This is a genomic window from Azospirillum sp. TSH58 (assembly GCF_003119115.1).
In the GTDB taxonomy this organism is placed as follows: Bacteria; Pseudomonadota; Alphaproteobacteria; order Azospirillales; family Azospirillaceae; genus Azospirillum.
Map to the genome: position 1 here is coordinate 944,095 of NZ_CP022364.1, position 112,716 is coordinate 1,056,810.

General features: G+C 68.3%; 98 protein-coding genes and 1 pseudogene (1 of these 99 only partly in view). 39 read left to right on the plus strand and 60 right to left on the minus strand.

What is annotated here, in order from left to right; translation table 11 throughout:
* Positions 1-251 carry the 3' end of a class III extradiol ring-cleavage dioxygenase gene (locus TSH58p_RS08025; RefSeq protein WP_109068625.1) on the plus strand. Its footprint begins 550 nt before the window's first position, so only the last 251 of its 801 coding nucleotides appear in the window; the start codon falls outside the window, past its left edge; the stop codon is at positions 249-251.
* A 192-nt stretch (positions 252-443) separates the two neighbouring features.
* Positions 444-2,516: a HAMP domain-containing sensor histidine kinase gene (locus tag TSH58p_RS08030; protein WP_109068626.1), complete on the plus strand. Its 2,073-nt coding sequence runs from the start codon at positions 444-446 to the stop codon at positions 2,514-2,516.
* A gap of 37 nt (positions 2,517-2,553) precedes the next feature.
* Here TSH58p_RS08030 and TSH58p_RS08035 read toward each other — a convergent pair whose 3' ends face one another.
* The 13 genes from TSH58p_RS08035 to fdhD form a co-directional block, all read right to left on the minus strand.
* A complete protein-coding gene (locus TSH58p_RS08035) occupies positions 2,554-3,252 on the minus strand; it encodes a class II aldolase/adducin family protein (protein WP_109068627.1) in 699 nt (232 codons plus the stop codon).
* Between the two features lie 143 nt (positions 3,253-3,395).
* Positions 3,396-4,400 (minus strand): WD40 repeat domain-containing protein, encoded by a 1,005-nt coding sequence (locus tag TSH58p_RS08040; RefSeq protein WP_109068628.1) that lies wholly within the window; start codon positions 4,398-4,400, stop codon positions 3,396-3,398.
* Between the two features lie 99 nt (positions 4,401-4,499).
* Positions 4,500-4,889 (minus strand): hypothetical protein, encoded by a 390-nt coding sequence (locus TSH58p_RS08045; RefSeq protein WP_109068629.1) that lies wholly within the window; start codon positions 4,887-4,889, stop codon positions 4,500-4,502.
* Positions 4,890-4,900: 11 nt separating this feature from the next.
* A complete protein-coding gene (locus TSH58p_RS08050) occupies positions 4,901-5,962 on the minus strand; it encodes a formate dehydrogenase subunit gamma (RefSeq protein ID WP_109068630.1) in 1,062 nt (353 codons plus the stop codon).
* Positions 5,963-5,994: 32 nt separating this feature from the next.
* Positions 5,995-6,189, minus strand: coding sequence for a hypothetical protein (locus TSH58p_RS08055; RefSeq protein WP_109068631.1), 195 nt, complete (start codon positions 6,187-6,189; stop codon positions 5,995-5,997).
* Positions 6,186-6,782, minus strand: a complete 597-nt coding sequence (gene fdh3B, locus TSH58p_RS08060) for a formate dehydrogenase FDH3 subunit beta (RefSeq protein ID WP_038529096.1) — start codon at positions 6,780-6,782, stop codon at positions 6,186-6,188. The genes TSH58p_RS08055 and fdh3B overlap by 4 nt, the downstream gene beginning before the upstream one ends.
* A 20-nt stretch (positions 6,783-6,802) precedes the next feature.
* Complete coding sequence (locus TSH58p_RS08065) at positions 6,803-9,715, minus strand: formate dehydrogenase subunit alpha (RefSeq protein ID WP_199230042.1); 2,913 nt, start codon at positions 9,713-9,715, stop codon at positions 6,803-6,805.
* Between the two features lie 15 nt (positions 9,716-9,730).
* Complete coding sequence (locus TSH58p_RS08070) at positions 9,731-9,931, minus strand: hypothetical protein (RefSeq protein WP_038529100.1); 201 nt, start codon at positions 9,929-9,931, stop codon at positions 9,731-9,733.
* A gap of 163 nt (positions 9,932-10,094) precedes the next feature.
* On the minus strand, positions 10,095-10,706 hold the full coding sequence (locus TSH58p_RS08075; RefSeq protein ID WP_109068661.1) for a molecular chaperone: 612 nt from the start codon (positions 10,704-10,706) through the stop codon (positions 10,095-10,097).
* Between the two features lie 290 nt (positions 10,707-10,996).
* Positions 10,997-11,581 (minus strand): DUF3306 domain-containing protein, encoded by a 585-nt coding sequence (locus TSH58p_RS08080; protein WP_109068632.1) that lies wholly within the window; start codon positions 11,579-11,581, stop codon positions 10,997-10,999.
* Positions 11,582-11,722: 141 nt separating this feature from the next.
* Positions 11,723-12,217: a DUF3305 domain-containing protein gene (locus TSH58p_RS08085; RefSeq protein ID WP_109068633.1), complete on the minus strand. Its 495-nt coding sequence runs from the start codon at positions 12,215-12,217 to the stop codon at positions 11,723-11,725.
* Positions 12,214-12,840, minus strand: coding sequence for a molybdenum cofactor guanylyltransferase MobA (mobA, locus tag TSH58p_RS08090; protein ID WP_109068634.1), 627 nt, complete (start codon positions 12,838-12,840; stop codon positions 12,214-12,216). Before mobA ends, TSH58p_RS08085 begins: the two co-directional genes overlap by 4 nt.
* A complete protein-coding gene (gene fdhD / locus TSH58p_RS08095; RefSeq protein ID WP_109068662.1) occupies positions 12,830-13,711 on the minus strand; it encodes a formate dehydrogenase accessory sulfurtransferase FdhD in 882 nt (293 codons plus the stop codon). The genes mobA and fdhD overlap by 11 nt, the downstream gene beginning before the upstream one ends.
* 119 nt (positions 13,712-13,830) lie before the next feature.
* On the opposite strand from fdhD, the gene TSH58p_RS08100 reads away from it, so the two are divergent.
* Positions 13,831-14,526 carry an ABC transporter permease gene (locus tag TSH58p_RS08100; RefSeq protein ID WP_109068635.1) on the plus strand — a complete coding sequence of 232 codons (696 nt, stop codon included), beginning with the start codon at positions 13,831-13,833 and terminating at the stop codon, positions 14,524-14,526.
* Between the two features lie 119 nt (positions 14,527-14,645).
* Positions 14,646-15,482, plus strand: a complete 837-nt coding sequence (locus tag TSH58p_RS08105; protein WP_109068636.1) for a substrate-binding domain-containing protein — start codon at positions 14,646-14,648, stop codon at positions 15,480-15,482.
* 75 nt (positions 15,483-15,557) lie between these two features.
* On the opposite strand, the gene TSH58p_RS08110 is transcribed toward TSH58p_RS08105, so the two are convergent.
* Positions 15,558-16,769, minus strand: a complete 1,212-nt coding sequence (locus TSH58p_RS08110; RefSeq protein ID WP_247873879.1) for a D-alanyl-D-alanine carboxypeptidase family protein — start codon at positions 16,767-16,769, stop codon at positions 15,558-15,560.
* Positions 16,770-17,266: 497 nt separating this feature from the next.
* Between TSH58p_RS08110 and TSH58p_RS08115 the strand changes: the two genes are divergently transcribed.
* Positions 17,267-17,992, plus strand: a complete 726-nt coding sequence (locus tag TSH58p_RS08115) for a hypothetical protein (RefSeq protein WP_247873880.1) — start codon at positions 17,267-17,269, stop codon at positions 17,990-17,992.
* 121 nt (positions 17,993-18,113) lie between these two features.
* Here TSH58p_RS08115 and TSH58p_RS08120 read toward each other — a convergent pair whose 3' ends face one another.
* Positions 18,114-18,872, minus strand: a complete 759-nt coding sequence (locus tag TSH58p_RS08120) for a peptidase (RefSeq protein ID WP_109068639.1) — start codon at positions 18,870-18,872, stop codon at positions 18,114-18,116.
* A gap of 418 nt (positions 18,873-19,290) precedes the next feature.
* Between TSH58p_RS08120 and TSH58p_RS08125 the strand changes: the two genes are divergently transcribed.
* The 4 genes from TSH58p_RS08125 to clpA all read left to right on the plus strand — a co-directional run bounded on the left by TSH58p_RS08125 (position 19,291) and on the right by clpA (position 23,687).
* Positions 19,291-19,827 carry a phasin family protein gene (locus TSH58p_RS08125; RefSeq protein ID WP_094305950.1) on the plus strand — a complete coding sequence of 179 codons (537 nt, stop codon included), beginning with the start codon at positions 19,291-19,293 and terminating at the stop codon, positions 19,825-19,827.
* A gap of 268 nt (positions 19,828-20,095) precedes the next feature.
* Positions 20,096-20,581 carry a phasin family protein gene (locus tag TSH58p_RS08130; protein ID WP_109068640.1) on the plus strand — a complete coding sequence of 162 codons (486 nt, stop codon included), beginning with the start codon at positions 20,096-20,098 and terminating at the stop codon, positions 20,579-20,581.
* A gap of 455 nt (positions 20,582-21,036) precedes the next feature.
* Positions 21,037-21,363 carry an ATP-dependent Clp protease adapter ClpS gene (gene clpS, locus TSH58p_RS08135; protein ID WP_038529118.1) on the plus strand — a complete coding sequence of 109 codons (327 nt, stop codon included), beginning with the start codon at positions 21,037-21,039 and terminating at the stop codon, positions 21,361-21,363.
* A gap of 8 nt (positions 21,364-21,371) precedes the next feature.
* Positions 21,372-23,687: an ATP-dependent Clp protease ATP-binding subunit ClpA gene (gene clpA, locus TSH58p_RS08140; RefSeq protein WP_014239699.1), complete on the plus strand. Its 2,316-nt coding sequence runs from the start codon at positions 21,372-21,374 to the stop codon at positions 23,685-23,687.
* Between the two features lie 100 nt (positions 23,688-23,787).
* On the opposite strand, the gene TSH58p_RS08145 is transcribed toward clpA, so the two are convergent.
* Positions 23,788-23,979, minus strand: coding sequence for a DUF1508 domain-containing protein (locus TSH58p_RS08145; protein WP_109068641.1), 192 nt, complete (start codon positions 23,977-23,979; stop codon positions 23,788-23,790).
* 151 nt (positions 23,980-24,130) lie between these two features.
* Here TSH58p_RS08145 and TSH58p_RS08150 point away from each other — a divergent pair, with 151 nt between their 5' ends.
* Entirely contained in the window at positions 24,131-25,243 is a 1,113-nt protein-coding gene (locus tag TSH58p_RS08150; RefSeq protein WP_109068642.1) for a CaiB/BaiF CoA-transferase family protein, read from the plus strand.
* 3 nt (positions 25,244-25,246) lie between these two features.
* Here TSH58p_RS08150 and TSH58p_RS08155 read toward each other — a convergent pair whose 3' ends face one another.
* Positions 25,247-26,557: a pentapeptide repeat-containing protein gene (locus TSH58p_RS08155; protein ID WP_158282567.1), complete on the minus strand. Its 1,311-nt coding sequence runs from the start codon at positions 26,555-26,557 to the stop codon at positions 25,247-25,249.
* A 179-nt stretch (positions 26,558-26,736) separates the two neighbouring features.
* Here TSH58p_RS08155 and TSH58p_RS08160 point away from each other — a divergent pair, with 179 nt between their 5' ends.
* On the plus strand, positions 26,737-27,213 hold the full coding sequence (locus TSH58p_RS08160) for a nucleoside deaminase (RefSeq protein ID WP_109068644.1): 477 nt from the start codon (positions 26,737-26,739) through the stop codon (positions 27,211-27,213).
* Positions 27,214-27,220: 7 nt separating this feature from the next.
* On the opposite strand, the gene TSH58p_RS08165 is transcribed toward TSH58p_RS08160, so the two are convergent.
* The gene (locus TSH58p_RS08165) at positions 27,221-28,429 is read right to left on the minus strand and encodes a GNAT family N-acetyltransferase (RefSeq protein WP_109068645.1); all 1,209 of its coding nucleotides are present in this window, start codon (positions 28,427-28,429) and stop codon (positions 27,221-27,223) included.
* A 101-nt stretch (positions 28,430-28,530) separates the two neighbouring features.
* Positions 28,531-28,998, minus strand: coding sequence for a RidA family protein (locus TSH58p_RS08170; protein ID WP_109068663.1), 468 nt, complete (start codon positions 28,996-28,998; stop codon positions 28,531-28,533).
* A gap of 381 nt (positions 28,999-29,379) precedes the next feature.
* Here TSH58p_RS08170 and TSH58p_RS08175 point away from each other — a divergent pair, with 381 nt between their 5' ends.
* Complete coding sequence (locus TSH58p_RS08175; RefSeq protein ID WP_109469196.1) at positions 29,380-31,245, plus strand: flagellin; 1,866 nt, start codon at positions 29,380-29,382, stop codon at positions 31,243-31,245.
* A 112-nt stretch (positions 31,246-31,357) separates the two neighbouring features.
* Here the strand turns inward: TSH58p_RS08175 and TSH58p_RS08180 are convergent, their stop codons facing one another.
* Entirely contained in the window at positions 31,358-32,938 is a 1,581-nt protein-coding gene (locus TSH58p_RS08180) for a S10 family peptidase (RefSeq protein ID WP_247895523.1), read from the minus strand.
* A 211-nt stretch (positions 32,939-33,149) separates the two neighbouring features.
* Here TSH58p_RS08180 and TSH58p_RS08185 point away from each other — a divergent pair, with 211 nt between their 5' ends.
* Positions 33,150-33,632, plus strand: coding sequence for a bacteriohemerythrin (locus TSH58p_RS08185; RefSeq protein WP_109071379.1), 483 nt, complete (start codon positions 33,150-33,152; stop codon positions 33,630-33,632).
* Between the two features lie 161 nt (positions 33,633-33,793).
* Here the strand turns inward: TSH58p_RS08185 and TSH58p_RS08190 are convergent, their stop codons facing one another.
* A complete protein-coding gene (locus tag TSH58p_RS08190; RefSeq protein WP_109071380.1) occupies positions 33,794-37,513 on the minus strand; it encodes a vitamin B12-dependent ribonucleotide reductase in 3,720 nt (1,239 codons plus the stop codon).
* Between the two features lie 529 nt (positions 37,514-38,042).
* On the opposite strand from TSH58p_RS08190, the gene TSH58p_RS08195 reads away from it, so the two are divergent.
* Positions 38,043-38,540, plus strand: a complete 498-nt coding sequence (locus TSH58p_RS08195) for a PRC-barrel domain-containing protein (protein ID WP_247874177.1) — start codon at positions 38,043-38,045, stop codon at positions 38,538-38,540.
* A gap of 48 nt (positions 38,541-38,588) precedes the next feature.
* Here TSH58p_RS08195 and TSH58p_RS08200 read toward each other — a convergent pair whose 3' ends face one another.
* From TSH58p_RS08200 to TSH58p_RS08210, 3 genes are all read right to left on the minus strand, one after another.
* Entirely contained in the window at positions 38,589-39,053 is a 465-nt protein-coding gene (locus TSH58p_RS08200) for a bacteriohemerythrin (protein WP_158282637.1), read from the minus strand.
* Between the two features lie 99 nt (positions 39,054-39,152).
* On the minus strand, positions 39,153-40,166 hold the full coding sequence (locus TSH58p_RS08205; RefSeq protein ID WP_199230186.1) for a DUF6352 family protein: 1,014 nt from the start codon (positions 40,164-40,166) through the stop codon (positions 39,153-39,155).
* Positions 40,167-40,287: 121 nt separating this feature from the next.
* Positions 40,288-41,229 carry an alpha/beta fold hydrolase gene (locus TSH58p_RS08210; protein WP_109071383.1) on the minus strand — a complete coding sequence of 314 codons (942 nt, stop codon included), beginning with the start codon at positions 41,227-41,229 and terminating at the stop codon, positions 40,288-40,290.
* A 162-nt stretch (positions 41,230-41,391) separates the two neighbouring features.
* On the opposite strand from TSH58p_RS08210, the gene TSH58p_RS08215 reads away from it, so the two are divergent.
* Positions 41,392-42,039, plus strand: coding sequence for a septal ring lytic transglycosylase RlpA family protein (locus TSH58p_RS08215; RefSeq protein ID WP_109071384.1), 648 nt, complete (start codon positions 41,392-41,394; stop codon positions 42,037-42,039).
* Here the strand turns inward: TSH58p_RS08215 and TSH58p_RS08220 are convergent.
* The gene (locus TSH58p_RS08220) at positions 42,036-42,857 is read right to left on the minus strand and encodes an SDR family oxidoreductase (RefSeq protein WP_109071385.1); all 822 of its coding nucleotides are present in this window, start codon (positions 42,855-42,857) and stop codon (positions 42,036-42,038) included. The two genes, TSH58p_RS08215 and TSH58p_RS08220, sit on opposite strands and share 4 nt — an antisense overlap.
* Positions 42,858-43,222: 365 nt before the next feature.
* Here TSH58p_RS08220 and TSH58p_RS08225 point away from each other — a divergent pair, with 365 nt between their 5' ends.
* The 10 genes from TSH58p_RS08225 (at position 43,223) to TSH58p_RS08265 (ending at position 53,543) form a co-directional block, all read left to right on the plus strand.
* Positions 43,223-43,672, plus strand: a complete 450-nt coding sequence (locus TSH58p_RS08225) for a MaoC family dehydratase (protein ID WP_109071386.1) — start codon at positions 43,223-43,225, stop codon at positions 43,670-43,672.
* Between the two features lie 167 nt (positions 43,673-43,839).
* Positions 43,840-44,796, plus strand: coding sequence for a bifunctional riboflavin kinase/FAD synthetase (locus TSH58p_RS08230; RefSeq protein WP_109071387.1), 957 nt, complete (start codon positions 43,840-43,842; stop codon positions 44,794-44,796).
* A 3-nt stretch (positions 44,797-44,799) separates the two neighbouring features.
* Positions 44,800-44,976 (plus strand): hypothetical protein, encoded by a 177-nt coding sequence (locus TSH58p_RS33580; RefSeq protein ID WP_014239676.1) that lies wholly within the window; start codon positions 44,800-44,802, stop codon positions 44,974-44,976.
* A 61-nt stretch (positions 44,977-45,037) separates the two neighbouring features.
* Positions 45,038-45,448 carry a DUF29 domain-containing protein gene (locus TSH58p_RS08235; protein WP_109071388.1) on the plus strand — a complete coding sequence of 137 codons (411 nt, stop codon included), beginning with the start codon at positions 45,038-45,040 and terminating at the stop codon, positions 45,446-45,448.
* An 82-nt stretch (positions 45,449-45,530) separates the two neighbouring features.
* On the plus strand, positions 45,531-46,226 hold the full coding sequence (locus tag TSH58p_RS08240; RefSeq protein ID WP_109071389.1) for an orotate phosphoribosyltransferase: 696 nt from the start codon (positions 45,531-45,533) through the stop codon (positions 46,224-46,226).
* A gap of 207 nt (positions 46,227-46,433) precedes the next feature.
* Positions 46,434-49,289: an isoleucine--tRNA ligase gene (ileS, locus tag TSH58p_RS08245; protein ID WP_109071390.1), complete on the plus strand. Its 2,856-nt coding sequence runs from the start codon at positions 46,434-46,436 to the stop codon at positions 49,287-49,289.
* 144 nt (positions 49,290-49,433) lie between these two features.
* On the plus strand, positions 49,434-49,937 hold the full coding sequence (lspA, locus tag TSH58p_RS08250) for a signal peptidase II (protein ID WP_109071391.1): 504 nt from the start codon (positions 49,434-49,436) through the stop codon (positions 49,935-49,937).
* Positions 49,938-50,021: 84 nt separating this feature from the next.
* Positions 50,022-50,633 (plus strand): DUF3035 domain-containing protein, encoded by a 612-nt coding sequence (locus tag TSH58p_RS08255; RefSeq protein WP_199230188.1) that lies wholly within the window; start codon positions 50,022-50,024, stop codon positions 50,631-50,633.
* 140 nt (positions 50,634-50,773) lie between these two features.
* Positions 50,774-52,180, plus strand: a complete 1,407-nt coding sequence (locus TSH58p_RS08260; protein ID WP_109071393.1) for a pitrilysin family protein — start codon at positions 50,774-50,776, stop codon at positions 52,178-52,180.
* Between the two features lies 1 nt (position 52,181).
* Positions 52,182-53,543, plus strand: coding sequence for a pitrilysin family protein (locus TSH58p_RS08265; RefSeq protein ID WP_109071394.1), 1,362 nt, complete (start codon positions 52,182-52,184; stop codon positions 53,541-53,543).
* Positions 53,544-53,660: 117 nt separating this feature from the next.
* Here TSH58p_RS08265 and TSH58p_RS08270 read toward each other — a convergent pair whose 3' ends face one another.
* The gene (locus TSH58p_RS08270) at positions 53,661-53,843 is read right to left on the minus strand and encodes a hypothetical protein (protein WP_109071395.1); all 183 of its coding nucleotides are present in this window, start codon (positions 53,841-53,843) and stop codon (positions 53,661-53,663) included.
* A 175-nt stretch (positions 53,844-54,018) separates the two neighbouring features.
* Between TSH58p_RS08270 and pgi the strand changes: the two genes are divergently transcribed.
* Together pgi and TSH58p_RS08280 are read left to right on the plus strand one after the other, a co-directional pair.
* On the plus strand, positions 54,019-55,662 hold the full coding sequence (pgi, locus tag TSH58p_RS08275; protein ID WP_109071396.1) for a glucose-6-phosphate isomerase: 1,644 nt from the start codon (positions 54,019-54,021) through the stop codon (positions 55,660-55,662).
* A gap of 213 nt (positions 55,663-55,875) precedes the next feature.
* Complete coding sequence (locus TSH58p_RS08280; protein ID WP_146205912.1) at positions 55,876-57,054, plus strand: hypothetical protein; 1,179 nt, start codon at positions 55,876-55,878, stop codon at positions 57,052-57,054.
* Between the two features lie 493 nt (positions 57,055-57,547).
* Here TSH58p_RS08280 and TSH58p_RS08285 read toward each other — a convergent pair whose 3' ends face one another.
* Entirely contained in the window at positions 57,548-58,753 is a 1,206-nt protein-coding gene (locus tag TSH58p_RS08285; RefSeq protein ID WP_109071398.1) for a hypothetical protein, read from the minus strand.
* Between the two features lie 361 nt (positions 58,754-59,114).
* On the opposite strand from TSH58p_RS08285, the gene TSH58p_RS08290 reads away from it, so the two are divergent.
* Together TSH58p_RS08290 and mutL are read left to right on the plus strand one after the other, a co-directional pair.
* On the plus strand, positions 59,115-59,957 hold the full coding sequence (locus tag TSH58p_RS08290; protein WP_109071399.1) for a hypothetical protein: 843 nt from the start codon (positions 59,115-59,117) through the stop codon (positions 59,955-59,957).
* Between the two features lie 75 nt (positions 59,958-60,032).
* Entirely contained in the window at positions 60,033-61,928 is a 1,896-nt protein-coding gene (gene mutL / locus TSH58p_RS08295) for a DNA mismatch repair endonuclease MutL (RefSeq protein ID WP_109071400.1), read from the plus strand.
* 707 nt (positions 61,929-62,635) lie between these two features.
* Here the strand turns inward: mutL and TSH58p_RS08300 are convergent.
* The 14 genes from TSH58p_RS08300 to TSH58p_RS08370 all read right to left on the minus strand — a co-directional run bounded on the left by TSH58p_RS08300 (position 62,636) and on the right by TSH58p_RS08370 (position 78,920).
* Positions 62,636-63,421 (minus strand): SDR family NAD(P)-dependent oxidoreductase, encoded by a 786-nt coding sequence (locus tag TSH58p_RS08300; protein ID WP_109071401.1) that lies wholly within the window; start codon positions 63,419-63,421, stop codon positions 62,636-62,638.
* A 60-nt stretch (positions 63,422-63,481) separates the two neighbouring features.
* Positions 63,482-64,615, minus strand: a complete 1,134-nt coding sequence (locus TSH58p_RS08305) for an acetoin dehydrogenase dihydrolipoyllysine-residue acetyltransferase subunit (protein ID WP_109071402.1) — start codon at positions 64,613-64,615, stop codon at positions 63,482-63,484.
* An 18-nt stretch (positions 64,616-64,633) separates the two neighbouring features.
* Positions 64,634-65,665, minus strand: coding sequence for an alpha-ketoacid dehydrogenase subunit beta (locus tag TSH58p_RS08310; protein ID WP_109071403.1), 1,032 nt, complete (start codon positions 65,663-65,665; stop codon positions 64,634-64,636).
* Positions 65,666-65,706: 41 nt separating this feature from the next.
* Entirely contained in the window at positions 65,707-66,690 is a 984-nt protein-coding gene (locus TSH58p_RS08315; RefSeq protein WP_109071404.1) for a thiamine pyrophosphate-dependent dehydrogenase E1 component subunit alpha, read from the minus strand.
* A gap of 70 nt (positions 66,691-66,760) precedes the next feature.
* Positions 66,761-67,819, minus strand: coding sequence for an ATP-NAD kinase family protein (locus tag TSH58p_RS08320; RefSeq protein WP_109071405.1), 1,059 nt, complete (start codon positions 67,817-67,819; stop codon positions 66,761-66,763).
* Between the two features lie 174 nt (positions 67,820-67,993).
* Positions 67,994-69,928 carry a sigma-54-dependent Fis family transcriptional regulator gene (locus TSH58p_RS08325; protein ID WP_109071406.1) on the minus strand — a complete coding sequence of 645 codons (1,935 nt, stop codon included), beginning with the start codon at positions 69,926-69,928 and terminating at the stop codon, positions 67,994-67,996.
* A gap of 650 nt (positions 69,929-70,578) precedes the next feature.
* Entirely contained in the window at positions 70,579-71,574 is a 996-nt protein-coding gene (locus TSH58p_RS08335) for an MDR family oxidoreductase (RefSeq protein WP_109071407.1), read from the minus strand.
* A 64-nt stretch (positions 71,575-71,638) separates the two neighbouring features.
* Entirely contained in the window at positions 71,639-73,249 is a 1,611-nt protein-coding gene (locus TSH58p_RS08340) for an AMP-binding protein (protein WP_109071416.1), read from the minus strand.
* A gap of 126 nt (positions 73,250-73,375) precedes the next feature.
* The gene (locus tag TSH58p_RS08345) at positions 73,376-74,632 is read right to left on the minus strand and encodes an ABC transporter substrate-binding protein (RefSeq protein ID WP_109071408.1); all 1,257 of its coding nucleotides are present in this window, start codon (positions 74,630-74,632) and stop codon (positions 73,376-73,378) included.
* Between the two features lie 55 nt (positions 74,633-74,687).
* Positions 74,688-75,389 carry an ABC transporter ATP-binding protein gene (locus tag TSH58p_RS08350; protein WP_109071409.1) on the minus strand — a complete coding sequence of 234 codons (702 nt, stop codon included), beginning with the start codon at positions 75,387-75,389 and terminating at the stop codon, positions 74,688-74,690.
* A complete protein-coding gene (locus TSH58p_RS08355) occupies positions 75,376-76,098 on the minus strand; it encodes an ABC transporter ATP-binding protein (RefSeq protein ID WP_109071410.1) in 723 nt (240 codons plus the stop codon). Before TSH58p_RS08355 ends, TSH58p_RS08350 begins: the two co-directional genes overlap by 14 nt.
* Positions 76,091-77,143, minus strand: coding sequence for a branched-chain amino acid ABC transporter permease (locus tag TSH58p_RS08360; protein WP_109071411.1), 1,053 nt, complete (start codon positions 77,141-77,143; stop codon positions 76,091-76,093). Before TSH58p_RS08360 ends, TSH58p_RS08355 begins: the two co-directional genes overlap by 8 nt.
* Positions 77,144-77,146: 3 nt before the next feature.
* Positions 77,147-78,031, minus strand: a complete 885-nt coding sequence (locus tag TSH58p_RS08365; RefSeq protein ID WP_109071412.1) for a branched-chain amino acid ABC transporter permease — start codon at positions 78,029-78,031, stop codon at positions 77,147-77,149.
* Positions 78,032-78,035: 4 nt separating this feature from the next.
* Positions 78,036-78,920 (minus strand): MaoC family dehydratase, encoded by an 885-nt coding sequence (locus tag TSH58p_RS08370; protein WP_109071413.1) that lies wholly within the window; start codon positions 78,918-78,920, stop codon positions 78,036-78,038.
* A gap of 213 nt (positions 78,921-79,133) precedes the next feature.
* Here TSH58p_RS08370 and TSH58p_RS08375 point away from each other — a divergent pair, with 213 nt between their 5' ends.
* The 3 genes from TSH58p_RS08375 (at position 79,134) to TSH58p_RS08385 (ending at position 81,096) form a co-directional block, all read left to right on the plus strand.
* Entirely contained in the window at positions 79,134-79,781 is a 648-nt protein-coding gene (locus TSH58p_RS08375) for a TetR/AcrR family transcriptional regulator (RefSeq protein WP_146205914.1), read from the plus strand.
* A 112-nt stretch (positions 79,782-79,893) separates the two neighbouring features.
* A complete protein-coding gene (locus TSH58p_RS08380) occupies positions 79,894-80,103 on the plus strand; it encodes a hypothetical protein (RefSeq protein WP_199230187.1) in 210 nt (69 codons plus the stop codon).
* 235 nt (positions 80,104-80,338) lie between these two features.
* Positions 80,339-81,096, plus strand: a protein-coding gene (locus TSH58p_RS08385) for an IS5-like element ISAzba5 family transposase (protein ID WP_109469197.1) whose coding sequence is annotated in 2 segments (ribosomal slippage) — positions 80,339-80,672 and positions 80,672-81,096 — 759 coding nt in all. Because the reading frame shifts where the segments join, the coding sequence is not laid out codon by codon here.
* A 376-nt stretch (positions 81,097-81,472) separates the two neighbouring features.
* On the opposite strand, the gene TSH58p_RS08390 is transcribed toward TSH58p_RS08385, so the two are convergent.
* The 9 genes from TSH58p_RS08390 to TSH58p_RS08435 all read right to left on the minus strand — a co-directional run bounded on the left by TSH58p_RS08390 (position 81,473) and on the right by TSH58p_RS08435 (position 90,345).
* Positions 81,473-82,582 (minus strand): LacI family DNA-binding transcriptional regulator, encoded by a 1,110-nt coding sequence (locus tag TSH58p_RS08390; protein ID WP_109069129.1) that lies wholly within the window; start codon positions 82,580-82,582, stop codon positions 81,473-81,475.
* A 44-nt stretch (positions 82,583-82,626) separates the two neighbouring features.
* Positions 82,627-83,661, minus strand: coding sequence for a succinylglutamate desuccinylase/aspartoacylase family protein (locus TSH58p_RS08395; RefSeq protein WP_109069128.1), 1,035 nt, complete (start codon positions 83,659-83,661; stop codon positions 82,627-82,629).
* A gap of 143 nt (positions 83,662-83,804) precedes the next feature.
* The gene (locus tag TSH58p_RS08400) at positions 83,805-84,149 is read right to left on the minus strand and encodes a RidA family protein (RefSeq protein ID WP_109069127.1); all 345 of its coding nucleotides are present in this window, start codon (positions 84,147-84,149) and stop codon (positions 83,805-83,807) included.
* Between the two features lie 35 nt (positions 84,150-84,184).
* Positions 84,185-84,988, minus strand: coding sequence for a transporter substrate-binding domain-containing protein (locus tag TSH58p_RS08405; RefSeq protein ID WP_109069126.1), 804 nt, complete (start codon positions 84,986-84,988; stop codon positions 84,185-84,187).
* Positions 84,989-85,058: 70 nt separating this feature from the next.
* Complete coding sequence (locus TSH58p_RS08410; RefSeq protein ID WP_109069125.1) at positions 85,059-85,787, minus strand: amino acid ABC transporter ATP-binding protein; 729 nt, start codon at positions 85,785-85,787, stop codon at positions 85,059-85,061.
* A complete protein-coding gene (locus tag TSH58p_RS08415) occupies positions 85,774-86,424 on the minus strand; it encodes an amino acid ABC transporter permease (RefSeq protein WP_109069124.1) in 651 nt (216 codons plus the stop codon). Before TSH58p_RS08415 ends, TSH58p_RS08410 begins: the two co-directional genes overlap by 14 nt.
* Before the next feature lie 14 nt (positions 86,425-86,438).
* Entirely contained in the window at positions 86,439-87,107 is a 669-nt protein-coding gene (locus tag TSH58p_RS08420) for an amino acid ABC transporter permease (protein WP_109069123.1), read from the minus strand.
* Positions 87,108-87,128: 21 nt separating this feature from the next.
* Positions 87,129-88,442: an alanine racemase gene (locus TSH58p_RS08425; protein ID WP_109069122.1), complete on the minus strand. Its 1,314-nt coding sequence runs from the start codon at positions 88,440-88,442 to the stop codon at positions 87,129-87,131.
* A gap of 667 nt (positions 88,443-89,109) precedes the next feature.
* Complete coding sequence (locus TSH58p_RS08435) at positions 89,110-90,345, minus strand: amidohydrolase family protein (RefSeq protein WP_109069120.1); 1,236 nt, start codon at positions 90,343-90,345, stop codon at positions 89,110-89,112.
* 79 nt (positions 90,346-90,424) lie between these two features.
* Here TSH58p_RS08435 and TSH58p_RS08440 point away from each other — a divergent pair, with 79 nt between their 5' ends.
* A complete protein-coding gene (locus TSH58p_RS08440; protein WP_014198525.1) occupies positions 90,425-90,823 on the plus strand; it encodes a membrane protein in 399 nt (132 codons plus the stop codon).
* A gap of 45 nt (positions 90,824-90,868) precedes the next feature.
* Here TSH58p_RS08440 and TSH58p_RS08445 read toward each other — a convergent pair whose 3' ends face one another.
* Positions 90,869-91,573, minus strand: a complete 705-nt coding sequence (locus TSH58p_RS08445; RefSeq protein ID WP_109069119.1) for a GntR family transcriptional regulator — start codon at positions 91,571-91,573, stop codon at positions 90,869-90,871.
* A 233-nt stretch (positions 91,574-91,806) separates the two neighbouring features.
* Here TSH58p_RS08445 and TSH58p_RS08450 point away from each other — a divergent pair, with 233 nt between their 5' ends.
* From TSH58p_RS08450 to TSH58p_RS08465, 4 genes are all read left to right on the plus strand, one after another.
* The gene (locus TSH58p_RS08450) at positions 91,807-92,649 is read left to right on the plus strand and encodes an ABC transporter ATP-binding protein (protein ID WP_109069118.1); all 843 of its coding nucleotides are present in this window, start codon (positions 91,807-91,809) and stop codon (positions 92,647-92,649) included.
* 3 nt (positions 92,650-92,652) lie between these two features.
* Complete coding sequence (locus tag TSH58p_RS08455) at positions 92,653-93,426, plus strand: ABC transporter permease (RefSeq protein ID WP_109069117.1); 774 nt, start codon at positions 92,653-92,655, stop codon at positions 93,424-93,426.
* An 83-nt stretch (positions 93,427-93,509) separates the two neighbouring features.
* A complete protein-coding gene (locus TSH58p_RS08460) occupies positions 93,510-94,475 on the plus strand; it encodes an ABC transporter substrate-binding protein (RefSeq protein WP_247873926.1) in 966 nt (321 codons plus the stop codon).
* A 55-nt stretch (positions 94,476-94,530) separates the two neighbouring features.
* Positions 94,531-96,111, plus strand: a complete 1,581-nt coding sequence (locus TSH58p_RS08465) for a gamma-glutamyltransferase family protein (RefSeq protein WP_109069133.1) — start codon at positions 94,531-94,533, stop codon at positions 96,109-96,111.
* Positions 96,112-96,321: 210 nt separating this feature from the next.
* Here TSH58p_RS08465 and TSH58p_RS08470 read toward each other — a convergent pair whose 3' ends face one another.
* From TSH58p_RS08470 to TSH58p_RS08510, 9 genes and pseudogenes are all read right to left on the minus strand, one after another.
* Positions 96,322-97,446 carry an AI-2E family transporter gene (locus TSH58p_RS08470; protein ID WP_199230074.1) on the minus strand — a complete coding sequence of 375 codons (1,125 nt, stop codon included), beginning with the start codon at positions 97,444-97,446 and terminating at the stop codon, positions 96,322-96,324.
* A gap of 144 nt (positions 97,447-97,590) precedes the next feature.
* The gene (locus TSH58p_RS08475; protein ID WP_109069115.1) at positions 97,591-100,356 is read right to left on the minus strand and encodes a glucosidase; all 2,766 of its coding nucleotides are present in this window, start codon (positions 100,354-100,356) and stop codon (positions 97,591-97,593) included.
* A 103-nt stretch (positions 100,357-100,459) separates the two neighbouring features.
* Positions 100,460-103,585: an efflux RND transporter permease subunit gene (locus TSH58p_RS08480; RefSeq protein ID WP_109069114.1), complete on the minus strand. Its 3,126-nt coding sequence runs from the start codon at positions 103,583-103,585 to the stop codon at positions 100,460-100,462.
* A complete protein-coding gene (locus TSH58p_RS08485) occupies positions 103,582-104,700 on the minus strand; it encodes an efflux RND transporter periplasmic adaptor subunit (protein ID WP_109069113.1) in 1,119 nt (372 codons plus the stop codon). The genes TSH58p_RS08480 and TSH58p_RS08485 overlap by 4 nt, the downstream gene beginning before the upstream one ends.
* Positions 104,701-104,780: 80 nt before the next feature.
* Entirely contained in the window at positions 104,781-105,878 is a 1,098-nt protein-coding gene (locus tag TSH58p_RS08490; RefSeq protein ID WP_109069112.1) for an efflux RND transporter periplasmic adaptor subunit, read from the minus strand.
* A gap of 27 nt (positions 105,879-105,905) precedes the next feature.
* Entirely contained in the window at positions 105,906-107,078 is a 1,173-nt protein-coding gene (locus tag TSH58p_RS08495; RefSeq protein WP_109069111.1) for an acetate/propionate family kinase, read from the minus strand.
* Between the two features lie 7 nt (positions 107,079-107,085).
* Positions 107,086-108,015: pseudogene (locus TSH58p_RS08500) on the minus strand (bifunctional enoyl-CoA hydratase/phosphate acetyltransferase); the annotation flags it as partial.
* 42 nt (positions 108,016-108,057) lie between these two features.
* A complete protein-coding gene (locus TSH58p_RS08505; RefSeq protein ID WP_109069109.1) occupies positions 108,058-108,534 on the minus strand; it encodes a hypothetical protein in 477 nt (158 codons plus the stop codon).
* Between the two features lie 100 nt (positions 108,535-108,634).
* Positions 108,635-110,857 (minus strand): TerB family tellurite resistance protein, encoded by a 2,223-nt coding sequence (locus TSH58p_RS08510; protein WP_247873925.1) that lies wholly within the window; start codon positions 110,855-110,857, stop codon positions 108,635-108,637.
* A gap of 1,014 nt (positions 110,858-111,871) precedes the next feature.
* On the opposite strand from TSH58p_RS08510, the gene TSH58p_RS08515 reads away from it, so the two are divergent.
* A complete protein-coding gene (locus TSH58p_RS08515; RefSeq protein WP_109069108.1) occupies positions 111,872-112,273 on the plus strand; it encodes a Rap1a/Tai family immunity protein in 402 nt (133 codons plus the stop codon).
* 72 nt (positions 112,274-112,345) lie between these two features.
* Complete coding sequence (locus TSH58p_RS08520; RefSeq protein WP_109069107.1) at positions 112,346-112,630, plus strand: glycine zipper family protein; 285 nt, start codon at positions 112,346-112,348, stop codon at positions 112,628-112,630.
* Positions 112,631-112,716: the final 86 nt, after the last annotated feature.

Sequence of the window (112,716 nt, forward strand, 5' to 3'; positions counted from 1 at the left end):
TCGCCGGCTGGGCGGAGGACTTCGCCGGCTGGCTCGACGGGGTGCTGACGACGGGCGACGAGGCGTCGCTGGCCGGCTGGAAGACGCTCTGCCCGCAGGCCAAGGCGGCCCACCCGACCGACGAGCATTTCCTGCCCCTGCCCGTGGCCTTCGGCGCCGCCGGCGATACGGTGCGGACGGAGCGGCTTCACACCGGGTTCGAGCATGGCAGCATCGGCATGCAAGCCTACGCCTTCCACGGCGCCGCCTGAAACGAAGCCGGAGATGTTTAAAGGGGGCCGACCCTTACGCACTTGTCTGTTTGCGCCGTTGCCTCGCCAAGCTACAATCCGCGCCACCCGTCCGTGCACACGGAGGGGTTTCTGACAACGTCGGGCTTTTCCCGCCCGCAACCTTCGGCCGGATCTCGTGGCTTACGAACGACAGCGCGTACGGGACGTGGCGTGAAGCGGAACGGAACCCTGCCCCGGTCCGGCGACGCCCCCTCCCCCCTCGGTGCCCCGGCCCGCCCCACGCGCTCCTTTCCAGGGCTCGGCCTCCTGCGCCGTCTCGATGAGCTGACCCTCGCCGCGCGCGTCGGGCTGGGCTTCGCCGTGGTGCTCGGTCTGGTGCTTCTGCTGGCGCTGATCGGCGTGGCCTCGCTCTACGGCGTCAACCGCGAGGTCGGCACCTTCTCCGGCTACGCCGACGCGTCCCAGACCGCCGCCGACCTGGACATCGGGCTGCGCGACCTGGAGGTTTCCGTCCGCGATCATCTGGCCGAGGGCGACCAGCAGAGCCTGCTCGACGCCGGGCTGCGCCGCGACGGCCTTCTGGAGCGGCTGACCGCCCTTGCCGGGATGGTGCGGGACGACGCCGACCGCCGCTCGGTGGAGGGCGCGCGCACGGCGCTGGATGCCTACTGGAGCGGCTTCGAGGCGCTGGTCGCCCTGCGCGGCGAGCGCGCCCGTCTGACCGAGTCGGTGCTGGAGCCGCAGATCTCCCTCATCCGTGGCGGGCTGGGCCGGCTGAAGGACGCGGGTGGCGTCGATTCGGCGGCGCTGGCCGGCGACGCGACCGTCGCCATCCTGATGATGCAGGATCATCTCGGCCGCTACGTGGCGCGGCGCGACGACCGCGACTCGCTGCGCATGCGCGCCGAACTGGGCAACGCCCGCGCCAAGCTGGCGGAGATGAACCGCTACCTCTGGGTCCCCGGCACCCGCCAGACCATCGACGAGGTGGAGGCGGCGCTGGCCGGGATCGACGGGGTGCTGGACAGCATCGAGGCCTCCCTGACCGACGAGGACGGGCTGCGCGCCGAGCGGCTGGCCCCGAACGCCGCCGCCGTCGCCACCCGCGCGGCGGAAATCCGCCAGCGCAACGACGCCGTCGCGGCCGCGCTGCGCGGCGGTCTGGCCGACCAGTCCTGGCGCACCCTGCGCATCGCCCTGTGGGCGGCGCTGGCGGTGACGCTGGCCGGTCTGGCGATGGTCTGGTTCGTCAACCGCCGGGTCGCCCGTCCGGTCGCCGGCATGGCCGCCGCCGTGACTTCGCTCGCCGCCGGGCGGACCGACATCGCCCTCCCGCCGGACGACGGGGCGGACGAGGTGGCCGCCATGGCCCGCGCCGTCCGCGTCCTGCGCGACAACACCGCGGAGATGGAGCGCCAGCGCCAGGAGGCCGCCGACCGGCACGGCCAGCTGTTGCGCGACAAGGAGCGCTCCGACGCCGCCAACGAGGCCAAGACCCATTTCCTGGTCAACATCGGGCAGGAGCTTCACGCCCCGCTCAACGAGATCGTCGCCTCCAGCCAATCGCTGATGGGCGAGTTGCACCGGCTTGGCGCCGGGGAGCTGGCGACCGACATCGAGCAGATCCAGTGGACCGGCGAGCAGATGCTGACCCTGGTCGACGCGATCCTCGACTACGCCCGGATCGAGGCCGGCAACATGGACGTCGTGCTACAGGATTTCGACGTGCACCGGCTGCTGATCGAAGCGCGGGAGCGCACGCTGCCCGCCGCCGACCTCAACGGCAACGAGGTGACGCTCCAGGCCGAGGCCGCGGCGCTCGGCCAGATGTATTCGGACTTCGGCAAGGTCCGGCAGGCCCTCCTCAACCTGCTGGACAACGCCTGCAAGTTCACGCAGGGCGGCGCCGTCCTGCTGGCCGCCGAGCGGGTCGAGCGCGACGGCGAGCCCTGGCTGCGCTTCACCGTGACCGACAGCGGCAGCGGCTTCGCCACCAGCCAGACCGCCCGCCTGTTCCAGCCCTTCGTCCAGGGCGGCAGCGGCACCAAGCGGCGCGGCGCCGGGCTGGGCCTGACCCTGGTCGGCCATTACGCCGCCATGCTCGGCGGCGACATCGAGGTGGCGAGCGAGCCCGGACAGGGCACCCGCGTCACTGTGGCCCTCCCCGCCTACTACCAGCCCCCGGCGGAGGAGCGCCCGCTCCAGGTCGGGCTCGCCGGCGCGGCGAAGCGTCCGCTGGTCACCATCGGCCCCCTGCGCCCCGTCGCCCAGCTGGCCTCCTGACGGCCAGCGTCTCCTGACGGTCGGCCTGTCCTGACCGTCAGGCCTCGCGCGGGCGGGCGGTGTCCTCCGGCGCGGCGTCCTCCTCGGGCGGCAGGCCGTACTTCATGCGGCGCATCTTCTCGGCGACGCGCGCGATCTCCTCGGGCGGCAGGATGACCGGCTCGCCCAGCAGATGGGCGTGGAGATACTGGCGGGCCAGCGTCTCCACCTCCACCGCCAAGGCGAGAGCGCCCTTCACCGTCTTGCCCAGCACGATCATGCCGTGGTTGGCCAGCAGGCAGGCCAGCCGCCCCTCCAGCGCCGCCACGGCGTGATCGGACAGCTCCTGCGTGCCGAAGGTCGCGTAGGGCGCGCAGCGGATCGAATCGCCGCCGGCCAGAGCCACCATGTAATGGAAGCTGGGGATGCCCCGCCCATGGACGGCCAGCGCCGTCGCGAAGGTCGAATGGGTGTGCAGCACCACATCCACGTCGGACCGCGCCTTCAGGATGTCGCGGTGGAAGCGCCACTCCGACGAGGGCCGCCGCCGGCCCACATAGGTCCCGTCGAAGGCCATCTCCACGATGTCCTCGGGCGCCGTCTCGTCATAGGGCAGGCTGCTCGGCGTGATGAGGAAGCCGCCCTCCACCCGCACCGACAGGTTGCCCGACGCCCCCTGGTTGACGCCCAAAGCGTTCATGGCGAGGCAGGTGTCGATGATGGCGCGGCGCTGCGCCGGGTGGGACAGGCTGGTCATGGGCTGCGGTCTCGCTTGCGGAACGGCGGAGTGCCGAACGGGCCATGGGTAAAAGGTGCCTGTCAAGGACGGTCGGTGGCGGAACTGAGGCATGTTCCAATTCCCCTCCGGGGAGAGGGCTATCGGTGCCAGCCGCAAAAGCCTCACTGACGGTCGGCGTCCGCCTTGCTCATCAGGTCCCAATGGCGGACCACCGCGTCATAGCCGGCGGACAGGGCGCTCTGCCCGTCCGGGGTGAAGGCGACCGCCAGGACCGGCTTCTCATGGCCGCGGAAGGAGGCGAGCTGCCGCCCGGTGGCGGTGTCCCACAGCCGGACGCGCCGGTCCCCGCCCCCGCCGGACAGCAGGGTCCTGCCGTCGGGCGCGACGGCGACGGAGGTGACGAAGCCGCTGTGCCCGTAGAGCGTGCGCAGGAGCGTGCCGGCCTCCATGTCCCACAGCCGCACCGTCTCGTCGCTGGACGCCGTGGCGGCCAGCCGCCCATCGGGGGTCAGGGCCAGACCGTTCACGCTGCCCTCATGCCCTTCCAGAACGGCCTTCTCCTGCCCGGTCGCGGCGTCCCAGAGGCGGATCTGGAAGTCGTAGCCGGCGGAGACCAGGCGCCTGCCGTCCGGGGTGTAAGCCACGGCGTTGACGTTGGCGCCGTGCCCCTCCAGCACCCGCAGAGGAGTTCCGCTCTCCAGATCCCAGACGCGGACGGCGAAGTCCCAGCCCGCGGAGGCGAAGCTCCGGCCGTCCGGCGCCACCGCCAGACCGGCGACGGTGGCGCCGTGCCCCTCGAAGCGGTGCAGCGACCGCCCGCTCTCCAGGTCCCAGAGGATGATGGCGGCGTCGCGGCTGCCGGTCAGGGCGCGCTTGCCGTCCGGCAGGAAGGCCACGGCGGTGACGCCGGCGGCGTGCTCGTGGAAGGAGGCGCGTTGGGAACCGGACGCGAGATCCCAGAGAATGGCCGAATAGTCCCAGCTCCCCGTCAGGACGCGGGCGCCGTCGGGCGACACGGCGACGGCGTTGACCATGGCGCCATGGCCGATCAGGTCGGCGGCGCGGGACAGCAGGGGAAAGGTCAGGACGGGCGTGGCCGCGGCCAGAGCGAACAGCCGGCGGCGGGTGTGGCACGGCGGGTTCCCCGGATGACGCGCTCTCCCCATGCCCGAACCGCCTCCCGAATAGGAAAAGACCGGCGGCCTCTCAGCCGCCGGTCAGGGGGTAACAGGTATCAGCACCGGACGTTCTTAGCGCCTGACCTTTCAGCGCCAAGTGTGCCCGCGGGCGACCGCGGGGTTGTTGGAGGTCCGGTTCGGCTCATAGCTGCCGCCCTGGGGCAGGCTGTAGCCCGCCGCGTGGTGACGGAAGGGCGGAAGCGCGAGGCCGGTCGCCGCATCGACGGTCAGGGTGTTGACCATGAAGGCGGCGTTGCCGGCGGTCCCCGGCATCATGGCGGCGACCTTGTAGACGGCGGTGCCGTCCTCAAGCGCCGCCTCGGTCACGCGCAGGACCTGCACGTTGTAGGTCTGCTCGACGATCCGCTTCACCTCGTCCGCCGGCTTGGCCGCCGGAGAAGTCTGGGCGGAAGTCTGAGCGGCGGCCGGAGCGGCGAGCGCCCCGGCCAGCAGCAGGCCGATCAGGAAGGAACGCATCGGTGGTGTCCTCACTCGGCCGGGGCGCGGTGGCGGCCGTGGTGCGAACGCGGAGTCTCGCCCGTCACCTCCTGAACCCACAGCGAGTGGTGCTCGCGCGCCCACTGGAGTTCGACGTCGCCCGTGCCCATCGCGTCGAAGGCGCCTTCCATGCCGACCGAGCCGATGTAGATGTGCGCGATGATGACCGCGGTCAGCACCACCGCCACCGCGGCGTGGATCAGCTGGTAGAGCTGCATGTCGGCCATCGAGGCGAAGGAGAAGGGCCACAGGAGCTGCACGCCCGTGAAGCCCAGCGCCGCGCCGCCCAGCACCGTCGCCCAGAAGATCACCTTCTGGCCGGCGTTGAACTTCTTCGCCGCCGGATGCACGCCCTTGCTGAACAGGCCGCCGGCCTTCAGCGCCCAGGTGATGTCGTTGCGCTCCGGGATGTTGTGCTTCACCCACATCACGAAGATGAGGAGGATGCCCAGCATGAAGGCGAAGCCCAGGTAGTTGTGGGCGAACTTGCCGTACTGGGTCATCGTGGCGAACGCCTCCGGCCCCAGCAGCGGCAGGACGGTGTAGCGCCCGTACAGCACGTTCAGCCCGGTGAAGGCCAGGATGACGAAGCTGCCGGCGGTCAGCCAGTGCACGCCCCGCTCGAAGGCGTTGAAGCGCTGGATGGTCCGGCCGGTCTTCTGGCCGTCGATCCGGATGCGCCCGCGCACCAGGAAGAACAGCACCAGCAGACCAAGCATGCCGCCCAGCACCCAGCCGCCATAGGTGGACAGCGGACCGTTGCGGACCGAGCGCCACAACTCCCCTTCCGACTGCACCAGCACGCCGGCGCTCTTGTTGGGGATGGAGACGTAGCCCTGCTCGCCCGAGCGGATCCCCCGCCACATGTCGACCTTGGAGGTGCCGTCGGCCGGCTGGCTGGCGACCGGCGGGAACGCCTCCGCCGCCGACGCGGCCGAGACGTTGGCCATGACCAGGGTCAGCGCCAGCATGGCGACGCCCAGCAGCACGATGTGCAGCGTCTTGCCCAGCCCGCTCGTGCCCAGCCTGCCCGTGGAATGATTCGACGTCATTGCGTCAGCCCTTCCCTTGAGAACCGCGCCAATCAGAAACGCTGGCCGGCCGAGCGCTGCTGGAGCGCCTGGACCTGATCCGCGGACAGAGGACTGTCCGCGGCGCCGCGGTAGACGCCCTTCTCCAGATGGATCGGGCGCGCCTGCTCCTCCTCGTTGCACCCCGCCAGAAGCGGGGTGACGAGAAGGAGCGCCATCGCACAGACGGTGCGGCGGATCACGGTCACGACCCCGCCTTCATCTGATAGGCGGTGCCCCAGCCCCAGGCGCCGGACCCGAAGCCGCGGGCGACCACGCGCTCGCGGTAGATGTCCGACACCTTGTCGCCGTCGCCGGCCAGCAGGGCCTTGGTCGAGCACATCTCCGCACAGAGCGGCAGCTTGCCTTCGGCCAGACGGTTGCGGCCGTACTTCCTGTACTCCGCGTCCGTGTTGTCGGCCTCCGGGCCGCCGGCGCAGAAGGTGCACTTGTCCATCTTGCCGCGGGTGCCGAAGTTGCCGGCCTGCGGGTACTGCGGAGCGCCGAACGGGCAGGCGTAGAAGCAGTAGCCGCAGCCGATGCACAGGTCCTTGTTGTGCAGAACCACGCCCTGCTCGGTCTGGTAGAAGCAGTCGACCGGGCAGACGGCCTTGCAGGGCGCGTCGGAGCAATGCATGCAGGCGACCGAGATCGACCGCTCACCGGGCTTGCCGTCGTTGATGGTGACGACGCGGCGGCGGTTGATGCCCCAGGGCACCTCGTGCTCGTTCTTGCAGGCGGTGACGCAGGCGTTGCATTCGATGCAGCGGTCCGCGTCGCAGAGGAATTTCATGCGGGCCATGGTGATGAACTCCTAGCGTCTCAGGCCGCCGAGATCCGGCAGAGGGTGGTCTTGGTTTCCTGCATCTGCGTGACCGAGTCGTAGCCGTAGGTCGTGGCGGTGTTCGCCGCCTCGCCCAGCACGATCGGGTCGGCGCCCTGCGGGTACTTGGCGCGCAGATCCTGGCCCTGGTAATGGCCACCGAAGTGGAAGGGCATGAAGGCGACGCCGCGGCCGACACGCTCGGTCAGCATGGCCTTGACCTTCACCTTGCCCTGCTCCGCACCCTCGACCCAGACCATCTGGCCGTCCTTGATGCCGGCGTTGTTGGCATCGAACGGGTTGATCTCGACGAACATGTCCTGCTGCAACTCGGCCAGCCAGGGGTTCGACCGGGTCTCGTCGCCGCCGCCCTCATACTCGACCAGACGGCCGGAGGTGAGGATGATCGGGTACTCCTTCGACACGTCGCGGTCCTGGATGGACTTGTAGAGCGTCGGCAGACGCCAGGACTTGGTGTCCTTGTAGGTCGGGTAGCTGGCGACCAGATCGCGGCGCGGGGTGTAGAGCGGCTCGCGGTGCACCGGCACCGGGTCCGGGAAGTTCCAGGCGACGCAGCGGGCCTTGGCGTTGCCCGGCGGGTTCAGGCCGTGCTTGATCGCCACGCGCTGGATGCCGCCCGACAGGTCGGTGGTCCAGGACACCGCGCCGATCTTCTCGCCGCCGATCTTCTTGATGACGGCCATCTCGGCCTCGGTCAGCTCCCCGGTCCAGCCCAGCTTGTCCAGCATGGCGTAGGTGACTTCCGGGTAGCCGTCCTTGATCTCCGACCCGACCGGGTAGGAGCCCTCGGCGAGCAGCGTCACGCCGTTGCGCTCCACGCCGAAGCGCGCGCGGAAGGCGCCGCCGCCCTCGGCGACCGGCAGAGAGGTGTCGTAGAGGTTGGCCGTGCCCGGATGCTTCATCTCCGGCGTGCCCCAGCAGGGCCACGGCAGGCCGTAATAGTCGCCGTCGCACGGGCCGCCGTTGGCGCGCAGCGTGGTCTTGTCGAAGGTCGCCTGATGCTGCATGTGCAGCTTCAGCCGCTCCGGCGACTGGCCGGTGTAGCCGACCGACCACATGCCGCGGTTCCACTCCCGCGTCGTGTCCTCGATGTCCGGTTCGTTGCCGTGGAGCTTGATGTTCTTGAACATCGGCTCGGCGAAGCCGAACTTCTTGGCGAACAGGTACATGATCTCATGGTCCGTCTTCGCCTCGAAGAGCGGCTCCATGATCTTGTCGCACCACTGGACCGAGCGGTTGGACGCGGTGCGCGACCCGACGGTCTCGAACTGGGTGGCGGCGGGCAGCAGGTAGAAGTTGTCCTTGCGGTCGGACAGGACGGCGGTCATCGTCGGGAACGGATCGACGACGACGAGCAGTTCCAGCTTCTCCATCGCCTTCTTCATGTCCGGAAGGCGGACCTGGCTGTTCGGCGCGTGACCCCAGAAGACCATGCCCTTGATGCTCTCGGGCTGGTCCATGTTCTCCTTGGCTTCCAGGACGCCGTCGAACCAGCGGGACACCGGGATGCCGGTGGCCTCCATCAGCTTCTTGTCCTTGAAGCGGGCCAGCACGTCCTCGTACGGGACGTCCCAGACGCGCGCCCAGTGGCGCCACGCCCCCTCCGCCAGACCGTAGTAGCCGGGCAGCGAGTCCGAGGTGACGCCGAAGTCGGTGGCGCCCTGCACGTTGTCGTGGCCGCGGAAGATGTTGGTGCCGCCGCCCGTCACGCCGACGTTGCCCAGCGCCAGCTGGAGCACGCAGTAGGCGCGGGTGTTGTTGTTGCCGATGTGGTGCTGCGTGCCGCCCATGCACCAGACGAGCGTGCCCGGACGGTTGGAGGCCAGCGTGCGGGCGACGCGCTTGAGCTGCGAGCCCGGAACGCCGGTGACCTTCTCGACCTCTTCCGGAGTCCACTTGGCGACCTCGGCGCGGATCTCGTCCATGCCGTAGACGCGCTTGGCGATGTACTCCTTGTCCTCCCAGCCATTCTCGAAGATGTGCCAGAGGATGCCCCAGATCAGGCCGACGTCGGTGCCGGGGCGGAAGCGGATGTACTCGTCGGCCTTGGCCGCGGTGCGGGTGAAGCGCGGATCGGCGACGATCAGCGGGGCGTTGTTCTGCTCCTTGCCCTTCAGGACGTGGAGCATGGAGACCGGGTGCGCCTCAGCGGCGTTGGAGCCGATGAAGAACATCGCGCGCGACTTCTGGATGTCGTTGTACGAGTTCGTCATGGCGCCATAGCCCCACACGTTCGCCACGCCGGCGACGGTGGTGGAATGGCAGATGCGGGCCTGATGGTCGACGTTGTTCGTGCCCCAGAAGGCGGCGAACTTGCGGATCAGATAGGCCTGCTCGTTGCTGTGCTTGGCCGAGCCGAGCCAGAAGACCGAATCCGGGCCGGACTTCTCGCGGATGGCCAGCAGCTTGTCGCCGACCTCCTGGATGGCCTGGTCCCAGGAGATCCGGGTCCACTTGCCGTCCACCATCTTCATGGGGTAGCGCAGGCGGCGGTCGCCGTGGGCGTGCTCGCGCACCGCCGCACCCTTGGCGCAATGGGCGCCCAGGTTGATCGGGCTGTCGAAGCTCGGCTCCTGGCCGATCCACACGCCGTTCTGCACCTCGGCGGTGACCGTGCAGCCGACCGAGCAGTGGGTGCAGACGTTCTTGACCAGCTTGACCGGCGCGCCCGCGGCGGGGGTGGCGGTGACCGCCTCGGCCTTCTTCACCATGCCGAAGGGCATGGTGGCGGCGATGGCGGCGCCACCGGCGGCGATGCCCGAGGTGCGGAGGAACGAACGACGGTCGACGGTGTTACCGGTCAGGCCGGAAACCATCTTCGCCAGCGAACGGCCGTTGGCCGTGGCGATCGAACGGCCGCCGGAAGCAGCCGCCTTCTTCTTTGTCAGCATGTGCGGCGGTCCTTCTTAGAAGCGGCTCAGTTCGTAGACCGTCCGGACATGGTCGGTCTCGCGGTAGCCCTGGGCGGGGGCGGGCTCGGCGGCCTGCACCGGCTCCGCACCCGCCACGGCGCCCACGGCGGCGGCGCCCAGCGCGCCGACGCCCAATCCAGCCGCGCGGAACAGGTCGCGCCGCGCCAGCGTGGTCTTTTCCTTCTTGTCCGTCATAGCTTCACCCTATTCTTCGCGGCTTCCCCGAGACTGAAGACCGATGTGCCGCCCGGTTTCCGGGCCTTGTTTTGAGCGTTTCCGGACCGGCCTTGTCGTGGACCGGTCTCGTTGTTTCGTTGTCTGTTCGGCGGCGGTGCCGGTGTCCGGTCACGCCGCCCGGTCACGCCGCCATGTCGAAGGCTTTCCCCTCGACCTCCAGATACCGGCGACCCAGCGTGCCCACCGTGCGGTAGAAGGCGGCGGATGGCGTGGATTCCAGATCGGTGAAGAAGGCGCCGGCCCAGGAGCCGATGTGGCGGTCGAAGAAGCGGCGCTGCTCCTCCAGATCGGCCGGGGCGCCGAAGGCCCCGGTGATCAGGCCCGCCATCATCTCGGCCAGGGCGGCAATGTGGTCTTCGGGCTCCTTCACCTCGTCGGCGCGGGCGATGCCCAGCAGAGCCATGTCGCCGCGCAGCTCGGCCAGCGGCTTTTCGTGAAGGAAACCGGTCAGGTAGTAGGACCCGTAGGGAGACAGGATGCCGCCGCCGACGCCGATGAAGAGTGTGTTGTACTCCTCCTCCACCGCGGCGGCGTCCGTGCCGCGGGCGGCGTCGGCCAGACCGCGCAGCGCCTGCCCGAGGGGGCTGGCGTCGCCGTCCAGCGCCGCCAGGGCGGCCAGGAAGTCCCCGCCGGGCGGGCGGGCAAGCAGATGCGCCAGCAGCGCATAGAGCTGCGCCCGCTGCATCTCCTCCGGCGGCAGGGCCGACGGATCGTGTTCACCGGTCACGGACACGGCGTTCATCCCTCCCGACACGACAAAAGGACCAGATCGGCAAAGCTCCGGCACCCGGCCCCACCCGTCGCGACAACGGCGGCGCATTGGCTCGCCCGTTGCAGGCTCACGGCGTCATGGGCCGGCGCCCGAGACGCCCTGGACCGACAACCTCATATTGCACCTGCGAAAAGCCTCGCCATATCAGGGGCTTAACGTTCAGGATCGGGCTATTAAAGGGCAGATTCGCGGTGTTTGTCAACAAAGGTTGACTCAGAAGTGTGCTTACCGCGTCTTGGGCTGGACTGGCGCTATGCTCTTTTTGTCATATCGATACCCGGTTCCTGCGAAGCAGAGGGGATCTGCTCGGGCTCCGAACCTTCGGGAAGCGCCGCTTTTTCTTCCGCGTCTTCATCGGTGCCGCGATCCGCGGCGGTCTCGTCCGGCGGCTGGGCCGGGGTTTCGCCCGCCTTCTCAGCCGCTTCCTCGGCGGCGTCGAGGAAGCCCTTGCCGACCCGGTAGAGCGTCTTCACCGGCGAGGAACCGGTGAACAGGCTGGCATAGTCGTCGGCGTAGTCCTTCAACCCGTCGTCGTTGGCGAAGACTGGGTCCGAGGTCCACAGCTTGCGCAGCGCCTGCCGGTGCAGGTCGTCCGGGACCTCCGCCCGCAGGAAGGGAGTGAAGTCGGAGTCCAGCGTCAGGTCCTCCACGGGGGGAAGGTCCTTCAGCGGGTCGTCGGCCTCAGGCGCGGGCTCCGGAGCGGTCTCGGCCGCCGCATCCACCGGAAGTTGCGCGGGCGGGTCCTCGGCAGGCGGCGGCTCCACCGGCTCCGGGGCGGGTGCGACGGGCTGCCGCTTCAGGCGGGACCAGCGGGAAAGGAAGGATTCGTCGGTCATATCGGTGTGTCCGGGGGTCGCCAGGCCTTGCCCCCACCCTAACCCTCCCCCGCTCCGCAGGGGAGGGAATCAGCTCCTCCCCCTGCGAAGCGGGGGGAGGTTGGGAGGGGGGCGCGGCGTCGGAGCCCCATCAGGAAGTCATCACCCCTGCTTCGGGAAGTGCCGCTTGCGCTCGCGCTTCACGAAGGGGACGTCCACATGGTGCTGCTCGGTGAAGTCGCGGACCAGGGCCGTGACCTCCGGCGGCATCGGCACCGTCTCGACCATCTCCACGCCGCTCACCTGATAGGCCTCGCATTCGTGGGCGGAGGCGGTGACGACGAAGGGCACGACGCCCCCCGGCTCGCCCGTCTCGTCCGGGCGCAGCACGACCCAGAGGCGCGGCGGCTCCTGCGACAGGTTCAGCTTGTAGCCTTCGGTGTCGCTGCGGAACAGCTCCAGCGGCAGGGTCGCGGCGTGGAAGTGCGCCCAGCCCTCCCCTTCGCGCAGCAGGCGCCAGGGACCGTCGACCGGCGGGGCGCCGGGGATCACCGAGACCGGACGCCACGACCAGTCCGCCCAGGCGCTGGCGCCCTTGCGGCGTTCCAGAACGATGCCCAGGGCCATCGTCTCGGTCTTGTTCAGGGTTTCGCTCATCGGACCAGTCCCGCCGCCATCAGCCGTTCCGCCTCCGCCAGATCGTCGGGGCGGTTGGTGTTGAAGAAGGGGTCTACCGGATCGCTGGCGAAGTCGGCAACGGCCAGACGGTAGCGGGCGGTCCACGCGTCCACCTTGCGCATGTCCTCCTCCACCATGGCGCGGCGGAGATCGTCGGCGAGGTCCACCCGCCACAGCCCGAAGACCGGATGCTCCTGCCCGTCGGAGCGGGCGCAGGCGAGGTCGGCGCCCTCGCGCTCCACCGCCGCGACCAGACGGGCGACCAGATCGCCGGGGATGAAGGGCGCGTCGGTGGCGAAGCTGGCCAGCCAGCGGCAGTCCGGCGCGTTGGCCCGCGCCCATTCCATCCCGGTCAGCACCCCGGCGAGCGGTCCGGCGAAACCCTCCACCACGTCCGCCGCCACCGGCAGGCCGAAGGCGGCGAAGCGCGCCGGGTCGCCGTTGGCGTTGAGCACCAGCGGCCCGACCTGCGGGCGCACCGTGGCGACGATGCGCTCCAGGATGCTGCGCCCGCCCAGCGTCCGCAGGCTCTTGTCGCCGCCGCCCATGCGCCGCGACAGGCCGCCGGCCAGCAGGACGCCGGCAATGCCCTCAGTCGTCATCGCGGCTCCCCTTGCGCTGGTGGCGCCCGCCCTCGTCCCCGACCGCGGCCGGGTCGGCGTCGAAGTCCAGCCGGTCGGTGCCGGCCAGGGCGAGGAAGCGCTTGCCCTTGGCCCGCCCGACCATGGTCAGGTTGGCCTGCCGCCCCAGCTCCACCCCCCAGGCGGTGAAGCCGGAGCGGGAAATCAGGATCGGAATGCCCATCTGCACCGTCTTGATGACCATCTCCGAGGTCAGGCGCCCGGTCGTGTAGAAAATCTTGTCGTGCGCCGGCACGCCGTGCAGGTGCATGTAGCCCGCCACCTTGTCCACCGCGTTGTGGCGCCCGACGTCCTCCATGTAGACGAGCGGATGGTCCTCCTGGCAGAGTACGCAGCCGTGGATGGCGCCGGCCTCCAGATAGAGGCTGGGGGTCAGGTTGATCTTCTTCGACAGGGCGTAGATCCAGGAGGTCTTCAGCCGCGCGTCGGGGTTCAGCCGCACCGACTCGAAGGTCTCCATCACGTCGCCGAAGGCGGTGCCCTGGGCGCAACCGGAGGTCAGCGTCTTCTTCTTGAGCTTCTGCTCGTAATTCGTGGCGCGCTCGGTGCGGACGACGACGGTGTCGATCTCCTCGTCGTAGTCGATGCCGGTGATCCGGTCGTCGCGCTTCAGCATGTTCTGGTTGAGCAGGTAGCCCACCGCCAGATAGTCGGGGTAGTCGGCGATCGTCATCATGGTGACGATCTCCTGCCCGTTCAGGTACAGCGTCAGCGGCCGTTCCACGGTGACCGACGCGTCCACCGGGCGCCCGTCCTGATCCAGCCCGGAAACGCGCTCCGTCAGCTTGGGATTCGCCGGGTCCGGCTTTATGGTGAATTCCGAGAGGTCCATGACCGGAAGAGTGGGGAAGATTGCGCGCCGGGGCAAGCGGCGGATGATCGGCTCCCGCAAGACGGAAGCGATGCGGCCCCGATTTGACGCGTGAGCGCTTGGTATGCACGAGTACCCCTATGCATGAGTTCGGTCTGGCCTTCGTCACCGCCTTCCATCTGATCGCCGACCTCGACCCCGGTCTGGTGGGGATCGTCGGCCTGTCGCTGCGCGTCAGCCTGACCGCCGTCCTGCTGTCGGCCCTGATCGGCCTGCCGCTGGGCGCCGCCGTGGCCGCCTTCCGCTTTCCGGGGCGGCGCGCGGTGACCCTGTTCCTGAACACGGCGATGGGACTGCCACCGGTGGTGGTGGGGTTGATCGTCTATCTGATCCTGTCGCGCTCCGGCCCGCTGGGGGTGCTGGGGCTGCTGTTTACCCCGACCGCGATGATCGTGGCCCAGACGGTGCTGATCGTGCCCATCGTCGCCGCCCTGACCCGCCAGATCGTCGAGGATCTTCTGGTGGAGTATGGCGACCTGCTGCGGGTGATGGGGACCGGGCCGCTGACCACCCTGTTCACCCTGCTGTCGGAGGCGCGCTGGAGCCTGCTGACCATCGTGCTGGCCGGCTTCGGACGGGCCTCGGCGGAGGTTGGGGCGGTGATGATCGTCGGCGGCAACATCGACCGGGTGACCCGCGTCATGACCACCTCCATCGCGCTGGAGACCAGCAAGGGCGACCTGCCGCTGGCGCTCGGCCTCGGCGTCATCCTGATGACCCTGTCGCTGTCGGTGAACCTCGCCGCCGCGATGGTGCGGGAGACGCGGCGGGCCTGACCGGCTTCCACGCTGCGGATCGGCGGTTGCGGGATGTTTGCAAAGCCGTTCGAACTTTCCCATAGTCGCCAGCACAGCCCGCAACCAAGGCGGGCAAGAACCTGGAGAGGGATAGTCCGATGCTGCGCCGTTCTTTCGTGCTGGGATGCGCCGCCGCGGCGGCTCTGCTGCTCGGCTCCGTTCAGCCGTCCACCGCCGCCGACCGCTTCATCACCGTGGCCTCCACCACCTCGACCGAGGATTCGGGGCTGTTCAAGTCGATCCTGCCGAAGTTCACGGAGAGGACCGGGATCGAGGTCCGCGTGGTCGCCAAGGGGACCGGCCAGGCCATCGACATCGCCAAGCGCGGCGACGCCGACGTGCTGTTCGTCCATCACAAGCCGTCGGAGGACAAGTTCGTCGCCGAGGGCTTCAGCACCGAGCGCAAGCCGGTCATGTACAACGACTTCGTGATCGTCGGGCCGAAGGCCGACCCGGCCAAGGTCGGCGGCAGCAAGGACGTCGCCGCCGCGCTGAAGGGCATCGCCGCCGCCAAGGCCCCCTTCGTGTCGCGCGGCGACGACAGCGGCACCCACAAGTCGGAACAGGCGCTGTGGAAGACCGCCGGCGTCGATCCCACGGCGGGCGACGGCTGGTACCGCGCCATCGGCCAGGGCATGGGCGCCACGCTGAACACCGCCGCCGCGGTGAACGGCTACGCCATGACCGACCGCGCCACCTGGCTCAGCTTCAAGAACCGCGGCGACCTCGACATCCTGGTGGAAGGCGACAAGCGCCTGTTCAACCAGTATGGCGTCATGCTGGTCAACCCGGCCAAGTTCGCCCACGTCAAGGCCGCCGACGGGCAGGCCTTCGTGAGCTGGCTGGTCTCCGCCGAGGGTCAGCAGGCGATCGCGGATTACACGATCAACGGCAACTCGCTGTTCTTCCCGAACGCCAACGAGCCGGGCGCCTGACCGCTCCTCTCCCGAACACGAAAAAAGGCGCAGCCCCGCGGCTGCGCCTTTTCTTTTTGGCGGGGAAAGGTCGGCTTACAGCTTCTCGTTCGGCGACACCGGGACGCAGCGGTGGCCGCTGCGGGTCAGCTCCGAGCAGACCTTGCGGGCGGTGCGCTCGTCCAGCCCGACCATGCGGGCGCGGTAGACGGTGGACCCGTTCGCCTTCACCGGCGTCACCGCCGGCTTGGCGGCGCGCAGCAGGAAGGGCGCCTGCTTGGTCGCCTGGGAAAGCGCCCGGTTGCTGGCCTCCCGCGTGGAGAAGGCGCCGACCTGCACGCCCCATTTCGACCCGTCGGCCTTCGACGAATCGGTGTCCTCGTCGCGGGCGCGGGCCGGCGGGCGGACCGCGGCTGGGGTGGAGACGGTGGAGGCGAGTTGGGCGATGGTCTCCGGCTTGGCCGGCAGCTTGCCCTTGGCGGTGGCGCGCGGCGTGTCCTCGTCGCCGGCGCGGGCGACGACCGGCGCCTCCGAGCCGCGGCTCGGCTTGTCGAACGCCTTGTCGAGGATCGCCTCCATGCGGGCGTCGCGCGAGGCCGCGGACTTGCCGCCCAGCACCACGGCGACCAGCCGGCGCCCGTCGCGCACCGCCGACGCCGCGAGGTTGAAGCCGCTGGCCACGGTGTAGCCGGTCTTGATGCCGTCCATGCCCTCGTAGCGCGACATCAGACGGTTGTGGTTGTTCAGGCTGCGCCCGCCATAGACGAAGGCGCGGCGGCTGAAATAGGGGTAGTAGCGCGAGTGGTCGGACAGCATCGCCCGCGACAGGATGGAGAAGTCGCGCGCCGTGGTCAGTTGCTCCATGTTCGGCAGGCCGTTGGAATTGCGGAACACGGTGTTGCGCATGCCCAGCTCGCGCGCCTTGCGGGTCATCATCTCGGCGAACTTGGCCTCGCTGCCGCCCAGTGCCTCCGCCAGCACGACCGAGGCGTCGTTGGCCGACTTGGTGACCAGCCCGAGGATCGCCTGCTCCACCCGCAGCGTCTTGCCGGCGCGCAGCCCCAGCTTGGTCGGGGACTGCGCCTCCGCCCAGGCCGACACCGGCAGCGCCTGGTCCAGCCGCAGCCGCCCTGAATCCAGCGCGTCGAAGGTCAGGTAGAGCGTCATCATCTTGGTCAGCGACGCCGGATAGGTGAGGGTGTCGGCGTTCTCCTCGTGGAGCACCTCACCCGTGCGGGCGTCCACGACGATCGCCGCGTATTTCGCGGCCAGCGCCGGCAGCGGCGCCAGCACGGTCACCGCCAGCACCGCCAAGGCGCCGCACAGCCCCCGGCCGCACAGCCCTCTAACGAAAGGGGTAATGCCGAAGGCACTTCCCAGAGTCGAACGTCCATTCGCCAAACGTTCTGTGGCCTGTTCCCCCTCCGTTTCGCGTCCGCGCCAAGCGAACGCCAAAAGCAGGCTTCGAACGGTCTGGCCCGTTACGTTCATGATGCCCCCGCCAAAGGCTAATACTTGCTGTTTGGCGCAATGGTAAATTCCATGGAAATCAGTGTCTAGCGACAATTCGTTAATTTGCCGCTTCGATTTCTTCGGGGACGCTGTGACGAAATTGGATGATGCGCGGACCCGTCCGGGGCGAGCCGCGTTGAAGGAGCGCGACCGCCGATCCATCTTCCCGGAAGCGCAGGACCATTCTCCCCTCCCGACTGGACGCGAGGCACCTCATGACCCGCCCGCCCGAGCGACGCCCGACGTTTCCGCGCGCTGCCCTTCGGGACGGACGAAGAGGACGGATTGCGACGGTGGCGGGGCTGGGGATGGCTGCGGCGGGGCTGCTCGCCGGCTGCGCCTCGGTCGGGCCGACCGACAACCCGGTGGCGCGCAAGCTCACCTGGGTCAGCTACCTCAACGGCGACGACCTGCGCGCCGCCTGCACCAAGGGGGAGACCGACCGCTACCGGCTGGTCTTCAACGCCGACTATCAGAAGCATGTGCGGACCTACGACATCGTCGGCGACCGCGGCACCGGCGGCGCGATGGTCGAGGCCCGCGTGCTGGAGGCGACCGACCTCGCCCGCATCGACCTGGACGACCCGGCGGCGGTCGCCCGCGGCCCGATCGCCAAGGCCCAGCTGTCGCCGCGCCAGTTCGCCCTGTTCGTCCTGCGCCTCTACGAGAGCGGCGCCTTCGAACCGGCGCCGAGCGGGGTGCGCCTGCCGTCCAACGGCGTCTACTGGCTGATCAACGGCTGCCGGCGGGGAAGCTGGTTCTTCAACGCCTACCCCTACCCCTCCGACCGCTTCTCCGACATCCGTTTCGACGGGCCGCTGAAGGAGCTGGACGGCAGCGGCCAGGGGACCGGCGTGCCCTACCCCGTCCTGCCGCGCCCGCAGGACGCGCCGCGCACCCTGCCGACCGGCGGTCAGGTGGACAGCGCGGGCGTGGTGTTCGAGGTCCAGGTGGGCCGCGACGGGCTGGTCGGCCCGACCGCGCCCTTCGGGGCGTGGCTGTTCGCCGGGAAGGAGTAGCGGGGCACGGCGTTTGCCCCCTCCCCCTTTGCCCCTCCCCGACCCTCCCCCGCGGCGCGGGAGAGGGAGAACAGTCCCCTCCCCTGCGATAGCGGGGGAGGGTTAGGGTGGGGGCAAGTAACTAGACCACCTCCTCGTCGACCGTCGCCCGCGTGCCCGCGGACAGCAGCGTGTCCACCCAGGGGCCGTCCGGCATGCGCCGGGCCAGCTCGGTGATGTTCCGGTTCCACCACAGGCGCTGCTCGACCAGATCGTCGTAGTCGAAGTTCGACTGGCGCCACAGCCGTTCCTGGGCGTTGAAGGTCACCATGTCGATGGGGAAGCCGACGTCGTTGGACGAGAAGCGCGTGCTGTCGAAGGACAGGTAGGCGATCTTCAGCGCCGTCTGCATGTCGGTGTTGTAGGACAGCGCACGGTCGAGGATCGGCTTGCCGTAGGCGGTGGCGCCGATCGACAGGTAGGGCGTGCGCTCGTCCACCTCGATCCAGTTGCCCTCCGGATAGACCAGGAACATGTAGGGCTCGCGGTCCTCGGCGAGCTGCCCGCCGATGATGGCGTGCAGGTTGAAGGCCAGCTTGGACGCCTCCAGCGCCTCCTTGTCCTCCGCCGCCACTTGGCGCAGGCAGGCCGTGAAGGCCGACAGCGCGTCCAGCATGGTCGGGTAGGTCTCGCCGCGGCGCCGGGACATGTCGCGGCGCAGGTAGGCCAGCGTCTTGTCGCGCACGCTGCGCAGGCCGGAGTTCAGGATGAAGAAGCGGTCGCCGCCGCTGCCCACCATGGTCACCTTGCGCGCGGACGACAGCTGCGAGCCGCTGGTGATGCGCCCGTCCGACAGGCCGATCAGGCCGTCGCGGGTCTTGATGCCGAGGCAATAGGTCATGAAAGAACGTTCCCGAACTGATAGCTGCGACGTTCCGCCGCGGTTGGTCTGACCTTTGGCCGAAGCGCGTCCCTTCGGCGGGCAGGGTAGGATTGGGCAGGATCGGCGGTAAAGCTTTCGTAAAGGCTCCGCCCAGTCGAGCCGAAGTGGACTGGATTTCCCATGTGGCGGAACGGTGGAGCTTGCGCCGTACCGACCAAGCAAAGGGACCGGGCTCAACTGATATATTGTGCGGCGCACAAGATTCTTTGTTGACTCCACGGACCAATGCCCATAGTTTAGCCATTGCTGCACTGCAGCATTTTCGGGCCCGGAACCGTCCGGGCTCCCCAACGCAGCCGGTCTGCGCCCCGCAGGCGGACGGTCCGCCGCTCCGGGTTTTGCGCGCCGGGCTTCGACGAAGGAAGGAACGCAAGGCATGACGACCGTGACGAAGGCCAAGCCGGCCCCCGCCCCCACCCAGGCGTTCGAGAGCGCCGCCGCCCAGGCCAAGGAGCAGGTCGAGGGCTTCGTCAAGGCCGGCCAGGAGCAGGCCGCGAAGACCTTCGAGCAGACCGCCTCCGCCACCAAGGAGCAGGTCGAGAAGCTGTCCGCCCAGCTCCTGAAGATCTCCGCCGAGCTTCAGGCCCTGAACAAGGCCAACGTGGAAGCGCTGATCCAGAGCGGCAGCATCGCCACCCAGGGCGCGGAGGAGCTGACCCGCGAGGTGACCGCCTACGCCCAGGCCTCCTTCGACAAGTCGGTCACCACCGGCAAGGCCTTGCTGACCGCCAAGTCGCTGAAGGAGGTCGTCGATCTCCAGAGCGAGTATGTGAAGGCCAGCTTCGACGCCTTCGTCGCGGAGTCGTCCCGCCTCCAGGGCATCGGCACCCGCGTCGCCACGGCGGCCCTGACCCCGCTGAAGGACCGCGTGTCGGTGACCGTCAGCACCCTGTCCAAGCCGATCGCCGCCTGACGCGTCCGCATGGCGTGACCACGAAGCCCGGCCGTTCCCCGACGGCCGGGCTTCGCGCGTGAAGGGGCCGGCAGGGACGCGTCAAAGTTTTTGTGCACCGCACAAAATCCCGTTGACAGCCGCCGGAACCTGCCCTAAGTTTAGCCATGTTGCATTGCAGCATCGACCCGACGCCCGAAGCCACGGGGTCGCTGGTCGGATCATCCGCGCGGTCGCCAATCGGTGGGTCCGGCGCGGGTCAACCCGATGAAATTCGAGGAGCCGTTCCATGACCGACAAGTTCGCCGCCGCCACCAAGACCTTCGAAGACGCCGTGTCCGCCGCCAAGCAGAACGTGGACGGCCTGGTCAAGGCCCAGCAGGAGCAGTTCGAGAAGGCCTCGGCCCAGATCCTGAAGGGCTTCGACGAGCTGACCGCCCTGACCAAGGGCAACGTCGACGCCGTCGTGAAGTCGGGCACCATCGTCGCCAAGGGCGCCGAGGAAGCCGGCAAGCAGGTCGCCACCTTCACCCAGTCCTCGCTGGAGAAGAGCGCCGCCACCGGCAAGGCCCTGCTGGCCGTCAAGACCGTCCAGGAGCTGGTCGAGCTGCAGAGCAGCTTCGCCAAGGCGAGCTTCGAGACCTTCGTCAAGGAGAGCGCCAAGCTGCAGGAGCTGTCGCTGAAGACCGCCAAGGACGCCTTCGCGCCGATCAACGACCGCCTCCAGGTCACGGTCGAGACGCTGTCCAAGCCGGTCGCGGCGAAGGCCGCCTGATCCAGGCCGGTCCCAGACGCCAGCCTGAGACAAAATGTCCCGGAGCCAGCAATTCCACAGACCCGGCCGCAGGGCCGGGGCGGCTCCCACCTCCGCCGCCCCCGGGACGCTATCGTCCGGGGGTGCGGACGGCGCAAGGCGGTACCGCTTTAAATCCTGCCGCCTCACGGCATTGTGAAGTTCCGGGAAAGCCCGGCGGTGCAGACCGCCGGGCTTGTTTCTTTTGGGCGCGAGGGACATCTACAGGGTGCGGGCCGTGCCATTTTTGGCACGCCGGTGCGGCAGTTCTGCCGCAAATTCAAATGCCTTCCACCAATTCCGGGGTAGCCGGGCAGGTCTTGTTCCGAATGGGCCTCTCCCAAATGGGGACTCACCGAAAACGGCCCCTTCCCACCGCGCCCGGAGTTCTCATATCATTCATGCGACGTACATCGCGATGTTGACCTGTTGAGACCATGGCCGAAAACGACAAGCACGGCGACGAGGGCACCACCACGGGCGTGGTTATCAAAACCAAGCCTAAGACTAAAAAGCCCTCGATGTATAAGGTCTTGATGTTGAACGACGACTACACACCTATGGAATTCGTCGTTCATGTCTTGGAGCGCTTCTTTGCCAAGTCGCGCGAGGAGGCTACGCGGATCATGCTGCATGTGCACCGGCGGGGTGTGGGCTTGTGCGGCGTGTTCACCTACGAGGTGGCGGAGACGAAAGTCACGCAGGTGATGGACTTTGCGCGCCAGCACCAGCACCCGCTGCAATGTACGCTAGAAAAGGATTAAGGCCACAGATGCTGTCGCGTAACTTGGAACAGACGCTGCACCGAGCCCTGGCCCATGCGAACGAGCGCAGGCACGAATACGCGACGCTCGAACACTTGCTGCTCGCATTGACCGAGGATGCCGATGCAATGGCCGTCTTGCGCGCTTGTGGGGTCGATCTGGACCGACTGCGCGCCGAACTCTCGGATTACCTCGACAACGAGCTTGCGAACCTGATCACGAACAGGCCCGATGATGCGAAGCCGACGGCTGGCTTCCAGCGGGTGCTGCAACGCGCGGCCATCCACGTCCAGTCGTCGGGGCGTGAAGAGGTGACGGGAGCAAATGTGCTCGTCGCCCTGTTCTCTGAACGCGAAAGCCACGCGGTCTATTTCCTGCAGGAGCAGGAGATGACCCGTTTCGACGCGGTGAACTACATCTCTCACGGAATCGCGAAGGCCCCGGGCCGCTCGGAAGCGAAGCGCGTTACCGGAGCCGACGAGGACGCGGCGGCGGAGAAGGTCGTGAAGAAAGGCAGCGAAGCCCTAGAGGCTTATTGCGTCAACCTGAACAAGAAGGCGGCCAGCGGGAAGATCGATCCGCTGATCGGACGGGAGCAGGAGGTCGAACGGACCATCCAGATCCTGTGCCGGCGGTCGAAGAACAACCCGCTGTATGTCGGTGACCCCGGTGTCGGCAAGACCGCCATCGCCGAGGGGCTGGCCCGCCGTATCGTCCATGGCGAGGTTCCGGAGGTGCTGAAGGGCGCCACCATCTTCGCGCTCGACATGGGCTCCCTGCTCGCCGGTACGCGGTACCGCGGCGACTTCGAAGAGCGCCTCAAGGCCGTCGTCTCCGAACTGGAGGCCACGGAAGGTGCCGTCCTCTTCATCGACGAGATCCACACGGTCATCGGTGCCGGTGCGACCTCGGGCGGTGCGATGGACGCCTCGAACCTGCTGAAGCCGGCCCTCGCCTCCGGCTCCCTGCGTTGCATCGGTTCGACGACCTACAAGGAATACCGGAACTATTTCGAGAAGGACCGGGCGCTCGTCCGGCGCTTCCAGAAGATCGACGTCAACGAGCCGACGGTCGAGGATGCGATCAAGATCCTCCAGGGGATCAAGACCTACTACGAGAAGCATCACCGGGTGAGCTACACCAACGACGCGATCCGTTCGGCGGTGGAGCTGTCCGCGAAGTACATCGGCGACCGCAAGCTGCCGGACAAGGCCATCGACATCATCGACGAGGTCGGGGCCGCGCAGATGCTGCTGCCGGAGAACAAGCGGAAGAAGAAGATCTCCGTCAAGGACGTGGAGGCGGTGGTCGCCAAGATCGCCCGCATCCCGCCGAAGTCGGTCAGCCGCGACGACAAGGAGACGCTCCTCAACCTGGAGCGCGACCTGAAGACCATGGTCTTCGGCCAGAACAAGGCCATCGACGCGCTGGTCTCCGCCATCAAGCTGGCCCGCGCCGGCCTGCGCGAACCGGAGAAGCCGATCGGCAACTACCTGTTCACCGGCCCGACCGGTGTGGGCAAGACCGAGGTGGCCCGCCAGCTCTCCCTCACGCTGGGCATCGAGCTGACCCGCTTCGACATGTCGGAGTACATGGAGCGGCACACCGTCTCCCGCCTGATCGGCGCCCCTCCGGGCTATGTCGGGTTCGACCAGGGCGGCCTGCTGACCGACGCCATCGACCAGCACCCGCATTGCGTGCTGCTGCTCGATGAAATCGAGAAGGCGCATCCGGATCTGTTCAACATCCTGTTGCAGATCATGGATCACGGCAAGCTGACCGACCACAACGGCAAGACGGTGGACTTCCGCAACGTCATCCTCATCATGACCTCCAACGCGGGCGCCGCGGACATGGCCAAGCCGGCCATCGGCTTCGAGCGCGAGCGTCGGGTCGGCGAGGACATGGAAGCGGTGGAGAAGCTGTTCACGCCGGAGTTCCGCAACCGTCTGGATGCGATCATCCCCTTCGCGCCGCTGACCCAGGAGGTCATCAACCGCGTGGTGGACAAGTTCATCATGCAGATGGAGGCGCAGCTCGAGGACCGCGGCGTCACGATCGAACTGGACGATCAGGCCCGCGAGTGGCTGGGCAAGAAGGGCTACGACCCGCTCTACGGCGCGCGTCCGCTGGGCCGCGTGATCCAGGAGCACCTGAAGAAGCCGCTGGCGGAGGAGCTGCTGTTCGGCAAGCTCGCCAAGGGCGGTCTGGTCAAGGTCACCGTCAAGGACGACAAGCCCGCCTTCGAATACACCGAGGGGTCGCGCAAGCGGCGCTCCGGCGACGAGGACGAGGACGAGGTCGTGCACGAACTGGCGGAATGACGCCGCTTCGCACGGAACGCGAAAAAGGGGGCCGCAAGGCCCCCTTTCTTTTTGCCCGTACGCCCGGTGACCGGCGGACCGCCGGACGATCGTTCAGCGGTCATTCCTCGACCAGGACGACCGCGTCGTTGGAACTCTTCATCAGGGCGATGCCGTGCAGGCAGTCGCGCTCGGCCGTGTAGCCCTCGCTGCTGACGGCGATGGTCTCGCCGTTGGCGGCGTGGAAGGTCCAGCGCCATTCGTTGCGGTGATCCTTGTAGACCTTGTACTTGGGAGCCTTGGCCGTGGACATGTTTTCCTCCTCACCATCGGTCTGATATCGACGATGGAGGCGGCACGGCTGTGAAGGGCGACGGTTGCATTCCCAACGCCGCATCGCGGACACTCGTCCCGGCGGCGCCACCAGAACGAAGCCCCCAAAACAAAGAACAAGGAAACGCACCATGCCCCTGCCCTTCCTGAGCGGACTGCGCGTCATCGACCTCGGCCAGTATCTGCCGGGTCCCTACGCCGCCCAGATGCTGGCCGATCTCGGCGCCGAGGTGGTGAAGGTGGAGCCGCCGAGCGGCGACCCGCTGCGCCACATGGGCCCCACCGACGCCGACGGCACGACCGCCGCCTACAAGCTGCTGAACGCCGGCAAGACCGTCGTCCGCCTGAACCTGAAGGACGAGGGCGACCGCGGCGCCTTCGAGACGCTGATCGCCGGGGCCGACGCCCTGGTGGAAAGCTACCGCCCCGGCGTTCTGGACAAGCTGGGGGTCGGCCACGCCCGGCTGCGTTCGCTGAACCCGCGGCTGGTCCACGCCAGCCTGTCCGGCTGGGGCAGCGGCGGCCCCTACGCCCGGCGGGCCGGCCATGACCTGAACTACATGGCGGTCGGTGGCGGGCTGGATTCCTCGGGCACGCCGGACCGCCCCTCGATCAGCCACCCGCCGGTCGCCGACTTCGCCTCGGCCCAGCAGGCGGCGCTGGCGGTGGTCGCCGCCCTGTTCGGGCGCCAGCGCAGCGGCGAGGGCTGCTTCCTCGACCTGTCGATCATGGAGACGGTGCTGGGCTGGCAGGGCTTCAACCTGACCGCGGACGCCCGCGGCGAGGTCCCGGCCCGCGGCGAGGCGCTGCTGTCCGGCGGAGCGGCCTGCTACCGCATCTACCGCACCGCCGACGGCCGCTTCGCCACCCTGTCGGCGCTGGAGGCCAAATTCTGGCAAGGCTTCTGCGAAGCGGTGGGGCGCCCCGACTGGATCACCCGGCAAGGCGACCCGCTGCCCCAGAGCGCCCTGATCGCCGAGCTGGACGCCCTGTTCGCCGGCCGCAGCCTCGCCGACTGGAAGGCGCTGCTCGACCCCGTGGACTGCTGCTTCGAGGCGCTGCCGACCCTGGCGGAGATGCCGGACCACCCGCACATCGCCGCCCGTGGCCAGATCCGCGTCACGCCGGGGCCGGAGCCGCTGGTGGAGACCCTGATGGGCCTGCGCGTCGATGGCGGCAATCCGCCCGAGCGAGCCCCCTTGCGCGAATCGACCGCCGCCGCGGTGCTCGCCGCCTGGACGTGAGGGCTAGAGGGCGATGAGGGGGCCGCCGCCGTCGCGCGGCGGCCGCGCCTCCAGCGGGCCGCGGCGGGCGCCCATCAGGCTGGCCTTCGACAGGTTCGCCGCCGCATCGTCGCAGCCGCGCAGGTCGGCGGAGGCGAGGTTGGCCATCTCGAAGCTGGCGCCGGCCAGCTTGGCCCCGGTCAGCCGCGCGCCGCGCAGGTCGGCGGCGGTCAGGGTGGCGCCGGACAGGTTGGCGGGCCAGCTCCGCCCGGTCGGCGTGCCGTCCGGGTTGCGCAGGTCCACCATGCCGAGGTCGCCACCATGGAGGTCCGCTCCGGTCAGGTCGGTCCCGCTCAGGTTCGCCCCGGTCAGCACCGCTTGGTCCAGCCGCGCCCGGCGCAGGCTCGCCCCGCCGAAATCGGCCAGCGAGAGCGAGGCGTTGGACAGCCGGGCCTCGTCCAGATTGGCGCCGCGGAACACCCCGCCCGACAGGTCGCAGGCGGTCAGATCCAGCCCGCGCAGGTCCATCCCGGTGAAGTCCGCCCGCAGCCCGGCCCCCCCGCCGCTGTTGATCCACAAAATGTGGGCGTCCAGCACGCTGCGCACCGGCGTCGGCAGGGCGTCGGCGTTCCTCATGTAAACGGCGCCGCTGAGGTTGGCGCCCTGCGTGTCGGCCACGGTCAGGTCGACGTTGCGCAGGGTCGCCTCGCGCAGGTCGGCGTTGCGCAGGACGGCGCGGGTCAGGTTGGCGCCGTTCAGCACCGCGCGCTTCATCTTGGCCCCGCTGAAGTTCGCCTCGGTCAGGTCGGCCCCGGCCAGATTGGCGGCGAACAGATTGGCGTTGCTGAAGTCGCCGCCCGCCGTCGAGGCGTTGGCCAGTTCGGCATGGCTGAGGTCGGCGCCCTTGAAGCTGACGCCGTCCATCCGCGCGTCCGTCAGATTGGTGGGCCGCCGCTCCTCCTCGTCCTCGCGGCCGGAGCGGTGGACCATGATCTGGCCGGGGCGCAGGTCGGCCCCCTCGAAGTCGGTGCGGGTCAGGTCGGCCTTCAGGAAGTTCGCCCCGCGCAGGTCCGCCCGCGCGAAGGACGAGCCCACCAGCTTCGCCCGGCTGAAATTCGCCCCGAACAGGTCGGACATCGCGAAGCTGACCTCCTCGAGCTGGGCGTCGGAGAAATTGCCCTGTGTGAGGATGGCCGTTTGCAGATTGAAGCCCTTCAACCGGAGCCTCGACAGATCGACGCCCTTCGCCTGAAGGCGCACACCGCCCGGCTTCAGTTTGAGATAGAATAGATGGTCCCGCACCTGCTTCAGGAATTCCATGGTGCGGTCGGTCATCGGGCGGGTCCGTCGGTCGGCTGGTCCCGCCCACACTACGCTTTGCGCAGGGGCAGTAAAGGAGAAATCCCCAATCGTCCGCCGTCCCTGCAATGCCGCGGGCGCATGCCGGGCCAGAGCCATGGAACAGTCACTAAACCATTGAACCACAATGCGGTTAGGGTTGGGAGAGGGAAAGCATGACGAGCTTCGACACGGATTGCCTGCGCCGCGCCATCGCGCTCAGCCGCACCCACATGCAGGGCAACGCCGGCGGCCCCTTCGGCGCGGTCATCGCGCGGGACGGCCGGATCATCGGCGAGGGGTGGAACTGCGTGACCTCCACCAACGATCCGACGGCGCACGCCGAGGTCGTCGCCATCCGCAACGCCTGCCGCGACCTCGGCAGCTTCAGCCTCGCCGGGGCGACGGTCTACACGAGCTGCGAGCCCTGCCCGATGTGCCTGTCGGCCATCTACTGGGCGCGGATCGGGCGCATCGTCTACGCCAACGGGCGCGACGACGCGGCGGCCATCGGCTTCGACGATGCCTTCCTCTACACCGAGATCGCCCTGCCTCTGGAGCAGCGGGCGATCCCCATGCAGCGCCTTCTGGCCGGCGAGGCGCGCGCCGTCTTCGACGAATGGGCCGCCCGGCCCGACCGCGTTCCCTACTGATCCGGCCCTATCCTTCCGACGCGCTGTCCCGGCGGTAGGGTGACAGCTCCATCAGCGCTTCGCGCTCCGCCGCCACGCCGGGGCGCTCGCGGCGCAGGTAATCGGCGATGGCGCGGTGGAAGCCGGGGTCGGCCACCCAGTGGGCGCTGTAGGTCGGCACCGGCAGATAGCCGCGCTGGATCTTGTGCTCCCCCTGGGCGCCGGCCTCGACGCGGCCGAGGCCGCGCTCGATGGCGAAGTCCAGCGCGCGGTAGTAGCACGCCTCGAAATGCAGGAAGCGGTAGCTCCCGTCGGAGCCCCAGTTGCGGCCATAGAGGGCGTCGGCGCCGATCAGGTTCAGGGCGCCGGCCACCCACTCCCCGTGATCCTCGCACATCACCAGCATGACCCGGTCGCCCATGGTCTCGCCCAGCAGGCGGAAGAAGGCGCGGTTCAGGTAGCCGCCGCCCCACTTCCGGTCGGCGGTCTCCAGATAGAAGCGGTGGAAGGCGTCCCAATGCTCCGGCTTCAGGTCGGCGCCGGTCAGGCTGTGCAGCCGCACGCTGCTCTCCGCCACCTCGCGCCGCTCCTTGCGGATGGCCTTGCGCTTGCGGCTGTTCAGGGTTTCCAGGAAGTCGTCGAAGCTGGCGTAGCCACGGTTCTCCCAATGATACTGCACGCCTTCGCGGAGCAGCCAGCCGGCCTCGCCGAGGCGGCGCCAGTCGCCCTCCTCCGGAAAGGTGACGTGGACGGAGGACACGCCGTAGCGCCGCGCCACCTCCTCCATGCCCTGGATCAGGGCGCCGGCGACGGCCTCCATCCCCTGGGCCGATGCGCAGGGCCGGACCAGAAGGCGCGGCCCCGGCACCGGGGTGAAGGGCACGGCGCATTGCAGCTTCGGGTAATACTGCCCGCCCGCCCGCTCATAGGCGTGCGCCCAGGCGTGGTCGAAGACATACTCGCCGTAGGAATGGTTCTTCAGGTAGAGCGGCACCGCCCCCATGATCCGCCCCGCCCCGTCGAAGGCGGCGAGGTGGCTGGGCTGCCAGCCGGTGCGGCCTATGGCCGATCCCGATTCCTCCAGCGCCAGCAGGAAGGCGTGGCTGAGAAACGGGTTGTCCGGCCCGGCGCAGGCGTCCCACTCCTTCGGGTCGGCGAGGCCGATGCCGGTCAGGACCTTGACGGTGATGGCCTCCCCGGCCCCGGGGCCGGCGCCGCTGTCCTTGCCGTCGGGCATGCTCTCTCCTTCGCGGGCTCCTTCACGGGCACGCCGAGGGAGGTGGGCGCTTTTCCGCGCCGCGGCAAGAGGCCCGCCCCTCCCCCGGTCCGAAGCCCCGATCAGGCCAGTTCGAGGATGGCGTCCACCTCGACGGCCACGTTGCCGGGCAGCGACGGGGCGCCGACGGCGGCGCGGGCGTGCTTCCCGGCGTCGCCGAACACCTGCATCATCAGCTCCGACGCGCCGTTGATGACCAGCGGCTGGTCGTGGAAGTCCGGCGTGCCGTTCACGAAGCCGCCCAGCCGCAGCACGCGCACCACCCGGTCGAGATCGCCGCCGCAGGCCGCCTTCGCCTGGGCGATGATGTTCAGCGCGCACAGCCGCGCCGCCTGCTGCCCCTGCTCCACCGTGAAGTCCTGGCCCAGCTTGCCGATGAAGCGGCGCTCGCCGTTCCACACGGTGACCTGCCCCGACACGTAGAGCGTGCTGCCCGACTGGGTGTAGGGCACATAGGCCGCCACCGGGGCCGCCGCCTGCGGCAGCTCGATCCCCAACTCCTTCAGCCGCGCCTCGATGCGTCCGGCCATGCTCATCCCTCCGTCTTCGTTGCGGGCGCCGAGAATGCCCTGATGGGCGGCGCCCCCCGACGATAGCCCCCTCCTCCGCCGGCACCAAGAGCTTACCGGCACCCCGCCGGCGCTCCCCAACTGGGTAGTTTTGTCCCGGAGTCCGGGGCGCAACACCCTTTCTGCCCGGCAAAACTTTCCGCCGCCGTGGGAAGGACCGGCCGGCCAGCCTGGGCCAGCCCACCGCACAAGCTCCAAGGATATCCATAAAGATCAATAATTTACGGGAAGACCCGCGAACTGGCACGGGTCTTGATAGAGGTGGAGCGCGCAAATGCACGTTGCCTCGCTTCGGTTTCAAGCACCAGCCGCGGGGCGAGCCTCAGAAGGAGACTTGGAACCATGGCCATCAACGACGTCACCCTCACCGCGTCAATGCGCACGAATCTGCTGCAACTGCAGAGCGTGAACGACAAGATCGGTGTCAAGCAGAACATCCTCTCGACCGGCAACAAGATCAATTCGGCGCTCGACGGCCCGACTTCGTTCTTCGCAGCGAAGAGCCTGACCCAGCGCGCCGGTGACCTGTCGTCGTTGAAGGACGCCATGGGTCAGTCGATCAGCACCATCAAGGCCGCCGACAAGGGCGTGACCGCGATCGAAAGCATGATCGAGCAGGCGCGCGGTCTGACCACCGCCGCCTACTCCGCTCTGGGCACCGACGCCGGCTCCGTCGCCACCCGCAAGACGCTGGCCGCCCAGTTCAACTCCCTGAAGGAGCAGATCGACAAGCTGGCCGGCGACAGCGGCTATGCCGGCAAGAACCTGCTGGCCGGCAACGGCCTGCGCCTGGACTCCACCAGCGAGTCGCGCCGCGCCGTCAACACCATCCAGGGCATCGAGAACGCCCGCGTCACCAACGTGGTGTCGACCGACACCTACACGGTGCGCGTCAAGGGCGACGGCTCCATCGAGGGCGCGGCCGGCGAGATCAACAGCGCCGAGATGGCCCACGGCCTGGTCGGTCTGAAGCTGTCCGGCACGATGGCCACCTCGCTCGGCAGCTTCTCCGACGTGCAGATCGAGGTCCGCGGCGCGAAGGGCCGTGAGCGCTCCTTCATCATCACGGACGGCAACGAGTCGCGCACGATCACCTACTTCGACAACAGCCAGACCATGGCCGCCAACACGACGCAGGCGGCGAAGTCGGGCACGGCGCAGCTCACCCAGGTGTCGATGGGCGGCACGATCGAGGCCGGCGACAGCTTCACCATCACCGTCGAAGACCAGACCTTCACCTACACCGCCACCGCCGGCGACGTGGCGGTCGGGCAGACCGCCCGCGTCAACATCGCCAACCAGCTGAAGGCGTCGATCGACAACGCGCTGGGCGCCAACGGTCGCCTGAGCGGCAAGGACGTCCAGACCATCACGGTCAGCACCACCGGCACGATCACGCTGGAAGGCGCGACGACGAGCAACTCGGCCCGCGAGATGACCGTCAAGGCCACCGCCGGGAACGCCCTCACCAAGCGCATCTCCGAAAGCTTCGCGTCGGGCACCATCGTGTCCTTCACGGTGGACCGCAATCTGCTGGAGCAGGCCGCCAACAGCGGCAACGGCATCTCGGTCATCGAGAAGAAGGTCGACATCCAGATCCAGGTCAGCAACCTGAACGGCTCCACGGTGACCCGCGACGGCATGGCCAACCGCGGCGAGGGCAAGCTGGCGGAAGGTGAGAACTCCTTCGCGTTCGACACCGGCACGGTGCGCTTCAACGTCGATCAGAAGAGCATCAAGCAGGCGGCGGAAGCCAACTCGGCGGCCAACCTAGTCTCGGTGCAGGTGACCGACGCCAACACCTCGAACGATCTGACGGTGCAGCTCAACGAGCGCAACACCAACTCGATCACGGTGAAGGCCCAGAACCTGACCTCCAGCGGCCAGGGCCTGCGTCTGGACTACGCGCAGAACGACTGGACCGACCGCGCCGACATCGACAAGGCGGTCGCCGGCATCGACTACGCGAAGCAGACGCTGCGGTCGGCCTCGCAGACGCTGTCGACCAACCTGAACATCATCACGACCCGCGAAACCTTCACCAAGGAGTTCAGCGACGTGCTGGTCGAAGGCGCCAACAAGCTGACGCTGGCCGACCAGAACGAGGAAGGCGCGAGCCTGCTGATGCTGCAGACCCGTCAGCAGCTCGGCACCATCGCCCTCTCGCTGGCCAACCAGTCGCAGCAGTCGATCCTGCGTCTGTTCTAACCGGCAAGGTCCAGCCGGCGACCACAGGCCAAGGCAAGGCATTGCGCAGCAGGCGCCCCGACCGGGGCGCCTGTTTTTTTTGGCCCCCGGCCGGCACCGCACCCGGCCCACCCTACCGCAAGGCGGCCTCGATCAGGGCGCGCGCGTCGGCGGCCAGCTTCGCGCGCTCGGGCGCCCGCGTGTACATCATGTGACCGCCCTCATAGACCGTCACGGCGACCCGGTCGGCCTGCCCGTCCGGCAGTTCCAGGCGGGACGCCACCCAGCGCGACGCCATGTAGGGGGTGATGAGGTCGGTGCGCCCGTGGGCGATCAGCACCCGCAGCGCCGGCTGCAGGGTCAGGGCGGCCTGGAGGTCGTCCACCGCGCTGGGCTGGCCGGAGCGCGGCCACTCCCAGCCCCGGTTGACCCGGTCGCTGAGCAGGTCGAACGGCACCTCCGTCCGCACGCCCAGCCACTCGTGGGCGTAGGCGGCGAAGGCGGTGGTGTAGGTCGGCACCGTGCCCTTCAGGAAGGGATCGAAGGGAAGGCGCGCCGCCGACGGATCGGGGTCCGCGGCGGTGAAGGTGCCGTCATAGACGCTGGCGACCCGCCCGCGCCCGCGCAGCAGCTCGCGGGCGAAGACGTCGGTGGGGATCTCGCCGCGGAAACGGGTCACCAGCTCCTCCGGCAGGCCGATGGTCCGCGCCACCTCGGCGAAGAAGCCCTGCGCCGCGCCGGGCCGGCGGTAGTCCAGCCCGGCCAGCCCGGTGAGATAGCCGTTGAAGGCGTAGCGCTCCGCCGCCTCCGCCGCCTGCTCCGGCGTGCCGGGAACCAGCCCGTTGGCGGCGGCGGAGGCGGCGTAGGCGGGCAGCCGCAGCGCCGGCACCAGAAGCCCGCCGCCGCCGCGTATGGTGGCGAAATCGACCACCGGCGAGACCATGATCAGCCCGTTGACCGCGATGCCGGTGTCGTCGATCAGGCGGTTGGCCATCTTGGCGATGCGGAAGCCTCCATAGCTTTCCCCCACCAGGAATTTCGGCGATTCCCACCGGCCGTTGCGGGTCAGCCAGAGCCGGACGATCTCCGCCATGGCCCGGCTGTCGGCGTCGACCGACCAGAAGCGCTTGCCGGGATCCTCGTCCCGCCGCGCGCCCTCCTCCTTTCCGCCGTCACGCCGGATGCCGCGGCTGTAGCCCGTGCCCACCGGATCGATGAAGACCAGATCGGTGAAGGCCAGCCAGCTGTCCGGGTTGTCCAGCAGCGGAGCCGGCGGGCGGGTCAGCGAACCGTCGTCGTTGAAGCCGACCACCTTCGGCCCCAGGGCGCCCAGATGCAGATAGGCGGAGGACGCCCCCGGCCCGCCGTTGAACACGAAGGCGACGGGCCGCTGGCCGCGCGGCGCCCCGTCCAGCGTGTAGGTGACGGTGAAGACACGGGCCGCCACCTCCTCGCGCGGGCCGTCGCGCAGGGGCAGGAACTCCGTCACCGCCGTGTAGGCGAGCGGTCCGGCCGGCAACGGAAGCTGGTGCCTGGTCTCGCTGCGCTGGGCGTCGAAGCCGCCGCCGGCCCGCTCCGTCGGTTTCGGCGCGCTCTGGGCCTGCTCATTCCGGGCCGGCGCCTTCTGCGGCTCCGCGTCCTGGGCGTTCGCGGCGTGGGGCAGCGGCAGCGCCAGCAGGGCGAGCAGCGGCAAAAGGCGGAGGCGGCGGTTCATGGCGCGTCGCATGGCGCATCCTGTCGGCTGTGTCGTCACAGGCCCGCATATTGACCCGCGCCCGGCGTCCGGCAAGGACACGCCCCCTCGGCCCGCGTCGCGGCTCGCCGCCGGAACCGCGACAATTTATCTCAATTCAAACCATTGATGCACGTACGACCCTGACTATGATGACCAAATTGTTACCACCTTAAGCCGAGTCTTCCCGATCATGGACATGCCCTCCGAGAATTTTCAGGATCTCGTCTGGAGCGACGATCTTGCGTTGGGCATCGAGGACATCGACGAACAGCACAAACAATGGATCGAGCTGGTCCAGGCGTTCCATGTCGCCGTCGCCGAAGGCCGTTCCCGCGAGGAGGTCTATCGCACGCTGGCCGACGCGGTGGTCTATACGGAGATTCACTTCGCCAGCGAGCAGAAGGTGATGGAGGAAGCCGGCTATCCCTTCCTGGCCGACCATCTCGTCCAGCATTCCCTGGCGTGGGAGCAGCTGCACGCCTTCACCACCGGCAACGTGCCGGAGGAGAACATCGCCGAGTATCTGGCGACCTTCCTGCCGCAATGGCTGATGCTGCACATCAACTCCGCGGACCGCCAGTTCGCCCGCTGGCTGAAGGAGCGTGACGCCATCCCGGCGGAACTGGCCGACGCCCAGCTTTCCGGCCGCGTCTTCCCCAACATCCCGGTCTGATCCCGCCCCGCTCGTGATGGCCGCCGCCGGTGGGAAACCGCCGGCGGCGAAAGCCGTGCCCGCAGGACGGCGGCGCCCCTGAATCCGAGCGCGCATGAAAAAAGGGGAGGTCCGAGGACCTCCCCTTTTCCACGCCATGCCGGGGATGGAACCGGCTGGCCTCAGCTGCAGCCCGTGGTGGAGCCGCAGGTGTCGCACTTCAGGCAGGTGCCGTTGCGGACAAGCGTCATGTTGCCGCACTCCCCGCACTGATCCCCCTCGTAACCGCGGGCGCGGGCCTCGCGGATGCGGTCGTAGCGCTGGTCGCTGTTGCTGCCGCCGTAGGCCGTGCCGGTGGTGCCGCCGACCGGGGCCGTGCCGCCGGCATGGACCACCGCCGCGCCGACCGCCGGGCTGGAGGCCACCGCCGCGTGGGCGGCGGACGCCGTGGCCTGGACCGCGGCGCCGGTGGCGGCCAGGGCCGCCGCGGCCGACGCCCGCTGGGTCTGCCCGCCGTTCAGGACGCGCAGGTTGTTGCGGACATAGCCGGTGGACGCGACCTTGCGGACGATGTCCGACGGCTGGACCGCGCCGGTCTCCGGCAGGTCGCCCTGCTTGTCGCCGCTGCCCACCGTGAAGGGCACCAGATCCTCCGGCGTGGCGTGCGCCAGATCGGTGCGGCCCAGGTAGGAGATGGCGATCTCGCGGAAGATGTAGTCGATGACCGAGGTCGCCATCTTGATGGTGTCGTTGCCGGTCACCATGCCCGACGGCTCGAAGCGGGTGAAGGTGAAGGCCTCCACGAACTCTTCCAGCGGCACGCCGTACTGCAGGCCGATCGACACCGCGATGGCGAAGTTGTTCATCAGCGAGCGGAAGGCGGCGCCCTCCTTGTGCATGTCGATGAAGATCTCGCCGATGCGGCCGTCCTCATACTCGCCGGTGCGCAGGTAGATCTTGTGGCCGCCGACGGTCGCCTTCTGGGTGTAGCCCTTGCGGCGGTGCGGCAGGCGCTCGCGCTCGGTGCGCTTGCGCTCGATGATCCGCTCCACGACCTTCTCGACGATGCGCTCGGACACCATCTGGGTGCGGGTGGCGTTGGCCGCCTCGACGATCTCCTCGACCGCGTCCTCCTCGTCGTCCAGCAGGGCGGCGGAGAGCGGCTGGCTCAGCTTGGAGCCGTCGCGGTACAGCGCGTTGGCCTTGATGCCCAGGCGCCAGGACAGCAGGTAGGCGTCCTTGCACTCCTCCACCGTCGCCGTGTTCGGCATGTTGATGGTCTTGGAGATGGCGCCGGAGATGAAGGGCTGCGAGGCGGCCATCATGGTGATGTGCGATTCCCAGGACAGGAAGCGCTTGCCGATGCGGCCGCAGGGGTTGGCGCAATCGAACACCGGCAGATGCTCGTCCTTCAGGAAGGGCGCGCCCTCCAGCGTCATGGCGCCGCAGCAGAAGGTGTTCGCCGCCTCAAGCTCGGCCTTGGTGAAGCCGAGAGCGGTCAGCAGGTCGAAGCCCGGCGCGTCCATCTGCTCGGCGGGGATGCCCAGCGTGTCGACGATGACGTCGGCGCCGACCGTCCAGCGGTTGAAGGCGAACTTGATGTCGAAGGCGGTGGCGAGGTTGCCCTCCAGCTTCTCCAGCACCTCGGCCGGGAAGCCCTTGGCCTTCAGCGTCTCGTGGTTGACGCCCGGCGCGCCCTTCAGCGTCCCGTGGCCGACCGCGTAGCGCTCGATCGCGGCGATCTGGTCGGCGGTGTAGCCCAGCGTGCGCAGGGCCTCCGGCACCAGACGGTTGACGATCTTGAAGTAGCCGCCGCCGGCCAGCTTCTTGAACTTCACCAGCGCGAAGTCCGGCTCGATGCCCGTGGTGTCGCAATCCATCACCAGACCGATGGTGCCGGTCGGGGCGACCACCGTGGCCTGGGCGTTGCGGAAGCCGTGCTGCTCGCCCAGCTCCAGCGCCATGTCCCAGGCGCGGACGGCGGCCAGCGCCAGTTCCTGCTCCGGGCACTCGTCGGCGACGAAGGGCACCGGCTTGACCGACAGGGCCTCGTAACCCTCCATCTCGCCGTAGGCGGCGCGGCGGTGGTTGCGGATGACCCGCAGCATGTGGTCGCGGTTCTGCTCATAGGCCGGGAAGGCGCCCAGCTCCTGCGCCATCTCGGCGGAGGTGGCGTAGGCGACGCCGGTCATCACCGCGGAGATGGCGGCGCAGTAGGCGCGGCCTTCCGCCGAGTCGTAGGACAGGCCCGAGGCCATCAGCAGGCCGCCGAGGTTGGCGAAGCCCAGGCCCAGCGTGCGGAACTCGTAGGACAGCTGGGCGATTTCCTTGGACGGGAACTGCGCCATCAGCACGGAGACTTCCAGCACCATGGTCCACAGGCGGCAGGCGTGCTCGAACGCCTCGACGTCGAAGGACCCGTCCTTCAGACGGAACGACATCAGGTTCAGCGAGGCGAGGTTGCAGGCCGTGTCGTCGAGGAACATGTACTCCGAGCACGGGTTCGAGGCGTTGATGCGCCCCGAGGCCGGGCAGGTGTGCCAGTCGTTGATCGTGGTGTCGAACTGCACCCCCGGATCGGCGCAGGCCCAGGCGGCGTAGCCGACCTTGTCCCACAGGTCGCGGGCGCGGAGCGTGCGGTGGACCGTGCCGTCGGTGCGGCGGATCAGCTTCCACTCGTCGTCGTTCAGGACGGCCTGGATGAAGTCGTCGGAGATGCGCACCGAGTTGTTGGAGTTCTGGCCGGCCACCGTCAGGTAGGCGTCGGAGTCCCAATCGGTGTTGTAGGTCTTGAACTCGATGCTGGTGAAGCCCTGGGCGGCGAACTGGATCACGCGCTGGACGTAGTTCTCCGGCACCTGCGCCTTGCGGGCGGCGACGACGGCCTTCTTCAGCTCCTTGTTGACCTTCGGGTCCTGGCCGTCCTGGGCGGCGGCCATGATGGCGGTCAGGTGCTCGCGGCAGATCTTGGAGCCGGTGACGAGGGCGGCGACCTTCTGCTCCTCGGTCACCTTCCAGTCGATGTAGGCTTCGATGTCCGGGTGGTCCATGTCCACCGTGACCATCTTGGCCGCGCGGCGGGTGGTGCCGCCCGACTTGATGGCGCCCGCCGCGCGGTCGCCGATCTTCAGGAAGCTCATCAGGCCCGACGACTTGCCGCCGCCGGCCAGCTTCTCACCCTCGCCGCGCAGGCGGGAGAAGTTGGAGCCGGTGCCCGAGCCGTACTTGAACAGGCGCGCCTCGCGGACCCACAGGTCCATGATCCCGCCCTCGTTCACCAGATCATCGGCGACGGACTGGATGAAGCAGGCGTGCGGCTGCGGGTGCTCGTAGGCCGAGGCGGACGAGGTCAGCAGGCCGGTCTTGAAATCGACGTAGAAGTGGCCCTGGCTCGGGCCGTCGATGCCGTAGGCCCAGTGCAGGCCGGTGTTGAACCACTGCGGGCTGTTCGGGGCCGCCATCTGGGCGGCCAGCATGAAGCGCATCTCGTCGAAGAAGGCGTGGGCGTCGGCCTCGGTATCGAAATAGCCGCCCTTCCAGCCCCAGTAGGTCCAGGTGCCGGCCAGACGGTCGAAGACCTGCTTGGCCGACTTCTCGCCGGAATAGCGCTTCTCCTTCGGCAGCGCGGCCAGAGCCGCTTCATCGGCGGTCTTGCGCCACAGCCAGGACGGGACGGTGTTCTCCTCGACCGCCTTCAGGGCGACCGGAACGCCGGCCTTGCGGAAGTACTTCTGGGCCAGGATGTCGCTGGCGACCTGGCTGTAATTCTCGGGAACCTCGATGTCCGTCTGCTGGAAGACCACAGAGCCGTCAGGGTTGCGGATCTCGCTCGTCGTGCGGCGGAAGCCGAGAGCGGCGTAAGCATCCTGACCCTCTTTCGTGAAACGACGCTGGACCCGCATGTGACTCGTGCTCCCTCTGGCTGGCGAACAAAGGTGTCGCGCTCCGTGCGGCGCAGCTCGCGCTGGCTGACGAACGCAACACCCTGTATGTTGGTGCGCATCCTAGCCTCAAGCGTCTGGCCAAGCAAGACCCGACCCAAGATATTGTGTGCTTGACGCGGGCCTACCTCCTAGATATGGCGCGTTAGGTCAACGGGCCAAGCCGCCGGGGGTTCCCGGAAAAAATCCGCCCACCCCCCATATCTAGTCCCCGCCAGAGAGCCTCCGGCGCCCGGTTTCCGTAAGGAATCCGTCACTTTCGCGGGGTTGCCGGGCCCCTCCGACCGCAGGAGTCACGGGGGGCGAATCGGCGGTACGCCCTTCTCCCGTCCCCCCGCCCGCGACCCCACCTTTGCCCGCTGGACCGGTCCCGCCGCGAGGCTCCCGGACGACGCCTCGAGTCGCCCCGCGATGTCACAGGCGGTCCCGCGTGACCTTTCCCGCTCCCCCCGGTTGGAAGGTTCGGTTTCGTGCAACGAGGAGACCTTCCATGCACAAGACGGTGATCGCGACCCTGTCCGCCCTGGCCCTGACGACCGGCGCCGCGGTGGCCCAGACCGGCACCGGCGGCTCGGCCCAAACCCCGGGTGCCCAGGCCCCCAACTCGGTCATCATGGACCAGGGCCAGAGCGCCCGCCCGGCCGGCCCCGCAAGCAACGCCACGGGCGGCGCCAGCGTCGAGCATCTGATGAGCCGCACGGTGATCGGAGCGGACGGCGAGAAGGTCGGCAAGGTGACCGACGTGATCCTCGGTCCGGACGGCAACGCCCAGCTCCTGGTGATCCAGAGCGGCGGCTTCCTCGGCATCGGCGGCAAGGAGATCGCCGCGGACATCGCGCTGGCCGACGTGCTTCCGGGCAACGGCCCGATCACGCTGCGCGACGTCACCCAGGCGAGCGTGCGCGACATGCCGGAGTTCCAGTACAGCGACAGCATGACCTCGCTGAACCGCGGCCCGAAGCACAGCGGCGAGTCGAGCAAGCAGTAACCATCCGAGGACAGCCCCTCTCCCGCCCCGGGAGAGGGGTTTCGCCCTTTACGCCTCCACCCCGCGCTCGCGCAGGTAGGCGCCCAGCTTGGTGTCCACGCCCAGGATGTGGCCGGACAGCCATTTGGCGAGGAAGCCCAGCACGAAGGCGCCCTTCTCCCCTCCCGCGTCCAGCGCGCTGTTCACGTCGTGAAGCTGGCGGACGAAGCTGTCGTGCAGCGCCTTGTGGGCGGTGTAGTCGGGATAGCCGTGCTCGCGCATCAGCGTCTCTTCCCGGTCGAAATGCGTGTCGGTGTAGTCGAGCAGTTCCCTCAGCACATCCTGGATCTCGCTGTCGGTACGGAACTCGTTCACCGCGGTGACGAATTCGTTGAACAGCTCGAACAGGCGCTTGTGGTCGGCGTCGATCACCGCGTTCCCGACTCCGAAGCCGTCCTGCCACGCCATCGTCTCCCAACGCGGGTCGGCAAGGTTCGGCTTCATCGTCTTCGGCTGCATATTGTTTAATTGCATGACGTTTCCCCCTTCAGGAAACATCCTTATAAGCCGCCGCCCGCCCGCCGCCGGGAGCGGCAGATAGTCACACTTTCTTTATGGTTATAGGGCCGTTCTTCAGTTCATCTGCGCCAGCGGCAGGTTGACCAGCAGGTTCTGCGGCTTGAGGCGCAGCTTGCGGTCGGCGGTCATCGCCAGGGCCAGATAGACGGGCCGCCCGGCGATGTCGGCGCGCATCGCCGCGGGATCGGCGAACTCCAGCCGGAACAGCGACAGGATGCGGGCCAGCCGGTCCTCCCCCACCTCGGCCCCGTTGTAGAGGTCGTTGAGGATCGCCGTGGCCTCCCCGTCCAGCCCGACATGCCAGACCCAGCGCTCGTCGCTGATCCGCTGCACCGGCTGGATCGACACCGCCACCCCCAGGAAATGCCGCACCCAGCCTTCCAGAACGCGGCACAGCGCGTCCAGCCCGGCCGCGGCGAAGGTCGCGTCCAGCACGGTGTCGTGCCGCGAATCGCGTTCCCAGTAGCGGGGGTGGTTGGTCTCGTCGAGGATGTCGAGATCGACGGAGCGCGGGGCGGTCCCGGCCTCCACCACCAGCCGGCCCAGGCTGCCGAAGCCGCCGGTCGCGGCCAGCATCTCCACCGTCTCGCTGTCGGCCAGCCGGACCCGCCCGTCGTCCACCGACACCGTCTGGGGCCGGAAGAACAGCTCGCCCGCCCGCGCCCGCAGGCCCGACGGCGTGCCGTCCAGGATGTTGCGCAGGATGACATGGGCCATCTGGTCGATGAACAGCCCCGGCACGCCCCGCGCGCCCTCGCGGAACAGGCGGAGGTAACAGCCCTCGACCGTGCCGGCGGCGAGCAGCCGGTCGCGGAAGCCCAGCCAGACCGCCCAGTTCTCCCGCGCGTCCGCATCGGCCAGCGCCTCCACCATGCCCGGCGGCACGGGGCGGGCGGGATCGTCGAGCAGGCCGGCGAACAGCGTGTGCTCGGTCTCGCAGGCGTCCTCGGGCGGGCGCATCTCCGGCCGCATCAGGTAGGCGCGCAGGAAGTCCGGCGTGACCGCCAGCCAGCCGTCGGCGTCGCGCGTCAGCAGATGGAAACCGGACTCTTTCCAGAAATCGGACATGGAAGGCAGACCCTTGAACATAGAAGCAGGCGCAAAGCGTCCCTCATGTGGGCGCGCGGGCGCCCGCGCCAAGGACCTAGCACAGCCCGGCCCGCAGATGCCCGGCTTACAGATGCCCAGCCTACAATTGCAAGGCGGCCAGGAACTCGTCGACGTCCGCCCACACCCGGTCGCGGATGTCGTCGCGCTCCATCAGCAGCTCGTGCTTGGCGTCGGGATGCTCCTTCAGCACGGCGTTGCCCAGCCGGGCGGCGGCCAGCCGGTGCGACTCCGAGCGGACGACGGCGTCGGCGGGGGCGCTCAGCAGCAGGATGGGCGTCGTCACCCGCTCCAGCGGCGCCGTGAAGCGGATGTGGTCGGCGGCGCGCAGGGCCGCCCGCACCCAGCCGAAGCTGACCCCGCCCACCCGCAGCTCGGGCCGGTCGCGGAAGGCGTCGTGGTAGGTGGCGTAGCGGCGGGGGTCGGAGGTGATCGGGTTGACCGGGGTGAACAGCCCCTCCACCGGGTCGTAGTCGTGCTGGCCGAAGGCGTATTCGGCGGCCCGCCCGCGGGCGCAGAGGCGCTCGGCCAGCCAGACCGCCATGCGGCGCGGCACCGGGCCGGTGAAGATGTCGAACATCGGCGCCGTCAGCACCGCCGCGTCGCACAGGGCCGGGTTGCGCAGCAGGGCCATGAGGGCGACCAGCCCGCCCATGCTGTGGGCGACCAGCAGCAGCGGCCCCCGCTGCCGCGGCCTCACCACCCGCTCCACCACCTCCTGCAGGTCGCCGGCCAGCGTGTCGAAGCTGTCCAGGTGATGGATCTGGGGGTTGGGCAGGGGCCGGTCGGACAGGCCCTGGTTGCGCCAGTCGAAGGCGAAGACCTCGAAGCCGCGGGCGAGCATCTCCCCCGCCGTCTCGGCGTATTTCTCGATGAACTCCGCCCGGCCGGTCAGCAGCAGCGCGGCGCCGCGCGGCGGCGCGGCGGCGGCCGTCCAATGGGCGGTGCGCAGCCGCGTCCCGTCTCCCATCGTCACCCAGCCGAATCGTGGCTCCACACCCAGTTCCGCCACGCTCACGGCCATTCCTGCGCGCTCCTTCGTTGACGGGACGATTGAAGCATCATCGGGCCGGGCGGGTCCAGCCCGCGGCACGGAGGCGGCCATCCGCCAGCCGTCCGCCAGCCGTCCGATGGAACCCCCGTCCTCCCACGGGTGTTGTCGAGGTCCAATGGGAGGTACATTCGAATGCACATGGCGCGTAAACTGTCCATGGCGCTCTGCGCCCTGTCCCTGACCCTGTCCCCCATGGCCGCCGCCCAGGCCCAGCCCTCATCCAAATCGCAAAGCCCCAAGGACGCGTCGGTGCCGCCGATCGCCGTGGAACGCACGGACGAGGGCGAGCCGGTCATCGTCCATGAGGGCGAGGCGTCCTTCTACGGCGGCTCGTTCCACGGCAGGAAGACGGCCAGCGGCGAGCGCTTCGACCAGAACAAGCCGACCGCCGCCTCGCGCGAGCTGCCGCTGGGCAGCAAGGTCACCGTGACCAACCAGGACAACGGCAAGAGCGTCGACGTCATCGTCAACGACCGCGGCCCCTATGTGGACGGCCGGGTCATCGACCTGTCGAAGAAGGCCGCCAAGCAGCTCGACATGATCGAGGACGGCGTGGCCCCGGTCCGCGTCGAGGCCAAGCCGTCCGAACAGCCGACCGAGGCCGTGAAGGAGAAGGTCGAGGCCAAGGCCGAGAAGGCCGACAAGACCCAGGTGGCGGAGCAGCCCGCCTCCGAGAAGAAGGGGAACGGCGCCGCCCTGTCCGGATCGTCCGGGTCCGGATCGTCCGGGTCGGGATCGTCCGGCGCCGACCGGCAGAGCGGGTCGGGGTCCGACCGCTAAGCCCCCTCGCGCGGCGGACGGGCGGTCCGCCCGGCGCGCCGGCCGCGGTCGAAGGCGGCCAGCAGCGCGCCCAGCCCGTCCGACGCCGCGTGGCGCGACCACAGGAAGGGGCGCAGCATGTTGCGGGTGCCGAAGCCGTGCACATGCACCGTGCGGCGCCCCAGCGCCTGCAACCCCTCCCGCGCCACGTCCAGCGGATCGGCCGCCCCCGGCAGGGCGTTCAGGGCGAAGCCGGCCCGCTTGCCGAAGGCGGTGCGTGTGGCGCCGGGACACAGGACCAGCACATCCACCGGCTTGCGCTTCAGCTCCGTCGCCAGCGCCTCGCCATAGGCCAGGACGAAGCTCTTGCTGGCGCAGTAGGTCCCGAGGAACGGGATCGGCTGGAAGGCCGCCGTGCTCGACAGCAGGATCAGCCCGGCCCGCCGGCCGTCGCGGGCCGCCCGCTCGATCATGCCGGGCAGCAGCGCGCGGGTCAGCACCGTGGTCGCCACCACGTTCAGCTCCACCGTCGCCCGCTCCGCCTCCGGCGCGTTGTCGAGCACCGGCCCGAAGGCGCCGGACCCGGCGTTGTTGACGAGCAGATCGATCTCCAGCGTCTCCGCCTTCTGGATCAGGGCGTTCCGCCCCGCGTCGGTGGTCAGGTCGGTGGCCAGCACCTCCACCCGGCGACCGGCGGCCTCCAGTTCCATCTTGGCGGTGTTGAGGGCCTCGGCGTTTCGGGCGGCCAGCAGAAGGCCGGTGTCGGCAGGCAGGGCGCGGGCAAAGCCGGCGCCGATGCCGGAGGTGCCGCCGGTGACCAGCGCGAAGCGGTGGGGCATGGGTCGGATTCCGTCGCGGTTCGGGGGGATGAGAGGTGACGGTTGGCTGCGGCGGCGGGAAGTCAAGCCGTCCGCCCCCGAGTCGCCCCCGAGTCGCCCCGCATTCCGCGATGCAGCAGGGCGAATTGTCAGTACACATATTAACTGCCCCCGCTCCGCACTTTTACTGTCACGGTTCTGAAATCGCCGGGTTGCCGGAAAGTGGCGGAGCGCCTCGACTGCCTCCTCTTTCGGAAGAAGTTAGCGGTTTTTTCACTATTTCAGGCGAGTCGTGTTGCCATCGCGTGGGTGCAGTGCATATATCGCAATGCACCATACGTGTTGTCGCACCGCTCTGCCGGTGCTTGATGAAAAGGAACCGCGGTATGGATGATGTTCGCCAAGTCCTGAAGGACAACGAGGGCCACTGCATCGAGGATTTGTCCGTCGGCATGACGGCGTCCTTCGCGAAGACGGTTACCGAGGCGGACATCGTGCTGTTCGCCGGCATCTCCGGCGACACCAACCCGGTCCACCTGAACCAGGAATACGCCAGCGGCACCATGTTCCAGGGCCGCATCGCCCACGGCATGCTGAGCGTCAGCTTCATCTCCGCCGTTCTGGGCACCAAGCTGCCGGGTCCGGGCGCCATCTACATGAGCCAGACCGTGCGCTTCAAGGCGCCGGTCCGCGCCGGCGACACGGTGACCGCCCGCGCCACCGTCACCGAGGTGATCCCGGAGAAGCGCCGCGTCGTCGTCCGCACGGTCTGCACCGTCGGCGAGACGGTGGTGATCGAGGGCGAGGCCCTGCTGATGGTCCCGTCGCGCGGCTGACCGTCCCGGACCGAGCCTTCAACAAGCGAAATGACTTGCCGGTCGCCGGTGCGTAGACCACGCGCCGGCTCCGGTCTATATAAGACGCCCATGGCATGGCCCGCCCCGGCGGGCCGCCATCGTTTCCGGGGCCCGTCCGCGGCCCGCAGACCATCAGGGCGTGACGCATGCGATTGTTCCGACACACCGCCGACCTGCCGGAGGACGCCCGTGGGGCCGTCGTCGCCCTGGGCAACTTCGACGGGGTGCACCGCGGCCATCAGGCGGTGATCGCCACCGCCCAGCGGATCGCCCGCGATCTCGGCGCGCCCTCGGCGGTGATGACCTTCGAGCCGCATCCCCGCTCCGTCTTCCGTCCGGACGACGCCCCCTTCCGCCTGTCGCCCTTCCGCGTCAAGGCCCGCCACATCGAGGCGCTGGGGGTCGACCTGCTGTTCGTCTGCCATTTCGACGAGAGCTTCCTGCACAAGACCGCCGACGCCTTCATGCGGGAGGATCTGGTGGCCGGGCTGGGCGCGCGGCACGTCGTCTGCGGCTACGACTTCCTGTTCGGCCACGGCCGCAGCGGCGACCCCGCCCTGCTGCGGCAGGCCGGCGCGGCGCACGGCTTCGGCGTGACCGAGGTCGGGCCGGTGTCCGACGATGCGGAGGGCGTCTACTCCTCCACCCGCGTGCGCGACGCGCTGGTCGCCGGCAACCCGCGCGAGGCGGCCCGGCTGCTCGGCTCCCCCTGGGAGATCGAGGGGCGCGTGGAGCACGGCGACCACAAGGGCCGCACCATCGGCTTCCCCACCGCCAATGTGGAACTGGCCGACTATCTGCGCCCCGCCTTCGGCGTCTACGCGGTGCGCACCGGCGTGGACCAGGGGGCGGGCACGGTCTGGCGCGACGGCGTCGCCAACCTGGGCCGCCGCCCGACCGTGGGCGGAACGGTGGAGCGGCTGGAGACCCACATCCTCGACTTCGACGGCGACCTCTACGGCCAGCATCTGCGCGTGCAGTTGATCGAGTTCCTGCGGCCGGAGCGCAAGTTCGGCAGCTTCACCGAGTTGAAGGACCAGATCGTCCAGGACGCGGCCGCCGCCCGCGCCGTGCTGGCCAAGGAACCGCGGACGGAGGGTTGAGCGATGGACCGCGTGATCCTTCTTCTCTTCATCCTGAACCAGGGCGGCCCGACCACCATCGAGTTCCAGACGATGGAGCAGTGCAAGGCCGCCGAGCCCGCCATCGTCCAGGCCTACCGCGAGATGACCGGCAACCCGGTGCTGACCCGCTGCATCGCGCTGGCCCTGCCGGGGAAGTGAGCCCCATGGACCGCCCGCGGCGTTCCGGGTAGCCTGACAGACGGATTCCACCGGGAGTCGCATGACCGAGACGCGCGCCAACTCCGAGTTGGATCTGGAAAATCTGGCGGAGGAGGTCGAAAGCCTGGGCCGCAGCCAGGAAAGCGCTCTGGTCAGCGCCCTCACCCACGTCATCGCACATCTGCTGAAGCTGGAGCATTCACCCGCCCCGGCGCCACGCAACAAATGGATGCTCCGCGTCGTGGAACAGCGCGGCCGGGCGGTCTACGCGCTGGAGGACAGCGGCACCCTGGCGCGCAAGGCGCCCGATCTTCTCCCGAAGGCGTGGAAGCGGGGGCACCGGCTGGCGGCCAAGGCTCTGGAGCTGTTCGACGGCGTGGCGCCCGAAGCCCTTCCCACCGATTGCCCCTACAGCCTCGCCCAAATTCTGGACGACGACTTCATCCCGGCCAACCGGCACGGGCTGGGCTGACCGGCAAGGACCGGCCATTGCGATTCGCACGCCGGGGGGCTACACACGGGGCAGTTTGAGCCTCCCTGGGAGCCGTTAGGCCATGACCACCGCCGCTGCCCTGCCCGACCGGGCGACGATTGCCGCCACCGCCGCGAAGATCCTGCTGGAAATCAAGGCGCTGCATTTCAACGCCGAGACGCCCTTCATCTTCACCTCCGGCTGGGCGAGCCCGGTCTACACCGACTGCCGGCGCATCGTGTCCTTCCCGCGCGCCCGCAAGGCTCTGATGGACTTCGCCGTCCAGACCATCGAGCGCGAGATCGGCTACGAGAGCATCGACGCGGTGGCCGGCGGCGAGACGGCGGGCATCCCCTTCGCCGCCTGGATCGCCGAGCGGCTGGAACTTCCCATGCAGTATGTCCGCAAGAAGCCGAAGGGCTTCGGGCGCAACGCCCAGATCGAGGGCGTGCTGACCGAGGGGCAGCGGGTCATCCTGGTCGAGGATCTCGCCACCGACGGCAAGAGCAAGGAGAACTTCGTCACGGCGCTGCGCAACGGCGGCGCCACCGTGACCGACAGCTTCGTGATCTTCCATTACGGCATCTTCCCGCAGTCGAAGACCAACATGGACCGCATCGGCGTCCGCCTGCACGAGCTGTGCACCTGGTGGGACGTGCTGAAGGTCGCCCGCGAGAACCAGTACTTCGACGAGAACACCCTGTCGGAAGTCGAGAAGTTCCTGAACGACCCGGTCACCTGGTCCGCCGCCCACGGTGGCAAGGCCAGCTTCGACTGACGCACCCGGAGGCGCCGCGCCTTGACCGCACCGCCCACACCGCTAATATCCCGCGCGATGCTGCATCCGGCGTGGGTCATGGCGCGTATGGCGCGAATTACCAACCCGGCCTCTTGAGGGGGGCCGGGACCGCCTCGTTTGTGCGTGCGTCGGGGGCCTGACCGCTGCCGCCCGACGGTTCTGCTTCAGGTTCAGGATATCCCCGACATGACCCGCGACTACAAGTCCACCGTCTTCCTGCCCCGCACCGACTTCCCCATGCGCGGCGGCCTGCCCACCAAGGAGCCGGAGCTGCTGAAGCGCTGGGAGGACATGGGCCTCTTCCAGCGGCTGCGCGAGACGGCGAAGGGCCGCGAGAAGTTCGTCCTGCACGACGGCCCGCCCTACGCCAACGGCAACATCCACATCGGCCACGCCGTCAACAAGGTGCTGAAGGACGTCATCGTCCGCTCGCGCCAGATGCAGGGCTTCGACGCCAACTACGTCCCCGGCTGGGACTGCCACGGCCTGCCCATCGAGTGGAAGATCGAGGAGAAGTACCGGGCCGAGGGCAAGGACAAGGACGAGGTTCCGCTCAACCAGTTCCGCGCCGAGTGCCGCCAGTTCGCCCAGAAGTGGGTGGACGTGCAGGCCGGCGAGTTCCGCCGCCTGGGCGTGGAGGGCAACTGGGCCGACCCGTACCTGACCATGACGCTGCCCGCCGAGGCGCAGATCGTCCGCGAGATCCACAAGTTCGCCATGAACGGCGGCCTCTACAAGGGCGCCAAGCCGGTCATGTGGTCGGTGGTGGAGAAGACCGCGCTGGCCGAGGCGGAGATCGAGTACCACGACCACACCTCCACCACCGTCTTCGCGCGCTTCGCCATCTGGGGCTCGCCGGCGCCGGAGGTCGACGACGCCAACATCGTCATCTGGACGACCACCCCCTGGACCCTGCCGGGAAACCGCGCCATCGCCTTCGGCGACGACATCGAATACGCGACCTACAAGGTGCTGGCGGTCGAGGAGGGCAGCCTCGCCGAGGTCGGCGAACGGCTCGTCATCGCCACCGCGCTGGCCGAGAGCGTCTTCAAGGAAACCAAGATCGCCGACGCGCGGCTGCTGCACCGCTTCCCCGGCTCGCGTCTGGCCGGCGGCTACTGCCACCACCCGCTGACCCGCAGCGGCTACGACTTCAAGGTGCCGCTGCTGGCCGGCGACTTCGTGACGACCGACGCCGGCACCGGCTTCGTCCACATCGCTCCCGGCCACGGCGAGGACGACTTCCATCTCGGTCAGGCCAACGGCATCGAGGTGCCGCAGACGGTCGGCGAGGACGGGCGCTACTACGACCACGTCCCTCTGTTCGCCGGCCTGCGCGTCTACACCGCCGAAGGCAAGCCGGGCGAGGCCAACGGCGCCGTGCTGAAGGCCTTCCAGGAGGTCGGGGCGCTGCTCGCCAAGGGCCGCGTCAAGCACAGCTACCCGCATTCCTGGCGGTCGAAGGCCCCGCTGATCTTCCGCACCACGCCGCAGTGGTTCATCTCCATGGAGACGAACGACCTGCGCAAGACGGCGCTGCAGGCGATCGCCGACACGACGTGGTTCCCGGCCCAGGGCGAGAACCGCATCCGCGCGATGATCGAGCAGCGCCCGGACTGGTGCATCAGCCGCCAGCGCGCCTGGGGCGTGCCGATCGCCCTGTTCGTCCGCAAGGACAACGGCGCGATCCTGCGCGACGCCGATGTGTTCAACCGCATCGCCGACATCTTCGAGAAGGAAGGCTCCGACGCGTGGTTCGCCCGCCCGGCGCAGGACTTCCTCGGCAACGCCCACCGCGCCGACGATTACGAGCAGGTCAGGGACATCGTCGACGTGTGGTTCGAGTCCGGCTCGACCCACGCCTTCGTGCTGGAGCAGCGGCCCGAGCTGAAGTGGCCGGCGTCGCTGTACCTTGAAGGCTCCGACCAGCACCGCGGCTGGTTCCACTCCTCCCTGCTGGAAAGCTGCGGCACGCGCGGCCGGGCGCCCTACGACGCGGTGCTGACGCACGGCTTCACGCTCGACGAGCAGGGCCGCAAGATGTCCAAGTCGCTGGGCAACGTGGTGGCCCCGCAGGAGGTCTGCGACAAGTACGGCGCCGACATCCTGCGCCTCTGGGTGGTCAGCACCGACTACACCGAGGACCAGCGCATCGGTCCGGAGATCATCAAGTACCAGGCCGACCACTACCGCCGCCTGCGCAACACGCTGCGCTACATCCTCGGTGCCCTGGCCGACTACACCCCGGCCGAGCGCATCGCCGTGGCGGAGATGCCGGAGCTGGAGCGCTGGGTCCTGCACCGCCTGTCGGAACTGGACGCCCTGGTCCGCGCCAAGATCGAGGCCTACGACTTCCACGACCTGTCGGTGGCGATCCACAATTTCTGCGCCGTGGAGCTGTCGGCCTTCTACTTCGACGTCCGCAAGGACAGCCTCTACTGCGACGCGACGGGCTCGGTCCGCCGCCGCGCGGTCCGCACGGTGATGGAGCATCTGCTCTCCACCCTGACCGCGTGGCTGGCCCCGATCCTCTGCTTCACCGCGGAGGAGGCGTGGCTCGCCCGTCCCGAAGGTCTGACCGGCGTCGAGGGCTGGAGCGAGGAGAGCGTCCATCTGCGCGTCTTCCCGGCCATCCCGGCGGAGTGGCGCGACGACGATCTCGCCGCCAAGTGGGAGTCCATCCGCACCGTCCGCCGCACCGTCACCGGCGCGCTGGAGCTGGAGCGGGCCAACAAGAAGATCGGCTCGTCCCTCCAGGCCAACCCGACCGTCTTCGTGGACGCGGCGACCAAGGCGCTGCTGGACGGCGTGGACTTCGCCGAGATCTGCATCACCTCGCAGATCACGGTGGCGGAAGGCTCGGCGCCCGAGGGGGCGTTCGTCCTGCCCGACGTGGCCGGCATCGCGGTGGTGCCCGGCCTCGCCGAAGGGGGCAAGTGCGAGCGCTGCTGGAAGATCCTTCCGGAGGTCGGCACGAACGCCGCACACCCGACGCTGTGCCTCCGTTGCGCCGAAGCCGTGGACGCGGAACCGGCGTTCTGATTGGGCTTGGTGGTTGCGCCGGGCCCCCACCCAACCCTCCCCCGCTTCGCAGGGGAGGGCTTCATCTCCTCCCCCTGCGCAGCGGGGGGAGGTCGGGAGGGGGGCCAGCGCGGCCGCCACCCCACCACCCCCTCGGAGCACTCCATGAGCAGCCTCTCCACGTCCGGCAGCCGCAGCTACACGGTCTTCGGCCTGTCCGTCGCCGCGCTGGTGGTGGTCCTCGACCAGCTCACCAAATGGTGGATCCTCGACGTGGTCATGCAGCCCTATCCACGGGTCATCGAGGTCACGCCCTTCTTCAACCTCGTGCTGGCCTGGAACACCGGGGTCAGCTTCGGCACCTTCGGCAGCTCCCACGCCTTCATGCCCTATGTGCTGGCCGCGGTGGCCTTCGCCATCGTGGTGGCGCTGCTGCTCTGGCTGCGGCAGGCCGACCGGCGCTACCTCGCGCTGGCGCTGGGAATGGTCATCGGCGGGGCCATCGGCAACGTGATCGACCGCTTCCTCTACGGGGCCGTCGCCGATTTCCTCGATTTTCATATCGGGGGGTGGCATTTCTGGGCCTTCAACGTGGCGGACAGCGGAATCAGCGTCGGCGTGGCGCTTCTCGTGCTGGATGGGCTGTTCGCCGGCCGCGAAAAGTCGTAATAGTTCACGCGACGGAGCCGCTATAAGGGACGCGGCCCGACGACAAGCGGCCTGACGACTAGACGACGGGACTCGAACGTGACCATGCTTTCCTTCGCCTCCTCCATCGCACGGCGCTCCACCCGTTCTTTGGGGCGGGGTCCGCTGCTGGGCTTGGCGCTCGTCGCGCTGGCGCTCACCGGATGCACCGACGTCCGCCGCTCCATCGGTCTCGACCGCACGAGCCCGGACGAGTTCACGGTCGTGTCCCGCGCGCCGCTGACCATGCCGCCGAGCCTCGCCCGCCTGCCGGAGCCGCGCCCCGGCGCGGCGCGCCCGCAGGACGCCACCTCGTCCGCGGTGGCCGCCGCCTCGGTCTTCGGCGGCTCCTCGCGCGCCACCGCCGCGGCTGGCCGGACGGCCGGCGGCACCGCCGGCGAGTCGGCCCTGATCGCCCAGGCCGGCGCCAAGAGCGGCATCGAGCCGGGCATCCGCAACAAGGTCGACCAGGAGACGACCCAGCTCGTCGTCGCCGACAAGAGCTGGATCGACTCCCTGCTGTTCTGGCAGACGCAGCAGCAGCCCTACGAGATCGTCGATCCGAAGAAGGAGAACCAGCGTCTGCGCGAGGCCCAGGCCACCGGCAAGGCGCTGAACGACGGCACCGTCCCGACCATCGAACGCAAGCGCCGGGCGCCGCTGGAAGGGCTGTTCTAAGCCGATTCCAGGACCCCAACTCGGGGCTCCCACTCCGGGCATTGTTCCGGGCGCTTCGCGGCACCAGTATCTAGGGGGCGTTCCCAGACGGGGACGCCCCCTTTTGCTGTCCCGTCCCCTTCGCTCCCAACGAGAGGCCCATGCTCCCCAACGGCCCCACCGCCCCGCCACCCTGGAAACGGCCCTGGCGCCGGCTTGCCGCCGCGGGCGTCCTGGCGTTCGCCCTGGCCGGCGCCGTCCCCGCCGCCACCCCCGCCTTCGCCGCCGAGAAGGGGGTCTTCTTCCCGGAGACCTTCACCCTGTCCAACGGCATGCAGGTCGTTCTGGTGACCAACCAGCGCGTGCCGGTGGTCACCCACATGGTGTGGTACAAGGTGGGCGCGGCGGACGAGCCGCGCGGCGTGTCGGGCATCGCCCATTTCCTGGAACATCTGATGTTCAAGGGGACGGAGGAGGTTCCGCCCGGCGCCTTCTCCCGCATCGTCGCCAAGAACGGCGGGCGCGACAACGCCTTCACCTCCTGGGACTACACGGCCTATTTCCAGAACGTGGCGCGCGACCGGCTGGAGCTGGTGATGAAGATGGAGGCCGACCGCATGTCGAACCTCCGCCTCACCGATCAGGTCGTCTACCCGGAGCGCGACGTCATCATCGAGGAGCGCCGCCAGCGCATCGAGAACGAGCCCGCCGACCGCATCGGCGAGCAGGTCAACGCCACCCTCTACGTCCACCACCCCTACGGCACGCCGATCATCGGCTGGCCGCAGGAGATGGCCACCCTGACGCGGGAGGAGGCGGAGTCCTTCTACAAGAGCTGGTACGCCCCCAACAACGCCGTGCTGGTGGTGTCCGGCGACGTGACGGCGGAGGAGCTGAAGCCGCTCGCCGAGAAATACTACGGCGGCATTCCCGCCCGCCCGGTGCCGGAGCGCGTCCGCGTTCAGGAGCCGCCGATCAGCGCCGCCCGCCGGGTCATCCTGCGCGACGACGAGGTGCGCCAGCCCTCCATCCGCCGCAACTGGCTCGCCCCCTCCTACCGCACCGACAAGGAAGGCTACGCCTACCCGCTCCAGGTGCTGTCGGAGATCATGAGCGGCGGCCCGACCTCCCGCCTCTACCGCAGTCTCGTCGTCGAGCAGCGCATCGCCACCTCGGCCTGGCTGGGCTACAGCCCGTCGTCCTGGGACATGACCTCGCTGGCGGCGGGCGCCTCGCCGGCCCCCGGCGTCACCATGGAGAAGCTGGAGGCGGCGCTGGAGGCCGACATCCGGACGCTCGTCGAGAAGGGCGTGACGGAGGAGGAGGTGGCCACCGCCAAGAAGCGCATGCTCGCCGAGGCCGCCTACGCCCGCGACAGCCTGACCGGCCCGGCCCAGACGCTGGGCGCGGCCATCGCCACCGGCCAGAGCATCGACGACGTGGAGAACTGGCCGGTGCGCATCGACGCGGTGACCGCCGATCAGGTCAACGCCGCCGCCCGCGCCGTTCTGGGCCAGACCAACCACGTCACCGGCCTTCTGCTGCCGCTCCAGGACAAGGGAAGCTGAGATGATCGCACGCTTCGTGCCTAACAGGGCGATACTCTCCGTCCTCACCCTGCTCCTGACCGCCTTCGCCGTCGCCGCCCCCGCCGCCGCCATCGAGATCAAGCGGGTGGTCAGCCCCGGCGGGATCGAGGCGTGGCTGGTCGAGGACCACAAGGTCCCCATCATCGCCCTGGAATGGGCCTTCGAAGGGGCCGGCGCGTCCGACCCCAAGGGCAAGGAGGGCCTCGCCAACCTCGCCGCCCGCACGCTGGACGAGGGCGCCGGTCCCTATGACAGCCAGGCCTTCGCCGCGCGGCTCCAGGACAACGCCATCGCGCTGGGCTACGACGCCGGGCGCGACGGCTTCGGCGGCAGCCTGCGCACGCTGAGCGACCGCCGCGACGAGGCGTTCGAGCTGACCCGCCTGTCGCTGGCCGAGCCGCGCTTCGACGCGGAGGCGGTGGAGCGCATGCGCGCCGCCGTGCTGTCCAGCCTGCGCCGCGATCAGGCCGACCCCAACTACGTCGGACGGCGGCTGTTCTACTCCACCGCCTACCCCGGCCACCCCTACGGCGACGAGATCCGCGGCACGCTGGAGTCGCTGCCGACGATCACCCCGGACGACCTGCGCGGCTTCGTGAAGGCCGGCTTCGGGCGCGACCGGCTGGTCGTCGCCGCGGCGGGCGACATCAGCCCGGAAGATCTGGGCCGCGCGCTCGACCATGTGTTCGGCGGCCTGCCCGCCACCTCCGCGAACGCCGCCATCCCCGACGTCGAGCCGAAGGGGCTGGGCGAGACGCTGGTCGCCACCCGGCCGACGGCCCAGACGGTCATGCTGATGGGCCAGCCGGGGCTCAAGCGCTCCGACCCCGACTGGTACGCGGCGACCGTGATGAACTACGTCCTGGGCGGCGGCGGCTTCGGCTCCCGCCTGATGGAGGAGGTGCGGGAGAAGCGCGGCCTCAGCTACGGCGTCTACAGCTACCTGATCCCGATGGATCATTCCGCGCTGGTCATGGCCGGCGGCAACACGGTGAACGCCAAGGCCGGGCAGGCGCTGGACATCATGCGCCAGGAATGGAAGCGCATGGCCGAGCAGGGCGTGACGGAGGAGGAGCTGGCCGACGCCAAGACCTATCTGACCGGCAGCTTCCCGCTGCAGCTCGGCAGCACGCAGGCCATCGCGCGCATCCTGCTCCAGGTCAAGCGCGACAAGCTGGGCATCGACTATCTCGACCGTCGCGACGCCTTCATCAACGGCGTCACCCAGGCCGACGTGCAGCGGGTGGCGAAGCGGCTGCTCGACCCCAACCAGCTGCTGACCGTGCTGGTCGGCCGTCCGGAAGGCGTGACCGCGACGCGGACGATCGACGGGGGAAGCTGAGGAACGTTGTCGCGGCGAGCCCCCTCCCGACCTCCCCCCGCTTCGCAGGGGGAGGAGTTAAGCCCTCCCCTGCGAGAGCGGGGGAGGGTTGGGTGGGGGCCACCACGCCCCCCTCCCTCACGCCAAATCCGGCTGACTGCCCGGAAAGCGCGGATCGCCGGGATCAATGGGGCGGCCCGGCACCTTGCCGGGGATGATCCCCACCTGATCGGGCCGCTCGTCCTCGCGGCGTTCCTCATCCGTTGGAACCGGGTCCGCCGGAACCGGCGGGTTCTGTTCGGGCTTGCGCGGATCGCTCATCGTCACCTCCTGTCCCGAAAAGAACACAGGGCGGCGGTTGCCGGTTTCATCGTCCGCCCCGCATAGTCCGCTCACCCTAGACCTTTGTGCACGTTGGATGCGCCGCTTTGGCGCGTACCCGCCGCGCACCGAACGGTGCTAGGCTCCGCGCACGCGAGAAGGAGGCAAAATCCCAATGTCAGCGCTCACCCGTTCGCCCGCCTGGGAAGCCCTGGCCCGTCACCGCCAGGACGTTTCGGCCCTCCACATGCGCGACCTGTTCGCCGCCGACGCCGACCGCTTCGCCCGCTTCTCCCTGGAAGCCTGCGGCCTGCTGTTCGATTATTCGAAGAATCGCATCACCGAGGAAACCCGGACCCTTCTGCTCGACCTCGCCCGCCAGCAGGACGTGGAGGGCTGGCGCGACCGCATGTTCGCCGGGGAGCGGATCAACATCACCGAGGACCGCGCCGTCCTGCACACCGCGCTGCGCAACCGCTCCAACCGCCCGGTCGTGGTGGACGGCCAGGACGTGATGCCGGAGGTGAACGCCGTCCTGCACCGCATGGAGCGCTTCGTCCGGCAGGTCCGCGACGGCGCCTGGACCGGCTACACCGGCCACCCGATCACCGACATCGTCAACATCGGCATCGGCGGCTCCGACCTCGGCCCGGTGATGGTGACGGAGGCGCTGACCCCCTACCTGCACCCGCAGATCGGCGTGCATTTCGTCTCCAACGTGGACGGCACCCACATCAGCGAGACGCTGGAATGGCTGGACCCGGAGACGACGCTGTTCGTCATCGCGTCCAAGACCTTCACCACCCAGGAGACGCTGACCAACGCCCACACCGCGCGGCGCTGGTTCCTGGAGAGCGCCGGCGACCCGGCCCATGTCGCCAAGCATTTCGTCGCCGTCTCCACCAACGAGGCGGAGGTGCGCAAGTTCGGCATCGACCCGGCCAACATGTTCGGCTTCTGGGACTGGGTCGGCGGGCGCTATTCCCTGTGGTCGGCGATCGGGCTGTCCATCGCGCTCGGCATCGGCATGGACCGCTTCCATGAGCTGCTGGACGGCGCCCACGCCATGGACGAGCATTTCCGCACCGCGCCGCCGGAGCGCAACATGCCGGTGCTGATGGCGATGCTGGGCGTCTGGTACGTCAATTTCTGGGGCGCCAAGTCCCACGCCGTGCTGCCCTACGACCAGTACATGCACCGCTTCCCCGCCTACCTCCAGCAGTTGGATATGGAGAGCAACGGCAAGACGGTGGACCGGCAGGGCGCGCGGGTGGACTACGCCACCGGCCCGGTGGTCTTCGGCGAGCCCGGCACCAACGGCCAGCACGCCTTCTACCAGCTGATCCACCAGGGGACGGAGCTGGTGCCCGCCGACTTCCTGGCCCCGGCGGAGACCCACAACCCCATCGGCGACCATCACCGCATCCTGCTGTCGAACTTCTTCGCCCAGCCGGAAGCCCTGATGCGCGGCAAGACCGCCGACGAGGTGCGCGCCGAGATGGCCAAGTCCGGCAAGCCGGCCGAGGCCATCGAGCCGCTGGTCCCCCACCGCGTGTTCGAGGGCAACAAGCCGTCCAACAGCATCCTGTTCAAGAAGCTGGACCCCCGCACGCTGGGCGCCCTGATCGCGCTGTACGAGCACAAGGTGTTCGTCCAGGGCATCGTGTGGAGCATCAACAGCTTCGACCAGTGGGGCGTGGAGCTGGGCAAGCAGCTGGCCGGCAAGATCCTGCCCGAACTCCAGAACGGCCCGACCGCCGCGCTGGGGCACGACAGCTCGACCAACGGGCTGATCGGCTGGTACCGCAAGCACCGCTGAGCCAACGCTCCCCCGTCCCGTTGCCGGGGGAGCTTCCTTTCCAGCCGCTCACCCCAACGGGATGAGGTCAGGTTGGATGGACAATGCGGCGTCCATCCGGGCGTCGCGCCCTCCGCTCCGCCAATTTGGTGCAATCGCTCGTAGCGCCAGCAACCCTCCACCGCCACGCTTCTCCGGACCGCTTCGGAAGCCCCCGTGCGTGTGGAGACGCTGATGCCCATCCTGAAATTCATCGAGGTCAACGCCGCCAAGGCCATCCTGGCGGAAGCCAAGCCAAAGAACATCACCTTCGGCAACGGCAAGCTGAACATCGGGATCGGCGTCGAGTTCGATAAGGAGTTCATCGAGAAGCTCCAGGACGATCCGCTGTCCTGGCAGAAGCTCCAGGACGCCGCCTCCTCGGCCTACAAGGACTTCATCGCCGAGGCGGTCGCCGAAGTCGTCAAGACGGACAAGGTCATCGGCCGTCTGGTCGGCGACCCCACCATGCAGAAGGCCGCGGCGGACGTCTGCTACGCCGGCCTCAAGATGAAGGCGTCCAACCTGACCAAGGAGGTGGACGCCAACGTCAAGACGGCGTGGGCGCAGATCATCAAGACCAACAAGGACTACAGCAAGTACAAGTGGCGGGCCGCCGTCCATGTCGGCCTCCAGATCGGCGGGGTGGCGATCTCCGCCGCCGGGATCGGCGGGGCGGTGGCAACCGGCGGGGTGTCCGCGGTCATCGGCATCTACGGCATGGTCAAGAGCTGCCTCGGGCTGTTCAAGGACCTCGTCAAGCTCTGGCTGTCCGCCGAGAAGTTCCGCACGGCGATCAACGGGCAGGTCACCAAGCTGGTCAAAACCTACAACGCGAAGAAGTCGGCCGCGCGCAACAGCTCCGACTCCGCGAAGGAGGTCATCAACGCGATCTTCGGCACGGAACTCGGCACGATCGGCAAGTGCCGCGGCGACATCAAGCAGTATCTGAGCAAGCTCGACGGCGTGGACGTGAAGTCCCACGAAATCTCGCGGGAGCTTGGCAAGGTCATGTCCAAGCTCGACCGGGCGATGAAGGACATGAAGACCGTCGCCAGGAACAACAAGACGCTGGCCGCCGCGCTGCCCAAGCTGGAAGAGCAAATCAACGACCTGATCGTCAAGATCGTCGCCAAGCAGGAGATGATCAACGAAGGCCGCGACTGGGCGAACCGGATGGACGAGGCGCTGGAGCTGCTGGAGAAGGGCAAGCCGGGCTGGCTGAAGGTCTTCGACAAGTCGCTCGTCCTGCTCGATCTCGGCCTGTCCTTCACCGACCTGTCCGCCCAGGCCGACAAGATCGTGGAGATCGCCTGGGGTGCCGCCCAGGCCGCGGAGGAACTCTACGACGACATCAGCGAGGCGGTCGCCTGACGTCGGCGTGACCGAGGCGCCGGACGACGCCCCCGCAGGAAGTCCTTGTGCGGCGCGACGATCCCGCGTAGGGTGCGGTCTATGAACCCCGTGCGCCTCACCTCTCCCGCCCTCCTGGGGCGATTTTGGTACCGCTGGTACATTCCGGCGGCATAGGTATCGCACACCCACGATGCACCCGAAGCCGCCCGACCCGAGGCGGCTTTTGTGTTTTCAGCACGCGGTGCACGCAAAATCCCCCTGACGGTCACGGCGGCCTCCCTTACGAACCGGAGGTCCCATCATGTCCGATTTCGATTTCGACGTCGTCACCGGCCCGTCCCGCGCCAGCTGCCCCGCCACCCCCAGCGAACCGGAGACACAGGAGGACGGCCACCCCGCCGACAAGACCGGTCCGGCGTGACCGCCCCGTGCCTGGAGCCGCCCCGCCCTTCCCGGCTCGCCATGGCGATGGGGAACAGCGGGGCGGCCCACAAGCGAGGACGTCAACCGTTTACGGCAAGGTGACCGGCGCGGCGGTGGCGAAGCCGAGCTGGCCCAGCTGCGCGTCGAAGAAATAGTTGTAGGCCAGCAGCAGGTTGATGCCCGTGTTGACGTAGGCGATGTCGCTGTCCGGCAGGACCGGCTCCAGCGACGCCGGGGCCGCAGCGGTGGACAGCGCGGTGTCGATGGCGAAGATGCCCTTGACCGGGGCCGCGCTGGAGATGGCGAAGCTGTAGGACATCACCGGCTCCGCGTCGGGGCTGGACCCGTTCGGCACGGCGATGGTGATCTCCGCCCCGCCGAGAGTGGCCGCCCAGTTCTTCACTTGCGGAACGCTCATCATCGCCCCGGTGACCCCGGTGTCGAGCAACAGGGTGGCGTCCAGCGGCAGCCCGTCATGGGCCGTGCTGATGGCGATCGTCGCCGGACCGGTCAGCCAATAGGGCTGGGTCGGCGCCGCCGGCCAGGGCGTGCCCGACGCCGGGGCGCAGTTGCAGCTGTTGGTGACGTTCTTCGTGACCGGCGGCTTGGCCGAGGTCAGCGCGACGGTCTGGCCGTTGAAGGGGCCGGCCGTGAATTCCGCGGTCGTGACGCCCAGCGCGATGTAGCCGTTCAGGCCGCTCCCCGCCGAGGACAGCAGATAGGACGGGTAGAGAGGCTGCCCGTTCACCGACGCCGACAGGAACGGGTTGCTCAGGGTGTAGACGACCTGATCGGGCTGGCCGGCGTTCGCGGTGTAGCTCAGCGCCGGGCGGCCGAAGCCGACGCCCATCATGCCCATGCCCGCATCGACCGGGTTCTGGACGTCGGGCGTGCTGGTGTTGCCGGCATATTGGGCGCCGAAGACCACCAGCGGCCCGGCCTCGCAGACGGAGACGACCTGCTTCGAGTCGTTCAGCGCGGCGCCGATCGCCAGGCTGGGTACGAGGTAGAGGCAACCGGCCAGCGTGTTTCCCGACGGCTGATAGGTGATCTGCGCCGGCCCGAGCGACACCACGCCCGCGGCCAGCCCCTTCGACGTGTCGCCGTCGACCATCAGCAGCGCGGCGGGGATGACGATGCCGGTCGAACCGGTGTCCACCTGCACCTCGTGCAGCAGGCCGCTCGGCGTGCCGATGGTGATGCCGAGGGAATTGGTCTGGCCTTGCCGGTTGAAGGGCTGCCGGACCACCGGGATATCGACCGCCGAGGCGTAAGTGATGGAGGTATCGGACATAAAGCTCTCCCTTAAGAAATCCAATGGAAAAGCACATTTCCAAAAAATCAGAACGCTTTCAAATGTCGTGGCAATACACATACATGCGTAATGCCGCAAATCGTCTGCGACCAAAGGGAGACAGGTGGAAGAATTCCTTTTCCATACAGTTTTCACATCGTCGCCATTTATTTCGTCTCTCTTCCCCTGCGCCGAGACGGAGGCGCAGAGAGGGAGACGCACCATGCAATAGGGCACTTGCGCCGCATGGACAACCGCGACCGCGTGCGGCATCCTTGGTCACCACTTCCGGATGCGGCCGGCCCAGCCGTCGCGCTGTGCCATCGAAAAGCCGTGCCATCGAAAAGCGGGGGAAACGCGTATGTCCATCACCGACGTCACCGGCGGCACGCCCGCCGCTTTCGGCGCCAGCGCCAAGCCGGTTCCGGCGAGGGGACCCGACGCCTCGACGTCGGGAACGGCCGCGCCCGCGACCGGCCGCGGCGGCGCGGTGGACACGGTGACCCTGTCCCGCGAAGCGGTTCGCGCCATGAAGGCCGGGACCATCTCCTTCACCGTCCCGATGGCCGACGGCGCGGCGGCGAAGGACCCGGTGGCGGCGGGCATGGACGCCGTGCTCGCCCGCCGCGATTACGACCTCAAGCAGGCCGACTACATGCGGGAGGCGATGGGCATGCTGCGCCAGACGCTCAACCTGCCCGAGGACCAGCCCATCTTCCTGGGTGGTGCCGCGCATGGCCTGCTGGAGAAGCTGGCGGCCAAGAACGGCCTCAGCAGACCCGAAATGCCGGACGCGCTCCGCGCCGCCGGGGTGAAGGACCCGTTCGCGGAGGATGCCGGTGCCGAGGCCGGCGTGATCGGCGTCGGCATGCCCAACAGCGGCAAGGAACTGCAGGTCGTCTTCGACCGGCTCGGCCTCGCTGGCCGGTCCGCCAAGACGGACGATCCGCTGCGCATGATCGCTTTGAAGGATGGGAACGACCACGGCGGCCCGCTGCTCGGCGCCATCAAGGGGGGAACGCTGGGCCGTCTCACCGACACCCGGCCCGGCCAGGGCGCCAGCCTGTGGGCGGTGACCGACGAGGGTGAGGGGCCGAACGCCCGCGTCCTCGCCTCGGTCCGCTCGGTCGGCATGGACGGCGTCGCCACCGATCTGGCCGCCGGCCTGCTGAAAGGGCTGAAGGGGCTGTTCGCCGGGTCCTGAGACCCACCGCACCCGCTCGCCGCGCACGCCCCGCTCATGGTGGCATTCCGTGCCTGAGCCTACTATATTTGGCGCATGCCAATCCGTATGCTGCCCGACACGCTCGTCAACCGAATCGCCGCCGGCGAGGTGATCGAGCGGCCCGCCGCCGCCGTCAAGGAACTGGTGGAGAACGCCATCGACGCCGGGGCCACCCGCATCGACGTGGTGGTGCGCGACGGCGGCAAATCGCTCATCACCATCACCGACGACGGCTGCGGCATGGCGCCGGACGAGCTGGCGCTCGCCGTGGAGCGGCACGCCACCTCCAAACTGCCGTCCGACGACCTGCTGGACATCCGCTCGCTGGGCTTCCGGGGAGAGGCGCTGCCCTCCATCGGGGCGGTCAGCCGGCTGACCCTGACCAGCCGCCCGCGCGGCGCCGACAGCGCCTGGGCGCTGACCGTGGACGCCGGGCTGAAGGGCGCGCCGCAGCCCGCCGCGCTGGCCCAGGGCACCCGCGTGGAAGTGCGCGACCTGTTCGCCGCCGTGCCCGCGCGCCTGAAATTCCTGAAGGCCGCCCGGACCGAGTTCGACCACATCGGCGACTGCATCGAACGGCTGGCCATGGCCCATCCCGGCGTGGCCTTCACGCTGGACGGCGACGGCCGTTCGGCGCTGCGCCTGTCGGCGGCGCAGGGCGACCTGCTCGACGCCCGGCTGACCCGGCTGGGCGCCCTGATGGGCCGCGACTTCCAGGACAACGCCGTGCCGGTGCAGGCGGCGCGCGAGGGGGTGACGCTCGCCGGCTGGATCGGCCTGCCCACCCTGCACCGCCCCACGGCCCGCCACCAGCATCTGTTCGTCAACGGCCGCCCGGTGCGGGACAAGCTGATGGTGGGTGCGGTGCGGGCGGCCTACGCCGACTTCCTGCCGCGCGACCGCCACCCCATGCTGGCGCTGTTCCTCGACCTCGACCCGCAGGAGGTGGACGTGAACGTCCATCCCGCCAAGGCGGAGGTGCGCTTCCGCGACCAGGGCTTGGTGCGCGGGCTGATCGTCGGGGCGCTCAAGCACGCGCTGGCCGAGGCCGGGCACCGCGCCTCGACCACCGTGGGGCTGGCGACGCTGGGCGCGCTGCGCCCGGAGAGCGGGGTGGACACGGACGGCACCATGCCGCCGCCGTCCCCCCTGCCCTACCGCAGCCCGGGGCACCAGCCGGCGCCGTCCTGGGGCGGCGGCTACGGCTCCGTCGTGCCGCGCGGGCTGGCCGACCGGGCGACCGCCTTCCAGGCGCCCCATCAGGCGCCGCTCCCCCCCTTGCAGGGCCGCCTCGCCGGCTGGCAGGCCGCGCCCGCCGCGCGCCCGCCGGACTACGCGGCGCAGGCCGCCGCCGCTCCGCCGCTGGACAGCCACCCGCTGGGGGCGGCGCGCGCCCAGGTCCACAACACCTACATCGTCGCCCAGACCAGCGAGGGCATCGTCATCGTCGACCAGCACGCCGCCCATGAGCGGCTGGTCTATGAACGCATGAAGACCGCCCTTCTGGAGGGCGGCGTGAAGCGGCAGGCCCTCCTGATCCCGGAGTTGGTGGAACTGGACGAGCCGTCCGCCAACCGCCTGCTGGGCCGCGCGGCGGAACTGGCCGAGTTGGGTCTGGCGGTGGAGGGCTTCGGTCCCGGCTGCGTCCTGGTGCGCGAGGTCCCGGCGCTGCTGGGCCAGAGCGACGTGAAGAGCCTCGTCCGCGATCTCGCCGAGGAACTGGCGGAACTGGGCGACGCGCTGTCGCTGAAGGAGCGGCTGGAGGACGTGTGCGGCACCATGGCCTGCCACGGCTCCGTGCGCGCCGGGCGCTCCCTCGGCATCGAGGAGATGAACGCCCTCCTGCGCCAGATGGAGGCGACTCCCCACAGCGGCCAGTGCAACCACGGCCGCCCCACCTATGTGGAGTTGAAGCTGTCCGACATCGAGCGGCTGTTCGGGCGCCGCTAGGGTGTCGGACCACAGATAGACCGACCCTGAACCACACTCGAATTGACCCTGAAAACAATAGGACTGACCCGGAGACGGCCCGCTTCGGCGTCGCGCCGGCATTTGACGGCTTGGCTGCTGCGCTGCCCCTTCCCAATGCCCCTTTCCAGCAACGCGCCACGGAATGAGCACCGTTGCGGAGCGAGGAAAGCGGCTAACTTACAGTTGCATTTTTCGGCGATGGGCTTGACTGATGGGCTTGACTGGCGAGCGCTTGACGGCATCGCCTCCAAAGCGACCAGGCGATGATGGTGGCGGGATCGATTGACCGCTGGGTCGGGCGATCGGCAACACGACGGATCTCCTGCATCGACCAGCGAACCATGAGCGGGGCATTTTCCGGACAGGTTTTGGGGGCGTGGCGGGAGTATCCGTCTTATGGCGAACCACCCCGGCGCGGCGGAGTGCCATCTCCAGTTCACCGACGCCATAGACGCTGCCAGCCGCCACCCGGGCGAAAGGCACGTTGGCGTTGATCGCCCGGCACACCCCTGGCACACCCCCGGCACACCATCGCGACGGCTATAGCCGGCTTGGTGGCGAAGCGTACTTCTCCATCCAGGTGTCTCCACGGCGGCGCCACACGGTGGCCTTCATCGTGGCCATGATCGTTTCCTCCAATTATGCCGTTTGATGGTGCGCGTCGGCTCGAAATCGCCGGTTTGCGGTCAGGTGAAGACCATTCCGCCGTCGACCAGCAGGGATTGGCCGGTCATGAAGTCGGAATCGGAAGAGGCGAGGAAGCGCGCCACTCCCACCAGATCCTCCGCCGTCGAAGGACGGCCCAGCACGGCGCCGGCCGCGAACTGGTTGAACGCCTCGTCCTCGGCCGTCGTCAGGCCGGTGTCGCGGAAGCCCTTGTCGATGATCTTCCACATCTCCGTCGCGACGACGCCGGGGCAGATCGCGTTGGCGGTGATCTTGTCCTTGCCGAAGGCGCGCGCGGCCGCCTGGGTCAGGGCGACCACCGCGAACTTGCTGGCCGAGTAATGGGCGAGCGGTTCGTACCCTTGCTTGCCGGCGATGGAGGCGGTGTTGATGATCTTTCCACCCCCACCTTGCGCGCGGAAGGTCCTGATCGCCTCCTGCATGCCGATCAGCACGCCCAACGCATTGACGTCGGTGACGAAACGCCAGTCCTCCTCCGTGATGTCGAGAAAAGGCTTGGTCTGGGCGACCCCCGCGTTGTTGAAGATGACGTCGAGGCGTCCGAAGGAGGCGACGGCCATATCGATCATGCGGCGGACCGCGGCGCGGTCGCGGACGTCCACCGTGACCGAGACGGCGTCGCCACCGGTCGCGCGGATGGATTCCGCCACCGTCCTCGCGTCCTCTTCCGTGCGATCGGCGATGGTCAGCCGCGCGCCGTCGGCCGCGAGCGCGCGGGCTATGGTGGCGCCGATCCCGCGGCCGGCACCGGTGACGATGATGCTCTTGTCCTTGAGGTTGGGCATGATGCGTCTCCAAGGGCCGGCCTGGGGGAGAGCCGCAAGCCGGCCGGACGGGTGGAAAGGTCAGGCGTTTTTCGTGACGTGGTCCTTGACGAGGGCGTTGACCTTCCCGGCCGCCTCCATCTGCACCATGTGGCCGGCGTCCGGGACCACCTCGACCCGCGCGGCGGAGCCCAGCGCCGTGGCATGGGCGGCCGGGATGATGCGGTCCTCCGCGCCCCACACGACCAGCGTCGGCACCCCCGCGGCCCCGACCGCCTCGCCGAGAATGACCGTCTGCTCCCCGTTCCCGAACATCGAGGACGCGATGGCCCGAAGCGCACCGTCCACGCCGTCCAGCCGCTTGTACTTCAGCAGGTCGTCGATCAGCTGGCGGTTGACCAGCCCGGCGTCGGCGAACAGGGTCTCCAGCACCGGCTTCAGGTCGCGGCGCGAGGTCGCGTCGATGAAGCCCGTGATGTAGTTCTGGTTGATCTCCCGCCCCAGACCGGCCGAGCAGATCAGCGACAGCGACGCCACCCGCTCCGGCGCGTCGAGCGCCGTGCGCATGGACACAGCGCCGCCCATGGAATGGCCGACCAGATGCGCGGCCCCGATGCCCACCGCGTCCATGAAGTCCCGCACCGCCTTCGACAGGCCGGTCAGCGTCGGGTCGGGCAGCGTCTTGGCAGACTGGCCGTGCCCCGGCAGATCCAGCGCGTAGACCGTGGCGCCCTCCGCCAGGGCGTCGATGGTGAACAGCCAGTTGTCGAGGTCGCCGCCGAAGCCATGGACCAGCAGCACGGTCGTCGCCCCGTCGCCGCGCCTGGCGTAGCGGATGTTGCCCGCCGCCGTCTCGGCGAACTCGTAGCGCGGACCGGCATCCGCCCCGTCCTCCCCGCCGTCGGCGGCGGGGACGGCGTAGCTGGCGATGAAGGCGTCGATGTCGCTGTCCGGCACGTCGGGTTCGGCCAGCACGGCGATCAGCGCCTTCACCGGGTAGACGGTGCCGGGCTCGCCCAGCACCCGGCGCAGGACACCCGTCTCGCCGGCCTCGACCACGTTGGTGATCTTGTCGGTCTCGACCTCCAGAAGATCATCGCCCAGATTGACGGTGGCCCCCGGCTGCTTCAGCCAGCCGGTGACCTTGCCCTCCGACATGGACAGGCCCCACTTGGGCATGACGATGGGCTTGATGCGCTCGTTGAGAGTGGTCATGAAAAAGCGGCTCCGGGATCAGGCGGCGAGGGTGCTGCGGGGCGAGGGGGCCAGCGTGCGGCGGACGGCGGTGGCGACGGCCTCGGCGCTGGGGATGTAGAGGTCTTCCAGCGAGGGCGAGAAGGGCACCGGCGTGTGCGGCGGCGTCACCATCTGGATGCCGGCCTTCAGCGCGCCGAAGGCGTTCTGCGCCACGAAGGCCGAAATGTCGGTGGCGAGGTTGCAGCGCGGGTGCGCCTCGTCCACCACGACCAGCCGGCCGGTGCGCTCCACGCTGTCGATGATGGTGTCCCAGTCGATGGGCGACAGGGTGCGCAGGTCGATCACCTCCGCCTCCACCTTCTCCTTGGCGAGCGCGTCCGCGGCCTCCATGGCGCGGTGGACGGTCAGGCCGTAGCTGACGATGGTGACGTGATCGCCGTCGCGGAGCACGTTCGCCTCGCCGAAGGGGATGGCGTAGGACTCCACCGGCACTTCGGTCTCATGACCGTAGAGGTTCTTGTGCTCGCAGAAGATGACCGGGTCGTTGTCGCGGATCGACTGGATCAGCAGGCCCTTGGCGTCATAAGCGTTCGACGGGCAGACGACCTTCAGGCCCGGAATGTGGGTGAACAGCGGGGTGAGCATCTGCGAATGCTGGGCCGCCGCGCGGAAGCCTGCGCCGACCATCCCGCGGATCACCACCGGCGTCTCCGCCTTGCCCCCGAACATGTAGCGGAACTTGGCCGCCTGGTTGAAGATCTGGTCGAAGCAGACGCCCATGAAGTCCATGAACATCAGCTCCGCGACCGGGCGCATGCCGCAGGCGGCGGCGCCGATCGCCGCACCGATGTAGGCGGATTCCGACAGGGGCGTGTCCAGCAGGCGGTCGCCGTGCTTGGCGAACAGGCCCTTGGTGACGCCCAGCACGCCGCCCCAGGCGTCGTCCTCGCCGGGCGCGCCGGTGCCGCCGACGATGTCCTCGCCCATGAGGATGACGGTCGGGTCGCGGCGCATTTCGAGGTCCAACGCCTCGTTGATCGCCGTCTTCATGCTGATTTTGCGGGACATGGTGCTTCCTCCGGTGAAGGCCGTTTTTTGGCGTGGGCCGCTCAGTAGGCGACGTAGACGTCTTTCAGCAGGTCGGCGGCGACGGGCAGCGGGGCCGCCTTGGCGCAGCGCACGGCGTCCTCGATCAGCGCGTTCACCTCGCGGTCGATGGTTTCAAGCTCGGCGGGGGCGACGGTGCCGGTTTCGGTCAGGCGCTGGGCGAGCAGCTTGATGCAGTCGCGGTTGGCGCGCAGGTTCTCCACCTCTCCCTTGGCGCGGTAGGTCTGGGCGTCGCCTTCGAAATGGCCGTAGAAGCGGACCATGTTGCATTCCAGCAGCGCCGGGCCGCCGCCTTCGCGGGCGCGCCTGATGATTTCGCCGGCCGCCTCGTGCACCGCGAAGAAATCGGTGCCGTCCACCGTCACGCCCGGCAGGCCGAAGCCGGTGGCACGGTCGATGTAGCTGTCGCAGGAGACCGCCCATTCCATGGCGGTGGATTCGGCGTAGCCGTTGTTCTCCACCACGAAGATGACCGGCAGGTTCCACACCGCCGCGAGGTTCATGCTCTCCAGGAAGGTGCCCTGGTTCGACGCGCCGTCGCCGACGAAGGTGATGCCGACCCCGCCGTCGCCCCGGAACTTGGCGGCCAGCGCCGCCCCGCAGATCAGCGGCGCGCCGGCGCCCAGGATGCCGTTGGCGCCCATCATGCCCTTCGACAGGTCGGCGATGTGCATCGACCCGCCCTTGCCCCGGCAGGCGCCGGTGGAACGGCCGTAGATCTCCGCCATCATCTCGTGGACATCGACCCCCTTGGCGATGCAATGACCGTGGCCGCGATGGGTCGAGGCGATGCGGTCGTTGTCGTTCAGGTGCATCATGATGCCGGTGGCGCAGGCCTCCTCACCGGCGTAGAGGTGCACGAAGCCCGGAATGTCGCCCTTGGCGAAGTCGACGTGCAGACGCTCCTCGAACTCGCGGATGGTCCGCATGGTCCGGTAGGCTTGCAGCAGGTCCGCTTTGTCGAGTGGAAAAGGATTGTCGGTCACGGACGTTTCTCCCTTGTCAGATTTTTAAAGGCGGGTTTCCAAAGGCGGCCGGTTTTTCAAAGACAGGTCTTCAAAGCTCGGCCGTGACCGGCGCCGGGGCGCCGGTCAGCAGCCTGTATTGGGCGGCGTGCTGCATGCAGCCGCCCACGTTCACGGTGCGGAAGGCGTCGTCCCGGAGCGTCAGGGACACGCGGTCTTGCGCCGAGAAGGTGATTTCCCGCTCGCCGTCGAGCGCGATGGAACCGGCCTTCACCTCCGGCACGAAGGGCACGCCGGCCGGCATGCGGCGCCAATCCGCGACCCCGACCGAGGCCATCAGCCCCGGCGCGATGGGCGCGCGCAGCACCGTCATGCCGGTCGCCGCCGTGTTGGGCGCCGGTGTGCCGAGACGCACCATCAGCCCGCCGCTCTCCTCCCGCGTCACCGGCTCCAGCAGGCCGGCGATGGCCGACATGCCGATGACCTCCGGGTCGGCGAAGGTGACGAACAGCTCGCGGAAGCTGTCCGGCTTCCACAGGGCGCGGGCCCCGACGTAGCGCTCGGTCACCAGGGCGACGTCGACCAGCGCGATCTCCTCCACCCGGCCGTTGAGCGACACGTCGATGCGCTTGTTCGCCGCGAAGGCGATGTCCGCGGGCACTTGCCCGGTCACGGCCAAGCCGGTCGCCAGCCCGGTGATGGTCGGTTCGCGGTGTTCGGGAAAGGCGTTGTTGGTGCCCGTGGAGATGCCGGCCACGGGCACCGCCCCGCAGTTCGCCACCACGGCGCGGTGCGTGCCGTCGCCGCCCAGCACGACGATGGCGGCGACCCCCGCCCGGCGCATCTCGTCCGCCGCCCGATGGGTGTCGGCGACGGTGCCGGTGACCGGCATGGGCAGCGGGTGAATGGTGGGATAGGGCGCCTCGCCGTGCGCCGCCGCCCGTGACAGCCCGCGCGCCACATGGCGCCCGATGCCGCCATGTTCCGGCATCATCAGGACGTCGGTGACCCCGCAGGCGCGCAGCGCGGCCAGCACCCGCAGGACGATGTTGGCGCGATCCGTGATCTGGAGGTTCGCCGCGTTCGCGACGACCCGGCGGATGTCGCGTGCGGATACTGGATTGGCAATGATGCCGACGGCCGGTGCCACGCGCCCTCCCCTTCGCTTCGATGTTTTGAAGGGGTCTGTGGCAAAGGCCGTGCCAAATGTGCGCACAGCTGATTATTGTGGACTCGCAACAGTTTGCGCGTCGCGTGGCGGCGTTGCAATCACCTCACCTGTTGCATGACCTGTTGCAGGGCGTTGCAACAGGTGTTGCATGCCTCAATCCAGCCGGTGCGGCGGGACGATGCCGAAACGGCGCATCTGGCGGTGGACGGTCGAGCGGTCCACGCCCATGTCCCGCGCCGCCGCCGACACGTTCCAGTGCAGGCGGCGCAACACCTCGCGCAGGCGGATGGCGGGATCGTCGCTGTCCGGGGCGGGCGTCGGAGGGCCCGACGGCCACGCCTCGAACACGCCGCTGCGCTGCACGGGGTCGGGAATGTCCATCAGTTCGATCAGCCCGTCGGTGCAGACCGCGCAGGCGTAGTCGAGCGCGTTCACCAGTTCGCGCACGTTGCCGGGCCAGCCGTGGGCGCGCAAGGCGGCCAGCGCCGGAGCGGCGATGGTGTAGCCGATGCCGTCCCGCTCCGTCCGCTCGGCCAGCAGCCGGTCGATCAGCCAGTCGAGGTCGCCGCGCTGGCGCAGCGGCGGCACGGTGAACACCGCGCCGTTGAGACGGAAATACAAGTCGTCGCGGAACGTCCCCGCCTTGATCAGTTTGACCAGATCGCGGTGGGTCGCGGCAATGACGCGCACGTCCACCGACACCGCCTTGGTGCGGCCGATGGGTGTGACCTCCCGCTCCGCCAGGACGCGCAGCAGGCGTGTCTGCGAGGACAGCGGCATGTCGCCGATCTCGTCCAGGAACAGCGTGCCGCCGTCCGCCTCCAGGATCAGCCCCTTCTTGCCCCGCGACGTGGCCCCGGTGAAGGAGCCGGGCTCATGGCCGAACAACTCGCTCTCGATCAGCGCCTCCGGCAGCGCGGCGCAGTTCACGGCGACGAAAGGCTTGGACGCGCGCACGCTCGACTGGTGCAAGGCCTTGGCGAGGTGTTCCTTGCCGGTGCCGGTCTCGCCGTGGATCAGCAGGCTCATCCGCGTGTTCACCAGCTTCGCCGCGCGCGTCAACACCGCTTTCAGCGCCGGATCACCGCCGCACATCGCCTGGAGCGGCTTGGGCAGGCTTCCCTCGTCTCCTTTGGATGGGCGTGGAACGGCGATGGCCGGCGGCGGCATCGCCTGCGCGAACAGGGGTGTCCCGCTGCGCCGCAGGCGGAGGGTGCGCTGGTCGGTGGGCAGAGAGCGCACGAACCGCACCAGGTCGTCCACCTGACAGTCGAAGAGGTCGGAGAAGGACCGTCCGATGAGATGCTCCCGGTCCTCCCCCTCGCCGGCCAGCAGTCGACACGCGCGGTGATTGAAGCCGATGATCCGCCCGGCGCCGTCCAGCGCGATCACGAAGTCCGGATCGACTTCCGCAAACTCCTGGGAGGCGGAGAGCTTGACCACCCACTCCCGGCGGAAATTGTTGTAGAGGTTGGCGTTTTCGATCTTGTGCGTGAAGGCCTTGACCAGTTGGAGGGCCAGATACTGGCTGATCTTGGGCTCCGGCGAACGGAGCGCGGAGATGTCCAGCACCGCCGCAAGCCCGCCGCCGCTGTGGAACACCGGAGCCGCCGTGCAGGTGAGGGGAATGTGGGTCGCGTCGAAATGGTCCGTCTGGTGGACGGTCAACGCCTCGCCCGTGGCGATGCAGGTGCCGACCGCGCAGGTGCCGGCCCGTCCCTCGTTCCAGTCCGCGCCGAGATAGAGGCCGGTCCGGCGCAGGTCGTCGTCCGACGCCCGGTCGCCGATGAAGTCGACGGTGACGCCGTTGCTGTCGGTCAGCAGCAGGGCGTAGCCCATGCCGGCCACCTGATGATACAGGGCCTCCAGCCCGAAGCGGGCCATGCGCAGGAATTCGTCCATCGCGTCGCGGTGCAGGCACAGACGCTCGTGCGGCAGGATGTAGGCCTCCCGCCGGACGGTCGGATCCAGCTTGTAATCGGCCACGCACCGGCGCCAGGATGCGGTGATGATGGCGTCGCGCTTCGACGCGATCCCTTCCGAGACGCGGACCAATTCGTTGATGTGCGCCGCTTTGGCGTTCTCCATCAGCGTATCCTCCCTGGAGCGCAACCGCTCTGATCTGGTCAGCCAAATCGGAGCAATATATCAAGCGCCCTGCCGCACAGGCAATTTGTGCAATAGTATTGCCGGCACCTGCACCGTGGCCCGGAAATGAGCCCCTCGGCGGGGCCTGTTCAGGCGGCCAAGGACAGCTTGGCCACGGACATCTGTCCGGTTGGCGACGGACATCTGTCCGGGCACCGTCGAGTTGGCGTTGGAGAGCGGCGCGGGGACGAGTGGGACCTCTATGAGGTCGGCTAATTCCTGTCGGCAAGAAACAGTATCTGTGGCGCGCCGCCGACCAGGATGGCTTCGTGCTCGACGTGCTCGTCCAGAGCCGGAGCACAGGACGCCGGTGTCGGTTCCAGAGCATCCTCCAGCGGCGGCTCGCCGGTCGCGATGGTGATCGGCAGGGATGGTGATCGGCAGGAAGGCCGGCAGTCGGGGTTGCGAACCGAAGAGATGCCGACGCCAGCGCTGCAGCAAGCTGACGCCCACACCTTGGTGCCGAGCAACCCCCGTCGCTCGACGGCCCGGCTGGAACGCCCATCCGTGCATGACGCTGGCTTGGAGATATGGTGGCCGCCCGAAGCGAGTGGGTGGCCACCACCAGATGGCGGTGTTTCCTCAACCGCTCAGCTGCGAACGTCGATGACAACGCGACCGCGAATCCCGCCGGCCAGGATCCGGCTTGCCAACCCCGGCAACGCTTCAAAAGGCTGCACCTCGTACATCGTCTTCAGCGCGTCCTTGTCCAGATCGCGGGCCAGCCGTGTCCAGGCGGCGTTCCGCCGATCCTGCGGAGCCATGACGGAATCGACGCCGAGCAGCGCCACGTTGCGCAGGATGTGCGGCAAGACCGTCCCCGGCAGATCGGATGAGCCGGCCAAACCGCAAGCGGCGATGGCACCTCCCCAGACAGTCTGCGACAGCGCGTTGACCAGCGTGTGACCGCCCACCGAGTCGACGCCGCCGGCCCAGCGCTCCTTCTGCAAGGGCGCCCCCTTCTCCTGGAGAGCGGCGCGGTCGATGAATCCGCTGGCGCCGAGACTGCGCAGGTAATCATGCGTGTCCGGCCGGCCGGTGGAGGCGACCACCGGGTAACCGCGCTTGGCGAGCAGCGCCACCGCGACCGAACCGACACCGCCGGCGGCCCCGGTGACCAGAACCTCCTTGCTGCCCGGCTGGACCGCGCCCCATGTCTCCAGGGCTTCGACGCAGAGCGCCGCCGTGTAACCGGCGGTGCCGATGCCCATCGCCTCTTCCAGCGAGAAGGCATCCGGCAACCGGGTCAGCCATTCGGGCTTCAGGCGCTGGAACCGGGTGTAGCCGCCCCACTGCGTTTCCGACATGCCCCAGCCGTTGGCGACCACCTTGTCGCCGGGCTTCCAGGCGGGGGAACGGGATTCGACCACGGTCCCCGCCAAATCGATGCCGGCGACCATCGGCAGCTTGCGGGCGATGCGCCCCTTGCCGCTGACCGCGAGCCCGTCCTTGTAGTTGACGGTGGAATAGGCGACCTCGACCAGCACGTCGTTGTCCGGCAGGTCGGCGAGGGTGAGTTGCTTGAAGCCGCCCTTGGGCTTGCCGTCGACGTCTTCGATCACGAAGGCCTTGAAAGTGTCGGCCATGATTGGATCCTTGCTTTGGGACGAAGAGAATTGTTGGATCTCGGGGGGCGATGCGGGCCGCGCTTCAGCCGCCTGCGGAGAACGTCAGCTGCGCCCGCTCCTTCAGTTTGCCGCGCTGGATTTTCTCTCCGTTGGGGCTCATCGCCGTCGGAAACTGGTCCACCACGACGAAACGCGCCGGAATCTTGAAATCGGCCAGTGTGGCTCCGACACGCTCGCGCAGGGCGGTCTCGTCGAGAACGGCGCCCTCGCGCAGGCGCAGGAAGGCCACGGGCTTGTTGCCGCGCTCCGTCGCCACCTCGACGACCACGGCGGTCTCCACGCTGCCGTCGCGTTGCAGCACCGCCTCGATCTCCGCAGGATCAACCAGAAAGCCGCCGAGACGGAGGACGTCGCCGCTGCGGCCCTTGAAGATGAAGCCGCCATCCACCCGCATCGTCGCCAGATCGCCGGTGATGAAGAAGCCGTCCTCGGTGAAGGCGGCGCGGGTCGCTTCGGGATTGCCGAAATACGCGCAGAACAGCGTGTCCGACGCGATCTCAAGGCTGCCGATCCCGCCCGGCGGGAGGACGCACCCGGTGGCGGTGTCACGCACCCGCACCCGCGCCTTGGGATTGACCGGATGGCCGCCCGACAGCTTGCGCAGACCGATCGGGGCGTTCGGGGCCTGTCGTGAGAAGAACGAAAAGATCTCGCTCATCCCGAAGCCGTTGGTCATCGGCACGCCGCGCCGCTCCGCCTCTTCGGGTAACAGGGCCAGGGTGGGGTTGAACGAGGCGATCAGGCAGTCGCGCAGGGACGGAAACGGCTTGTCCTCCGGGCAGACGTCGAGCAGGCGCTTGAAAAGGTCGTCCGGTCCGTTCAGGTGGGTGATCGACCGCGACCGGATCAGGTCGCGGGCCTCCACCGGCTCGAACAGGCTCATCAGCGTGACGGACGCGGCGCCGGCCACGGTGGCGGCGAACTGCGAGAAGCCGAACACGCCGCAGAACGGGATGGCTTGCAGCAGATGGGCGTCGGGGGCGTCATAGCCGAAGGCGGCGGCCACCTGCGTGGCGTGCTGGGCGACGGCGCCTTGGCGGTGCAGGGCGAACTTGGGAAGACCGGTGGTGCCCGAGGTTGGAAAGATGATGCAGGGCAGGTCCGGTGCCGCGGCGCTTTCCCCGGGCGCTTCGGCCAGCAGATCGCGGTGATGGACCACCCGTACGCCGGGCAGCGGGAAGTCGGGCAGCGGGAGGTCAGAGCGTCCGTCGTCCTCGCACAGGACCGCCAGACGAAGCGACGCCATCGCGGCCGGGTCGAGTTCGCCCAGCATGGTCAGGAACGGGATGTTCTTGAAGCCGGGCCAGACGATGATCGTCGACGCGCCGGTGCGGCTGATGATGGATTCGACCTCGGCCCGGCGGAAGCGCGTGTTCACCGACACGGTGATCGCGCCGATGTGCAGGCAGGCGAAGAACAGGTCGAGATACGGGATGCCGTTCGGCAGCCAGAAGGCGACCCGGTCGCCCGGACCGACGCCAAGCCCCCGGAGCGCCGACGCGCAGCGCAAGCTGCGGTCCAGCAGATCCCCGTAGGACAGGGAGTGCTCGTTCCATCGAATGAGCGCGCCGGGCGCCGTCGCGGCGGCGTGGCGCAGATGGTCGATGGGGGTGGCGGTGAAGGGAGAGGCCATGTGCGTCATCACGGTCCTGTCGGCATCCGATGAGCCGTTGAAAAGAAGGGCGTCGGGGAAAGAGAACGCCCCCTCCCCCACGGATGGCAGAGGGGGACGCCCCGTCGGGCCGGGGGCCCGGCGCGGTCAGCGATCGCTCCACTTGGGCAGCGGAACCTTGCGCATCTCGCCGTTGGCGGCGCTCTGCGGCCAGACGACCTGCAGCTTGCCGTCCTGCCACTGCATGACCGAGATCAGCGCCCGGGTGTTCTGCCCCGCTTCCTTCTCGCCGATCTGATTCAGCTTCACTCCGGCGCCGGTCAGCAAACTGCCGTCCGGCAGGTCGGTGGCGTAGGCGGCCTTGCGCAGCGCCGCCAGATCGGTCGAGCCGGCGCGCGGGATCACGTCCGTGAACAGCGTCCAGAAGCCTCCGAACGCGATCAGGCCCAGCGGCCCCGGATCGCGCTTCTCCTTGGCGCGGAAGCCTTCGATGAACTCCGCGTACAGCTTCTGCGTCGGCTCCGGCAGGTTGGAGACGTTCGGCGAGGCCGGGGCGTCCACGTCGAAGATGCCGTCGGCGCTGGCGCCCGTCGCGGCGAGGAAGTCCGGCAGGGCGTAGCCGGTGCCGATGCCGATCATGGCCGGAATGTGGAGGTCCAGTTCGCGGACCTGCCGCCAGAACAGGGCGGCGTCGTTCAGGTAGGAGGTCGCGATGACCGCGTCGGGCTTGGCCGCCTTCAGGCTGAGCACCAGGGACGACAGATCGTTCACGGTGCGGCTGTAGCGCTCGTTGGCGACCAGCTGCATGCCGAGGGTCTTCGTCTGGTTCGCCGCCGCGTCGCCGACCGACTGGCCGAACTCCGAATCCTCGGAGATCACGGCGATGCGCAGATCCTTCGGGTCCTTGCCCAGCTTGCCGGCGATGTCCTTGGCGAAGTCCGCCGCCGTCTGGCCCATCATCGACGCGTTGAAGGTCAGGCGGATGGTGTTCTTGTACTTGCGCTGGGTGATCTTGTCGGCAACGGCGATGGTCTCCCAGTACAGGGCGCCTTCGCGCTCCGCCACCTCGCTGGCGGCAAGGGCCAGCGAACTGGCGTAGCTGCCGGCGATCACCGGAACCTTCTCGCGCACGATCAGCCGGGTCGCCTCGGCGTTGGCGGCGGTCGGGGCCGGCGCGTCGGCGACGGCGTAGGTCACCGGTCGGCCGAGCACGCCGCCGCGCTTGTTGATCATGTCGCGGGCGACCTCGGCGGCCTGATAGGCCTCGTTGCCGATCAGCGCCATCGGGCCGGACAGCGGGAAGAGGACGCCGATCTTCAGCGGATCGGCGGCCTGGGACGGAACGGCGGCACCGGCCGCCGCCGCGGCGATGGCCGCCGCGGCGAGGATGGATTTCAAGTTCATGATGGTTTTTCCTCCCTTTGTGTTTTGTATCGTCGCGCCGTTGCCCTCCCGCGGATCAGCCGCCGAGATAGGCTTCCTTCAGGCGCGGGTCCGTCAGCAGGTCGGCCGCCGGACCGGACAGGACGATGTGGCCGTTCTCCAGCACATAGCCCCGGTCCGACATGGCGAGCGAATGCTTCACGTTCTGCTCGACCAGCAGGATGGTGATGCCGGTCTCCTTGATGCTGCGGACCAGCTTGAAGACGACATCGACCATGATCGGGGCGAGGCCCAGCGTCGGCTCGTCGAACATGATCGCGCGCGGCTTCGCCATCAGCGCGCGGCCGATGGCGCACATTTGCTGCTCGCCGCCGCTCATCGACCCGGCGAGCTGGCCGGAGCGCTCCCGCAGCCGGGGCATCAGGTCGAAGACCTTCTCCAGACTTTCCGCGCGGTGGGCGCGGGCGTGCGGAGCGAAGGCGCCGAGCTCCAGATTCTCCCGCACCGTCATGAAGGGGAACAGCCGCCGGCCCTCCGGCACCTGGACCAATCCGCGCCGGGCGATCGCGTGCGGCGGCAGGGAGCCGATGTCCTGGTCGAAGAAGGACACCCGCCCGTACCGTTCGACCGTGCCGGAAATGGCGTTCAGCAGCGTGGTCTTTCCCGCCGCGTTGGCGCCGACGACCGAGACCACCTCGCCTTCCCGGACGTCCAGGTCGATTCCGTGGAGCGTCTGGATCTCGCCATAGAAGGCATCGAGCTTTCTAACCGTGAGCACCGAAGTCCTCCCCCAGATAGGCTTGGATCACCGCCTTGTCGTTCAGGACCTCGGCCGGCAGCCCTTCGGCCAGCTTGCTGCCGTGGTTCATGACCACGATCCGGTCGCTGACCGCCGTGATGACGCGCATCAGATGTTCGATGATCAGGATGCTGACGCCGTGCGCGCGGATGGCCTCGATCAGCAGGATGGCCTTCTCCACCTCGGACGGGTTGAGGCCCGCCATGACCTCGTCCAGCAGCAGCACCTTCGGCCGGGTCGCCAGCGCGCGGGAGATTTCCAGGCGCTTGCGGCCGGGCAGCGGCAGGCTCGCGGCCGGCATGTCGCGGCGGTCGGCCAGCCCGGTCAGGACCAGAGCCTCCTCGGCGATGCGGCGGGCCTCGGCGATGTTGTGCGTCTGGTTGATCGCGCCGACCACCACGTTGTCGAGCACCGAGAGCCCGCCGAACGGCTTCACGATCTGATAGGTGCGGGCCAGCCCGGCGCGGCAGACCTGGTGCGCCTTCAGGCCGGTGATGCTCCTGCCCTCCAGCAGGACCTGCCCCTCCGTCGGCGGAAAGGCCCCGGCGATGCAGTTGAACAGCGTGGTCTTGCCGGCCCCGTTGGGACCGATCAGGCCCAGGATCTCGCCCTTGTTGATGGTGAGATGGACGTCGTTGACGGCGCGGAGGCCGCCGAACCGCTTGCTGATGCCCCGGACTTCAAGCATGGCGGCTCTCCTCGCGGACCGGACGGCGACGGGTGGCCCCGCCGAACGCCCCGCGCAGGCGCCGGGCGGTGGCGCGTGGCGCGCGGATGGCGCTCATCAGGCCCTGTGGCATGGCGATGACCATCACGATGAGAAGCGCGCCGTAGACGAGCAGGTACAGGCCCTGAAGGCTGCCGGCGAACTCCGCGCGGAGATACTCGCTGAGCGGAACGATGAGCACCGCGCCCAGGATGGGGCCGAGCGGGGTGCCCATGCCGCCGATGATGGCGATCAGCGCGATCTCCACCGAGAAGCCGATGCTGAGCACGGTGGACGGCTCGATCAGCAGGATGTAGTTGGCGTAGAGCGTGCCGGCGATGGCGCTGAGGAAGGCCGACAGACCGATGGAGAACAGCTTGGCCCGCACGGTGTCGACGCCAAGCGCCTCGGCCGCCTCCTCGTTCTCGCGCATGGCCGCCAGGGCGTAGCCGATCCAGGAGCGCTCCAGCACGTAGGTGATGAGAAGCACGATCAGAAGCGCCGCCATCATGATGTAGACGTACCAGAGCCGGTCGGAGAACATCATGTTCGCGAAGCTCGGGTCGAACGGCAGGGACAGCCCTTCCGCCCCGCCGGTGAAGGAGCGCCAGTTGACGATGGCGATGCGCAGCACCTCGGCGAAGGCGATGGAGGCCAGCGCGAAGAACGGACCCTGGAGGCGCAGGGTCAGCGCGCCGATCAGCGTCGCGAAGGCCACGGCCGCTCCCGCCCCGACGAACATGCCGATCCAGGGCGACAGGCCGAAATGCATGTAGAGCAGCGTCGATCCGTAGGCGCCAAGCCCGAAGAACGCGGCATGGCCCAGCGAGAATTGCCCGGCGTAGCCGCCGGCGATGTTCCAGGCGGAAGCGGCCAGCGCCCAGAACAGGACCTTCCAGACGAAGTGCAGCGTGTAGGAATCGGCGGCGACCAAAGGCAGCGCCACCAAGGCCGCGACCATCGCCAGGGACAGCAGCAGGCCCTTGCGCGTCGGCCGGTAGGGAGCCAGGAGGGACGTCAGCGTCATGGATCAGGCCCCCAGTTTTTCGGAGCCGCGCTGACCGAACAGCCCGGCGGGACGGAGCAGAAGCACGGCCAGGAAGACGAGAAAATAAGCCATCTGGCGCATCTCGGAGCCGATGAAGAAACCGCTCAGCGTCTCGATCAGGCCGATCGCCAGACCGCCGATCAGGGCGCCCGCGATGCTGCCCAGACCGCCGAGCACGACCACCACGAAGGCGATCAGCACGAGGTTGATGCCGACCGTCGGATAGACCGGGAACATCGGCGCCAGCAGGGCACCGGTCAGCCCGGCGCAGGCGGTGCCGAGACCGAAGGTGAACAGGTCGATCCCCTTCACGTCGATGCTCATCAGCGACGCCGACCGCCGGTCCTGCGCGACGGCGCGCATCGCCTTGCCGGTGTAGGACGTCTTCAGGAACAGATAGATGACGGCGACCACCGCCATCGCGACCGCGAAGGCGATCAGCAGCGGCGCCGGCAGGGCGATCTCGCCGATCCGCAGCACCTTGCCGGAGAACACCGACGCGGTGGTGCGGAAATCACCGCCGAAGATCATCAGCGTGACGTTCTGCAGGACCAGCCCCAGCCCGACGGTGGCGAAGATCTGCGCCACCTGCGGCGCGCCCTGGATCGGCCGGATGATCGCCCAGGACAGGAACAGGCCGAACAGGAACATCAGCGGCGTCACGATCAGCAGGACGAGATAGGAGTCCAGACCGCTCCAGCTGTTCAGCACATAGGTCAGGTACATGCCGACCATGACGAAGTCGCCATGGGCGAAGTTCTTGATGCGGGACACCCCGAAGATCAGCGTCAGTCCGATCGAGATCAACGCGTAGATGCCGCCGAGCAGGAGGCCTGACACCACAAGCTGGACGATGATGGCCGACATGGCGTCACCCCCCTGCCGGAGCCTGGGACGGCGCCGGGCCATAGGACATCGGGTCGTAGGACACCGACCTCACCCGCATGTCCGCCGTGACCTTGCCCTCGTCGTTCCGGCTCTGCGCCATCTCAACGGCACCGTCGGTGGAGCGGCGGACCCAGAGGCTGGAGCGGGAGTCCCAGAAGACCGGGCGCAGGTAACGCACCTCGACGTCGAAGGCGGCCGGCGGACGTTCGTCCGCCAGGACGGACAGCAGCCAGACCGCCGACATGATCCCCTGGGCCAGCGGGGCGCGGAATCCGTGGCGGCGCGCGAACTCCTCGTCGAAGTGGATGTCGTTGCCGACGTCCTGGGAGAAGACGCGGACCTTGTCGGGCGTCACCTGCTTCTCGCGCAGCAGGGTCCAGCCATCGGCCGGAAGCTCGGCCCGCCGCGGCATCGGCGGCGCGTCGCCGGCATCCTGCGCCGTTTGTCCCTGCGGATCGGCGAGGAGGCCGGTCAGCTCGGTCTCGATGCAGACGCGGCCTTCGCCGTCGGTCAGGCGGTAGAGTTCGGTGACGCTGTGGCCCTTTCGCACCTTGTGCAGGTCGCGGACCCAACCGGTCACGGTCAGCGGTTCCCCAACCCTGGACGGCCGGAACTGGCGGTAGACCTGCGAGAAGAACACGTAGCCGTCGATGTCGAGGCCGCTGGCGACCATCGAGTCGAAGCAGTCCAGCCCGAACAGGCCGGCTTCGTACTGGTCGCCGTAAAGAGCGGGATCGACGTCGGCCGAGGTCAGGCGTTCGGTCTGATAGGCCGCGGAATGGGCGACGCTGCGCGACGGGTATTCGAATCCCGACGGCGCCCAGCGCGCCCCCCTGGCGCGCGGCGACCTGTTCGTCGCGTTGTCCATGGTCCTCCCCTCAATCCCAATTCATGATTGTTTGGTGGATAATCTAATTCAGGGATCGACGTGTCAACCTCCAAGACGCTTATTCGACCTGAAAGTCGAATCGATGCCTTAAGGGTCGATCGGGGCTTGATCGGAACGCCCGGTTGTGTTCCAAGGGAAGGACACTGGTGAAGCGGGTTGCGACACATCGCGAAGGCTGAGGCAACGGACGACATGGCACGCTGGAACAAATCTGTCCTCAACCCTGAGCAGCAGAGAAACCTCAAGCTTGAGGTCCTTTACCAAGTCTCCGCCGCTGCTTTCCGTCGCAACGGCTATCACGGAACGTCTCTGGTCGATATCGCCGAGACTCTGGGGGTATCCAAGGCCACGCTCTATTATTACGTCAAGAATAAGCAGGATCTTCTTTTCCAATGCCATTTGGCAGCAGCCGACCAAGCGTTGGCAACAATCTGCACGGACTCGTCCCTGAATGGACTTGAGCAATTAAGACTTAGCCTTGTTGCCTACATCATCTCGATCATCGGCGATGACAGCTTTAGCGTCGTCATATTGGAAGAGCGCTCGCTCAGCGACGACCAGTTGCGGGTGGTGATCGAGAAACGCGATGCCTTCGAGCGCCGCTTGCAAGACGTCGTGCGCACCGGGGTCACAGATGGCAGCATCCTGCGCTGCGATCCGAAGTTCGCCGTCTTCTCCGTTCTGGGTGCTGCAAACTGGGTGACGAAATGGTATCGGCCCGGGGGGGCCTGGACCATCGGCGAGATCGCGGAGGCGTCGGCGTCTCTCCTGTGCCGTGGGCTGGCCGCCGGACCCGTACAGGGCTATCCGGGCAATCGGCTGTACGGCGACCAACCGTAACGGCACCGTCAAGTTCGGGTTGGCAGGGTCGGAGAGCATGCAGAAGTGTTGGCGCTCAGGCCGGGCTGTTTGATGGATGGGATCGCTGTCGTAGGCAGCGGCCCACCTCCGTTTGGGTTTCTGGCTGCGCAAGTTGTGTGGGCCGACCGAATGGCTGATTGAGAAGCGCAGCACCAAAAGGCGGCGCTCCTGGCGGGCGCTGCACATCGGCCTGGACGCGGGCAGCGGCCGGATCGTCGCCGCCACGCTGACCGACCGGGGCAGCGATGACGCCTCCACCTTCGTTTTCAAGTTCTGCGCAGAGCATCAATCGGGCGGTTAAAAACCAGCGGGAAAAGTTTGTCCGCCCAAACCGCCGTCCAGGAACGACCGGAACCCAGCCCATCGGGAGGGGCAGCAGGCGGGTGATGGCGCGGTCGAAAGCACCGGGATCCGCTTGGTTGTCGCACAGAGAGAGCAGGCGTTGATGAAACAGGTCGAGCCTAGGGTCCGGACCCATAAAGAGCCTTTCCCGAAGGGAATCGTTGTGATTCAAAGCCCTGGAAAGGGGCTTTGTTATGAACGACGGTCAGTTCTGGTTGACGGTGGAGCAGTTCGGACGGCTTGAGCCACACCTTCCGCGCGATACCCGAGGCAAGCCGCGCGTGGATGACCGACGTGTGATCAGCGGGATCGTCCATGTGCTGAAGTCGGGTGGGCGCTGGGCGGACGCACCGCCGGTCTACGGTCCGCGCAAGACGCTCTACAACCGCTTCGTCCGCTGGGCGGCCAAAGGCGTGTGGGAGGACATCTTCCATGCGTTGGCAGCGGCAGGTGGCCCACCAGCCCAGGTGATGATCGACTCCACGGCGGTCCGCGCCCATCGTTCAGCGAGTGGCGGGAAAGGGGGGAGCGCGCCCAGGCCATTGGACGGTCCCGAGGTGGGAGAACCACCAAAATCCACGCCCTGAGCGATCCGCGCGGTCGGCCGCTCGCCTTCCTGTTGACCGGCGGTCAGGTGGCTGACTGCACCGCCGCCGACCGTCTGCTCGACCGGATGCCCGCCACCAATCTCCTGCACGGCGACAAGGGATACGACAGTGCCGCTGTTCGCCGGAAGATCGAAGAGGCGGGAGCCGCGCCCAACATCCCGCCACGCGCCAACAAGCGCTGGAAAAACTGCTTCTCTCCCTACCTTTATCGGAACCGTAACGTCATCGAGCGCATGTTCGGACGCCTCAAGGATTTCCGGCGCATCGCCACCCGATACGACCGCTCCGCCACCAACTTCATGGCCGCCGTCCACATCGTGGCAACCGTCGCCTACTGGTTATGAGTCCGGACCCTAAGAAGGGCAAAGGCGCTTTGACTTGCCGCCTGATCAACCCGCAACGTTTCGCACCACCAACCCGGCAAAGACATTGGAATCCGGCTTTTCGCACGAACCATCGCGACGCCCTTCACGGTGATCGACCGGTGACGGAAGACAAAGAATACGTTGCTGGGATTGCACCGCAAAAACGTTGACACGCAAGGCGATGACTTGAACCAGATCAATCTTATTGTGGAAATGGGGTCACGCCGGCTCTGATGAAATCAGCCTTTTCAACATTTTAATCGGGTCAACCCATCCGTGGCCTGATGCTAGTTCGTCGGACCACGGCTGGACCGGCCCGGAGACGGCACGCCTCGACCGGACCGGGGCCGGTTCATCAGCTGCTGCCGCGGCGGGTCAGCGTCAGTTCGACGGCGCAGGTCGGTTCCGACGGCATCTCGCCGCGCATCCGCTGCAGGATCATCGATCCGGCCTGACGGCCGAGATCGCGGCTGTCGATCCCGATGGTGGTCAGGCCGGGCGGCAGTTCTTCGGCGACGTCGTTGTGGCCGAAGCCGAGAATGGCGATGTCGTCGGGCAGCCGCATGCCCAGCCGGCGCGCCTCCAGCAATGCACCGGTCGCCAGCAGGTCGTTGGCGCAGAACACCGCCTCGACCGCCGCGTTGCGCGACAGAAGGTCACCGAGCGCGCGGCGGCCATCGACCATGCTGCTGACCCCGTCGACCGACAGTTCGGCGACGATGTCGAGCCCGGCGGCGCGGGCGCCCTCGCGGAAGCCGGTGAGGCGAAGGGCGCCGCGGCCGCTGCGGCGGCCGATGAAGCCGACGCGACGGTAGCCGCGCTCGGCGAAATGCTCGGCCGCCAAGCGGCCGCTGTCGATGTTCGAGAAGCCGACCAGCATGTCGATCGGGTCGCGGGGATAGGCCCAGGTCTCCATGATCGGGATTCCCAGCGCCCGCAAGGCCCGCCGGTTGTCCTCGATCTCGATGACGCCGGTGAACATGACCGCCGCCGGGCGCATCTCGCGCAGCGACTGGATCATCGTCGTTTCCTTGGCGTAGGAGTAGGAGGTCTGCCCGATCATCAACTGGTAGCCCTGCGGCTCCAGGACCTCGCCGCAGCCCTGCACGGCGAGGCAGAACTGCTGGCTCTGAAGGTTCGAGACGAAGGCGGCGACGATGTTCGACTGACCGGACCTCAGCGCGCGGGCATGGGGGTTGGTGGCGTAGCCGGTGCGCTCCACGATCTCCAGGATCTTGCGGCGCTTGGCCTCGGCCACCTTTTCCGGATGGCGCAGGGCGCGCGAGACGGTGATCGGCGAGACCCCGGCAAGCCGGGCGATCTCGACGATGCGCGGCGGAGCCGCCCCATCGCGGGACACCACCTCGACCGGTCCCCCGTCGCTGGACGGCAACGGTTCCGCTGCCCGGAGGCGGAGGACGTCGTCGATGGTCGGCGGCCGCCTTGCCGCACCGGTGTCACTCATGCCGCCCGTCTCCCGTCTGTTGATCCGCGGTTGTCAATCAGCGGTCAGGCCGCGCGCGTCAGGACGCCCGCCTCCTCGACCGGACGCGCCACCTGGATCAGGCAGTCGCCAGCCTCGCTGTCGCTGTGCAGGCGCCGCGAGATGACGATGCCCGCCTCCTGGAAGCGCAGTTCCTCCTCCGGCTGGTCGAAACGCGTCAGGTCGTGGAACCAGCCGGCGAGGTCGCCGGCATCGACCCGCGCCCCGACGTCGACCGCCGGCTCGAACCAGCCGCGCCGCAGCGCGTAGATCGCCTGCCGGTGGCTGTCAAGCTGAAGCAATTGCATGGGTGCCGGAGCAGGCCCGGAAACCGAGAGGACCGGCGCATCGGTCAAACCGACGGCGATCAGCAGGTTGTCGATCGCGCGGGCGGTGTAGGCCATGGTCTCCGGCGTCACCGTGCCGCCGCCGCCGAACTCGCCGCTGATGCCGATGACGCCGGCCCGCGCCGCGGCCGCCATCGAGGTCGGCGCCGTGGCGCCATTCTCCGCCACGAAGCCATAGGGCATCCCCAGCGCCCGCATCAGCTCCAGGGCGCGGCCCAACCGGTCGGGCGTGCCCTGCCGCTCGATCAGGGCGCACGGCAGATGGGCCATGGAGGTGCCGCCGGAATGGAGGTCGAACACCACGTCGTGGCGCGGAAACAGTTCGTGCTCGAGGAAATGCGCCAGCCGGAAGGTCGGCGCTCCGGCGGGGTCGCCGGGAAAGGCGCGGTTGAGATTGCCCTCGTCCAGCGGCGACCGGCGCCGCGCCGCCATCACCGCCGGCGCGTTGGTGGCCGGCAGGATCGTCACCTCGCCGCGGATGCGCGCGGGATCGAGCCGGCGGAACAGGCGGCCCAGCAGCAGTTCGCCTTCGTACTCGTCGCCATGGTTGCCCGCCATCAGCAGCACGCGCGGACCAGCCCCGTTGCGCACGCGGCAGACCGGGACCTTCACCTGATAATAGGGGGAACGGTCCACCGAGAACGGGATGCTGAGGAAATCCAGCGACTTGCCGTCGGCGGCGAAATCGAGCGCGTGGTAGAGGCCAGTGTGCATTCCAAAAACCTTGTGGCGGAGGGGCGCCTTAACAGCGTTTGCCAGGGCAGCGGATGCCCGGCGCCTCCTCCGGTTCGCCGGGAAAGCGGGCTGCGTCGGTGGCTCCTGATCCCGACGGGTCGGAACCAGGAGCGTCGGCGGTGTTACAGCGAGGCCAGCGCCGTCATCTCGACGCGCAGGTCCGGGTCGGCCAGCCGCGCCTCGGTGCAGGCGCGGGCCGGCGGGTTAGCGGGGTCGATCCAGGCGTCGTAGACCTCGTTCATGGCGTCGAAGTCGGTGATGTGCGGCAGGAAGACGTTGACGGCGACCAGCTTGGACTTGTCGGTGCCGGCTTCCTCCAGCAGGGCGTCGATCTTCGCCAGCACGTCCCGGGTCTGCTCCGCGATCGACCCCTTGCGGTTGTTGGCGACCTGGCCGGCGATGTGGACCATGCCCTGGCAGACGACGGCCTGGCTCATGCGCGAACCGACCTGGAACCTCGTGATCATCGAATGAAACCTCTCTTGCGATGCCGAACGGCGGATTACATCTGCGGAAGCGTCTGCTTTTCCTTGAACCACTTCATCTGAAGGGCGCTCAGCTTGCCGTTCAGGCGGTTGTAGAACAGGAAGGTGTTGATCCAGTTGACCATGTCCTGTTCGCCGTGGCGGACGACCACATGGGCCGGCGACTGGCGGATCAGGAACTTCAGCTCGACATCCTTGCCGGGATTGTCCTCGGACACCTTCAGCGCGATGGCGCTGTTCTCGGCGAAGGTCTCGACCTGGCCGGCCAGATAGGCGGCGATGGCGCCGGGGGTGTCCTCGAAGCGGACCAGCTTGGCGCCGGGGGCGTTGTCGGTCAGCCAGATGTCCAGCGTCGAGCCCTTGGCGACGCCGATGCTGTGGCCCTTCAACTCGGCCGGGTCGGTGGCGGTGGCCATCGCCTTCGCCCCGTAGACGCCGAGATTGACCGCGGCGTAGGGCTGGGAGAAGGCCACCTGCTGGGCGCGCTCCGGCGTCGCGCCGGCGGCGGCGATCAGCACGTCCACCTTGTTGGCGAGCAGGCTGGGGATGCGGTTGGCGCCGGTCACCTGGACCAGCTCCAGCTTCACGCCCATGTCGGCGGCCATCAGCTTGGCAAGGTCGATGTCGAGGCCGGCGGCCTCGCCCTTGGCGTCCTTGAAGCCCCAGGGGGCGGCGTCCATCAGCACGCCGACGCGCAGCTTGCCGGCCGACAGGGCGCTCTTCAGGGCATCCGCCTGCGCGGCGGACGGCAGGGCGGCGGAGGACAGGGCGACGGTGGCGCAGACCGCCACGGCGGCGGCGAGGGTCCGGAAGAGTCTCACGACATTGCTCCTCTGTTCTGGTCGTTGTCCGGCCCTTAAGGGGCTCGGTGAAAAGGGGACCGGTGGTGGCTCAGCGCGCGGAGGCGATGAAGCTCCGCAGTTCGGGGGTGCGGGGATTGGCGAAGAGTTCCGCCGGCGGCCCCTCCTCCCAGACGCGGCCCTGGTGCATGAAGACGATCTTGGAGGCGACGTTGCGGGCGAAGCCCATCTCGTGGGTGACCAGGACCATCGTCATGCCCTGGCGCGCCATGTCCTCCATCACCTTGAGAACCTCGCCGACCAGCTCCGGGTCGAGGGCCGAGGTCACCTCGTCGAACAGCATCAGGTGCGGCCCCATGGCGAGGCAGCGGGCGATGGCGACGCGCTGCTGCTGCCCGCCGGAGAGCTGGGCCGGATAGGCGTCGATCTTGTCGGCCAGCCCGACGCGGGCCAGCACGTCCATCGCCAGCGCCCGGCCCTCCGCCTTGGCGATCCGCTTGTTGAGGACCGGGGCCAGCGTGATGTTGCGCTCCACCGTCATGTGCGGGAACAGGTTGAAGGCCTGGAAGACGATGCCGACGCGCTGGCGGAAGCCGCGCAGGTTTGGCATGTCGGTGCGCACCGGCTGGCCCTCCACCGTGATCTCGCCGCCGTCGATGCGCTCCAGCGCGTTGATGCAGCGCAGCAGGGTCGATTTGCCGGAGCCCGACTTGCCGATGATGGTGACGATCTCGCCCTCGTCGATGCTGAGCGAAACACCCTTGAGCACCTCGATGGAACCGTAGCTCTTGGTAACGTTCTTGATGTCAACGAGCGCCATTGAGACGGGCCTCCAGGGAACGCGCCCACAGGGTGAGGGGCAGGCAGGCGGCGAAGTAGATCGCCGCGACGATCGAGTAGACCAGCAGGGGCTGGAAGGTGGCGGCGCTGACCAGCTGACCGGCGCGGGCGAGTTCCACGAAGCCGACGATGGAGGCCAGCGACGTGCCCTTGATCAGCTGGACGAGGAAGCCGACGGTTGGCGGCAGCGCCATGCGGAAGGCCTGCGGCGCGATGACGTAGCGGAACTGGTGCCAGGTCGACAGGCCGAGGCAGGCGGCGGCCTCCCACTGCTCGTGCTTCACCGCCTCGATGCCGCCGCGCCAGATCTCGCCGAGGAAGGAGGCGGTGTAGACGGTCATGGCGATGCCGACGGCGACCAGCGGCGACATCTCCACCCCGAGGAAGACCGGCATGCCGAAGTAGAAGAACATCAGCAGGCCGAGCAGCGGGACGCCCTGGACGAGCTGGAGGAAGGCGGTGGCGGTCCAGCGCAGCGCGCGGCGGGCGCTGGTCCGCATCAGGGCGAGCGCCAGCGCCAGCGGGGCGCCGAAGGCGAGCGCGATGAGGACGAGGACGCCCGTCCATTGCAGCGCGCTGAGCAGCGACAGGAAGTCGGCGAGGGAAAAGGAACGCATGGCCGGTGTCTCCGTCAGCGCCGCACCGGCCAGCGGAAGGCGAGGCGCCCCACCGCGGCGAACAGCAGTTTGAAGGTCATCACCAGGGCGAAGTAGATGCCGCAGATCACGGCATAGACCTCGAAGCTGCGGTAGGTGCGCGTCTCGATGAAGCCGCCGGTGTGGAACAGCTCCTCCGCCGAGATCTGCGAGGCGAGCGAGGTGCCGAGCAGCAGCAGGACGAACTGGCTGGTGAAGGCGGGATAGACGCTGCGCAGGGCAGGCGGCAGCACGACATGGCGGAACACCTGCCAGCGGGTGAGCCCCAGGCACTGCCCGGCCTCGACCTGGCTGCCGGGAATGGCGTCGAGCCCAGCGCGGACGATCTCGGTGCAGTAGGCGCCGAAATAGAGGCCGAGCGCGATCGCCGCCGCTTCGAAGGCTCCCATCCGCAGCCCGAAGCCCGGCAGCACGAAGAAGACCACGAACAGCTGGATCAGCGACGGCGTGTTGCGGATCAACTCGACATAGCCGCGGATCGCCCAGCGCACCGGGCGCGGCCCGCCGCGCACCGCCGCCGCACCGGCTACGCCGATGGCGGTGCCGATCACCGCGGCGACCAGGGTCAGCAGCAGCGTGTGCAGCGTGCCGTCGATCAGCTGGTCCTGGTAGCGCAGGAGCTGCTGGAAATTCAATGTCTGCATGGCGTGTCTGGGCGCCTTGGATCAGCCGAAGAAGGTGCGGTAGGCGCTGCGGACCCGTCCGTCGGCGCCGAGGCCGAACAGCACCCGCCAGCGGTCGATGCAGGTGCAGGGGTGCGAGATCCCGAACTCCACGATGTCGCCAACCGCGAGATCGGGGCCGGCGAGATCATGGCCGCCCGGCACGGCGACGAAGGCGTGCTGGTCGTTCAGCCGGGTCACCCGCAGCCCCTCCGCGGAGAGCGCGGCGCCGTCGCGGTGGACCCGCAGCGGCCGGGGCAGGCCCTGGTCGAAGGAGGCGTCGCGCATGCCGAAGCCGCAGATGGCCAGTTCCGGCTCCGGCCGGGTCAGAACCTCCGCCCACAGGCGCAGGGCCGGGCGGAAATCGGCCGCCGTGGCGCCGCCGCAGGCGAAGCCCTGCCGGGCGTCGAGAGCGCCGAGCGCGCGTTCGTAGACGCCGTGGTCGTGGAAGAAGATGGCGCCGCTGCGCAGCACCAGCGTGGCGTTGCCATCGGCTTCGGCGACCGGCGCCAGACCGGTCACCACCATGTCGAAGAAGGCGGAACCGCCCGCGGTGAGCAGCAGCGGCCGCTCCGGCGCCAGCGCGCGCACCAGCGCGAAGGCCTCCGCCGTGCGCCGCATCAGGGCGGCGATGTTGGCGGCGGTTTCGGCCGGATCGGCGGTGGCGACCGCCCCTTCGTAGGTGGCGACGCCGTCGAGGACCAGCAGGCCGGGATGCCGGACGACTGCGGCGAGGATCGCGTCCACCGCCGCCCGGTCGCGGGCGCCGGCGCGACCGGCGCCGACCTCGACCAGGACGGACAGCGGGCGTTCGGGGGGCCGGCCGGCGGCACGCGCCGCGGCGGCGAGCGCCTCGACCACGGCGGGGGAGTCGGCGAAGGCGCGCAGGTCGGCGTCGGGGTATGCGGCGAGCAGCGCGCCCAGCCGCTCGCCGCTGGCCCGGCCACCGATCTCGTTGGCGAGGATCAGCCGGGTGACTCCGGCGCGCAGCAGGACGGCCGTCTGCTGCAGGTTGGCGACGGTGGCGCCCCAGGCGCCGGCCTCCACGAGGCCGGCGGCGATCTGCGGGGCCATCGGCGTCTTGGCATGCGGGGCCAGCGCCACGCCGTGACGGCGCGCGTAGGCGAAGATCAGGTCCCGGTTGGCGGCGAAGGCGTCCTCGTCGAGCGTCAGCACCGGAAGCGCCATGTCGCCCGCGGCCGGCCGCCAGCCCTGGGCGCCGACATCACGCAGCCGCAGCGGCGCCGCTCCGGGCGGCACCCCCCGGATGCTGTCGTCTAAACTGCTGTCGAGCAGGGCATCGAGAAACAGGCTCATGGGGCAATCCTGACCAGCCAGATGTGGGCAAGGCGATGAACGCTAATGACAACGTTATCATATCGCCGTTTTGTTTAGATGACAACGTTGTCATGACGGTCCGGCGAAATTTTGTTTTCCTGCGGCCGATCCCGGATGATGCCGCTGCGATGCTCCCCGCCTCCCGGACGGATGGATGAGCCTCGTCCGCCCAGGATGCAGGACGGACCCCATGCCGGGAAAAACGTACGGTTTCCGGCGGAGTTCAAGGCGCAGGCGGCGCTGGAGGCGATCCGGGGCGAACTGACGATGCCGCCGTTGGCTGCCAAGCATGGGGTGCACCAGACGCCGGTCAGGTCCGTCCGTTCACCAGCGGGCGCTTCACCGGCCTGCTGACCGCGGCCGGCATTCGGGTGGCGATCGGCGGGCGGGGCCGCTGAATGGACAACGCCCTCATCGAGCGGCTGCGGCGATCGATGAAGGCCCCGCCAACGCGCCGACAGGCAAAGGAATTTGTCCGCAACGGCCAGCCTGCCGGCTGGGATGGCGGGGAAGCGCCAACCGGGTCGAGCGGCGGCAACAGGCCGTCATGCGTGGTCGAGCCCTTCCCTGCGAACAGCCGCATTGCCCGGTGCGAAAGCGGGCTTCACACGCAAAACGGCCTGCCGATCGGTCGCTGGGGCGCCCGCTACCTCACCAGCGTTGCCGCCGGTCGAACAAAGCTCTTGCGGCCGCGCTTGAACCCCATGAGGGGCACGGCTATTCCGCCGAAGGCGTCGGTCTCGTCATCGGCATCGAGCACGATCATGTCCGCCTGTCCGCCGACCGCGATGCCATAGTCCGCGATCCGCATCAGTCGGGCGGCCCCGGTCGAGATCATATCGAGGCAGTCGCCGAAGCTCTCAGGCCCCAGATGCATGAGGTTCGCATAGAGGTTGCCCATGCGGAGCAGCGAGCCGTCGCCAAAGGGCGTGAAGGGATTCAGGACATTGTTGGTCGCGACCGAAACGCCAACGCCGCCTTCCGCCAGCCGATGAACCGGCGCCACCCCGCGCGGCGCCCGATGGTTGACATCGCGCCCGTTGAGATAGAGATCCGTCGCGGGCAGGGCCGTAACCCCCACGCCGGCATCGGCCAGGAGAGCGATCATCCGCCCCAGCGCGGCATCATCGATGGCCGCGAGCTTGGTGGCATGGCCGACGGTGACCCGCCCCTGCCAGCCCGCCGCCATCGTCCGCCGGCAGATCTCCTCGAGATGGGACCAGCTGGGATCGAGATCGAAATCCAGATGAAAATCGAGATCGACGTCGTGCGCCACCGCCAGCGCGAAGATCCGTTCCATCTGCAGCGAAGGGTCGGCATCGGTGTAAGGACAGCCGCCCAGGAGGTCCGCCCCCTCCGCCAAGGCCTGGGCCAGCAGCCGTTCGACCGCCGGGTCATGGGTCATCCCCTCCTGCGGGAAGACGCAGATCGACAGATCGATGGCGAAGGCGTAATCCCGCTTGAGCCGCTTCATCGCCTCGAAACTGCGCAGGCCAACCAGCGGATCGAGTTCCACATGGGACCGCATGTGCATGGTGCCCTGCGTGATCGCGCGCTCCAGGGTGCGGGCGCCGCGCTCGTAGACATCCTCGATCGTGAAATCCCTTTTCAGGCGGGAAACCGCGGCGATTGCCCCCTTCAGTCCGCCGCCGGCATCGCGGCACCGGCAGAGCAGGCAGGATTTGTCGAGATGGATGTGCGTATCGACCAGCCCCGGCAGGACGAGACGCCCGCCGGCGTCCTCCTCCACGACGGCCGTGGCGGCCAAGGCAGGGCCGATGGCGGCGATCCTACCTTGCCTGACCGCGATATCCTGCAGGCCTTGCCCTCCCCTCAGGCGGGCGTTGCGCAAGAGAAGGTCGAAAATCTGGTTCTGCGTCATCTCAGATCCGGCGTGACATTTGCATGCATAAATCGTATGCACTTTCGATGCCATCGTGACCACACTTGCGGAGTTCCCAATGAGCGAGATGACCGAACGCGATCTGCAGGCCGTGAAGGATTATCTGGATGCCTCCATGGCGCCCGATCCCGTGCGCGCGGCGAAACATGTGGCCCCGGGCTTCATCTGCCGCTTCACCGGGCATCGCGTTTTCGATACGCCGAGCGGGCCGACCGGCTTCAACGCCGCCCGCTACAAATGGGTGAAGAAGCGGATCGAGCGCTATGACGTGGTGCCGGGCGAGACGGAAACCATCGTCTACAGCCTCGGCTACCTGTACGGCGCCTGGCCGGACGGCACGCCCTTCGACAACAACCGCTATGTCGACCGCTTCGTGGTGCGGGACGGGCTGATCGTCGAAACCGATGTCTGGAACGACAGCGCCGAATGGATCCTCGACCCCTCCTGCGCCCGCTGACCTGATCCGCCGACCCGACCCGCCGACCTGGATATCCTGGCGCTCTTACTCGGTGTAGGGCGCCAGGATATCCATGAGGTCGCGGCTCCTGGCGCCCGAGCTTTGCAGCAGCGCGCGGGAGGCTACGGCCTCCAAATGCTCATCCATGAGGGCGCAGGCCTTGTCGGCGGGGCCGGTCCGGATCGCCTCGATCAGTTCCAGATGCTCATTCACCGCGCATTCGGACGAATGGGGCCGGCTGAAGACCGCCAGCGACAACCCCGCGCGGTAGCAGATCTCCGTCACATAGCGGATCAGAACGGGCTTGCCGGTCATTTCCGCCAGCCGGACATGGAATTCCGTCGCAAGGCGGATCGAAATCCCCTCGGCGCCATGCCGGGCCTGATGTTCGGCTTCGACGATGGCTTTCAACTGCTTCACCTGGGCCTCGGTCAGCTTGCCGGCCAGATGCCGGACGACCTGACGCTCGAGATCGACCCGGATGTCGAAGATGTCCCGCGCATCCTCGAAGGACGGCACGGCGACCACGGCGATGCGGTTCCGGCGCAGATCGACGAGGCCTTCCGCCGCCAACTGCCCGAGCGCGCTGCGGGCGATGGTCCGGCTGACGCCGAAGCGCTCGCCCAGCGAATCCTCCGGCAGCCGGTCTCCCGGCGAAAGCGCCCGCTCGATGATCGCGCGCCGCAAGGCCGTGCAGATCACCGCGACACGGTCGCCTCCGGTTTTCCTCGAACGCTTTTCCTCGGCCATCACCGCCCTCTCCCACTCCGCTCTGCATAAGGGAGGTCAGGCGGGAATTCAACTCGCCAAGTGCCGCATTTGAATGCAACCGCCTCACCACCCTGCACAAATGAGGTGCATACAAAAATTGTACACACTTTTTCTCGCCAAAAGCCCGTCACCCCTGACCTGGAGTGCGGCTCGTGCCGGAAGTTGGCGCACCTGTTGCATACAGTTCATCAGTCCGTCACGAGGTGCGCCGCATGTCCCCATCCCAAGCCATCCAGCAAGGCCGCTCTTCCATCGCCGTCGAGCTTTCGCAGGCCGCCGTTTCGTTCGGCAAGCCGGGGAAGGCCGTCGCAGCCCTGCAGGAGACGAACCTTCGGATCGCCGAAGGCGAATTTGTCGCCCTGGTCGGCCCGTCGGGCTGCGGGAAGTCCACGATCCTGCGGCTGACGGCCGGCCTGCTGCATCCGACCCAGGGGGCCGTCCTCGTCGGCGGGCGCGAGGTGGGGGCCAAGGCCCTGCGCATCGGCATGGCCTTCCAGAATCCGACCATGCTGCCCTGGCTCACCATCGAGCGGAACGTCATGCTGCCGCTGAAGATCGTGCGGCCCTTCCGCTCCGACTACCGCGCCAAGCGCAAGACGGAGTATCGCGACCGGGTGCATGCCCTGCTGGCCGATGTCGGGCTCGACAAGTTCGCCGGCCATTATCCCTGGCAGCTGTCGGGCGGGATGCTGCAGCGCGCGAACCTCTGCCGCGCCCTCGTCCATGAACCGAGCCTGCTGCTGCTCGACGAGCCGTTCGGCGCCCTCGATCAGTTCACGCGCGAGGAGCTGTGGGGGACGATGCAGTCCCTGTGGCTGAAGCGCAAACCCACCGTCCTGCTCATCACCCACGACCTGAAGGAAGCGGGTTTCCTCGCCTCGCGCGTCTGCGTGATGAGCGCCCGCCCCGGCCGCATCATCGATGACAGCGCCGTCGATTTCCCCCGCCCGCGCACGATCCAGATGACCTTCGATTCCGATTTCGTCGCCCTCAACCAGCGCCTGCGCGACCTCATCATCGACGCGCGCACCGACACCGCCATCCGCGGAGCCTGAGCCATGAGCTACGAACTGCGCCGTCGCCTCTGGGCGGCCATCCTCATCCTCGGCTTCTTCGCGGCCTGGGAATTCCTCTGCCTCGCCCTCCAGGTCTCCGATCTGGTCCTCCCCCGGCCGAGCCAGGTCTTCGCGACGCTGGTCGACCGCCTCGGCATCCTCTGGCCCCATGTGCTGCAGACCCTCTGGACCACGATGATCGGCTTCATCCTGGGCGTCACCGTCGGGGTGGTCATCGGGGCGGCCATCGGCGTCTCCCGCACCGCCTACGACACGGTCTATCCCCTGCTGATCGGCTTTTCCTCGATCCCCAAGGTCGCCGTGGTGCCGATCTTCGTGCTGTGGTTCGGATCGGGCGCGACGCCGGCCATCCTCACCGCTCTGGCGATGTGCTTCTTCCCGATCGTCGTCAACATCGCGACCGGCCTCGCCACGACCGAACCGGAACTGGAGGACGTCCTGAAGTCGCTCGGGGCCAGCAAGCTCGACATCCTCTGGAACGTCGGGCTGCCCCGCACCATGCCCTTCTTCTTCGCCTCGCTGAAGATCGCCGTCACCTTCGCCTTCGTCGGCAGCGTGCTGTCGGAAACCGTCGCCTCCAACAAGGGCATCGGCAACGTGATGATGACGGCCTCCTCGAACTTCGATGTGCCGCTGGTCTTCGCCGGCCTCTTCCTGCTCGCCGCCCTCGGCATCCTGCTCTACGTCGCCTTCTCGCTTGTCGAGGCGCGCGTCACCGGCTGGGCCTCCCGTCGGCAGGGCTTTGCTTCCGCCTGAACCGTCACCCCGAAACGGAGCCTACCATGTTGAAAAAGCTTTTCTCGACGCTTGCTCTCGGTCTTTGTCTGAGCGGGCCGGCGTTGGCCGAAACCAACATCAAGTTCACGCTCGGCTGGAAGACCCAGGGCTCCGACGCTCCCTTCCTGCTGGCGCAGCAGAAGGGCTACTTCAAGGCCGAAGGGCTGAATGTCACCATCGACCAGGGCGAAGGGTCGGCGGCCACCGTGACCCGCATCATGTCGGGTGCCTACGACGCCGGCTTCGGCGACATCAACGCGATCATCCAGAACGCGGCGACCCGCCCCGGCGAGGTGCCGGTCATGGTCTATCAGCTCTGGAACAAGCCGCCCTTCGCGATCGTCTCGAAGAAGACGACCAACATCACCAAGCCCGCCGATCTCGTCGGCAAGAAGCTGGGCGGCGCCCAGGGCACCCCGACCACCCGCCTCGTCACCGTGCTCGGCACGCTCAACAAGGTCGATATGACCAAGGTCGCCATCGAGAACATGGGGCCGAACCTGCAGGAGCCGATGCTGATCAAGGGCGACATCGACGGCGCCCTGGTCTTCAACATCACCAGCTGGTTCAACCTGATCAACAACCGTCAGGACCCCGCCAAGGACTACAACTGGCTGCTGTTCGGCGAATTCGGCCTCGACCTCTATTCCAACGGCATGATGGTCTCCCAGAAGCTGATCAAGGAGAAACCGGACGCCGTCGCCGGCCTCGTCCGCGCGGTCAACAAGGCGGCGGTGGAGATCGGCGCGGATGCCGAGGCCGGGGTGAAGGCGGTCCTTGCCTATGACAATCTGGCCAAGGAAGAGCTTGAGCGCGCCCGCATGAAGTTCTCCTACGAGCAGCTCATCCTGTCGCCCGAAGTCGACCGGATCGGCCTTGGCGATGTGGACGACGCGCGTCTCGCCCGCTCGATCGGCATCATGGTCGAAGGCTATCAGCTGACCGCCACGCCCAAGCCGGAACAGGTCTTCACCCGCCAGTTCCTGCCGCAGTTGGCCGACCGCAAGCTCGCCTACAAGGCCAACTGATCGCCGAAGACAGCCCGGTCGGACCAGCGGCCGGGCTTTGCGCATGGGGGAACAGATGAACGTCGCCCGGCCGGGAATGGTCACCAGCCCGCATCCCCTGGCATCCGAGGTCGGGGCCGCCGTCCTGGCGAGGGGCGGCACCGCCATCGAAGCGGCGGTCGCCATCGCCGCCAGCCTGTCCGTCGTCATGCCGCATTTCTGCGGGATCGGCGGCGATGCCATCTGGCTGGTGGCGGACCGGCAGGGACGGCAGCGCTGTTTCCTCGGCATCGGACAGGCGGCGGGCCGTCTTCCCGCCTATGATGCCGCGATCCCCCTGCGCGGCCCCGCCTCGACCGTCACCTCGGCCTGCGCGGTCGACAGCTGGGGTCGTGCGCTGGCCTACAGCGCGGATCAATGGGGCGGCGCCCGACCCTTCGCCGACCTCATCGCTCCCGCCATCGCCCTGGCCCGGGACGGCTACATCCCCGCCCGCTCGCAACATTTCTGGTTCGATTTCCGGCGCGACGAGATCCCGCACTGGGGACGCTTCGCGGATCATTTCAGCGCCGTCCCCGGTGAACTCTTCAAGCAGCCCGGTCTCGCCCGCAGCCTCTCCCTGCTGGCCGAGGACGGCTACCGGTCCTTCTATGACGGGCGGCTCGGACGGCAACTGGCCGAGGGGTTGGCCGCCGCGGGCTCTCCTCTGGGGGCCGCGGATCTGGCGGCGACCCGGACGCGGGAGGAGGCTCCCGTCGGCTTGGACTACCGCGGGCTGACCCTGCTGGCCCCGCCGGCGCCGACGCAAGGCCTTTCCACGCTGGCGATCATGGGCATCCTCTCCCACTTCGATCTGGCGGCCCTGCCCCCCGCAAGCCCGCTCCGTTACCACCTGCTGGTCGAGGCGGTGAAGCTGGCCTTCCTGGATCGGCCGCTCATCGCCGACCCCGATGGTTCCGAGCCACCACCCTGGGATTTTCTCGACCCGCAGCGTCTGGCCGGGAAGGCCGAGGCCATTGACACGGCGCGCGCCCTGGCCTGGCCCCATCCCTACCGCCATGGCGACACGGTCTTCTTCGCCGCAACCGACGAGCAGGGGCGTTGCGCGAGTGTCCTGCAGAGCACCTATTTCGATTGGGGCAGCGGTGTCCTGGTCGGCGACACCGGCGTCCTCTGGCAAAACCGTGGCGCGGCGTTCTCAACCGTTCCCAGCGGCCGCAACGCGATCAAGCCCGGCAAGCGGCCCTTCTACACCCTGAACCCCGGCATCGCCCTCAAGAACGGGGAACCCCACCTTCTCTACGGCACACAGGGTGCGGACGGCCAGCCGCAGACCCTTGCCGTGCTGCTCACCGGCTTGATCGATCACGGCATGACGCCCGAGGAGGCGCTCGCCCAGTCCCGCTTCCTTCTGGGAAGGACCTTTTCCGACAGCCGCGACAGCCTCAAGGTCGAGGCGTCCCTGGGCGAGGCCGCGATGGCGGAACTTGCCGCCCTGGGGCATGAGGTGGCGATCCTTCCGGCCTTGTCGCCGATCTTCGGTCAGGCCGGGGCCATCAGCCTCACCGATGCAGGCACCATGTCCGGCGCCCATGATCCGCGTGGCGAAGGCGACGCGCTTCGATCTGACAGGCCACTGAAAAGTGACCGGCGATGAGCCTTGATCTGGATCTCGTCGCTTTGACGGACGCAGATTTCAAGTCGAGGCTCCCATCCCTGGTCAGTTCGCCCGTTCCGGTGCCGCGGACGGAAGTCGCTTCGCCGTGGCCGGTCTCGGTCTGACACCGTTTTCCGAGCGCCCTGCAGCGTCGCGTCGTCATGGCGTCCGAACGGCAGCACAGCGATCGAACGCTTCGGCTGCGGGCGCCTACTCCGCCACGGCGTCGCCTGGCTCGTTTCCCCCGCTCCATTCCCGAATGAGGCCGTACGCCACGGCCAGCAGCGTCGGGCCGAGAAAAATGCCGATCAGGCCGAAAGCGACGAGACCGCCGACGATGCCCAGGAAAATGATGATGAAGGGAAGATCGCTGCTTCTCCCGATCAGGATCGGGCGCAGGATGTTGTCGAGGCTGCCGACCAGCACGCCGACCCAGGCCACCAGAAAGATCGCCATGCCGGTGCGGCCCTGGCTGGCCAGCCAGAGCGCGGCGGGCAACCAGATCAGCGCCGGCCCCATCGGCACCAGCGTCAGGAAGAAGGTGATGAAACCGAGGAGCAGGGCGCCGGGAAGCCCCGCGATCCAATAGCCCAGGGTGGCGGCGATGGCTTGCACCAGCGCGGTGCCGAGCACGCCATGGACGACCCCGTTGATCGTATCGGCGGCAACATCGAGGGATTGCCGCGCACGGGCACCGGCGATCCGTCCGACGATGCTGCGCAGCCGGTGCACGGCGGTGCGGCCGTCCCGATAGAGGAAGAAGGCGATCAGGACGCTCAGCGCGATCAGTGACGTCCCCGAGAGAAGATGCCCACCGCTTGCAAGGGCCCAATCGCGGATCTGGCCGAAATGGGGCTGGAGCGTCGCGCGCAGATTGGACTCGCCGCTCAACAGCACGCTCCAGATCTCCTGCAGGCGGTCCCCGAGGATCGGGAGACCGACCAGCCAGTCCGGCAAGGGGGGAAGCCCCCGGTCCATGGCCGCGTGAACCGCTTCGAAGACCCGGAAGACATTTTCCGACAGCTTTATCCCAAGCGCGACGAGAGGCCCGACGAGAACCGCCATGATCATCAGCGTCATGATCGCCGCCGCCAGCGTTGTGCGGCCGCCGAGCGCGTGCTCGATGCGCCGGTGCAGCGGCCAGGTGCTGAAGGACAGGATGATCGCCCAGAGGATCGCCGCGATGAAGGGCCGCAACACGACGAAACAGCCGATCAGCAGGATCAGCATCATGGACAGCACGAGCGCCTTGCGGACATAGCTCATCTCGTGCCGCTCCGGGGACTCCGCGGCGTCGGCGTGCGGCATGAACCGGTCGTGAATAAAATCCGCCATGGCTTGTGACCCCTTCAGGGCGCGATGGTCCAAACAGCCTTGCCGGTCTTGCAGAAGTTCATCGGCAAAAGCTCATCGGACAGGGACTCCGCTGCTGCGCGCGCATGGTGAACCGGACATGACGGCAGAAGCGGCCGTGCGATCTCACACCTGCTGCTCGTGGACGGCCTTGTCGGCGTGGGCTCCCTTCGCGTTGTCGAGGAAACCGTCCGCCGTGGTCGTCGCGAAGACATGCATGAGGCGGGCGACCACCCCGGTCCAGCCGGTCTGGTGACTGGCCCCCATGCCGGCGCCGATATCGCCGTGGAAGTACTCGTAGAAGAGGATGTGATCCTTCCAGTGCTGGTCCTGCTGGAACTTCCAAGCGCCGCCGAACACCGGCCGATTGCCGTGTTCATCGCGCAGGAAGATGCCCTCCAGGCGCCGCGATATCTCCCGGGCGACCTCATAGAGGTTCATCATGGTCCCCGACCCGGTCGGGCATTCGATGAGGAAGCCGTTCCCGAAGTAGGCGTAGTATTGGAGAAGCCCGCGAACGATCAGCGCGTTGATCGGCATCCAGATCGGCCCGCGCCAGTTCGAGTTGCCGCCGAACATGCCGCTGTCGGACTCCGCCGGCAGGTAGGGAACGCGGAATTCCTGGCCGCCCACGGCAAAGACGTAGGGGTGGTCGGCGTGATGCCGGGAAATCGACCGGATGCCGTAGGGGCTGAGGAACTCCCGTTCGTCCAACATGCGCGTCAGAACCCGGCGCAGGCGGCCTTCGTTCAGGATGGCGCCAAGCCGGCGGCCGTCGACCCCGACCTGTCGCGGGTCGTGCATGGCCCCCAACAACTCCGGGCGATCGGCCAGGAAGGACTGGAAGCGCCGGGCGACGTCCGGGTGCTTGGCCAGGACCTCACCATCGAAGACGCAAACGGCGCACAGCGGCAGCAGGCCCACCAGGGATCGGACCTTCAGACGCTCCGCCCGTCCGTCGGGCAGGCGCAGCACGTCGTAGAAGAAGCCGTCCTCCTCGTCCCACATGCCCGTGTCGTCGCCGATGCGGGTCATCGCCGACGCGATCCACAGGAAGTGCTCCGCGAACTTGACGGCCATGTCGGCATGGACCGGGTCGATCTTCGTCAGTTCCGCCGCGATTTCCAGCATGTTCAGGGAGAACAGCGCCATCCAGGCCGTGCCGTCCGCCTGCTCCAAACAGCCGCCGGTCGGCAACGGCGCGCTGCGGTCGAACACGCCGATGTTGTCGAGCCCGAGGAAGCCGCCTTCGAAGACGTTCCTCCCCTCGCGGTCCTTGCGGTTGACCCACCAGGTGAAGTTCAGGAGCAGCTTGTGGAAGGTCTGCTCAAGCCAGCGGCGGTCCGCCTCGTCGTCCCGCGGCTTCAGCAATCGGTAGGTGAAGATGGTCGCCCAGGCGTGGACCGGCGGGTTCACGTCGCCGAAATTCCATTCGTAGGCGGGAATTTGCCCGTTGGGGTGCAGGTAGCGTTCGCGCAGCATCAGCTCCAGCTGCTGCTTGCCGAAGTCGGGATCGACCAGCGTCAGGGCGAGCACGTGGAAGGCCAGATCCCAGGCCGCGTACCAGGGATACTCCCACTTGTCCGGCATCGACACGATGTCGGCGTTGTGCATGTGGTGCCACTGGCTGTTGCGCGGGCCGATCCGGCGGGCCGCCGCGAACGGGTTCGCTCCGTGCTGCTTCAGCCAGCTGCCGACGTCGTATTCGTAGTATTGCTTGCTCCACAGCATGCCCGCCAGGGCCTGACGGAACACCAGGGCCTCGTCCGCGCTGAACGGCGACGGGGTGATGGATGCGTAGAACGCGTCGGCCTCCCGGCGGCGGGCGTCGAACAGGTCGGTGAAGGCGGCGCCGAAGACATCGTCTCCCGGCATCCCCCCGCCGGCCGTGCCGCCCGCCTCCAGGCGCAGGCGGACGGTGCGGCTCCCGCCGGGGGCGAGGGTCAGGCGATAGTGGGCGGCTGCCTTGGTGCCGGTCTTGTCCGGGTTCACCGCTTCCGTCTGCCCACGCACGACGCAGGCGTCGATCCCGTCCTTGACGTAGGGGGTGCGGTTCGGAACGCCGAACAGGCGCTGTCGGTTGGTCTCGTTCCCGGTGAACAGCAGCGCCGGATCGCCGTCGCAATGCAGGGCCTTCTCCCCCTCCTCGGGATGGAAGGCGGCGATGGTGCGACCCCGTACGGCTTCGCGGAGCGTGGGTTTGCGCGCGGTATCCTCGGACCCGTCGTCTCGTGACCACTGGTCGCGCCACCACAGCGTCGGCAGGACGTGCAGGTCCGCCGTCTCCGGCCCACGGTTGTGAACGGTGATCTCGATCAGAATGTGTTCGGGCGACGCCTTGGCGTATTCCACGAAGACGTCGAAATAACGATCCTGGTCGAACACGCCGGTATCGATCAGTTCGTATTCCAGTTCCCGGCGGCTCCGCCGGCGGTTCGTCTCGACCAGATTGTTGTAGGGAAAGGCCGCCTGGGGATATTTGTAGAGATACTTCATGTACGAGTGGGTCGGCGTGCTGTCGAGGTAGTAATAGTATTCCTTCACATCCTCGCCATGGTTGCCTTCGCCGTTGGTCAGCCCGAACAGCCGTTCCTTGAGGATGGGGTCGCGCCCGTTCCACAGCGCCAGCGCGAAGCAGAGCCTCTGGCGGTCGTCGGAGATGCCGGCCAGGCCATCCTCCCCCCACCGGTAGGCGCGCGAGCGGGCGTGGTCGTGCGGGACGTGGCTCCAGGCGTCGCCGTTTTCGCTGTAGTCCTCGCGCACGGTGCCCCATTGCCGCTCGCTGAGATAGGGGCCCCACGTCTTCCAGGGGACGCCCTGTTCGCGCGCCTGATCGAGCCGCACATGCTCGGCGGTCCGACCGCCTTCCAGCCGTTCACCCCGGTCAGGCATGTCCCCCTCCCTCGCTGGACCGTTCGCTGATGCTCCCGCTCATCCGGCGCCGACGGAGATGCCCCCGGAGGCGCGCCGCGTCAGTGGGCGGATCGACGGGTGGTCACACACCGCTCGTCACCCCCTTTGTCGGCGCCGGGCCCGGCGGGTGCATGGCCTCGTCATACCGGGGCTTGGCGCGTTCCTCCGCCGCCGGTTCCCGGATCCGGAACCAGGCGACGTAAAGCGCCGGCAGGAAGAACAGCGTCAGCAGCGTCGCCACGATCAGGCCGCCGATGATCGCGTAGGCCATGGGACCCCAGAAGACCTCCGGCGCGATGGGAATCATGCCCAGGCTGGCCGCCGCCGCCGTCAGCAGGATCGGTCTCACGCGGTGCATGGTGGCGTTGATGACGGCGTCCCAGGGATGCTCCCCGGCCTCCAGATGCTCGTCGATCTGGGCGATCATGATGACCGAGTTGCGGACGATCATGCCGATCAGCGCGACCACGCCCAGAATGGCGACGAAGCCCAGCGGCGTGCCGGTCGGCAGCAGCGCCGCGACGACGCCGATCAGGCCGAGCGGCGCCACGCTGATGACCAGGAACAGCTTCTGGAAGCTTTGAAGCTGGATCATGAGGATGGTCAGCATGACGAAGATCATGATCGGGAAGACGGCGGTGATCGAGGCCATGCCCTTGGCGCTGTTCTCCACCGTGCCGCCCGCTTCGATGGAATAGCCAGGCGGCAGGCTGCGCCGCAGCTCGTCCACCGCCGGGGCCAGCTGCTGCACCACCGTCGCGGCCTGCAACGGGGGGACCAGATCGGCCTGGACGGTGATGGTCGGCAGGCGCGTCCGCCGCCAGACCACCGGCTGCTCCAGGTCGTAGCGCATGGTCGCGACCTCGCCCAGCGGCACGGTGCGGCCGTCCGGGATGGCGATCTGGAGGTTGCGCAGCGTCTCGATGGAGCTGCGCTCCGCGTTGGTCGCCTGGGCGACCACGTCGATCAGGTAGATGTCGTCGCGCACCTGCGTGAAGGCGGCGCCCGACACCGTGGCGTTCAGCGCCTGGTTGAGCGACTTGGAGCTGATCCCCAGCAGGCGGGCCTTGTCCTGGTCGACATCGACCCGCACCACCTTCGACGGCTCGTTCCAGTCGTAGTTGACCAGCAGCGTGTAGGGGTTGGTGCCGATGGTGTCGGCCATCCGCGCGGCGATGGCCCGCACCTCGCCCACGTCGGGTCCGGAGACGCGGTACTGGATCGGCCAGCCGACCGGCGGCCCCATCTCCAGCGGGCTGACCCGCGTGTTCAGATCGGAGAAGTCCTCGTTCAGCACCTTCTCCAGCCGCGCGCGGACGGCCTCGCGGACCTTGTAGCCCTTGGTCACCACCACGGCCTGCGCGAAGTAGTCGTTGGCCAGCTGCACGTCGAGCGGCAGGTAGAAGCGCACGGCGCCCTGGCCGATGTAGAAGCTCCAATGCTCGACGTCCGGGTCTCCCGCCAGCACCTTCTCGAAGCGATCCACCACCTCCTCGGTCGCCCGGATCGAGGCCGTCTGCGGCAAGGTCAGATTGACCAGCAGTTCCGGGCGGTCGGAGGCGGGGAAGAACTGCTGCTGGACGAAGCGCAGTCCGAAGACCGACAGGCCGAACAGCAGCAGCGTGGCGACGATCACCAGATAGCGCGCCCGCATGGCCAGGCGCAGACTGCTCCGGAACGTCCGCATCAGGCGCCCCGGTTCGCCGCCATGCTTCGTTTTCATGGTCTTGGGCAGCACGTTCACCCCGATGAGGGGCGCGAACAGGACCGCCACGATCCAGGAGAACAGCAGCGCCATCGCCACCACGGCGAACAGCGTGAAGCAGTATTCCGCCGCACCGCCCTGGGCGAAGCCGATGGGGATGAAGCCGGCCACGGTGATCAGCGTGCCGGTCAGCATGGGAAAGGCCGTGGAGGTGTAGGCGAAGGTCGCCGCCTTATCCAGGCTGAAACCTTCCTCCAGCTTGGTGATCATCATCTCCACGGTGATCATCGCGTCATCCACCAGCAGGCCGAGCGCGATGATCAAGGCGCCCAGCGAGATGCGCTGGAGCGTGATGTCGAAGAATTCCATGCCGATGAAGGTCATCGCCAGCACCAGGGGGATGGAGGTCGCCACCACCAGCCCGGCGCGCAGGCCCAGGCTGATGAAGCTGACCACCAGGACGATGACGACCGCTTCCTTCAGCGCCTTGGTGAAGCCGGCGACCGACTCCTCCACCACCACCGACTGGTTGGCGACGAGATGGACGCCGATGCCCACCGGCAGGTTCGCCTCGACCTGCCGCATCCGCTGGTGGATGCCCTCGCCGAACGTCAGCACGTTGCCGCCGGCCGCCATGGAGATGATCATCCCGATGGCCGGCTGCCCGTTGTAGCGGAACAGCGGCGACGGCGGGTCGGCGTAGCCGCGCCGGATGTCCGCCAGATCGGCCAACCGGTAGAACTTGTCGTTGGCGCGCAGGCTGATGGCGCGCAGGCTGTCCTCCGACGTGAAGGCGCCGCTGACCCGGACCGAGATCTTCTCGTCGCCCGCCTGCACCACGCCGGCCGGGGCCACGGCGTTCTGCGCCTGAAGCTCGGCGATGACCTCCTCGCGGTCGATCCCCATCGCGGCCAGCTTGCGCGTCGAGAAGTCGAGATAGATCCGCTCGTTCTGGACGCCGACGAACTGGATCTTGCCGACGTCCGGCACGCGCATCAGCTCGGCCCGCGCGGTCTCCGCGTAGTCCTTCAGCTCGCGGTAGCTGAAGCCGTCGGCGGTGAAGGCGTAGACCGTGCCGAAGGTGTCGCCGAATTCGTCGTTGAAGGCAGGCCCCTGCACGCCCTGCGGCAGGGTGGGCTTCATGTCGGCGATCTTCTTGCGGACCTGATACCACAGGTCGGGCACCGCCTCGGCCGGCGTGTAGTCCTTCAGGTTGACGTAGACGACCGAGATGCCGGGCTTGGTGTAGCTCTTGACGTAGTCGAGATAGGGGATCTCCTCCAGCTTCTTCTCGATCGGGTCGGTCACCAGCTTCATGGTTTCCTCGATGGTGGCGCCGGGCCAGTTGGCCTGGACCACCATGGTCTTGATCGTGAAGGCCGGGTCCTCCTCGCGGCCGAGGCGCATGTAGGCCATGCCGCCGGCCAGCGTCAGCGAGATGATCAGGTACCAGACGAAGGAGCGGTGGCGCAGAGCCCACTCGGAGAGATTGAAGCCGGTCATGGTGCAGCCGCCGTTTCGATTTTCTGGTTGAACCGGACCCGCTGGCCTTCGGTCAGGCTGTGCACCCCCGCGGTGACCACGACGTCGCCACGGGTCAGGCCCTCGGTGACGATGACCGGGCCGTCGCTTTCCCTGGCCCGGATCACGACCGGCTGGCGCCGGACGATCTGGGCCTTCGGGTCGACGACCCAGACGAAGCTCCGCCCCGCCTCCTCGAACAGCGCCGTTGCCGGCAGCTCGACCACCGGGACGGGCGGCTGCTTCAGGCGCCCGACGACGGTCGCGCCGAGGCGCAGGGCCTCGGGCGGGTTGTCCAGCGCGATCCGGACGGTGTGGGTCCGGGTGACGGGATCGGCCTGGGGCGAGATTTCGCGAACGCGGCCCACCGCCACGATGTCCGGCGCGCCGGCCAGCGAGACCTCGATCACCGGGTCCTTCGGCGCCGCCCGGATGCCGGCTTCGGCGACGTTGAAGACGGCCTCGCGCTCCTCCGGCTGGGCGACGCGCGCCACCATCTGGCCGGCTTCGACCACCTGTCCCGGCTCGGCCCCGGTGGCGGTCACCACGCCGTCCCGGTCCGCCCGCAGTTCCGTGTAGCCGACCCGGTCGCGGGCCGACTGCAGCGCCGCCTGCGTGGCGACGACCTTGGCGTCGGCGGTGCGCATCGCCAGCAGCGCCGCGTCGTACTGCGCCTGGGGGGCGTTGCCGTTGGCCAGCAGTTCCCGCTTGCGGGCCTCCTCGTTGCGCGCCTGCACCTGATCGGCCTTGGCGGAGGCGAGGTTCGCCTCGGCGGTCCGCAGCGCGTTGCGCTGGTCCTGGTCGTCCAGCCGCGCGAGCACGTCGCCGGCCTTGACCAGACTGCCCACATCGACCTTGCGCTCGATCAGCTTTCCGGCGATGCGGAAGCCAAGGTCGGCGTCGGCCCGCGCCTCGATGGTTCCGGTGGCGGAGCCGCCCATCCGGAAGGTCACCGGCTCCACGGTGACGGTCCGCACCGGGCGGATCACCGGCGTCGCGTCGGCGTGATGGCCGCCCTGCGGCTGACAGGCCGCCAGCGCCGGTGCCAGAGCCAGGGCCAGCAGCACGACGAGAAGCGGGTTCGCGGGCGGCCGCATGGTTGGGGGCCGCATGGTTGGAGGCCGCATGGTTGGAGGCCGCATGGTTGGAGGCCGCGTGGTCGGCCGCGCGATTCGGGTCATGCGCCGCTCCCCTGCTTGATGGTGACCTTCTGGTCCGGCCGCAGCTTCTGGACTCCGCCGACCACCACCAGTTCGCCGTTGTCGAGGCCGCTGGAGACGGTGACCGTGCCGGTGTCGTATTGCAGGACGGACACGGGGCGCAGGCTCACCGTGTCGGCCGGCCGCGCCACGACCCAGACCGCCGGCTCCCCGTTCCCCGTCTGGAACAGGGCCGAGGACGGCAGATTGACCACCGGCCGCGCCGGCAGCTTGGCCCGCCCGACAACGGAGGAACCCAGCAGGAAGGCGTCGGGGGCGTTGGGCAGGGAGACCTTCACGGTGTAGGTCCGGGTCACCGGATCGACCCCCGGAGACACCTCGCGGATCGTGCCTTCGGTGACGGTCTTCGCATCGTTGACGAGCCGCACCTCGACCGGCGGCAGGCCCTCCCGTCCTTCCAGCCGGATGCTGGCGCCCGGCACCTGGAAGACCGCTTCCCGCTCATTCGGGTCGGCCAGCCGCAGCACCGTCTGGCCGACGGCGACCACCTGTCCGGGCTCCGCCGCCTTCGCCGTGATGACCCCGTCACGGTCGGCCCGCAGTTCGGTGTAGGACAGCGTGTCCTGTGCCGAGCGCAGCTGTGCCTCGGCGGAATTCAACTCGGCCTGCGCCTGCTGGTAGCGCTTCTGGGCGTTGTCGTACTGGACCCGCGTGGTGAAGCCGTTGGCGAGCAGGGAGCGCTGGCGCTCCTCCTGCGTCCGGCTCTGCTCGACGGCGGCCTGCGCCGCCCCCAGGTCGGATTCGGCGGACCTCACGGCGTTGGTCTGGTCCTGGTTGTCCAGCCGCGCCAGCAGTTGGCCGGAGGTGACCGTCTGCCCCACGTCCACCAGCCGCTCGACCACCTTGCCGCTGACGCGGAAGCCGAGGTTGCTCTCGTGACGGGCCTGGATTTCCCCGGTCAGCGCGGCGGTGCGGTCGAACTGGCTCACCTGCACCGGCAGCACGCGGATCAGCGTCGCCTCGGCCGGTGGCGGCGCCGGTTGCTCGCAGCCGAGAAGCAGAAGGGCGGCGACGATTGCCGATCTGGAAGGCCCAAACCCGGATAGCCAAGACATGGCGCCTCTCTCCTTCTCGGGACCGTGTCACGCAGGGCGGTGGCGGCGGAGGATGTCGCGGGTGTGATGCGCGATCATCCGCTCCTCGTCGGTCGGGATGACACAGCCCTTGACCCGGCTGTCCGGCGTCGTGATGCACAGCGCGTTCGCATCGTTGGCCGCCTCGTCGAGGTCGAGGCCGAGCCAGCGCGCCCGCTCCGCGATGGCCTTGCGGATGGCCGGCGCCCGTTCGCCGATGCCGGCCGTGAACACGAGCCCGTCGATGCCCCCCATGGCGGCGGCCAGCGCCCCGATGGCGAGGCTCGCCCGGTAGACGAAGCAATCCAGCGCGAGCCTGGCGCGCGGGTCGGCGCTGGCCAGCAGGTCGCGGACGTCGTTGCTGATGCCGGACAGGCCCTTCAGGCCGCAGTCATGGTAAAGCAGCCGTTCGATGGCGCGGGCGTCCATGCCCTTGTCCAACAGATACAGGACCACGCCGGGGTCCAGCTGCCCCGGCCGGGTCCCCATCGGCAACCCGTCCAGCGCGGTGAAGCCCATGGTGCTGTCCACGCTGCGCCCGTCCCGGATGGCGCACATGCTGGCCCCGCTGCCGAGATGCGCGACGACGACCCGCCCGCCGGCGATCCCGGGAGCGAGGTCCGGCAGGCGCCCGGCGATGTATTCGTAGCTCAGGCCGTGAAAGCCGTAGCGCCGCACACCTTCCCGGAAGAGGGCGTCCGGGATGGCGTAGCGGTCGGCCAGTTCGGAATGGTGCCGGTGAAAGGCCGTGTCGAAGCAGGCCACCTGAAGCATCTCCGGCGTGAGCTTCCGGATCGCCCGGATCGGCGCCAGATTGTTCGGCTGGTGGAGCGGGGCGAGCGGGACATAGCGTTCCAGCGTCCCGATCACCGCGTCGTCCACCGCCACATGGGTGTCGTAGGCCGGTCCGCCGTGAACCACCCGATGCCCGACCGCCACCGGCATGGCGCCGCCCAGCCGCTGCCGCAGCCACGCGCCGAGAAAGGCCAGCGCGCCGGGAACCCCGTCGCCGGATTCGGCCGGTAATGGAACGCTGCCGCCCTGGACGAGCAGCCGGGGCGTCGTGCCGATCCCCTCGATCTGGCCGCGCAGGCGCACCGGCAGCGTCCCGTCCGCCGCATCGAACAGCTGGAACTTGATGCTGGAGGAGCCGGCGTTGATGACCAGGATCGTCTCGGTCATGGCGACCTCACCCCTTCACCGGCTGCTCGATCCGCTGCCGGTGCGCGTACAGCGCCGCCACGGCGCAGGAGGCCATGCGCGTCATGACGCTGTCGGCCCGGCTGGTCAGCACGATGGGCACCCGCGCCCCCAGCACGATGCCGGCGGCATCGGCGTTCGCCAGGAAGGTCAGGTTCTTGGCGAGCATGTTGCCAGCCTCCAGATCCGGCACGACGAGAATGTCGGCCTGCCCGGCGACCGGGGAGGCGATGCCCTTGATCCTCACCGCTTCCGGGCTGATGGCGTTGTCGAGCGCCAGCGGCCCGTCCAGCAGGCCGCCGGTGATCTGTCCGCGGTCGGCCATCTTGCACAGCGCGCCGGCCTCCACGGTGGACGGGATTTTCGGGGTGATGGTCTCGACCGCCGACAGGATCGCCACCTTCGGCTGGGGGTTCCCCAGCGCCCGCGCCAGATCGATGGCGTTCTGGATGATGTCGCGCTTGTCCTCCAGGGTCGGCGCGATGTTCACCGCGGCGTCGGTGATGAACAGCGGCTTGGCGTAGGTCGGCACATCCATGATGAAGACGTGGCTGATGCGCCGTTCCGTCCGCAGCCCGCTGTCCTTCCTCGCCACCTCACGGAGCAGTTCGTCCGTGTGCAGACTTCCCTTCATGAGAAGCTGGGCACGACCCTGCCGCACCAGTTCCACCGCCATGGCGGCGGCGGCGTGGCTGTGCGGCACGTCCACGATCTCGTACGGGGCGATGTCGAGGCCGGTCTCAGCCGCCACGGCCCGGATGCGCGCGGCTGGACCGATCAGGATCGGGGTGATGAAGCCCTGGCGGGCCGCATCGACGGCGCCGCCCAGGGAGGAGGCGTCGCAGGGATGCGCCACCGCCGTCGGGACGGGGGGGATGTCGCGGCAGGCGGCGACCAGCCGTTCGTACTTTTCATGCCGATGCGGGGACGATGGCTGGCTGCCGGCCATGACGCGCCCTCCTCACCAGCGCAGATAGAGACCGACGTCCCCCGGCATTCCGCCGGGATAGTCCAGGATCTGCGCCCGCAGCTTGTAGCCCTTGGCCCTCAAATTCTTGTCGAAGACCTCGTAGGCCTCGCGGGCGAAGCCGGTCAGGGAATTCGGCCAGTCCGGCTCGAAATTGTTGATCGCCCGGCCACCGTCGGTGCAGTAGCTGCTCGGGAAGCGGGCCACCTGAATTTCCTTCACGCCGCGCGACGCGGCGTCGCGCACCGCGCGGGTGAACCGCTCCTTGGCGTCGGGGCGGATGTGCTGGTTCATGAAGGCTTCGCGGACGGTGTCCTGTTCCTTCATGTGCTTCTTTTCCCGCTCCAGGGCTTCCTGGAGCAGCGCCATCTCGTGCTGCTCGGTGAGCTTGCGGAGTTCGTCGGGCGTGATCAGGTCGTCACCGATGTTGGGGACGGCCGCGGTCGCCCTGGTCTGGTCCATGTTGCTCATGACGCGTTCCCCTTGTTTCCTGTCAGCGTTTCCTGGCCACGTTTCCTGGCAACCTTTCCTGTCGGCGGTTTCTTGCCAGCCTCGCGCCCCGGTGCCGGCTTCACTTGGCCTTCGCGGTGCGCATCACCCTGCGCTGCGTATCCGTCCTGCTGATGTCGGAGGCGGCCTTGGCCAGCGACGATCCGCCGGCCCCGGGCAGCACGCGCAGGGGCGGCTCGCGCTCGGCCTCGATCCGCTCCTCCTTGTCCTGCAGAAGAGCGTCCACCTGCCGCAGGCGGGCGCGCTGGTCGGGGGTCAGCGGTCCGGAGGCCTCCAGAACCCGTTCCGCCAGCGCCATCACCTCCTTGCGCTCCTTCTCGCCGGGCAGGAGCTTGGGCAGCGCGCTCATCGCCGCGTCCTCGTCCATCAGCATCAGGAAGACCTGTTCGCGGAAGACCGCGCGGGCGGCGTCCACGGACAGGTGCTGGGCGTTAGGCTGCTCCTCGCGGATTTTCCGCAGCATCTGGAAGGCGCGCTCGTCGATGGCGCCTTCGCCGCGCCGTGCGTGGATCAGGACGCGGAACAGCGCCTCCCGCACCCCGCCTTCCTCCACACGGGCCATGATTTCGGCCATCCGCTTCTCGAACAGGGCTTCGAACGCCTCGTCGCGGACGTGCGGTGGCCGCGCTTCCCCGCCCGGCGCGGCCAGCCCGACCAGAGCCTGAAGAAGCGGCGCGTTGTAGAGGCCCATGAACAGGCGCTCGACGGCACCGTCCCGCATGTCCCGCCAACGGTCGAGCCCCTGCACGATCTCGTCCGAAGCACGGTTCTGTGCGTTCAGGAACGGGTTGTCCGGGCTCGCCGGGCGGCGGTGTTCGCGCACCCAATCGGCCATGGGTCCGACCGGCGCCATGAAGGGGTTGAGGTGCGAGAACAGGTAATACTGGCTGCGCGCCGGGTTCATCATGCGCAGCCATTCGGCGAAGGGCTCGTTGACGGCGGCCTGGATGGAGGGCCGCGCGAAGGTGGCGTACAGGCCCTTGTTGATGTCCGAGATGCGGGCCACCGTGGCGAAGCGCCGGTCGTCCTCCGGCGTGTTGCCGCCAAGCCCGCGGATGTCGTCGAGCGTGCGGGGCTCGAACCGCGTCACATAGTCGCCCGCGACCAGATCGGCGCCGGGAACGTTCGGGTCCTTCGGCTGAAGGATCATCTCGTAAAGACCGGGTGGCAGCAGGTCGATGAAGTCGATGTTCTCGACGAACTCCGACGTTTCCTTCCGGGCGACGCGGCCGGACACGAAGATGCCCAGGTGCCCGATGTCGTGATGGAGGTTGTAGACGATGGTCTGCTCGTGGGCCCGGATGTCCTCGTCGTCGCTGTAGAGATCGAGGATCCAGCCCAGCGCCTGTTGCGGCGGCGTGATGTTGTCGCCGAAGGACGCGAAGACGAGGATGGGCGAGCGGATGTTCCGCAAATCCAGCCGGCGCCCGTTCCGGACGATGCCGCCGCTGGTCATCTTGTTGCCGACGAACAGCTCGTCGGTGATGGCCTCGATCTCCTCGCCATTCAGCAGGAAGAAGCCGCTCCACCACTTTTCGAACTCAAGGTACCGGTCCGCTTCCGTGTCGATATGGGCGTACAGGTTGTACGCCTTCTTCCAATAGGTGTTGGCCGGGTCCAGCTTCTCGAAATTGCCGACCAGATGCGCCCCGTCGAAACGGCCGTTGCCGAGATCGCTGGCCAGGGCGGCGAGCCAGGCGCCACCATACAGCCCGCCGAGGTAGCGCAGCGGGTTCCGCCCCTTCACGCCGGCCCAGTAGGACAGCGGGGAGCCCGCGACGATGATCGGCCCCATCAGGTCGGGCCGGACCGCGCTCAGCGCCATCACCGCCCAGCCCGCCTGGCAATTGCCGATGACGCACGGCTTGCCGCCCGCGCCGTCGTGCAGTTTTCCGACATGCTCGATGAAGAAGGCCTCGGCCTCACCCACGTCGGCCAGGGTCTGGCCCGGCACCGGTTCAGGGTGGAAACCGATGAAGTAGCAGGGGTGGCCGGCGCGCAGAACGGTGCCGATCTGACTGTCCGGCTTGAAGCCGCCGATCCCCGGCCCGTGACCGGCGCGCGGATCGACGATCACGAACGGACGCTTGGACGGGTCCGTGCCGACGGCAGGGTCCGGCAGGATGCGAAGCAGCATGTAATTGCACGGCCGCTTCAACTTCTGCCCTTCCATCGCGACCTCATACGGAAAGGTCAGGACGGGCGGCTTTCCTTTATCCGCATGGTCCATGAACTGGTCGCCGCGGCGCCGCAGAACATCCAGGAACAGGACCCAACGCTGCATGGCATCGACGCCGTAGTCGAAGGCGTCCTGGAACGGGTTGGGGACGTCGAGCGGGTTGGGGAAAGTCGGCGTTGGCCAACCATCCGCGCCTTTCCCGGCCGCCGTCTCTCCAACTGGTTTTGTCCCTGCCGGTTTTGCCCCTGCCGGATTTGCTGCGGCCCCGTCCCCTGCGGGTTCGGTGAAGGGGGTAAGAAAGGGGCCGAGAGAGGGGAATGCCGCAGTCCAGGCGGAAAACCAGGCCGCCAGAGGCTGCTGTTCAATCGGGGGACGTTCCCGCCGAGTCTTCATCACATGTCCTCTCTGGCTGTACGCTCTTGTGCCGGCTGTGCGTTTGCTGTGCCGACCGGTTTCTTTGCATGCGCGAAGGCGCGGCAACGCCGGCGGCGCGGATAACGCCCCATCGCAAGAGCCCCATCGCAAGACCCGTGGGGCCGGGGCGTCGGCTTAGACGCAGAAAAGCCTGCACCAGACCACCCGCCGCGTTGAAGCATGCAACTGTTGGCCTTGTTACCGTATCAAACCACGCTTCCTTGGTGGCTCATGCCCAAAACAGGGTGGCAACGCCGTCTTTCAGGACAGATCCCGGCTGCCGATTTTCCATGTATGAAATTCAATTCAGCGAAGATTAAAAGCATCATTTCTTGAAATGACTCGCTTAAATATACCTTTCTTCATTCTTTTTTGAAGAGATACGGAGCCCCGTAAGGGGCGTCCATTCTGACCGTTCATCGGGGTTCCGGGCAGAAGACAGCCTTCTTCACATGACCGATACGGCAGGCGTTACCGTAGCATGACTGCGCTTTGGCTTGGAGGAATGCTACCTTCCAAAGCACACCGTCTTGCGAGTTAAATTTTTCTCCGAACTCTGCACCCTGTCCATCCGATCGGCTGCCCGTTGACTGCGTGCCATCGATACTGCGTGCCATCGATGGCGTGTCGGGCCGGCCGGTTCGTCGGGGAAAGTCGCCTCCCCGTCCATGAAGAACCATCCATGAAAAGCGCTGGGAGCAAACCATGAAACACCGAACCAAGGTCGCTCTGGCCGTTGCCCTATCGGCGACGGTGATCACCGCCGCCAACGCGCAGATGGGGCCGACCCCCACGGAAACCAATTTTCAGGTCCGCACCACGGGCGACCTTGTGCGGCTGTGCGAAGCCACGCCAAACGATCCGACCGGCATCGCGGCGCTCCACTTCTGCCACGGCTTCGCCGTCGGCGCCTATCAGTACCATCAGGTCGTGGCGGCCGCCGAAGGCAAGCGCCAGCTGGTGTGCGCGCCGACTCCGCCGCCGTCGCGCAATGACGCCGTTTCCGCTTTCGTCACCTGGGCAAAGCAGAACCCCAGGCAGATGGACACGCCGCCGGTGGAGGGGCTGTTCCGCTTCCTGTCCCAGCGCTACCCCTGCAGCGCCTGATCCCGCCGGTATCCGATTCCTCCGCTGCGGACCACGGTCTTCGATCGATGGCCAACCAGGATGGGAAAGACCATGAAACTCACACGATTCCTCCGCGTCGCCGTCGTCGCGCTTCCCCTTGCGGCTTGCGCCGACATGTCACCGACCCAGCAGCGCGCGCTCACCGGCACGACCGGAGGTGCCGCCGGTGGGGCGCTGATCGGCGCCATAGCCGGCAACGCCGGCATGGGAGCGGCCATCGGCGCGGGCGCCGGCTTGGCCGGCGGCCTGCTCTACGACTATCACAAGCGGACCGAGGCCTCGGCCTACCAGCGCGGCGTCCAGCAGGGGTCCACCCAGCGAAGCGGGACTCAATGACCTGCGGCGATCGTGCGCTGACGGATCGTGCGCTGACGAGGACGTTATCGCCATGCCGCTGATCCCAGCGGATGACAGGCGCGTCC

What these genes read in the sequence shown, in the direction of transcription:
- pgi (WP_109071396.1), top strand. Translation starts at nt 54,019, where the DNA reads ATGTCAGCGCTCACCCGTTCGCCCGCCTGGGAAGCCCTGGCCCGTCAC.
- mutL (WP_109071400.1), top strand. Translation starts at nt 60,033, where the DNA reads ATGCCAATCCGTATGCTGCCCGACACGCTCGTCAACCGAATCGCCGCC.
- TSH58p_RS08365 (WP_109071412.1), bottom strand. Translation starts at nt 78,031, where the DNA reads ATGTCGGCCATCATCGTCCAGCTTGTGGTGTCAGGCCTCCTGCTCGGC.
- TSH58p_RS08400 (WP_109069127.1), bottom strand. Translation starts at nt 84,149, where the DNA reads ATGATCACGAGGTTCCAGGTCGGTTCGCGCATGAGCCAGGCCGTCGTC.
- TSH58p_RS08165 (WP_109068645.1), bottom strand. Translation starts at nt 28,429, where the DNA reads ATGCCCGACGGCAAGGACAGCGGCGCCGGCCCCGGGGCCGGGGAGGCC.
- fdh3B (WP_038529096.1), bottom strand. Translation starts at nt 6,782, where the DNA reads ATGGCCCGCATGAAATTCCTCTGCGACGCGGACCGCTGCATCGAATGC.
- mobA (WP_109068634.1), bottom strand. Translation starts at nt 12,840, where the DNA reads ATGACGACTGAGGGCATTGCCGGCGTCCTGCTGGCCGGCGGCCTGTCG.
- TSH58p_RS08360 (WP_109071411.1), bottom strand. Translation starts at nt 77,143, where the DNA reads ATGACGCTGACGTCCCTCCTGGCTCCCTACCGGCCGACGCGCAAGGGC.
- TSH58p_RS08260 (WP_109071393.1), top strand. Translation starts at nt 50,774, where the DNA reads ATGCTCCCCAACGGCCCCACCGCCCCGCCACCCTGGAAACGGCCCTGG.
- TSH58p_RS08395 (WP_109069128.1), bottom strand. Translation starts at nt 83,661, where the DNA reads ATGCACACTGGCCTCTACCACGCGCTCGATTTCGCCGCCGACGGCAAG.
- TSH58p_RS08235 (WP_109071388.1), top strand. Translation starts at nt 45,038, where the DNA reads ATGACCGAGACGCGCGCCAACTCCGAGTTGGATCTGGAAAATCTGGCG.
- TSH58p_RS08455 (WP_109069117.1), top strand. Translation starts at nt 92,653, where the DNA reads ATGAGCTACGAACTGCGCCGTCGCCTCTGGGCGGCCATCCTCATCCTC.
- TSH58p_RS08345 (WP_109071408.1), bottom strand. Translation starts at nt 74,632, where the DNA reads ATGAACTTGAAATCCATCCTCGCCGCGGCGGCCATCGCCGCGGCGGCG.
- TSH58p_RS08470 (WP_199230074.1), bottom strand. Translation starts at nt 97,446, where the DNA reads ATGGCGGATTTTATTCACGACCGGTTCATGCCGCACGCCGACGCCGCG.
- TSH58p_RS08520 (WP_109069107.1), top strand. Translation starts at nt 112,346, where the DNA reads ATGAAACTCACACGATTCCTCCGCGTCGCCGTCGTCGCGCTTCCCCTT.
- TSH58p_RS08230 (WP_109071387.1), top strand. Translation starts at nt 43,840, where the DNA reads ATGCGATTGTTCCGACACACCGCCGACCTGCCGGAGGACGCCCGTGGG.
- TSH58p_RS08210 (WP_109071383.1), bottom strand. Translation starts at nt 41,229, where the DNA reads ATGGCCGTGAGCGTGGCGGAACTGGGTGTGGAGCCACGATTCGGCTGG.
- TSH58p_RS08080 (WP_109068632.1), bottom strand. Translation starts at nt 11,581, where the DNA reads ATGACCGACGAATCCTTCCTTTCCCGCTGGTCCCGCCTGAAGCGGCAG.
- TSH58p_RS08305 (WP_109071402.1), bottom strand. Translation starts at nt 64,615, where the DNA reads ATGACCACTCTCAACGAGCGCATCAAGCCCATCGTCATGCCCAAGTGG.
- TSH58p_RS08200 (WP_158282637.1), bottom strand. Translation starts at nt 39,053, where the DNA reads ATGCAATTAAACAATATGCAGCCGAAGACGATGAAGCCGAACCTTGCC.
- TSH58p_RS08085 (WP_109068633.1), bottom strand. Translation starts at nt 12,217, where the DNA reads ATGAGCGAAACCCTGAACAAGACCGAGACGATGGCCCTGGGCATCGTT.
- TSH58p_RS08355 (WP_109071410.1), bottom strand. Translation starts at nt 76,098, where the DNA reads ATGCTTGAAGTCCGGGGCATCAGCAAGCGGTTCGGCGGCCTCCGCGCC.
- TSH58p_RS08370 (WP_109071413.1), bottom strand. Translation starts at nt 78,920, where the DNA reads ATGGACAACGCGACGAACAGGTCGCCGCGCGCCAGGGGGGCGCGCTGG.
- TSH58p_RS08225 (WP_109071386.1), top strand. Translation starts at nt 43,223, where the DNA reads ATGGATGATGTTCGCCAAGTCCTGAAGGACAACGAGGGCCACTGCATC.
- TSH58p_RS08180 (WP_247895523.1), bottom strand. Translation starts at nt 32,938, where the DNA reads ATGAACCGCCGCCTCCGCCTTTTGCCGCTGCTCGCCCTGCTGGCGCTG.
- TSH58p_RS08125 (WP_094305950.1), top strand. Translation starts at nt 19,291, where the DNA reads ATGACGACCGTGACGAAGGCCAAGCCGGCCCCCGCCCCCACCCAGGCG.
- fdhD (WP_109068662.1), bottom strand. Translation starts at nt 13,711, where the DNA reads ATGGACCTCTCGGAATTCACCATAAAGCCGGACCCGGCGAATCCCAAG.
- TSH58p_RS08325 (WP_109071406.1), bottom strand. Translation starts at nt 69,928, where the DNA reads ATGGAGAACGCCAAAGCGGCGCACATCAACGAATTGGTCCGCGTCTCG.
- TSH58p_RS08300 (WP_109071401.1), bottom strand. Translation starts at nt 63,421, where the DNA reads ATGCCCAACCTCAAGGACAAGAGCATCATCGTCACCGGTGCCGGCCGC.
- ileS (WP_109071390.1), top strand. Translation starts at nt 46,434, where the DNA reads ATGACCCGCGACTACAAGTCCACCGTCTTCCTGCCCCGCACCGACTTC.
- TSH58p_RS08465 (WP_109069133.1), top strand. Translation starts at nt 94,531, where the DNA reads ATGAACGTCGCCCGGCCGGGAATGGTCACCAGCCCGCATCCCCTGGCA.
- TSH58p_RS08155 (WP_158282567.1), bottom strand. Translation starts at nt 26,557, where the DNA reads ATGACCGACCGCACCATGGAATTCCTGAAGCAGGTGCGGGACCATCTA.
- TSH58p_RS08120 (WP_109068639.1), bottom strand. Translation starts at nt 18,872, where the DNA reads ATGACCTATTGCCTCGGCATCAAGACCCGCGACGGCCTGATCGGCCTG.
- TSH58p_RS08290 (WP_109071399.1), top strand. Translation starts at nt 59,115, where the DNA reads ATGTCCATCACCGACGTCACCGGCGGCACGCCCGCCGCTTTCGGCGCC.
- TSH58p_RS08280 (WP_146205912.1), top strand. Translation starts at nt 55,876, where the DNA reads ATGCCCATCCTGAAATTCATCGAGGTCAACGCCGCCAAGGCCATCCTG.
- TSH58p_RS08265 (WP_109071394.1), top strand. Translation starts at nt 52,182, where the DNA reads ATGATCGCACGCTTCGTGCCTAACAGGGCGATACTCTCCGTCCTCACC.
- TSH58p_RS08440 (WP_014198525.1), top strand. Translation starts at nt 90,425, where the DNA reads ATGAGCGAGATGACCGAACGCGATCTGCAGGCCGTGAAGGATTATCTG.
- TSH58p_RS08185 (WP_109071379.1), top strand. Translation starts at nt 33,150, where the DNA reads ATGGACATGCCCTCCGAGAATTTTCAGGATCTCGTCTGGAGCGACGAT.
- TSH58p_RS08065 (WP_199230042.1), bottom strand. Translation starts at nt 9,715, where the DNA reads ATGCTGACAAAGAAGAAGGCGGCTGCTTCCGGCGGCCGTTCGATCGCC.
- TSH58p_RS08475 (WP_109069115.1), bottom strand. Translation starts at nt 100,356, where the DNA reads ATGCCTGACCGGGGTGAACGGCTGGAAGGCGGTCGGACCGCCGAGCAT.
- TSH58p_RS08050 (WP_109068630.1), bottom strand. Translation starts at nt 5,962, where the DNA reads ATGACGTCGAATCATTCCACGGGCAGGCTGGGCACGAGCGGGCTGGGC.
- lspA (WP_109071391.1), top strand. Translation starts at nt 49,434, where the DNA reads ATGAGCAGCCTCTCCACGTCCGGCAGCCGCAGCTACACGGTCTTCGGC.
- TSH58p_RS08040 (WP_109068628.1), bottom strand. Translation starts at nt 4,400, where the DNA reads ATGGGGAGAGCGCGTCATCCGGGGAACCCGCCGTGCCACACCCGCCGC.
- TSH58p_RS08160 (WP_109068644.1), top strand. Translation starts at nt 26,737, where the DNA reads ATGACGAGCTTCGACACGGATTGCCTGCGCCGCGCCATCGCGCTCAGC.
- TSH58p_RS08480 (WP_109069114.1), bottom strand. Translation starts at nt 103,585, where the DNA reads ATGACCGGCTTCAATCTCTCCGAGTGGGCTCTGCGCCACCGCTCCTTC.
- TSH58p_RS08270 (WP_109071395.1), bottom strand. Translation starts at nt 53,843, where the DNA reads ATGAGCGATCCGCGCAAGCCCGAACAGAACCCGCCGGTTCCGGCGGAC.
- TSH58p_RS08195 (WP_247874177.1), top strand. Translation starts at nt 38,043, where the DNA reads ATGCACAAGACGGTGATCGCGACCCTGTCCGCCCTGGCCCTGACGACC.
- TSH58p_RS08215 (WP_109071384.1), top strand. Translation starts at nt 41,392, where the DNA reads ATGCACATGGCGCGTAAACTGTCCATGGCGCTCTGCGCCCTGTCCCTG.
- TSH58p_RS08170 (WP_109068663.1), bottom strand. Translation starts at nt 28,998, where the DNA reads ATGGCCGGACGCATCGAGGCGCGGCTGAAGGAGTTGGGGATCGAGCTG.
- TSH58p_RS08415 (WP_109069124.1), bottom strand. Translation starts at nt 86,424, where the DNA reads ATGCGTTCCTTTTCCCTCGCCGACTTCCTGTCGCTGCTCAGCGCGCTG.
- TSH58p_RS08205 (WP_199230186.1), bottom strand. Translation starts at nt 40,166, where the DNA reads ATGTCCGATTTCTGGAAAGAGTCCGGTTTCCATCTGCTGACGCGCGAC.
- TSH58p_RS08435 (WP_109069120.1), bottom strand. Translation starts at nt 90,345, where the DNA reads ATGACGCAGAACCAGATTTTCGACCTTCTCTTGCGCAACGCCCGCCTG.
- TSH58p_RS33580 (WP_014239676.1), top strand. Translation starts at nt 44,800, where the DNA reads ATGGACCGCGTGATCCTTCTTCTCTTCATCCTGAACCAGGGCGGCCCG.
- TSH58p_RS08255 (WP_199230188.1), top strand. Translation starts at nt 50,022, where the DNA reads ATGCTTTCCTTCGCCTCCTCCATCGCACGGCGCTCCACCCGTTCTTTG.
- TSH58p_RS08130 (WP_109068640.1), top strand. Translation starts at nt 20,096, where the DNA reads ATGACCGACAAGTTCGCCGCCGCCACCAAGACCTTCGAAGACGCCGTG.
- TSH58p_RS08445 (WP_109069119.1), bottom strand. Translation starts at nt 91,573, where the DNA reads ATGGCCGAGGAAAAGCGTTCGAGGAAAACCGGAGGCGACCGTGTCGCG.
- clpS (WP_038529118.1), top strand. Translation starts at nt 21,037, where the DNA reads ATGGCCGAAAACGACAAGCACGGCGACGAGGGCACCACCACGGGCGTG.
- TSH58p_RS08490 (WP_109069112.1), bottom strand. Translation starts at nt 105,878, where the DNA reads ATGTCTTGGCTATCCGGGTTTGGGCCTTCCAGATCGGCAATCGTCGCC.
- TSH58p_RS08510 (WP_247873925.1), bottom strand. Translation starts at nt 110,857, where the DNA reads ATGCAGCGTTGGGTCCTGTTCCTGGATGTTCTGCGGCGCCGCGGCGAC.
- TSH58p_RS08335 (WP_109071407.1), bottom strand. Translation starts at nt 71,574, where the DNA reads ATGGCCGACACTTTCAAGGCCTTCGTGATCGAAGACGTCGACGGCAAG.
- TSH58p_RS08100 (WP_109068635.1), top strand. Translation starts at nt 13,831, where the DNA reads ATGCATGAGTTCGGTCTGGCCTTCGTCACCGCCTTCCATCTGATCGCC.
- TSH58p_RS08150 (WP_109068642.1), top strand. Translation starts at nt 24,131, where the DNA reads ATGCCCCTGCCCTTCCTGAGCGGACTGCGCGTCATCGACCTCGGCCAG.
- TSH58p_RS08410 (WP_109069125.1), bottom strand. Translation starts at nt 85,787, where the DNA reads ATGGCGCTCGTTGACATCAAGAACGTTACCAAGAGCTACGGTTCCATC.
- TSH58p_RS08310 (WP_109071403.1), bottom strand. Translation starts at nt 65,665, where the DNA reads ATGTCCCGCAAAATCAGCATGAAGACGGCGATCAACGAGGCGTTGGAC.
- TSH58p_RS08045 (WP_109068629.1), bottom strand. Translation starts at nt 4,889, where the DNA reads ATGCGTTCCTTCCTGATCGGCCTGCTGCTGGCCGGGGCGCTCGCCGCT.
- TSH58p_RS08375 (WP_146205914.1), top strand. Translation starts at nt 79,134, where the DNA reads ATGGCACGCTGGAACAAATCTGTCCTCAACCCTGAGCAGCAGAGAAAC.
- TSH58p_RS08505 (WP_109069109.1), bottom strand. Translation starts at nt 108,534, where the DNA reads ATGAGCAACATGGACCAGACCAGGGCGACCGCGGCCGTCCCCAACATC.
- TSH58p_RS08495 (WP_109069111.1), bottom strand. Translation starts at nt 107,078, where the DNA reads ATGACCGAGACGATCCTGGTCATCAACGCCGGCTCCTCCAGCATCAAG.
- TSH58p_RS08240 (WP_109071389.1), top strand. Translation starts at nt 45,531, where the DNA reads ATGACCACCGCCGCTGCCCTGCCCGACCGGGCGACGATTGCCGCCACC.
- TSH58p_RS08145 (WP_109068641.1), bottom strand. Translation starts at nt 23,979, where the DNA reads ATGTCCACGGCCAAGGCTCCCAAGTACAAGGTCTACAAGGATCACCGC.
- TSH58p_RS08035 (WP_109068627.1), bottom strand. Translation starts at nt 3,252, where the DNA reads ATGACCAGCCTGTCCCACCCGGCGCAGCGCCGCGCCATCATCGACACC.
- TSH58p_RS08070 (WP_038529100.1), bottom strand. Translation starts at nt 9,931, where the DNA reads ATGACGGACAAGAAGGAAAAGACCACGCTGGCGCGGCGCGACCTGTTC.
- TSH58p_RS08390 (WP_109069129.1), bottom strand. Translation starts at nt 82,582, where the DNA reads ATGAGTGACACCGGTGCGGCAAGGCGGCCGCCGACCATCGACGACGTC.
- TSH58p_RS08485 (WP_109069113.1), bottom strand. Translation starts at nt 104,700, where the DNA reads ATGCGGCCGCCCGCGAACCCGCTTCTCGTCGTGCTGCTGGCCCTGGCT.
- TSH58p_RS08220 (WP_109071385.1), bottom strand. Translation starts at nt 42,857, where the DNA reads ATGCCCCACCGCTTCGCGCTGGTCACCGGCGGCACCTCCGGCATCGGC.
- TSH58p_RS08105 (WP_109068636.1), top strand. Translation starts at nt 14,646, where the DNA reads ATGCTGCGCCGTTCTTTCGTGCTGGGATGCGCCGCCGCGGCGGCTCTG.
- clpA (WP_014239699.1), top strand. Translation starts at nt 21,372, where the DNA reads ATGCTGTCGCGTAACTTGGAACAGACGCTGCACCGAGCCCTGGCCCAT.
- TSH58p_RS08450 (WP_109069118.1), top strand. Translation starts at nt 91,807, where the DNA reads ATGTCCCCATCCCAAGCCATCCAGCAAGGCCGCTCTTCCATCGCCGTC.
- TSH58p_RS08420 (WP_109069123.1), bottom strand. Translation starts at nt 87,107, where the DNA reads ATGCAGACATTGAATTTCCAGCAGCTCCTGCGCTACCAGGACCAGCTG.
- TSH58p_RS08515 (WP_109069108.1), top strand. Translation starts at nt 111,872, where the DNA reads ATGAAACACCGAACCAAGGTCGCTCTGGCCGTTGCCCTATCGGCGACG.
- TSH58p_RS08285 (WP_109071398.1), bottom strand. Translation starts at nt 58,753, where the DNA reads ATGTCCGATACCTCCATCACTTACGCCTCGGCGGTCGATATCCCGGTG.
- TSH58p_RS08175 (WP_109469196.1), top strand. Translation starts at nt 29,380, where the DNA reads ATGGCCATCAACGACGTCACCCTCACCGCGTCAATGCGCACGAATCTG.
- TSH58p_RS08425 (WP_109069122.1), bottom strand. Translation starts at nt 88,442, where the DNA reads ATGAGCCTGTTTCTCGATGCCCTGCTCGACAGCAGTTTAGACGACAGC.
- TSH58p_RS08190 (WP_109071380.1), bottom strand. Translation starts at nt 37,513, where the DNA reads ATGCGGGTCCAGCGTCGTTTCACGAAAGAGGGTCAGGATGCTTACGCC.
- TSH58p_RS08340 (WP_109071416.1), bottom strand. Translation starts at nt 73,249, where the DNA reads ATGGCCTCTCCCTTCACCGCCACCCCCATCGACCATCTGCGCCACGCC.